Genomic DNA, 114587 nt, shown 5'->3' on the forward strand with positions numbered 1-114587 from the left:
CTGCTGTGGTGGCGGGGGGTGTTGAGGGTGTGGTTGCCGGCGCCGGTCCGGAGAGCCTGGTGCGCGGGTGCGGGTGCGGGTGCGGGTGCAGGTGGGGGTGAGGGGTGCCGCGGCTGGTGGCGGGGCAGTGGCGTAGGCGGTAGTGGCGTAGATGGGGGCGCGGTGCCTCTGCTGTTGGTCGTGTTGTTGTGGGGCGGGACGCGGGGATGGCTGCTCGGTCGGTTGTGGCGGGTTTTGGCACGGGATATGGCGGGAGAGGTTGGCGCGGAGGCGGGGGTTGCGGAGGCCGGCGTAGGACCGTGCCATGTACCACCGTGCCCGCGATGGCCGCGGGAGCGGCATCCCTGGGGCGTAACTATCACGGTCGGCCGGAGCAGCCCCCGCCGCAGCGCCTACGGACCCCAGCCCTGCGCAACGCCGAGAAGGCTCAGCCCTGCGCAACGCCGAGAAGGCTCAGCTCTGCGCAGCGCCTACGGCCCCAGGCGTGGCAGCAGCGTTTACAGGCTTTCGCCCTGCGTAGCGCCGAAGAGGCTCAGCGCTCAGCCACGGCAGTTCCTATGGCCCCAGGCGGCAGCAGCGTCTACAGGGTTCAGCCCTGCGGGGCGTCTACGGGCCTGAGCCCGGTGCACCGCCTTCGAATCCCAGCATCCCGCCTATGAAAGTGAGCCAGCGCAGCGCCTGGGAGGTCTCAGCCCCTGCGGACTCCGCGATCTTCAGCCACCGCAGGCGTTGCCAAGGCCGGAAGCAAACAGACGCATTCGGCTGGGGTGGCGGGACGGTGGCGATCCGGGGCCGGGAAGGCTGACAGTAAGGTTGATGCGTGGAGTATCGAGAGGTCGAAGAGGCCATCATGCGTAGGGGAGTCGAGTGGGAATTCGAGCCGACGCTCGACCGGATCACCGCTTTGGTGGAGCTGCTCGGTGACCCTCACAAGGCGTACCCGATCGTGCATGTCGCCGGGACCAACGGCAAGACGAGCACCGCGCGGATGATTGAGGCGCTGCTGCGGGAGCGCAACCTTCGGGTCGGCCGGTTCACCAGCCCTCACCTGACCTCCATGCGTGAGCGCATCAGTGTCGACGGCGTGCCCCTCTCGGAGGAGAGGTTCACGGAGGTTTACGAGGACATCGCGCCGTACCTTGAGATCATCGACGCGAAGGTCGGGAAGCTCAGCTTCTTCGAGGTCCTCACGGCCATGGGGTTCGCTGCCTTCGCGGACACGCCGGTCGACGTCGCGGTGATCGAGACCGGCATGGGCGGCACCTGGGACGCGACCAATGTGGCCGACGGCACGGTGTCGGTGATCACGCCGATCTCGCTCGACCACACCGACTATCTCGGTCCGGACATTCCGACGATCGCCGGTGAGAAGGCCGGGATCATCAAGGCCAAGGCGATGACCGTACTCTCACAGCAGCCGCTCCCGGCGGCGGAGGTGCTGATGCGCCGCGCTGTGGAGATGGGCGCGACGGTCGCACGGGAGGGGCTGGAGTTCGGCGTCCTGCATCGTGAGATCGCCATGGGCGGCCAGCTTCTGCAGTTGAAGGGCCTGAAGGGCGTGTACGAGGAGGTCTTCCTCCCCCTGTACGGCGCACACCAGGCGAGCAACGCGGCGAGCGCGCTGGCCGCGGTGGAGGCGCTGACCGCGGGTGACGATCCTCTCGGCGACGAGCTCGTACGGCAGGCGTTCGCCCAGGTGACCAGCCCGGGCCGGCTGGAGGTGGTGCGGCGCGGGCCGACGGTGGTCCTCGACGCCGCGCACAACCCGGGGGGCATGGAGGCGTCCGTCGATGCGATCTCGGAGTCGTTCGGCTTCACCCGGCTCATCGCCGTGGTGGCGGTGATGGCGGACAAGGATGTCGACACGCTCCTGGAGCTCCTTGAGCCCATCGTCGAGGAGGTCGTGGTGACGAGGAACACCTCACCCCGGTCGATGTCGTCGGAGGATCTCGCGGCGAGGGCGGAGAGCGTCTTCGGGGCGGATCGGGTCCATGAGGTGGCGCGGCTGGACGACGCCATCGATATGGCGGTCGGACTGGCCGACCAGGGCGACGAGTTCGGCTCGGGTGTGCTGATCACCGGGTCCGTCGTGACGGCCGGCGACGCCCGCGTTCTCCTCAAGGCGGATCGATGACCCAGAGCGAGGCGATGACCCAAGGCGGAGCGATGAGCGGCGGAAGCGGCGAGGGCAGGTTCGAGGTGACCCCGGGGATGCGCCGGCTGGGTGCAAGCGTGCTCGGGATGGAGGCGATCGTCGTCGCGCTGTTCATCCCGGTCGCGATCGCGGTGGCGCACGTCGACACCGCGGTGGCCGTGAGCGTGGGCATCGGCCTGGCGGTGTTGTGCGTGATGGCCGCGGGCATGTTGAAGCGGCCCGCCGGCTACATCGCGGGCAGTGTCGTGCAGCTTCTGGCGATCGCCACCGGGTTCCTGGTCACGACGATGTTCGTCCTGGGCGCGATCTTCGCGGCCCTGTGGATAACCGCGATATTCGTCGCTCGCCGTGTCGAAGGCGCGACGAAGCGCTAAAGTCGGCCACCATGGCCGTCCCCCCGATTCCACAGGCCCGGGCCGCGGTGCCGGTTCGTGCTGTACGCGTTCCCCTGATGCTCGACGTCGTGGTCGGGCTCCTCGTCGCGGTCGCGCTGCCGCTGGCGATCGTCGCCATCCCGAACACCATCTCCGTAGTGGCCGCGCTGCTGCCGCCGGGCGCCTCGCAGATCGCCATGACGCGGGCGCACGGCTTGGCGCTGCCGGTCATGTTGTTGACCGTGCCGCTCGCGTCGGTCGCGGTAAGGCGGTTCCGTTCCGCGCCCATCCTGGTCGTGGGGCTCACATTGCTCGCCGCGGCGGACGCCGCGGGCGGTTACGCGGGGTCTGCCGTCACGGTCGGCGTGCTGCGCGTCCTGCACGGCATCGGCGCGGGACTGCTGTTGCCCGCGACCCTCGTGGCCGTGTGGGAGCGCCCGCGGCGCAGGTTCCTGCTGCCTCTGTGGGCGGGGACGCTCGCCGCGAGCCTGGCAGGGGCGCAGGCGCTTGCGTTGTGGCCGTTGGCCAAGGCGACCGCCTGGCAGGTCACCCTCCAGCCCTATCCGTTGCTCACCGGTGTCGCTCTGGCGCTCGCCGCGGTGTACCTGGTGCTCTGGATCGTGGCCAGAGACGGCGCCGACCGGGCGGAGAGCGCCACCGAGGGGCCGTCGGCGTCGGAGCGGAGCCGGCTGGGACTGGCCGCCGTCCCCGCGGCGGGCATCGCCGTACTGGCCGTCGGGACGACGTTCGACTGGCCGCCGGTCCTCGTCATCGCCGCGGCGGCGGTCGCGGTGGTGGCGATGCTGGGGCTGGGCGCGGTCGCCGCGTTCGAGGGGCCCGGCGGAAGGACGCTCGCCTTCACCAGTGTCGCCGTCGGCCTGGTGGTCCTGCCGACCGCGGCGCAGACGACGTACGTGGAGATGGGCGGGGTCCGTGGAGGGCCGGGGCTCTCCGGGCTGTGGCTGCCCTTCATGCTGGCCGCCGTCGTCGCGCTGGCCACCGCATGTCTTGTGGGTGCCCTGAAGGAGGAGCGGGCCGGGAGGTTCGTCGGGGCCGGTCTGGTCGCGGTGGTGGCCGGTCTGTGCGCGATCAGGCTGATCGCGCCGACGCCGGACGGCCTGCTGCTCGTGGTGCCGTTCGCGCTGCTCGCCGGGGGCTCCGCCGTTGCGCTGGTCGCCGCGCTGCGGCCGGTGCGGCTCGGTACGGCGCTGCTCGGCCTGTCCCTGTGCTTCCCTGCTGTGCTCGCGGGTTTCCTACTCGGGACGGGTGTCCAGCTCGCCCGTCTGCAGGACGTGGCGCGGTCCGGTGATCCGACAAAGCCGGAGCTGATCGCGCAGGCGTTCGTCGACGCGCTGTGGACGTGGGCCCTGGTGGGCGGGTTCGCGGTCGTGGGCATCATCGTGATCGCGTCCTGGCTGGGGCGGCGGGAGCCCGCTCCCTCGCGCCGGGAGTCGGTCGTGCTGGTCCCGTCGCCCACCCCTTCTCCGGAGGAGAAGACCGGGGATAACGGGGAAACCTTCTCAGACCGGTAAGCTGCGGGATGCACGGAGCACCCGAGCGAGCGCGGCCATGAGCACGCTCTGCTACGGAGAGCCCCCTTTCCCGGCCGTCATCGAGAACGGCTGAAGATCACAACAGAGGAGATTCTCGTGTCGGAGCGCACGCTGGTCCTGATCAAGCCGGACGGTGTCCGTCGTGGCCTTATCGGCGACGTCGTCGGCCGCATCGAGCGCAAGGGCCTCAAGATCGTGGCGATGGACCTGCGCACGCTTGACGCCGAGACCGCCAAGACGCACTACGCCGAGCACGCCGAGCGCCCGTTCTTCGGGGAGCTTGTGGAGTTCATCACGTCCGCGCCGCTTGTCGCGCTCGTGGCGGAAGGTCCGCGGGCCGTCGAGGCGTTCCGCGGGCTGGCCGGTCTGACCGACCCGGTGAAGTCGGCCCCCGGAACGATCCGCGGCGACCACGCCCTGGAGATTGGCGAGAACATCGTCCACGGGTCCGACTCGCCCGAGTCCGCCGCCCGCGAGATCAAGATCTTCTTCCCTGACCGCTTCTGAGCGCTCAGACCACAGGAGAGGCCCCGGCTCAAACCGGGGCCTCTCGTGTTTTCCCTGGTAGTGAAGCTTTTGGTGGCCCTGGGACAGAAGATTTTCCAGGTAGCTGACGGTCTCGATATGCCGGACGTTGGGTACAACAAGTTACGATTCGAGTGCGATGCGTTATCCCGCAAACCACCTGAAAGGCCTTCTTCAGCATGGGGAGCAAGCTGGCATTCTTGGGCCGTGACATGGCGGTTGACCTCGGCACGGCGAACACTCTCATCTACGTCCGAGGGCGCGGCATCGTTCTGAACGAGCCGTCCGTCGTAGCACTCAACAACTCCACCGGAAAGATCGTCGCGGTGGGCATCGAGGCGAAACGGATGATCGGGCGAACACCCGGAAACATCATCGCCGTACGCCCCCTGCGTGACGGGGTGATCGCCGACTTCGACATCACCGAACGCATGCTGAGGTACTTCATCCAGCGCGTCCACAGGCGCCAGCGATTCGCGAAGCCGCGGATCATCGTCGCGGTACCCAGCGGTATCACCGGCGTCGAGCAGCGGGCCGTCAAGGAAGCGGGGTACCAGGCGGGAGCCCGCCGGGTCTACATCGTCGAGGAGCCCATGGCGGCGGCGATCGGGGCCGGGCTTCCGGTTCACGAGCCGACCGGCAACATGGTGGTGGACATCGGCGGCGGCACCACCGAGGTCGCGATCATCTCGATGGGCGGCATCGTCACCTGCCAGTCGATCAGGGTCGGCGGCGACGAGCTCGACCAGGCGGTCGTGAGCTTCGCCAAGAAGGAGTATTCCCTGATGCTCGGCGATCGGACCGCCGAGGAAGTGAAGATCGCCATCGGCTCGGCGTACGACGACCACGAGGACGTCCACGCGGAGATCCGCGGCCGGGATCTCGTCTCAGGGCTCCCCAAGACCGTCGTGATCTCAGCTCAGGAGATCCGCCGGGCGACCGCCGAGCAGGTCAACGCGATCGTCGACGCGGTGAAGACCACCCTCGACCAGTGCCCGCCGGAGCTGTCGGGCGATCTCATGGACCGCGGGATCGCGCTCACCGGTGGCGGTGCCCTGCTCAAGGGTATGGAGGAGCGGCTGCGGGACGAGACCGGCATGCCGGTGCACCTCGTGGACAACGCCCTCGACTCAGTGGCGCTCGGATCCGGCAGATGCGTGGAGGACTTCGAAGCCCTCCAGCAGGTGTTGGTGCCGGAGCCCCGCCACTAAGGGGGCGTGATGAGAAACTCCCGCCGCACCCGCCTGATCCTCGGAATCCTCCTCGCTGCGGCTCTGGTGTTGATCACCGTCGGGCATCGCGGCGGCGAATCGTCGGTCGCGGGGCCACTGGGGCAGATCGCGTCCTCGGTGTTCGGCACGGCGGAGCAGGCCAGCACGAAGGTGACGGCGCCGGTCTCGAGGTTCTTCTCGATGCTGACCGGCGCCCCCGGCGCCCAGGAGCGTATAGACGGGCTGAGAAAGGAGAACGCCCGGCTGAGGAGCAGGCTGGCCGCCACCGAGTTGGACAAGGACAGGTCCAAGGAGCTCGACCGGATGCTCGGCCTGTCCGGCCTCGGCCGCTACCGGGTCGTCCCGGCGCAGGTGATCGCGCGCCGTCACACCGCCGGCCTGGAGGACAACGTGGAGATCGACGTCGGCTCTCGGGACGGTGTGCGCCGGGACATGACCGTCCTGAACGGCGACGGTCTGGTGGGGCGGGTGGTCCGGACGGGGCCGAGCACCTCGACCGTCATCCTCCTCACCGACCCCGGCTCCGCGGCGGGAGCCCGCCTGGAAGGCGGCAACGAGCTCGGCGTCGTCAACGGCCTCGGCGGCAGCGGCAAGTACGGCGACCTGATCCGGCTGCGGTTGCTCGACTCCACCACGCCGTTGAAGAAGGGCCGGCGGATCGTCTCCTTCGGCTCCCAGAACGGCACGCCGTACGTGCCGGGTGTGCCGATCGGAGAGATCGAGCGGGTCGTGGTGACGCCGGGTGAACTCACCCGGACCGCCTACGCGCGGCCGTACGCGAATTTCACCGCGCTCGACGTCGTGGGCGTGGTGGTTCGGGCGCCCGATCGCGACCCGCGCGACTCGGTCCTGCCTGATCAGCCGGCCAAGAGCCAGCCAGGCAAGAAGGACAAGAAGGACCAGGCCAAGAATCACAAGGACAAGTCCAAGGACCGCGAGAAGCGGCAGCGGGACGCCAGGGACGCGTCCGGCGCCGTCCAGGAGCCGGACCAGGCCGCCCAGCGTGACCTCGGCGGCCCGGCTCCGCGCCGAGCTGACACGCCGGGGCAGGCCGAGGAGAGGGACTGATCGGCATGGCGCGTAACCTGCTCGCCGCGTTTCTCGTCTTCGTCGCCCTGGTCGTGCAGGTGACGATCCTGAACCGGTTGCCCGTCATGGTGGTCCCCGACCTGGTTCTGCTGGTCGTGATCGCCCTGGCCGCGATCAGGGGCCCGATCGACGGAGCCGTCATCGGGTTCCTCGCCGGTCTCGCCGCCGACATCCTGCCGCCCGCGGGGGACGTGCTCGGCCAGTACACCCTGGTCATGTGCGTCGTCGGCTTCGTGGCGGGGAAGCTGGGCGAGCACGTGCCGCTGGTCGCCACCATGCTGTGCGCGGTGCTCGCCCCGGCCTTCACGGTCGCGGTGGGGGGCCTGGTCACGGACGACGGTGCCGGCTGGACCTACATGCGAACCGTTTGGCCATGGGTGGCGCTGTGCAACCTGGTCGCCGCCCCGGCCGTGTTGTGGGCGGTGCGGCGGCTGCACCGCGAGCGGGGGCGGCAGCCCGTACTTGTGCCGAGCTGGAGGCGGATATGAGCGAGGGGACCGCATGACCAGGATGCACACGCGGTTGATCGTCCTTCAGATCGTGGTCGTTTCCCTGATCGTGATCCTCGTCGTACGGCTCTGGCAGGTCCAGGTGGTGCGCGGGAGGGAGTTCGTGGCGGTCGCGACCGAGACGCGTACCCGTGAGGTAGTGGTGCCGGCGTTGCGCGGGCAGATCCTCGACGCCACGGGCCGGCCGCTGGTGCGCAACAGCACCAGCCTGGTGGTCTCCGTGGATCGGACCACGTTGGAACGGCTGCCCGACGGCGGCAAAGCCGTGCTGGCCCGGCTGAGCAAGGTGCTCGGCATGTCGCCGGAGAAGCTCAAGCAGCAGATCCGCGCCTGTGGGCCGGGGGTGTCGCGGCCGTGCTGGCCGGGCTCGCCGTACCAGCCGATCCCGGTGGCGACCCGGGTTCCGCAGCGGCAGGCGCTGCAGATCGTGGAACGGCAGGAGGACTTCCCCGGGGTCACGGCGGAGATCCAGGCGGTCCGCGACTACCCCACGGGGAAGGACGCGGCCCAGGTTCTCGGGTACCTCCAGCCGGTCACGCAGAGCGAACTGGAGAAGCGCGAAGGGCTCAAGGCCAGTTTCTCCGGCGTCGACCTGGTGGGCCGCGACGGCCTGGAGGCCGTGTACGACCCCGACCTCCGGGGCCAGGCGGGCCTGCGGCGTGTCCAGGTGGACCGGATGGGCAAGCAGATCGCCGTCGAACAGCCGCGCTCGCCGGTCACCGGAGACACGCTGGTCACCAGTATCGACGCGCGGGTCCAGACCATTGTGGAGAAGGCGCTGTCCGAGGCCGTGAAGAGTGTGGGGTCCGACGGAGGCGCGGCCGTGGTGCTCGACGTCAAGACCGGCCGAGTCATCGCGATGGCCAGCATGCCGACGTACAACCCCGCGGTGTGGTCCGGGGGCATCTCCGAACACGACTATCAGCACCTGCTGTCGAAGAAGTCCGGCAAGCCGCTGGTGTCGCGGGCGACCAACGGCACCTTCGCTCCGGGATCGACCTTCAAGATCTCCTCGGTTTCGGCGATGGTCGCGGACGGCTCGCCGCTGCACGGAACGTATGAGTGCCCGAGCGCGTACAACGTCGCCGGCCGCGCGTTCGGCAACGCGGGGGGTATGAGCCTGGGCTCCATCTCGCTGCACACCGCGCTGGTGAAGTCGTGCGACACGGTCTTCTACCGGGCCGGGTACGAGCAGTGGCAGCGCGACGGCGGCAACAAGCCGAAGGGCAAGGTCAAGGAGCCGATGGCGAACATGGCCCGCGCCTACGGGTTCGGCCGGCGGACGGGCATCGACCTGCCGGGCGAGTCCCCGGGCCTCATCCCCGACCGCTCCTGGAAGCTGAACCTGTGGAAGGCCACCAAGGAAGAGAACTGCAGGCGGGCGAAGACCGGCTTCCCGGAGATCAAGGATGAGGGACGGGCGGCGTTCGCCAAGCGGCTCGCCAACGAGAACTGCCTCGAGGGCGACATCTTCCACGCGTACGAAGCGGCCAACTTCTCCATCGGCCAGGGCGACGTGCTCGTCACCCCGCTCCAGCTCGCCAGGGCGTACGCCGCGCTTGTGGGAGACGGCAAGGTCCGCAGCCCGCGGATCGGCTGGGCGCTGTTCCGCCCCGACGGCACGCTGGACAAGGAGATCAAGGTCCCGGTCGTCGGCAAGCTGCCGATCAACAAGGAGACCCGCGACTACATCCGCAAGGCGCTGAGTGAGGTCACGTCGGACGGCACCGCGGCCGGCGCGTTCACCGGCTTCCCGATGAACGAGGTGCGGATCGGCGGCAAGACCGGTACCGCCGAGGTGTGGGGCAAGCGGGACACCTCCTGGTTCGCCTCGTTCGCTCCCGCCGAGAACCCGCAGTTCGTGACCGTGGTCATGGTGTCTCAGGGCGGTTTCGGCGCGGAGACCGCCGCCCCGGCGGCGAGGAAGATCTGGGAGGGCATCTACGGCTTGGGCAAGGACGACCAGGGCAAGGCCCGGAAGGCTGCGCTGCCCTCCGGGCATCCCGCGGAGCGCCTGCCGGTCATCAGGCGGGACGGGACGGTCGCCCGATGATCCAGCAGGCGGCCCTCCGGAGGCGATCGTTCGCGAGCCGTGCGGTGGGGCAGGGGTCGCCGGTCCGGCGGATGGACGGCCTCATGATGCTCGCGATCGCGGCGCTGGCCGTCATCGGGACGCTCCTGGTCTGGTCGTCCACCCGGAATTGGATGTCCGTCCAGCCGACCGGGATGGCCAAGAAGCACGTGCTCAACATCCTCATCGGCCTGGCGTTGTTCCTCGTGGTCGCCATGACGGACTACCGCCGCCTGCAGACCGCCGCCCCCTGGATATTCATCGCGGCGCTCATCGGGTTGCTGCTGGTCATCTCGCCGATGGGAGCGACGATCAACGGGCACCACTCGTGGATCACGCTGGGTGGCGGCTTCGCCGTACAGCCGGCCGAGCTGGCCAAGCCGGCGCTCGTGTTGATCCTGGCGCGGTGCCTCGTCAAGCCGGCCGAGAAGACGGGGCGGCCGAGGCTGGCCAGTATGGCCCTCTGCCTCGGCGCCACGGGGATCACCGCGGCGCTGGTGATGCTGGAGCCGGACCTCGGCACCACCATGGTCCTCCTGGTCATCACCGGGGGAGTCCTGGTGCTGGCAGGGGTGCGCAAGCGCTGGATCATGGCGTTTCTCCTCCTCGGGGGCGCGATGGCGGCCGCGGTGTGGTCCCTGGGGTTGCTGAAGCCGTACCAGGTGGCGCGATTCACCGCTTTGATCAACCCGGCGAGCGATCCGCGAGGGGTCGGCTACAACAGCACGCAGGCGCTCGTCGCCATCGGCTCGGGCGAGATCTTCGGGAAGGGTCTGTTCCACGGAGGGCAGACCACCGGCCGGTTCGTGCCGGAGCAGCACACAGACTTCATCTTCACCGTCGCGGGAGAGGAGCTCGGCTTCCTCGGCTCGGTCACCGTGGTCCTCCTGCTCGGCGTCGTGCTGCTGCGCGCCGTACGCATCGCGCGTCAGTGCGATGACAGGTTCGGGGCGCTGGTGGCGGGGGGCATCGTCTGCTGGTTCGCCTTCCAGAGCTTCGTCAACGTCGGGATGACCATCGGGATCATGCCGATCACCGGCATCCCCCTCCCCTTCGTGTCCTACGGAGGCACGGCCATGTTCGCGAACATGATGGCCGTGGGCATGCTGCAGGCCATCCGGATCCGCGGCTACGGCAGGCGCGCGGCGTAGCCGCGGCCAGGGCTGTGGGCAACGGACCTGGAGCGCTTTTCGAAGCGGATACGCTTGGGCTTATGTCTGTCGAGTCACTGTTTCCTCGCCTGGAGCCGCTGCTGCCCAAGGTGCAGAAGCCGATCCAGTACGTCGGGGGTGAGCTCAACTCGACGGTCAAGGACTGGGACGAGGCGAGCGTCCGATGGGCTCTCATGTACCCGGACGCCTACGAGATCGGCCTGCCCAACCAGGGCGTGCAGATCCTTTACGAGATCCTCAACGAGCTGCCGGACACGATGGCCGAGCGGACGTACGCGGTCTGGCCCGACCTTGAGGCGCTCATGCGGTCCGAAGGCGTGCCCCAGTTCACCGTCGACGCACACCGCCCGGTTCGCGCTTTCGACGTCTTCGGGGTGTCCTTCTCCACGGAGCTCGGCTACACCAACCTGCTGACCGCGCTCGACCTGGCGGGCATCCCGCTCGACGCGGTCGACCGGACGGACGAGGATCCGATCGTGCTGGCCGGAGGCCACGCCGCGTTCAACCCCGAGCCCATCGCCGACTTCCTCGACGCCGCCGTCCTCGGCGACGGAGAGCAGATCGCGATCGCGATCTCCGAAGTCGTCCGCGAGTGGAAGGAGGAGGGGTCCCCGGGCGGCCGCGACGAGCTGCTCATGCGCCTCGCCTCCACCGGAGGCGTCTACGTCCCGAAGTTCTATGACGTCGAGTACCACCCGGACGGGCGCATCATGCGCGTCGTGCCGAACCGTCCCGGCGTGCCGTCGCGGATCTTCAAACACACCGTGATGGACCTCGACGAGTGGCCCTATCCGAAGAAGCCGCTCGTCCCGCTGGCCGAGACCGTCCACGAGCGGTTCAGCGTGGAGATCTTCCGCGGTTGCACCCGCGGTTGCCGCTTCTGCCAGGCGGGGATGATCACCCGCCCGGTGCGTGAGCGTTCGATCACCACGATCGGCGACATGGTGGAGAACGGCATCCGCGAGTCCGGCTTCAACGAGGTCGGGCTGCTGTCGCTGTCCAGCGCCGACCACTCCGAGATCGGCGACGTGGCCAAGGGCCTGGCCGACCGGTACGAGGGAACCAACACCTCGCTGTCGCTGCCGTCCACTCGTGTGGACGCGTTCAACATCGACCTGGCGAACGAGTTCTCCCGTAACGGCCGGCGCTCCGGGCTGACCTTCGCTCCGGAGGGCGGCTCCGAGCGGATGCGCAAGGTGATCAACAAGATGGTCACCGAGGAGGACCTGATCCGCACCGTCACCACGGCCTACAGCCAGGGGTGGCGGCAGGTGAAGCTGTACTTCATGTGCGGCCTTCCCACCGAGGAGGACGTGGACGTCCTGGGCATCGCCGACCTGGCCAAGAAGGTCATCCAGGCGGGCCGGGGGGCCACCGGCTCCAAGGACGTGCGCTGCACCGTGTCGATCGGCGGCTTCGTGCCGAAGCCGCACACGCCGTTCCAGTGGGCCGCCCAGTGCGACCACGAGACGGTCGACCGCCGCCTGCGTGAGCTGCGCGACTCGTTGCGCGGTGACAAGGAGTACGGCCGGGCCATCGGCTACCGCTATCACGACGGCAAGCCGTCCATCGTCGAGGGGCTGCTCTCGCGCGGCGATCGCCGCGTGGGCCGGGTCATCCGGGCGGTCTGGGAGGACGGCGGCCGGTTCGACGGCTGGACCGAGCACTTCTCCTATGAGCGCTGGATGCGCGCGGCCGAGAAGGCGCTGGCCGACGGGCCCGTGGACGTCGACTGGTACACCATCCGCGAGCGCGAGGAGCACGAGGTGCTCCCGTGGGACCACCTGGACGCGGGCCTGGACCGGGAGTGGCTCTGGCAGGACTGGCAGGACGCCAAGAGCGACGTCGAGGTCGAGGACTGCCGCTGGACGCCCTGCTATGACTGCGGCGTCTGCCCCACTATGGGAACCGAGATCCAGGTCGGCCCGACCGGCAAGAAGCTGCTGCCCCTCACCGTGATCTGACAGGGGACTTCCGAGCGAGGCTTATCCTGAAAGACGACGGACCGACACCGGAAGGACGACTTAACACTGAAACCCGTTCCTGATGGCCCCCCGCCCGCGCCCACGGTGCAGCGCCTTCGCGTGCGCTACGCCAAGCGTGGACGGCTGCGCTTCACCAGCCACCGTGACATCTCGCGTGCCGTCGAAAGGGCGGTGCGGCGAGCCGACATCCCGGTGGCCTACAGCGCGGGGTTCAGCCCCCATCCGAAGATCTCTTATGCCGGCGCGGCCCCGACCGGTACGGCGAGCGAGGCCGAGTACCTCGAGATCGGCGTGACCAGGCCGTGCGACCCGCACCGCCTGCGTGCCGACCTGGACGCCTCGTTGCCGCCCGGCCTGGACGTGCTCGATGTGGTCGAGGCACGCGACAGTGGCCTGGCCGACCGGCTGGAGGGCTCGACGTGGGAGCTGCGGCTGCCCGGGGTGGATCCCGAGGTAGCGGCCAAGGCGGTTGAGGAGTTCGTCGCCGCCGACCGCGTGGAGGTCGAACGCCTGACCAAGAAGGGTCTGCGGCGGTTCGACGCCCGCGAGGCGGTGCTGTCTCTGACCGTTCAGGACGGGCCGGGGAGAGCGGCAGGCCAGGAGCCTGATCGGCCGTGTGTCATACTTCGCATGGTCGTTCGGCACGCGACACCTGCGGTTCGACCCGACGACGTACTCACGGGACTGCGTCTTGTGGCGGGCCTCGCGCCGCTGTCACCCCCCGAGGTGACCAGGCTGGCGCAGGGGCCGCTCGACGCGACGACCGGTGAGCCCGCCGACCCGTTCGATTTCGATCGGGTGGGCGGAGACCGATAAGACTTGCCGCCGAGGCACCGAAAGGGAGCCCGGCGGACCGCGAGAGACGAGAGCTCCCGCGCGGCGCGGAGACGTGCCCGGGAGCTGACGGGAGAGCGCCCGCATGCTCGACAACGAGCCCAATGCCGGGGCTGTGAGCCTTGGCAGCGATACGACGACGAATGACATGACGACAGGGGGGACGCGGAGCGGAGCCGGTGGCACCGCTCCCGTGCGCCGTCGTTCGGCGAGCCGGCCCGCCGGCCCGCCGCCCGAGCCGGAGGACTCGCAACCTTCGGTGATCACCGTACCCGCCGCGGCGGCCGGGCCGGCACAGCCGGAGGCGGCTCCGACGGAGCCGGAGGCCGCGCCGGCCGCCGAGGAGACGAAGCCCAAGCGGACGACCCGCCGCAAGGCCGCCGCCGCCGCTGCGGAGGGGGCGGAGGAGGCCGCGCCGGCCAAGCCCGCGCGGCGCACCCGCACCCGAAAGGTCGCCGCCGAGCCGGTGGCCGACACGGGCGCGGAGCCCGCGGCCGAGGCGCCCACTGAGACGCCCGCCGAGGCCGACGCCGGAACGGCCGGCGCCGAGGAGGCCCAGGCCCCCACGCGGCGACGCCGTACGCGTAAGGCGGCGACAGAACAATCCAGCGCGATGACCGCGGCCGAGGCCGAGGTGGCCACCGCGATGTCGCTGGCGCAGCCGGCCGAGGAGCCGCTGGACAAGGCCCCCGCCGAGGACGTCGCCGGCGTCGAGGCGGCGGAGGAGCCCGAGACCGAGGAAACCGGGGAAGAGGACCAGGCCGCGGAGGACGCCGCGGCCGAGGCGCCCGGCCGCAACGTGGTGGCCGACCCGTTCGGGCTGCACGCCCAGCGCGTCGCCGAGCCCCAGTCGCTGACGTTCCAGGCCCCGGCCGCCGTGTTCCAGCCGCTGTTCCAGGCGCCGGATCCCTTCGCCGTTCCGGTGATCCCCGCCCCGCCGGCCGTACCCGCCGAAGAAGAGGAAGAGGAGCGGGCCGAGGGCGCGGAGACCGACGAGAGCGCCGACCACGGCGAGGACGACGGCGATGCCGGCGGCCGCCGCAGGAGGCGGCGCCGTGGAGGCCGCGGTCGCGGCGCCAAGCTCCGCGACGGCGAAGAGGCCGAGGAGGGCGAGGGCACGGCCGCCGAGACGGCGGAGGAGCCCGAGGCCGAGGAGCAGCAGGAGGCCGCCGAGGAAGATGACGCGACCGCGGGGTCGCGTCGCCGGCGCCGTCGTCGTCGGCGCGGCGCCGAGGAGGCCGAGATCACGGTCGACGACCCGCCGAACACCGTCGTCCGCATCAGGGCGCCCCGCGCGACCCGGGCCACGTCCGTGGACGAGGTCCAGGGCGTACGCGGTTCGACCCGGCTGGAGGCCAAGAAGCAGCGCCGCCGCGAGGGGCGTGAGCTGGGCCGTCGCCGTCCGCCGATCATCACCGAGTCGGAGTTCCTGGCCCGGCGCGAGTCGGTCGAGCGCGTCATGGTCGTGCGCCGCCAGTCCGGACGGACCCAGATCGCGGTCCTGGAGGACGGCATCCTCGTCGAGCACTACGTCGACCGGGAGGCGAGCCAGTCCTACGTCGGCAACGTCTACCTCGGCAAGGTGCAGAACGTCCTGCCCTCGATGGAGGCGGCGTTCGTCGACATCGGCAAGGGCCGCAACGCCGTGCTGTACGCCGGTGAGGTCAACTTCGACACCGCCGGGCTGGAAGGCCAGCCCAAGCGCATCGAAGCGGCGCTGAAGTCCGGGCAGTCGGTGCTGGTGCAGGTCACCAAGGACCCGATCGGGCACAAGGGTGCCCGGCTGACCTCGCAGATCAGCCTGCCCGGCCGCTACCTCGTGTACGTGCCGGACGGCTCGATGACGGGCATCTCGCGCAAGCTTCCCGACAAGGAGCGGACGCGGCTCAAGCAGATCCTGCGCAAGGTCATGCCCGAGAACGCGGGCGTGATCGTGCGTACCGCGGCGGAGGGGGCCTCGGAGGAGGAGCTCAGCCGCGACGTGGCCCGGCTGTCGGCGCAGTGGGAGAACATCCAGCGCAAGGCCAAGTCGGCCAGCCCGCCGGAGCTGCTCTCCGCCGAGCCCGACCTGACCGTCCGCGTGGTCCGGGACGTGTTCAACGAGGACTTCGCCTCGCTGGTCGTCGAGGGCGACGACGTGTGGGAGACCGTGGACGAGTACGTCCAGTACGTCGCCCCGCACCTGGCCGACCGCCTGAAGAAGTGGGAGGAGACGGGAGACGTCTTCGCCAGCTACCGGGTGGACGAGCAGATCGCCAAGGCGATGGAGCGCAAGGTGTGGCTCCCCTCCGGCGGCTCGTTGGTGATCGACCGGACCGAGGCGATGACCGTCGTCGACGTCAACACCGGGAAGTTCACCGGCCAGGGCGGCAACCTGGAGGAGACCGTCACCCGCAACAACCTGGAGGCGGCCGAGGAGATCGTCCGCCAGCTCAGGCTGCGGGACGTCGGTGGCATCATCGTCATCGACTTCATCGACATGGTGCTGGAGAGCAACCGCGACCTGGTGTTGCGGCGCCTGCTAGAGTGCCTGGCCCGGGACCGGACCAAGCACCAGGTGGCCGAAGTCACGTCGCTCGGTTTGGTCCAGATGACCCGCAAGCGGGTCGGACAGGGCCTGCTGGAGGCGTTCTCGACCCCCTGCGAGTGCTGCCACGGCCGCGGCCTCATCATCTCGTCCGAGCCGGTCGAGGCGAAGCCGGAGCCGCGGGGCACGCAGGGCAAGATGGCCATCGAGAAGGCCGTCGCAGGGAAGCTCTCGGGCAATGAGGGGACGACGGCGGTCGCCGCGTCCGTCAACGGGAGGGACAGCGTCACCGACGCGCTCCACACCGACGACGACGCGATGGCCGGTCAGGCTCGGGGGCCACGTCGTCGTTCCCGCAGGAAGACGGCAGAATAGGACTCCGTCTTTCCCGGTGTTCCGCCCGGTTCGACCTGGGTACCGGTAATCCGGTACCCTAGTCAACCGGTGCGCTCGGAGGCGCGCCTGGCTTCGCGCGCCTACCCCGGTTCGCCGGTCGTGTTATCGACAGCAGCCTGGATGCGGGGCGCAGCATCTAAGCATTTAGCCAGAAGAAGGGTTCCGCGGTGTACGCGATCGTTCGTTGCGGCGGCAGGCAGCAGAAGGTCTCCGTCGGGGACGTCCTCGAGGTGGACAAGGTCGCCGGTGAGGTCGGCTCCTCGGTGTCGCTGCCGGCGGTGCTCGTCGTCAACGACGGCGATGTCACCACCGACGCTGCCACGCTTGGCCGGTTCCAGGTGACCGCCGAAATCCTCGGCGAGACCAAGGGCCCGAAGATTCGGATCCTGAAGTACAAGAACAAGTCCGGCTACAAGAAGCGCCAGGGTCACCGTCAGCGGTACACCCAGGTCAAGGTCACCGGCATCAACCCCGGACAGTAAGGATTTCCCGGGGGATGTCCCCCGAAAGGGAGTGAATTATGGCACACAAGAAGGGCGCCTCGTCCACCCGGAACGGCCGCGACTCCAACGCTCAGCGTCTGGGAGTGAAGCGCTTCGGTGGGCAGCTCGTCAACGCCGGCGAGATCATCGTTCGCCAGCGCGGCACGCACTTCCACCCCGGTGACAACGTCGGCCGTGGTGGCGATGACACGCTGTTCGCCCTCGCGGCGGGCCACGTGCTGTTCGGCACCAAGCGTGGCCGGCGCGCGGTGAGCATCGTCCCGATCGCGGAGTGAATCCGCTCGGCAAACGGTTGTAGATGAGGCGGATCGAGTTCTCGGTCCGCCTCATCTCATTTCTGAGGGGCGCCGCCCGTGTACGCGTCGGCCCTCCCATAAGGGGAAGCAATGGCTGATTTCGTCGACAACGTCATCCTCTATATCAAGGCGGGTGATGGCGGTAACGGCTGCGCTTCCATCCACCGGGAGAAGTTCAAGCCGCTCGGCGGCCCGGACGGCGGGAACGGCGGCCGCGGCGGGGACGTGATCCTGGAGGTGGATCCCAACACGGCGACCCTGCTGGAGTACCACCACCGGCCGCACCGCCGGGCGGGCAACGGCAAGCAGGGCATGGGGTCCAACCGCGACGGCGCGACCGGCGAGTCGCTCGTGCTGCGGGTGCCGAACGGCACCGTGGTGAAGGACGCCGCGACCGGCGAGGTGCTGGTCGACCTCGTCGGCTCCGGCACCCGCTACGTCGCCGCGCAGGGCGGTTTCGGCGGGCTCGGCAACGCCGCGCTGGCCAACGCCCGACGCAAGGCCCCCGGGTTCGCACTGCTCGGCGAGCCCGGCGACGCGGCCGAGATCATGATGGAGCTCAAGACCGTCGCCGACGTGGCGCTGGTCGGCTTCCCGAACGCCGGCAAGTCCTCGCTCGTCGCGGCGCTTTCCGCGGCCCGGCCCAAGATCGCCGACTATCCGTTCACCACGCTGATCCCCAACCTGGGCGTGGTGACGGCAGGGGAGACCATCTTCACCGTCGCCGACGTGCCCGGCCTGATCCCCGGCGCCTCCGAGGGCAAGGGGCTCGGCCACGAGTTCCTGCGCCACGTCGAGCGGTGCTCGACCATCGTGCACGTCCTCGACTGCGCGACCCTCGACCCCGGCCGCGACCCGCTCAGTGACTTCGACGTGATCGAGTCCGAGCTGGAGGCGTACGGGACGCTCCAGGACCGGCCGCGGATGGTCGTGCTCAACAAGGTGGACGTCCCCGACGGGCGCGACCTCGCCGACATAGTCCGGCCCATGCTGGAGGAGCGCGGCCTGCGCGTCTTCGAGATCTCCGCCGCCTCCCACGAGGGCCTGACCCCCCTGGCGTACGCGATGGGGGAGATGGTGGCGCGGGCCCGGGCGGAGGCCCCGGTCGAGGAGCCCACGCGCCTGGTCATCCGGCCGCGCCAGCTCGGCGAGACCGGGTTCAGCGTGCGGCGGGTGGACGAGAACACCTTCCAGGTCACCGGCGAGAAGCCCGAGCGCTGGATCCGCCAGACCGACTTCACCAACGACGAGGCCGTCGGCTACCTCGCCGACCGCCTGGAGCGTCTCGGCGTCGAGGAGGCGCTCATCGAGGCGGGCGCCCAGGTCGGCGCCGAGGTGGTCATCGGCCCGATGGAGGGCGGATACGTCTTCGACTGGCAGCCGTCGCAGAGCGTGCAGACCAGGGTGTCCGGCCCGCGCGGCACGGACAGCCGGCTCGCCTGAGAGGGGGATCGGCGATGAGCAGGGACCAGGTCGGCGCCGCGGCGCGGCTGGTGGTCAAGGTCGGGTCGTCGTCGCTGACGACCCCGCAGGGCACGATCGACGTGGACCGGGTGGACGCGCTGGTCGACGTGCTGGCCGCGCGCCGCCTGTCCGGCACCCAGATCGTGCTGGTCTCCTCCGGCGCGATCGCGGCCGGGCTGGGCCCGCTCGGGCTCAGAAGCCGCCCCAAGGATCTGGCCACCCAGCAGGCGGCGGCCTCGGTCGGGCAGGGCGTCCTCGTGGCGCGATACACCTCGTCGTTCGCGCGGTACGGCCTGCGCGTCGGGCAGGTGCTGCTGACCGCGGACGACATGATGCGCCGGTCGCACTATCGCAACGCCCGGCGCACCCTGGCCCGGCTGCTCGAACTCGGCATCGTGCCCGTGGTCAACGAGAACGACACCGTCGCGACCGACGAGATCCGGTTCGGCGACAACGACCGGCTCGCGGCGCTGGTCGCTCATGTCACGTACGCCGACGCCATGATCCTGCTCTCGGACGTTGACGCCCTCTACGACGGCGATCCGCGCAAGGACGGCTCCCGGCGGATCACCGAGGTGCGCGGCCCCGAGGACCTGGAGGGGGTCGAGCTGGGCACGTCCGGCCGGGTCGGCACCGGCGGCATGGTGACCAAGGTGCAGGCCGCCCGCATCGCCACCGGGGCCGGGGTGCCGGTGGTCCTCACCGCGGCCGCGCACGCCGCGCACGCGCTCGCCGGAGACGACGTCGGCACGTACTTCCACCCGGTGGGCCGGCACCCCGGCACGCGGCTGCTGTGGCTGGCCCACGCCGCCACCGGCCAGGGGCGGCTCCACCTCGACGGCGGCGCGGTCGAGGCGGTCGTCGGGCGGCGCAAGTCCCTGCTGCCCGCCGGGGTCGTCAAGGTCGAGGGCGATTTCTCCGCGGGCGACCCCGTGGACCTGTGCGGCCCGGCCGGCACGGTCGTGGCGCGCGGGCTGGTCAACTACGACGCGAGCGAGATCCCCGAGCTGCTCGGCCGCTCCACCCGCGAGCTGGCCAAGGCGCTCGGTCCGGAATATGAACGCGAGCTGATCCATCGGGACCACATCGTCATACTGGGGCACCACCACTAGCGAGTTCTGGAGTGCGGAGCATGTCTGAGGTAGAAGACTTCCTGAAGGTCGCCCGGGCGGCGAAGGAGGCCGCCACCGTGCTGGCGCCGCTGCCGCGCGCCCCGAAGGACCTCGCACTCCGCGCGGTCGCGGATGCCCTGGTGGCCCGCGCCGCCGAGATCGTCGAGGCGAACGCCGCCGACGTGGACCGGGCCCGCGCGGCCGGTGTGTCCGAGGCGATGATCGACCGGCTCCGCCTCGACGTCGGACGCGTTGAGAAGATCGCGGCGGCGGTGCGGGAGGTGGCGGAGCTGCCCGATCCCGTGGGCGAGGTCGTCCGGGGCAGCACGCTGCCGAACGGGCTGGAGCTGCGGCAGCTGCGGGTGCCGCTCGGCGTCATCGGGATCATCTACGAGGGCCGCCCCAACGTGACCGTGGACGCCGCCGCGCTGTGCCTGAAGAGCGGCAACGCCGTGCTGCTTCGCGGCTCGTCCAGCGCGTACTCCTCGAACGCCGTGCTGGTGAAGATTATGCAGGAGGCGCTGGAGGGCACGCGGGTGCCGGCGGCGGCCGTGCAGCTCGTGCCGGGCCAGACGCGGGAGTCGGCCAAGCACCTGATGCGGGCTCGTGGCCTGGTGGACGTGCTGATCCCGCGCGGCGGCGCGTCGCTGATCAACAGCGTCGTCGAGGAGTCCACCGTCCCCGTCATCGAGACCGGCGTCGGCAACTGCCACGTGTACGTGGACGCCGACGCCGACATCGAGACCGCGCTCAGGATCCTCGTCAACGCGAAGGCGCAGCGGCCGTCGGTGTGCAACGCGGCCGAGACCCTGCTCGTCCACGCGGAGATCGCGGAGGCGTTCCTGCCGAGGGCGCTCACCGCGCTCAAGGACGCGGGCGTGACCGTGCACGGTGACGAGCGGGTCCGGGCGTATGGCGCGGACGTGGTCGCGGCGACGGAGGAGGACTTCTCCGCCGAGTACCTCTCGCTGGACATCGCCGCCGCCGTGGTCGACTCCCTCGACGACGCGGTCCGGCACATCAGGACGTACGGCTCGGGCCACACCGACGCGATCATCACCCGGTCGCAGGGGGCGGCGCGCCGGTTCGTCGCGAGCGTGGACTCGGCCGCGGTCGCGGTCAACGCCTCCACCCGCTTCACCGACGGCGGCGAGTTCGGGTTCGGCGCCGAGATCGGCATCTCGACCCAGAAGCTGCACGCCCGCGGCCCGATGGGCCTGCCCGAGCTGACCTCCACCAAGTGGGTCTACACCGGAGACGGTCACATCCGCGGCTGACGCGGCCGTCCACCGGCCGGGCGCCCGGCCCGGCCGTGTGGCCGGTGTTCATTTCTCGGGCGCCTTCGTGCGCTGAGGGCCGCACGCCCGTGGCGGCGGCCTCCCTCAAGGATCGTTCAGCCCGCTTGGGAACGGCTTGTGGTTGCCCGGTCGGGCGACCAACTTTGCGCAAAGCAACGCGCGTGTCACTAGGGGTGAGGAGGTCGTGCGGCTTTGCTGTGCCCATGGAAATCGTGGTCGCCCTTGGAATGGCGGTCGGCGTGGTCGTCGCCGCGGACCGGCTCATGCTGTGGCTGGAAAGCCGGGGGCACGTCAACTGGCGGCGCACCGGGCCCAGAAGGCTGAGCGCCGAGCCCGAGACGGAGCTGGAGCTCCTTCTGAAGGACTCATGATGAGGCGGGCGCTCTATGCCGTCGCCGCGCTGATCGGCAGGGGGGTGCTCGGGGCCGTCTTCATGACGCACGGCTGGGAGAAGTACGGCCACGGCGTCGACGCCGTGGCCACGCAGTTCGCCTCGGCGGGCGTCCCGCTGCCGCACGTCTCGGCGGTCTTCGTCATCATGGCCGAGCTGGGCGGGGGCTGCCTGCTCCTGCTCGGCCTGCTCACGCCCGTCGCGGGGATCGCGGTCGGCATGGTGGCGGCGGGGGCCTTCCTCTACGTCCACGCGCCGAACGGCATCGGGGAGAACGGCGGCCTGGAGCTCGTGCTCGCGCTCGGGGCGCTCGCGCTGCTCGTCGCGGTCGCGGGTCCGGGGCCGGTGAGCCTCGACCACCTGCTCGCCGGGCGGATGAGGGCGCGTCGTCGCGAGGAGATGGTCCAGGCGTCGGTCTGATATCCGCCCGGCGTGCCTTCCCGGATTTGTCCGTCACGGCCGCTATGGTTGGCCCTCCTATGGGTGGACGTCTGGGGCGGGTCGGCCCGTACGCGCTGCTGGAGCGGCTGGGCCGGGGCGGCATGGGCGAGGTCTATCTCGCGGCCAACCGCCGGGGCGAGCAGGTCGCGGTCAAGATGCTCCGCGACCCGCTCGGAGACGATCCGGACGCGCGATTACGTCTTGAGCGCGAGGTACGGGCCCTGCGCAGGGTGGAGAGCCCGTACGTCGCCCGGGTCCTGGACGCTGATCTGTCGTGCGACCGGCCCTATCTGGTGATGGAGCACATCGGGGGCGAGACGCTGCTCGACGCGGTGCGCCGCCGAGGGCCGCTGCCCGAGGCCGAGTCGATCTCGCTGGCCCACGGCCTCGCGACGGCGTTGGCGATCACGCACGCCGCCGGTGTCGTCCATCGCGACCTGAAGCCGGCGAACGTTGTGATGGGCGCGGAGGGGCCGGTACTGATCGACTTCGGCATCGCCCAGGTCCTCGACGCGACCCGGCTGACCATGACCGGGACGTTCCTCGGCACGCCCGGGTACGCCGCGCCCGAGCTGTTCGCCGACGAGACGGTGGGGGAGCCGGCCGACGTGCACGCGTGGGCGGCGACGGTGGCGTTCGCCGCCACCGGCCGGCCCACCTTCGGCAAGGGGACCGTCGAGGCCCAGATGTACGCGATCCTGCACGGCCAGGCGGACCTCGCCGGCGTGCCCCCCGCGCTGCTGCCGTTGATCAGGGCGGCCTTGCACCGCGACCCGGCCAAGCGTCCCACGGCCGCGGTCCTGGCCGACCGGCTGGCCCGGCTGGCCCGTGCCTCCGAACCCGCGCCCGCGGAGGGCGGTCGCGGCGCCGGACGCGTACGGAGGACCGTGCGGCCGGGACGGACCGCCCGCGCCCACCACACCGCCCGTCCCGGCCGTCCCGAGCGGACTCCTCGTCCAGGCCGTGCCGACCACGCTCCCCGTGTCGGCCGGGCGGACCGTACGGCGCGGCCCGAGACCTCGGCGTCGGCCGCCGAGGCGGCGGCGGACGCCAAGGTGGACGCGCCGCCGCGCCTCGGCCTCCCGCGTGGAAGCGGGACCCTTCTGGTGCTGGCGTTGCTCGCGGTGCCGTGTGTGGTGGTGTCGCTCGTCTACCCGCTCACCACGTTCGTGATCACGGGGACGCTCGCGGTGCTCGCCAGGGCGCTGTGGAGCGGCCACTGGCTGGTGCGCCGGCGCGAGTCGGCCAGGATGCGCGCTCTCCTGCGCGTGGTGACCTTTCCCCTGACGCTGGCGGGTTCCCTCGTCTCCGCGGTGGCCTGGCCGGGGTTGCCCGCCGGGGCCGCGGCCTTCGCCACGCTCTGGCTCACGGCCGGAGCACGCCTGGAACCGGAGTGGTGGACCCAGGCGGTGCCGGTGACGGTCGCGGGGGTCGCCTTCGGTGTCGTCACCGGCGCGATCATCGGCCGTGAGGTCGAGCGCGTCGGCGCCCGGGTGCCCGGACTGCGGAGAGAGGGCCTGCGGGCGCTCGCCGTGCTCGGAGGCTTCGTGGCGGTGTGCGCGACGGCCGTGCGAGCGGTGGCGTTCTTCGTCTAGCTTTCCCTGGCGTCGTCCGGCGTGCTCCGGCTCCTTTCGCCGCTGACTAGCTCTCCCTGCGGGCGAACTTGTTGAAGATGCGCTCGCCGGCGTTGACCGCGCCCTCGGCCACGTCCCGCAGGACGCCGATGAAGGGGTCCTGCGACTGGGCCCAGGACTCGCGGTAGGAGTTCGCGGCCGCCTTGACCTCTTCGGTGATCTTGGCGTGGGCGTCGTCGGCGCGACGCGGGTAGTTCCCCGCCAGGATGGCCTCGTATTCGCCGCTGCGGCGCCAGCGGTCGAGCTCGGCGACCCGGGTGACCGCGAACGGGTGGGTCGTGCCGAGAAGGTTGAGGACCTTGAGCAGGCCGTCGCGGACGTCGCCGCCGGTGTCGTACTCGCGGGCCTGGTCGAGGAACGCCTCGATGTTCATCTCGTGCAGGCGCGAGCCGCCGGCGAGCTTCATCAGCGCGCGCAGCGCGGCGTCGGGGTCCTGCCCGGACAGCAGCCCGCCGCGGTCGGCCGACATCTCCGCCTTGCGCTGCCACTCCTCCAGGGCGGCCACGATCACCCGGAGGCCGATGTAGCCGAGCGGGATCCACGCGACCCGGGTGGCGAGGCGGGTGAGGATGGTCAGCATCGTGCCGTAGACCGCGTGGCCGGACAGGATGTGGGAGGTCTCGTGCCCGATGACGAAGCGGAGCTCCTCCTCGTCCATCAGGTCGAGCAGGCCGGTGGAGACCACGATGAACGGCTCGTCGAAGCCGATGGCCATGGCGTACACCTGGGCGTCCTGCTGCACGTAGATCTCGGGGATCCGGTGCAGGTCGAGGATGTACGCGCTGTCGCGGCCCATGTCGTGGAGGCTGCGGAACTGCGTGTCCGTGGTGCGCACCGCGGACGCCAGGAACATCAGGCGCAGGCGGCGCTCGCTGAACAGCCCGGACATGCGCTTGAGCACCGAGTCGAACCCGCTGAGCGAGCGCATCGCGACGAGCGCGGACCGGTCTGCGGGGTGTTCGTACGCGCGGGAGCTGATGCCGGGCAGCTGCACGCGACTGCGATCGGGAGTGGTCATGTCCCGCATGCTATGTCGGTGGGCCTGACCGTGCGCGGGACGGGGTTTTAGAGGGGTACCTCCAGTCTTGCGTGACCTGCAGGCTAGGGTCCGTTTCATGAGAAATGGGGCGGCGACCAGACGGCTGGGCATCATGGGAGGGACGTTCGACCCGATCCATCATGGTCACCTGGTGGCCGCGAGCGAGGTCGCCCACCACTTCAGCCTGGACGAAGTGGTGTTCGTGCCGACCGGGCAGCCGTGGCAGAAGGCCCACAAGACGGTGACGGCCGCGGAGGACCGCTATCTGATGACGGTCATCGCCACGGCGTCGAATCCGCGTTTCTCCGTCAGCCGCGTGGACATCGACCGCCCGGGGCCGACATACACGATCGACACGCTGCGCGAGATCTCCTCCCTCTACGGGCCCGAGGTCGAGCTGTACTTCATCACCGGCGCCGACGCGCTGGCGCAGATCCTGAGCTGGCGTGACGTGGACGAGCTGTTCCGGATCGCCCACTTCGTCGGCTGTGACCGGCCGGGGCACGCGCTCCTGGACCCCGGACTGCCGGAGGGACGGGTCAGCCTGATCGAGATCCCGGCGCTGTCGATCTCCTCGACGGAGTGCCGCGAGCGCGTGGCCGCCGGCGAGCCGATCTGGTACCTCGTCCCGGACGGAATCGTGCAGTACATCAACAAGCGCGGGCTGTACCGCGACCAGGCCCGTTGATCCCGTAGGCCCCTGGCCGGAGGCGGAATCGGCGGGGTGGTGGCGTACGTTGAAACGGCACGAGGCCGCGTCCGGATAGGGTCGGGCGCGGAAACGGGATTGAATCGCCCGCCTCTCGGTGGGCACCCTTGGAAGAGCCGATCGAGTCCCGCGTCCCGGTAATGGAGGACAGAACCACATCGTGACCGCATCTGAGAGATCGCTCCAGCTCGTGCAGGTGGCCGCCGAGGCCGCCGCGGAGAAGCTGGCCGACAACATCATCGCCTTTGACGTGAGCGAGCAGCTCGTCATCACCGACGCGTTCCTGCTCTGCTCCGCCTCCAACGACCGTCAGGTCCGCGCCATCGTGGACGAGATCGAGGAGAAGCTCCGCGTCGAGGCCGACGCCAAGCCGGTACGCCGTGAGGGTGAGCGCGAGGGGCGCTGGGTGCTCCTCGACTACATCGATATCGTCGTCCACATCCAGAACGAGGAGGAGCGCACCTTCTACGCCCTTGAACGGCTCTGGAAGGACTGCCCCTCGATCGAGCTTCCGGAGAGTGTCACCCGGGTGGCCGCGCAGCGGGCCCGCGAGGCCGCTCAGTGAGCGAACTGCTCAGGCCGGCGGCGGGGAGGCCCGTGTGAGCCGGCGGGTGGTGTGCCTACGCCACGGACAGACGAGATGGAACGTCGAGCAGCGATTCCAGGGACACAGCGACATCCCCCTGGACGTCGCCGGGGTCGCTCAGGCGGCCCGGGCGGCGTCCCTGCTCGCCGCGCTGGGGCCGACCGCGATCGTCTCCTCCGACCTGCAGCGCGCGTACGACACGGGGTCGGCGCTCGCCCGGCTCACCGGCCTCGGCGTGCAGGTGGACAAGGACCTGCGCGAGCGCGGCGGCGGCGCGTGGGAGGGGCTGACCCGCGCGGAGATCGCCGCCGGCTGGCCGACCGAGTACGCGACCTGGGAGGCGCCGGGTGGCGAGGCAGTGGCCGACGTCGCCGAGCGCGTGTCGGAGGCCATCCGCCGGTGGGCCGCCCAGCTGCCCGACGACGGCCTGCTGGTCGTGGCCTCGCACGGTGCGGCGCTGCGGCTCGGCATCGCCCGCCTGCTCGGCCTCCCCGAGGAGCTGTGGTCCGCTCTGGGCGGTCTGGCCAACTGCAGCTGGTCCGTCCTGGAGGAAGGACGGCGGGGGTGGCGGCTGCTCGAACACAACGCCGGGACGCTCCCCGAGCCTGTGATCAGCGACGACAGGCCCGAGGCGGGCAACGGCGGCTGACCCCCGCCGCCGGCCTGCAGATGACGATTAGGTAAACGGCGAATGGTCGCTATATGCTCCTCGGGCGCCGCCTCGAGAGAACTCGGAGCGGTGACCAGGGGCTATAGCGCAGCTGGTAGCGCACCTCCATGGCATGGAGGGGGTCTGGGGTTCGAATCCCCATAGCTCCACCTCGATCATTTCCCGGCCGCCCGGCTCGGCCCATCCCAGGTGGATGGCGAAATCGGAGGCGGCCGCCGTCGGCGGTAACCTACTGGCCATGCTCCCGACCCTCGATCCGCGATGAGCGGCGCGTACTCCGGCTGGCTGATCGGCGCCGCCCTGCTGCTCGCCCTGATCAGTCTGATCACGGCGATCCGCAACCGTCCCATGGGCCTCGTCCTGCTCGCCGGGCTCGCCCTGATCGAGGTTGCCCTGCTCGTCCAGGCGGGCATCGCCGTGGCGCGGCTGTCCGAGGTGAAGCAGGAGACGGCGACGTTCATCGGCTACCTCGCCGGGACCGTCGTGATCCCCCCGGCCGCCGTGTGGTGGGGCAAGGCGGAGCGCACCCGGTGGGGGCCCGGGGTCATCGTGGTCGCCGGCTTCACCGTCGCCGTCATGACGGGCCGCCTCCTCCAGCTCTGGAACGGCACGGCGTGAGCGCTCCGGTGAGATCGGGACCGGGCCGGGTCCTCGTCGCCCTTTACGGCGTCTTCGCTCTCGCCGCGTCCGCCCGCGCCGGTGTCCAGATCGCGACCCGGTTTCACGAGGCGCCGCTGGCGTACCTGCTCTCGGCGCTGGCCGCGGTGGTCTACATCGTGCTCACGGTGGCGCTGGCCCGCGGCGATCGGCGGCTCGCGCTCGCGGCCTGTCTCGTCGAGCTGACCGGGGTGTTGGTCGTCGGCACGCTGAGCCTCGTCGACGCGGCGGCGTTCCCGCACGCCACGGTCTGGTCGGGCTACGGCGCCGGCTATCTGTTCGTGCCGCTCATCCTGCCGGTGCTCGGGCTGTTCTGGCTGCGCCGCGGCGCGTCCCAGGCGGCGCCCGCTTCGTGATCTGTACCGGCGAATCCGACTAGACCTGGTCTGCGAGGGCAGAGCAATCCTCCGAAGCCGCGAGGGCGGGAGGAGAGAGGCATGAGCTCGATCGAACACTCGGTCAACGTGAACGTGCCGGTGCGCACCGCCTACAACCAGTGGACCCAGTTCGAGAGCTTCCCCGAGTTCATGGAGGGTGTGGACTCCGTCAAGCAGGTCACCGACAGCCGGACGTACTGGGCGGTCGAGATCGGCGGGGTGCGGCGCGAGTTCGACGCGGAGATCACCGAACAGCACCCGGACGAGCGGGTGGCCTGGCGTTCGCTGGACCGGCCGCGCCACTCGGGGTTGGTGACGTTCCACCGCCTCGACGACGATCACTGCCGTGTCACGCTCCAACTGGCGTACGACCCCGAGGGAATGGCCGAGATGGCGGCCGACCGGCTGCAGATCGTCCGCAGGCGGGTCAAGGGCGATCTGGAGCGCTTCAAGACCTTCATTGAGCGGCGCGGCACCGAGAGCGGCGGCTGGCGCGGTGACATCCCCGGCACCAGCACGGCGGCTTCGGGGTCGGCTACGAGATAGGCGAGCCGATGCCGCTCCAGCCGGTGAGCCCGGAGTAGCCGCCGAAGTCTCCAGCTTCCCGCGCCCGGCTCGGGGCCGGTTCCGCCGGAAGGCGGCCCGGGGTGACGCTGCCGCGCGCCTGACCGTTACGGGCCGCCAAGCTGGTGTTACGGGATGGTTTGGGGTTCATGTCGTGATTGATCCCTCTGGTACTATTGTCGAGTCATCGGATGATTCGACAATGAAAAGAGGGTTTGCACCGGCATGACCGCCGTCGTCGCACGCAGAGGCCGCCGAACCGGATCGGTCGCCTGGCTCGTCGGGCTCGGTATCGTTCTCGCGGCGCTCAATCTCCGGACCGCCGTGACCAGCGTGGGTCCCGTGCTGGACCAGGTCAGCGCCGCCCTCGGCATGTCGGGTGTGGCGAGCGGGCTGCTCACCACCCTGCCGGTGCTCTGTTTCGCCCTCTTCGGAGCGATGACTCCCGCCCTGTCCCACCGCGTGGGTGAGCATCGGCTGCTGCTGGCCGGGCTCGTCCTGCTCGGTGCGGGGCTGTGGATCCGCTCCGTCGTCGGGAGTTCCGGTGTGTTCCTCGCCGCCAGCGTGTTGGCGCTGTCCGGCGGTGCGATCGGCAACGTGCTGATCCCGACGCTGATCAAGCGCCACTTCCCCTCGCGGTCCGGTCTGATGACGACGGTCTACTCGACGGCCATGGCCGCCGGGACGATGCTCGCCGCCGCCGCCACCGTGCCCATCCAGCGGGCGGCGGGCGGAAACTGGCACGTGGCACTCGGTGTGTGGGCGGCCCTGGCCGCCGTGTCCGCCATTCCGTGGCTTGCGCTTCTGCGCAGTGAGCCGGAGCGGCACCGAGCCCGCGGGACGGGGCCGGGCGAGCTGGTACGCAGCCGGCTGGCCTGGGCGATCGCCACGTACTTCGGCACCCAGTCCCTGATCGCGTACGTCATGTTCGGCTGGCTTCCCCAGCTTCTGCAGGACAACGGGTACACCTCGGCGCAGGCGGGGACGCTCCTCGCGGTGTTCACCGGCCTGGGCATCCCGATCTCGATGCTCGTGCCGTCGATCGCCGCGCGGATGGCCGACCAGCGGCTGCTGGTCGCCGCGTTCTGCGGCGCGTACGTGATCGGGTTCGCCGGGCTGCTGACCGGGCGCGCGTTGTGGGTGTGGGCGGTGCTCGTGGGTGTGGGCATGGGCTCCTTCCCGCTCGCGCTGGCGATGCTCGCGCTGCGCACCCGGACGGCCGAGGCCACGGCGGCGCTGTCCGCCTTCGGGCAGAGCGCCGGCTACCTGATCGCCGGCGCCGGCCCGCTCGCAGTGGGCGTGCTGTACGAGCTCAGCGGCGGCTGGACGGTCCCGTTCGTGCTGCTGTTCGTGGTGGTCGGCGCCCAGATGGTCGCCGGCTGGTACGCGGGAGCGTCGAGGTACATCGAGGACGAGCGGTGGCCGGGGGCGCCCGCCGAGGCCGCGCCGGACGAGGGGGAGCGGGGGATCCGTACGGCTTGCGTCTCCGCGGGGGCGTCGCAAGCCGCACGAGAGTAGCGAATTTCCCGCAAAAGGCACTCACGATCACTCCTCGGCACCCGAGGAGTGATCGTGTCTGACCCCAGCTGCCTCTGTCCGACGGCATCGGTAGTCTCCGAGACTGTGGCACAGGTCACCGGGCGTGAGCGGTCGCGTGAAGATCCGCACCTCACGTCCGTGGTCCGTCGCCTCACCAGTACCGGCCAGTCTCCGAGACAGATGGGCGAACGATGACCGCACGACTTATTCAGCCATCCGGGCGCGGCTTCCTGCTGTTCGACTCCCACCCTGCGGGGTGCGCGCGGATCGTCGCCGACATGGCGGCCCAGGTCCGGCGGCAGACGCGACCGGGTGAGGGGAAACGGCCGGTCGCCTTGATCATCGGCTCCAGCGCCGGTTACGGACTGGCCACCGCGGTCGCCGGGATCACCCGGTATGGCGTGCAGGGGGTGGGCCTGTGCTTCGAGCGTCCTCCGACCGCGCGCCGGACGGCGACGGCGGGGTGGTACCGAACGATCGCCACGGCCGCGCTCGCGCAGGAGGCCGGGAGCGATTTCGCGTTCGTCAACGGGGACGCCTTCGCCGACGCCACCAAGGATGACGTCCTCGACCTGGTGGCCAAGCGGTTCGGGGGCATCGATTACCTGATCTACAGCGTTGCCGCGCCCCGTCGCACCGACCCGGTCACGGGCGCGCTCCATCAGTCGGTGATCCAGCCCGTCGGGGCCGAACACGTCACCAAGACGCTCGAATTCGACGGCGACGGGACGCCCCACTTGAAGGAGATCCGCGTCCAGCCCGCCACGGACGAGGAGACGGCCGACACGGTCAAGGTCATGGGCGGTGAGGACTGGGCGCGCTGGGTCGACGCGCTGGAGGCGCGCGATCTGATCCGGCCGGGATTCACCACGGTGGCGCTGTCCTACATCGGTTCCCATCTCACCTCGGCCATCTACCGGGCAGGGACGATCGGGGCGGCCAAACTGCATCTCGAGGGGGCGGCATCCGTCCTCGGGGACCGGTTGAGCGCCTACGGCGGTCGTGCCCTGACCTCCGTCAACGGGGCGGCGGTCACGCAGGCGTCGACGGCCATCCCCGGCATCGCCCTGTACGTGAGTCTGCTGCGCGATGTCCTGGGTGAGGGCATGGCGTCGCCGCTGGCCCAGTCCATCGATCTGTGGGATCAGCTCACCGGGGCCGCCCCGCTCGACACCGACGAACAGGGCCGCGTCCGTCTCGACCGTTGGGAGCTGGCCGAGGAGGTTCAGGCGGCGGTGACCGAGCGATGGGAGGCGGCGACCCCTGACACCATCGGGGATCTCGCCGACACCGGCTGGTTCGGGGACGAGGTCCGGCGGCTGTACGGCTTCGCGGTGCCGGGCGTGGACTACTCCCTGCCCTCCGACCCGGATCTTCCCTGGCCCGCCGTCTGAATTCGCGGACGGAAACGCCGCTCACGCGGCCGGTGATTTGTTTTCCGCCGCCGCCGCGGCGCTCAGATGATCGCCGTCAGAGCTTTTGGCGACGGGGGTCGTTCTGAGGGGGTGAAGTGGCCGCCCGAGGCGACCTGACCTCGCCTCGGGCGACCACCAGGCCAGAGTACGGCCTGATGCCCCCGTTCGGAAATTCCCTTCGGCGGTCCATCGTCCAGAATATTAATTCGTTGGTGAAATGAGGAGTTCCAGGCGGATCGGCACGTGGGAAAGCCCTGTCCGGAAACCCGCTGTCGTGCCGCCGGAATGCCGCGATATCGTGCTCCTCATGCGATTGATCATCTCTCCGCCGCCCGCCCGATAGCGGGCGGACCCTCTCGTCAGCCGGACCCGCGCGGTCCGGCCGGTGGTGGCTGCCCGCTTTCCGGGCCTTTTCCATCACTCACCACGAGAGAGATCAATGACGCATGTTCCCGCCCTGCCTGTACGGCGGGGCCTGATCTTCGTGTCCGCCGCCGGGATCGCCTGGGGAACCGGGGGAGCGGTCGGCGACTTCCTGCGGAGGGCGGGTCACCTCGGCCCGGTGGCCGTGACCTTCTGGCGGTTCGTCATCGGGGCCGCCCTTCTGCTCGCCGTGGCGTTCTTCAGCCGTACGGCGGGCCCCCGGCGGCTCGCCGCGCCGCGATCGTGGGGGATGCCCCTGGCGCTCGGGGTGGCCATGGCCGTCTCGCAGGTCACGTACTTCGCGGCGATCGCCGAAACCGGCGTCGCCCTGGCCACGATGATCGCGATGGGTGCGAACCCCCTGTTCGTCACGGCCGGCTCCCGGCTCCTGTTCGGCGAGCGGCCGGGACGGGCCGTGAAGGCGGGCGTCGCCGCGGCCGTCGCCGGCCTGGCCATGCTCGCCGGAGGGCCGGGCGAGTTCTCCGCCGCCGGCGTCGGCTACGCCGTCCTGTCGGGGGCGACGTACGCCGCGGTGACGCTGCTGAGCGGCGTCGAACGCGGCCGGGCGGCCCCCGGGCAGACGATGGCCTGGTCCTTCGCGGCCGGTTCCGTCTGCCTGCTGCCCCTCGCGCTGGCGGACGGCGTCGTCCCCTCCGGAGGAGATTCGGGGGCGGCGGCGCTGTCGCTGGCCTATCTGGGCGCCGTCCCGACCGCGCTCGCGTACGGGCTGTTCTTCGCCGGGCTGGGCGTGGTCAGCGGCACGACGGCCGCGGTCGTCGTGCTGCTGGAACCCCTGGTCGCCGCGCTCATCGGCGTCCTCCTGCTGGGCGAGCACCTGACCGCGCTCCAACTCGCCGGTGGCACGCTGCTGATGGCCGCCGTCTACCGGTTGGGGCGGGCCGAACTCGCCACCGGCCCGGCGGAGGAGGGCGGCGGCCGCGGCTGATCCCGCCGGGGTCAGGAAGGCGTTCAGCAACGAGATCGCCGGCGGTGTCGCGGGCGTGGACGCCGGGGCCGCTCAGTGCGGCGGCCCCGGCCCGAGCCCCGGGGGCGGTGTCATCCGGCGAACCGGCGTTCCGGCAGGCCCGTGCCCGCCCCCGGCAGCACGAACAGCGACCCGGAGAGCGGCTGCCCCTCCTTGGCCTCGGAGGTGATGTAGAGATCGGTCAGGCCGGGACCGCCGAACGCACAGGCGGTCGGCTGGTCCACCGGCACGTCCACGACACGGTCGAGCCGCCCGTCGGGCGCGTACCGGCGCACCTGGCCGCTGCCCCAGACGGCGACCCACACGCAGCCGTCGGCGTCCACGGTGAGCCCGTCCGGCGAGCCGCCGTCGATCGCGGTGAACACGCGCCGCCCGGACAGCTCGCCGCCCGGCGAGAAATCGAAGACGTCCACGCGCCGGGTGGGCGTGTCGGCGTAGTACATGAGCGTGCCGTCGGGGCTCCATCCGATGCCGTTGCTGATGGTCACGCTGTCCAGCGCCGTGGTCACCGAACCGTCAGGGTCCACGCGGTAGAGGCGCCCGCCGCCGGGCGCCTGGTCGTACCGCATCGTGCCCGCCCACAGCCGTCCCTGGGGATCGACCGCCGCGTCGTTCCCGCGTACGCCCTCGCGCGCCAGGTCGGCCAGCCACCGGAAACCGCCGTCCGGTTCGAGCAGCCCCACCCCGTCGACCAGGTTGAGCACCAGCCCGCCGTTCGCGCGGGGTCTCGCCGCGCCCACGTGCTGCGGCGCGTGCCGTACGGTGTCGTAGCCGGTCGACGGGGAGAAGTAGTGGATCTCCGCTGCCGGGATGTCCACCCACAGCAGCTCGCCCGTCTCCGGGAGCCACGTGGGTCCTTCGGCGACCTGGGCGTTCGTTCTCAACGCGATTTCAACCACGGATTCGGAGCCTAGCCGAGCGATCCTTTCCCGACAGCGCGGCCGCCGCCGCGTCGAGGGCGCTGTGGACGGCCACCTCGCCGAGCAGGCCGGGAGCGGCCACGGAGTCGCCCGCGAGCCAGACGCCGTCGCCCCGGTCGATCGCGGGCCGGTCCCGCCAGGTCAGCCCGGGAAGGTCGAGCGCGCCGGTCCGGCCCGCCGCCACGGCGTCGCGCCGCCAGGTCAGGCGGTCCCGCCAGCCCGGCAGGCCGAGGTCGGCGATCCGCTCCAGCCTCGCGACGGCCGCGGCCTTCGACTCACCCGGCCGCATCGGCATCTGCAGCTGGACCAGACTCTCGTCGCGAGGCGCGAGCGTCGGATCGGGCAGCGAATACCGTTCGAGAAAGCCGCCCTCGTCCAGATCGGAGATCAGGAACATGTCGTCCGGCCGCCGGCGCACGGCCAGGTCGAGCAGGGCGGAACGGCCGCTCTCCCAGCTGAGGGTTTCGTCCCCGAGCAGGTTCCTGGCCGCGTGCAGCGATGTGGCCACGATCACCGGACCGGCGGGGAGTTCGTCGACCCGCGAGCCGGTCTCGACGCGCACCCCCAGGCCGCGCGCGTGCGCGGCCATCCGGTCGATGACCCGTCCCCAGCCGCCGATGACGTAGCGGACCGTGGGATAGCGCGGCGAGAAGGCGCGCTTGAGGCGTTCCCAGACGAAGGCCGCGGACAGCCTGCCCGGATCGGCGTCGTAGGTGACGACGCCGAGCAGGCCTGCGGCGGCGCGCGCGGGCGCCGGGCCGAACCGGTGGCCGGCCCACGAACGGAAGTCCTCGTCCACGGGCGCGCGCACCCCCCGGCCGGCGGTCATGGCGAGCAGGCTCAGCGGCGGCCGCGCGGTCAGCCGGTCGCGGTACCTGAACCTGCTCCGGGCCAGTGCCCTCAGCGGCAGGCTCACGTACGGCCGGACCAGCTTCCGCTCCGTCAGCCACCGGAACGGCGCGCCGTCGTAGAAGACGTGCGTGCCGTCGTTCGCGACGTACGGCGCGGCGGAGGACCGGGCGCGGCCGCCGAGGGTGCGGTGCGCCTCGTGCAGGGTGACGGCCGCCCCGCCCTCGGCGCACGCGATCGCCGCGGTCAGCCCGGCGAGTCCGCCGCCGATGATGGTGATGGTTTCGCTCATGTACTACGGGACGTGCCGCCGGGCGTGATTCGTGACATCTTCTCCGGATTGGCGATGAGATAGACGGTCTCGATCTTGCCGTCCGAGACGACGAGGGAGAACACGGCGACGGCGCGGCCCTCGGCGGTCGCCACGAGCGCCGGGCCGCCGTTGACGTCGGTGACCTCCAAGCCGATCGGGGTGAGGTCGCCCGCCCCGATCGAGCTCAGGAACCGGCCGACCCCTTCCTCGGACGCGATGGCCATGAGGAACCGTGCGACGTGATCGCGCCCGGTCATCACCCTCAGCGGCGCCTTCGCCCGGCCGCCCCCGTCGCCGACCAGCGTGACGTCCGCGGTCAGGAGCTCCATGAGGCCGCGCAGGTCGCCTTCGGCGCAGGCGCAGACGAAGCGCTCGGTCACCTGCCTGCGCTCCCGCCGGTCCACGTCGAACCGCGGCCTGCGCTCCTGCACGTGGTCGCGGGCCCGCCTGGCGAGCTGCCGGACGGCGGGCTCGCCTCGGCCCAGGATCCCGGCGATCTCCGCGTACGAGAAGCTGAACGCCTCACGCAACACGAACACCGCGCGCTCCAGCGGTGACAGCGTCTCCAGCACGACCAGCAGCGCGAGCTCCACGCCGTCGGCCAGGCCGGCGCGTTCCGTCGCGTCCGGCGCGGTGCTGACCGGTTCGGGGAGCCACGGGCCGACGTATTCCTCGCGCCGTGCCCTGGCCCGCCGCCATCGGTCGATCGCCAGGTTCGTGGTCATGCGCACGAGGTACGCCCGGGGATTCTCGATCTCCGCAGCGTCCACCTCGGACCAGCGCAGCCACGCATCCTGCACCACGTCCTCGGCGTCGGCCGCGCTGCCGAGGATGCGGTACGCCACCCCGGTGAGCAGGTCACGGTGACGGACGAACAGTTCGGTGCTCATACAACCTCAGACGTATCACGGGCCCGCCGGCGTGACATCGCGGCCTTCGGTTACCGTCCAACGCGCCGATTCCTATACACTGACTGGCGTCGCAAGGGGCTATAGCGCAGCTGGTAGCGCACCTCCATGGCATGGAGGGGGTCTGGGGTTCGAGTCCCCATAGCTCCACCGATCCGATCAGGGCCGGCAGCGTTCCGAAAGGGACGGGTGCCGGCCTTCGTCGTTCCCGGGCGTTTCCCGGCCGGTGCGGCCCCGCCCGGGCCGTACGATGTCGATCATGCTGTGGCGGCGGTCTCTCCTGTTGTCGGTGCTCCTGATCTCCGGGTGCGCCGCGCACGCGCCCACCGGTGTCACTCCGCGTACGGCCGCGGATGTGGGGGCGGAGCCACGTCCCGCGGCGGCGGCCCCGAGCGCGCCGGAACCGTCGCCGGAGGCGTCGGAGGCCCGGCGGCCGCGTGATCCGATCCACCACGGGCCGCGGGGGTCCGACATGGTCGCGCTGACCTTCGACGCGGACATGACGGCGTACATGGAGGGGCAGCTCGACCGGGGCGAGGTGGACTCCTACGCGAACCCTCGGCTGATCGCGGAGCTGCGCCGGCTCAAGGTCCCCGCGACGATCTTCATGACCGGGCTGTGGGCCAAGCGCTATCCCCGTGTGGCGGCCGGCCTGGCGGCCGATCCGCTGTTCGAGGTGGCCGACCACTCTTATGACCACGAGGCGTTCACGACCCCCTGCTACGGCCTGGGCCGGACGGGCGACATGCGGGGGAGTCTCCGCAGGACCGAGGCGCTGCTCGATCGGATCGCCCCCGGCCACCCGAAGTTCTTCCGGTTCCCGGGAGGCTGCTTCGACAAGGCGGCGCTCAAGGCGGTCGCGGCCGAGGGCCTGACGCCGATCCAGTGGGACGTGGTCGGCGGGGACGCCTTCGCCACGTCCAAGGACGCGATCGTGCGGCAGGCGCTCGGCGGCGTGCGCGGCGGCTCCATCGTGGTGCTTCATCTGGGCGGCGGAAAGCCGTCCGGGCTGACCGATGACGCGCTTCCGGCCATCGTGAAGGGGATCAGGGAGCGGGGGCTGCGCCCGGTCACGCTCTCCACGCTGCTCGGCCACCGTTAGGTTCCGCTTCGTCGGGATCGGTGACGCGATGTCACGCGATGAGCACGTTTTACCGTCGCTTCCGTGACGGCCCCGACCTCCCCCGGTGAAATGCCGTCGAAAGGGGTGAATGGGAGCCGACGGAGGTACCGGATGAAGCCACGTTTATCGGTCCTGGCGGGGATAGCCCTGCTGTCAGTCGTCCTCGCCGCCTGCGGCGCCGGTGGGGGAGAGGCACCATCGGCCGGGCAAGCCGCTCCGGGAAACCAGGTCGCGGAGACCGGGAGGCTGGAGCGCGACGCCACCGCCGAGCAGATCTCGACGTTCGCCCTCGACGTCGACACGGCGTCGTACGGCTACGCCCGCCGTGCCGTACAGGAGGGCAGGCTGCCCGAGCCGGCCCAGGTCAGGACCGAGGAGTTCGTCAACTCCTTCCGCCAGGACTACACCGAGCCGGACGACAACGGCTTCGCCGTACACATGGACGGGGCGCGGACGAACGGTGCGGTGCTGCTCCGGGTGGGGCTGCGCACCCGCGGCGTCGGCGCGGAGCAGCGCCGGCCGGCCAACCTGACGTTCGTGGTGGACGTCTCCGGATCCATGGCGGAGACCGGGCGGCTCGACCTCGTGCGCGACGCCCTGCACACGCTCGTCGACCAGCTCATGCCCGGGGACCAGGTGGCGATCGTGTCGTTCAGCGACTCGGCGCGGCTGATCACCCCCATGGTGCCGGTGGCGGAGCGGTCGCGGCTGCACGGCGCCATCGACGAGCTGCGCACCGAGGGATCGACCAACCTGGAGGACGGGCTCGTCACCGGATACCGGGAGGCGTCCCGGGCGTTCCGGTCGGTGGCCACCAACCGGGTGATCCTGCTCTCCGACGGGCTCGCGAACACCGGCGCGACCGAGTGGCGCGCCATCCTCGACCGGGTGAGCGACTACGCGGCCAAGCAGGTCACGCTGCTGTGCGTCGGCGTCGGCCGCGAGTACGGCGACGAGCTGATGGAGCAGCTCGCGGACAACGGCGACGGCGCCGCCGTCTACGTGAGCAGCCAGGCGGAGGCGCGCGAGGTCTTCGTCGAGCGGCTCCCGGCCAACCTCGACCTGCGCGCCCGCGACGCCAAAGCGCAGGTCGTCTTCAACCCCGCGACCGTCGAGTCGTACAGCCTGCTCGGATACGAGAACCGGGAGCTGGCGCCGGAGGACTTCCGCGACGACTCCCGCGACGGAGGGGAGGTCGGGCCGGGGCACTCCGTGACCGCCCTCTACTGGGTACGGCTCCGCGCCGGGGCGTCGGGGCAGCTCGCGACGGCCACGGTGCGCTGGCTCGACCCCGACAGCCGCCGGCCCGCCGAGGTCAGTCGCGCGGCGGACGTCCGCGACGTGCGCGGCGACCTGTGGGACGAGGCGCCGCTCCGGCTCCAGGTCGACGCGGCGGCCGCGGCCTTCGCCGAGTACCTGCGCGCTCCGTGGAGCGAGCGCGGCGAGCGCTTCGGACTGGGGCTCGCGGACCTGGCGGGGCACGCGTCCCGCCTCGCGGAGTCCACCGAGGACCCCGGCGTGGCGGAACTCGCCGATCTGGTTCGCCGCACGCGCTCCCTCGGTTGATCGGTTACAGCCTCGGCCCGGATGTCCTATACACTGGCGTGGCGCTGCGAGGGGGAAACCCGTCGAGAGCGTCACCGCGGGGCTATAGCGCAGCTGGTAGCGCACCTCCATGGCATGGAGGGGGTCTGGGGTTCGAATCCCCATAGCTCCACCGCGGAGAACGCCCCGTTCCGTCGAGGAACGGGGCGTTCGCTTTTTCCGGCGTACGTGCTCGCCCTGGCCGCGGTTCGCTTCCGGTGGGAGTTTCTGGTGGGCGCCCGATTATTCGATTGCCGCCCCGCCGTGCGTCCTCCTAGCGTGACGAGAGGAAGCGGATCACCTCGGTCGCGCCCTGTGGGAAAGGCCGGCTCTCGGCTTGGCCGTGCGATCCGGGGCCCGGCATCGCGGGCGTACGGCCCCGAAGAGCGAAGGGAGCGCATATGAGCGCGCCTCATAAGAAGAACGAGGAGCCGCCGTCCCGCGAGGAGGCCCTCAGATCGGCGCTGACGCCGGAGGCGCTCGTGGGTCTGCTGGCCCAACCGAGCCGGATGCGCGTCCTGGCGGCGATCGCGCTCGGAGCGGCCACCCCGTCCGCGGTGGCCGAGGCGTCCGGGCTGCCCCCGAAGGAGGCCACGCGTGCCGTACGGCGGCTGTGGGAGCACGGGGTGGTCGTGGCGGGCGCGCAGGGGCTCGGCGTGGATTACGACCTGCTCAGGGACCTCTCGCGCCGGACGGCCGCGTCGACCCGGCCGGCGGGCGTCGTGCCGGACGCCGAGGGCGGGGAGCCCGAACTGTGGCCTTTCGTCCGGGGTGGGCGCCTGATCACGCTCCCGGCGCGGCAGAACCGCCGCCGCGCCGTCCTCGAACACGTGGTGGCGCGCTCCTTCGACCCCGCGGCCGAGTACGACGAGCGGACCGTCAGCGAGAAGCTGCGTGAGTGGTGCGAAGGCGGCGAGGTGGACCACGTGGCCGTCCGCCGGTATCTCATCGACACGGGCCTTCTCGTCCGGGGCAACGGCGTCTACCGGGTGAAGGGGGAGACGCCCCCCGAGCCCGGCGCCGCGGAACGATACGTCAGCTCCATGGGCCTCGACTAAGAGCCGCGACGGCCGGGCCACGTCCGAGGGCGGGCCGGATCAGGTCCCGCGACCGCGGAGGAGGAAGCCGCCGACGGTCAGAGCGGTCGCGACCGCCTGGGCCGTCAGGAACCCGGCCGTCTGCGCGGGCTGGAGCAGCAGGGCGGCGAGCGCGGGGGCACAGCCGAGCACGGCCACGTCGATGCCGGTGAAACCCCAGAAGAGGGGGCCCAGCGGGACCGGGCCGCCGGGGGTGTCGAGCACCGGCAGCGAGTGGTCGATCGGCCCGCGCCCCGCCATGCGCAGCGCGGCGACGGCGATCGGCGGCGCGCACAGTGGAGCGAAGGCCCACCACGACGCGCCCGCCGCGACGCCCGGCCCGACGAGGCCGAGGACGGCGAGCGCCACGGCCAGCCACCCGGCGGCGAGCAGCGCGGGCGCGATCGCCCGCGCGGCCCGCGCCGCCTGCCGCGAGACACCGGTCATCCGGATGAGGGTGGGGTTCTCGCTGTCGCGGCGGGCCACCGCCGTCGCCGAGGCGGCGGCGGTGAGGGCGCCCGCGAGCAGCGCGGCCGCGACCGGCGGTGTGATCCCGCCGGTGGCGACGGCGGCCAGCGCGGGGAACGCCGCCGCCGCGAGCAGCGCCGCCAGGCGGGCCGGGCGGCGGCCGAGCCGGCGCGCCTCCGCCCAGGCCAGTGCGAGAGGAGCGGGCAGGAGGGGCCAGGGCCGCGAACGCAGCCGCCGGGCGCGCCAGTGATTGTCCTCGGCGATCCACGTGAGCAGCCCGGGATCCAGCGTGACGATCGCGCCCGTGGCCTGGCCGACCCGGGCCGACGAGGCGATCACCGCCCGGGAGGGGAAGCCGGACAACGCCCGCCACGCCCGTACGGCGAGGCCGGTCGCGGCGAGACAGGTCGCCACGGCGGCGCCGACGAGCGTGCTCGCGGGGATCCGGGGGAGCGTGGTGAGCAGCGAGCGCCAGGGGAGCGCCGCGCCGCTCGCCGCCGCGAGCCCGGCGACGATCGCGAGGGCCGCGAGCGCGGCGAGCGCGACCCCCAGCCAGTCCGACTCCGGATCCCCGCGCTGGGCCAGTACGGCCGCGGCGGCCCCGCCGACGCAGGCGGCGACGGCGATGAGGACGGCGCCGGCCACCCGGAGCGTGGCGAGGTCCGGGACCCCGAGCATGGCGAGGACGGTGACGCCCAGCACCGCTCCGGCGACGACCGACGCGACCAGCAGCCGCAGCGCGGCGGGCCGCAGCACGGCCCGCCGGGTGAGCGGCGACGGCACCAGCCAGGCGGCGTCCGCGGGGGAGACCGCGATCGGTCCGACGAGGCGGGCCAGCGCGATCAACCCCGTGTAGGCGAGGACGACGAGGCCGAGACCCGTGCCGATCGTGGCCGGGTCCGTCGTGGCGGCCGGCGCCACGATGCGGTTCCACACCCGGGACAGCGGCTCGGCGGCGACCGCACCGAGCACCACGATGGCGAGGGCCAGCGTGTACCGGTCCTGCCAGGTGCGCTCGCGCTTCGCCCGAGGGGCGCGGATGATCGCGCGGGCGGAGGCGAGGGCGTTCACCGCGCGGCTCCGGCGGCCAGCTGTCCGGAGGACAGGACGGTGTGCCGCGCCCCGGTCGCCTCGATGAGGCCGGGATCGTGGCTGGCCATGACGACGGTCCCTCCGCTCCGGGCGTACTCGGTCAGGATCCCGGCCAGCCGGGCGCGGAAGGCGGTGTCGAGGCCGTGCTCCGGCTCGTCCAGCAGGAGCAGGCGGCTGGGCCGGACGAGCGCGGAGGCCAGGCACAGCCGCTGCCGCTGGCCGGTGGAGAGGGTCAGCGGGACGGCGTCGGCCCGTTCGGTGAGCCCGCAGCGCTCCAGGACCTGGGTGACGTCCGGCCAGGCCTCGTCCACCGGCTCGTGCGTGACCCGGATCAGCTCGACGTGCTCGCGTACGGTCAGCCCGGGATACCACGCCGGTTCGGCGGCGACCAGGGCGACCGCGCGCCAGAACGCGGCGTCGTCGCTCGGCGGCGTGCCCAAGACGGAGACCTCGCCGGAGGTCGGCGGTCGCAGGCCGGCCAGGCAGCGCAGCAGGGTGGACTTCCCCGTCCCGTTCTCGCCCGCGACGGCGACGATCTCTCCCTGACGGACGGTGAGATCGACGCCGCGCAGGACGGGGTTCGCCCCCAGCACGACGTGGAGACCTTTAACGTTGATGATCGGCTCAGACACGACCTGAGCCTAGCCAAATCGGGACGCCGGTCAGCGGGGGCCGGGAACGCGGGAGCGGAACGTCTGGCGATAGGCGAGGGGGGCGACGCCGACCGCCGCGTGCAGGTGCTGCCGCAGTGAAACGGCGGTGCCGAACCCGGCCTTCCTGGCGATCTCGTCCACCGACAGGTCGGTGGTCTCCAGCAGGGTCCTGGCCTGCTCCACCCGGCGCCCGGTGAGCCAGCGGGCCGGGCTGAGCCCCGTCTCCTCGCGGAACCTGCGGGTGAACGTGCGCACGCTCATCCGGGCGTGCGCGGCCAGCTCGGTCAGATCGACCGGCTCGTGCAGCCGCTCCAGCATCCAGGCCCGGGTGGGTGCGGTGCCGGCGCCGCCGGGGGCGGGCAGGGGGCGCTCGATGTACTGCGCCTGCCCGCCCTCCCGGAACGGCGGCGTCACGCACCTGCGGGCCGCCCGGTTGGCCACCTCGCTGCCGTGGTCGCGGCGTACCACGTGCAGGCAGAGGTCGATCCCGGAGGCCACACCCGCGGAGGTGAGAATGTCGCCGTCGTCGATGAACAGCACGTCGGGGTCGAGCCGTACACGGGGGAAGAGCCGCTGGAACCGCCGGGCGTGGTACCAGTGCGTGGCGGCCGGTCGATCGTCGAGCAGGCCGGCCGCGGCGAGGACGAACGCCCCCGTGCAGATCGACATCATCCGGGACCGTCTCGCCGCCGCCTGGAGCGCCGAGCGGAGTTCGTCGTCGATCGTGCCGGCGGTGAGCGCGGATCCGCCGTGGACGCCGGGCACGATGACCGTGTCGGCGGTCTCCAGGACGCTGAGGTCGTGGTCGGGCAGCACGTGGTAGCCGGCCGAGCCGCGCACGGGAGCGCCGCCCGGCGAACAGGTGCTGATCTCGTAGAGCGGCCGCTCCGCCGGGCCCCTGGCCACCCGGAAGACCTGCCCGGGGACGCCGAGGTCGAGGGGCGCGAAGTCGTCGAGGGCGACGATCACGACGCGGTGCGGGGGCGCTTCGGGAGCCATGGCCGGATTCTTTCACATATTGGCTTTCAGGCCACTCGTGGCCCGATATCGCCCCATCTGATGATGTCCGGGTGACATCCAGAGGGTTGAGAATCAGCCGTCCGCACCGAGCGTGGATCGTGGCCGCCGTCGCGCTGGTCGCCATCATCGGCGCGGCCGGGTTCCGGGCCACGCCGGGAGTGTTCATCACGCCGCTTCAGGAGGAGTTCGGCTGGACGAGGGGCACCATCGGTTTCGCCGTGTCGGTGAACCTGATGCTCTTCGGGCTCACCGCGCCGTTCGCCGCCGCCCTGATGGACCGTTTCGGCATGCGCTCGGTCGTGTCCGCCGCGCTCGCCCTGGTCGCGGCCGGCAGCGGGGTCACCGTGTTCATGACCGCGAGCTGGCAGCTCGTGCTGTGCTGGGGCGTGCTCGTCGGGCTCGGCACCGGCTCGATGGCGCTGGTCTTCGTCGCCACGGTCACCGACCGCTGGTTCGTACGGCACCGCGGGCTGGTCACCGGCGTGCTCACGGCGGGCGGGGCCGCCGGCCAGCTCGTCTTCCTGCCCCTGCTGGCCCATCTCGTCGAGATGTCGGGATGGCGGACGGCGGCGCTGGTCGTGACCGCGTGCGCGCTCGCGGTCGTGCCGCTGGTGTGGTTCCTGCTTCGCGACTCTCCCGAAGAGCTCGGCCTGCGGCCGTACGGCGCGGCGCCGGACGCCGAGCCGCGCGTACGGCCGGCCGGGGGAGGGGCGGCGGCCCGCGCGCTCCGGACGTTGCGCGACGCGGCGCGCACCCGGGCGTTCTGGTACCTCGCCCTGGGCTTCGGGATCTGCGGGGCGAGCACGAACGGCCTGGTCGGCACGCACTTCATCCCGGCGGCGCACGACCACGGCATGCCCGAGACCACCGCGGCCGGGCTGCTCGCCGTCGTCGGGATCTTCGACATCGTGGGGACCGTGTTCTCCGGCTGGCTCAGCGACCGGATGGACGCCCGGGTGCTCCTGGCGGTCTACTACGTGCTGCGCGGGCTGTCCCTGGTGATCCTGCCGTCGCTGTTCGCCGACAGCGCCCAGCCGAGCATGCTGGTGTTCATCATCTTCTACGGCCTGGACTGGGTGGCCACCGTGCCGCCGACGGTGGCCCTCTGCCGGAAGATCTTCGGCGCGAACGGGGCGATCGTGTTCGGCTGGGTGTTCGCCTCCCACCAGATCGGCGCCGCGTTCGCCGCCACCCTCGCCGGGGTGACGCGCGACCACCTCGGGAACTACGACCTCGCCTGGTACGGCGCGGGCGTGCTCTGCCTGGCCGCCGCCGTGATGTCGGCGCGGATCACCACCCGGGTGAGCGAGACACGCCGGGCTGGGATCCTGGTCGGATGAACCAATGGGTCCTCCCCCTCGTCGTCCGGATCGAACGCGCCGCTCCCCCTGAGCGCACCGACGCGCTGGAAGCGGCCGCGCACGCCGTGCTGAGACTGCTCGACCAGGACGAATGGGCCGAACCGATCGCGCAGTGGGAGCGCATCGGGATCAGGAAGGTGGTCCGCCGGGCGCGCGGGGCGGAGTGGCGCCGGGCGCTCGCCCTGCCCGGCATCAGCGTCGAGGTGCGGACGGCCGAGGTGCGGACGCATCCGCCGGTGCCGCTCGACGATTGGCCGAGGGACCTCCAGCGCCTCCAGGTCTCCGGCACCGATCTGACCGATTCCGGTGTTCCAGGCCGTCCGGATTCGGAGAGCGCGGTCCTCTGGGTGAACCCGTACCTGGAGATGAGCGCGGGCAAGGTGATGGCGCAGGCGGGGCACGGCGCGCAGCTCGCGTGGTGGGGCAGTGACGAGCGGGCCAGGGACGCGTGGCGCGACGCGGGCCTGGGTGTGGCGGTCCGCGTCGCGTCTCCTGAGCTGTGGAACTCCCTGGTGGACAGCGGTCTCCCGGTGGTGCGGGACGCCGGCTTCACCGAGATCGCGCCCGGATCGGTCACCGTGATCGCCGACGCCCCCTGGCTGAGGCTGGGCGGCTTCCGTCCGGCGGGCTGGGGGCCGCTGCGCGCGACATGATCCTCGTTCCCGAAGTGTGATGGTGATCCCGCCCGAAATACCGCGATATGCCGTACGCTCCCGATCGTGTCACCTGGGGACAATGGGACAAAAGCGGTTCCGACTTATGTGGCGGCCGACGCGGAGACGACTCCGCTGCCGAAGATCGTGGTCCCCCCGCCCGCGCCGCCTGCCCGCTCGGGCAAGGGGCTGGGCGACCTGCCGATGCGGAAGGTCTATCGCCTGATCGCCGGAGCGGTCGCCGTCGTGGCGGTGGGCGTCGGCGGGGCGATCGTGCTGGGCCGCGGCGACGACGCGGCGCCCTCGGCCGCGCCGATCCCGTCGGCCGCGGCGACCGCGATCCCGAGCCTCCCCGTCGCGAACGGCGCCACGGGAGGCCCGGCGGCCACTTCCGGAATCACCCCCTTCGCGAGCCCTCTGGCCGGCTCGCCCGCCGCCTCGCCGCAGGCGTCCTCCGCGACCACCCCGGCGACGGTCACGGCCGTCATGCAGGCCGCGCTGTCCGATCCGCGGCTCCGGGAGCTGCCTGAGCGGGACCACGGGCTGCGCCGCCTCTACGGGCGGCCCACGGCGGCCAGGGGTCTGCTGAAGGACGACCGTTCAGGGGTCGCCTTGCCGCGCTTCGCGAAGGTGTGGAAGCTGACCCCGGCCAGCCCCTTCACCACCCGCCAGATGCTGCCCAAGATCAATGGAACGTCCTTCCGGGGCCTCCTGGTCACGTGCCCGGTGCCGATCCCGGCGCAGGAGAGCGTCAGGGACACCGCCTTCCTGGCCGCCCGGTGGACGCTGAACCACCACCCGTCCGACGCGACGATCTCCTGGACGGCCTCGCAACCCTTGAAGGTGGGGGAGCGGGACGGCTGGCTGCTCGGGTACACCGTGAACTACACGATCAGGGGCAAGAAGCGGCAGTCCATGGCGGCCCTCGCGCTGGTCGACGTGGCCAGGGACAAGCCCGCGCTGGTGTTCGTCACCATCCCCGACACGCAGAGGGCGCACTGGCGGGACATTAATACCGTTATGTCGCGAATTCGCGTGCTTTAAGAGGTAGTCCTCCTGGGGATGATTACGGCCATCCGAAACGGGGGGATCGATATGTCGGATCTGATTGCCGTCGCGTACAACGACGTCGCCACCGCGAACACCGTCCGGGACAAGCTCTTCGAGCTGCAGAAGCAGAACCTGATCAAGCTCGCCGACGCCGCGGTCGCGGAGCGGACCAAGGACGGCAAGATCAAGCTGCACCAGACCACCAGCACGACCGGCATCGGCGCCATGGGCGGGGCGCTGTGGGGCGGTCTCATCGGGCTCATCTTCTTCATGCCGCTCATCGGCATGGCCGTGGGCGCCGCGACGGGCGCCGCGGCCGGCGCGATGACCGACGTGGGCGTGGACGACAAGTTCATGAAGCAGGTCGGTGAGGAGCTCAAGCCGGGCTCCGCCGCGCTCTTCGTGCTCGTCACCCAGAGCACCCCGGACAAGGTCATCCCGCAGATCTCGTCCTACGGCGGCAAGATCATCCACACCTCGCTGTCCAAGCAGGCCGAGGAGAACCTGCGCCAGGCGCTCGCCGGCGTCCAGCAGTGAGCCCGTAAGGGCCGGGCCGTACGGGGGCTCCCGAGCCGCGGAGCCGAGGTCTCGGGTCCGCGGCTCAGCGCTCCGCGAGCACGATCACCGCGTCACCGGGCGCGAACGCGATCGGCCGATCCTTGCCGGGGTTCAACACCACGCCGTACCGCGGCGGTTCGTTGATCCCGGCGGCGACCCGGTAGCCGATCGCGGTCTCGCCGCGCCGCCGGGCCGACTCGATCACGGTCGCGAACCGGAGCGGCTCCCCGATGGTCACGTAGTCCTCCACGGGGCGCGGATACAGCTCCGAGCCCTTGGAGTCGAAGAGGTAGCCGAACACGTCGGCCAGGTACGGGTTCTCCGCGAGCTGCGCGAGAAGGAGCCCGATGACCGTGTCACTGATCACGATGTCGTCGGCCCGGGCGACCTCGGCGAGCACACGGTTGTTCTCGTCGTACATCTCGCTGACGATCGAGTACCGCTCGCCGAGCGTGGACTGGATGTCGCGCAACTGGAGCAACGTCATCAGGGTGCGTGTGTCCGCGTGATGCGGGTCGTACCTGCCGTCGGAGAGTACGATCACGTGCTCGTAGAGCCCGGTACCCAGAGACTCCAGCGCGTGCCTGTCGGTGATGTCGCACTTCTTGGCGTTCGCGGTGAGCCTGGCCAGGCCGGTGAGGTCGCGTCCCGCGGCCGGATGGTCGCTGGCGATGTCGATCGTCGATCCCTCGGGGACATAGCCGTCGAGATACCGCACGATCTGGGGGGCCCTGCCGTTCCAGCCGAGCAGCAGCGTCCGCTTGGGGCCGGGCCGTTCGTGCGCGGTGGCGGCGATGCGGTCCTCCTCCACCGGGACCGCGGCGCCCCCGAGACGGATGAGCGAGTCGTCGTCGGCGATCAGGATGATCTCGTCGTCCGCCGCGATCACCGTGTCCGACGGCGGGTTGAGCGCCACCTTCCCGGCCGAGCGCAACCCGATGACGGTCGCGGTCCGGTACGCGCCGAGCGCCTCGCCGTACGTCAGGCCGGCCAGGGACGGCTCGGACCGCAGGTAGATCTCCGCGCCGTCGAAGTTGAGCAGGTCCATGCAGACGACCGACATGCCCGACTGCCGGGACGACTGGACGATGAGCCGGGACGCCGTGTCGTTGGAGTCGACCAGGTGGACGCCCGGACCGCCCGCGAGGCGTGCCGCCGCCATGTTGCGCGACGACGCGAGGGCGGCCACGACCGGAGGCTGGTCGCCGTCGCGCTTCGCGAGCGCGAGCAGGGTCTTGATGACGTGGGCGTCCGGGTCGTCGCCCTGCGGCGAGAGCACCACGATGGACCTGGCCGTCTCCAGGCTCATCAGGTCGAGGTCCGCCGGTTCCGTCGGGCGTCCGGTACGGCAGACGAGCCGAGTCCGTCCGGTATCGCCCACCTTGGTGCGGATGGCCTGCTCCATGCCCGTCTTGTCGCGGTCGGCCAGGACGGCGATGACCGACCCCCGCTGGCTGGCGTCCGCCTTCACCAGCTCGCCCACGATGGTGAAGACCTGCTCCGACCAGCCGAGGATCACGGTGTGACCGCTCTCGATGATGCGTGAGCGTCCCTTGCGCAGCTCCTCGATCTTGCCCTTGAGCCCGGTGGACAGTACGCCGACCAGCGTGCTCACGATGAAGATGCCGCCGAGCGAGATGGTGAGCATCAAGGCGAGGAAGGGCGCGGTCCCCGAGTCGCTGGCGATCTTGCCTGGGCTGAGAGCGCGGACCAGCGTCATCCACAGCACGCCCGCCAGCCCCGCGTGCTCGAACACCTCGTCCGGTGTGAGCCACAGGGTCAGGGCCGAGACGGCGAGGATCAGCACGAGCGACGCGAGGCCCAGCCAGCCGATCAGCGCCACCGTGCCCTTCGCCATCGTGTTGTCGAACCAGTAGCGCAGCCGTTCCCGGATCGTCGCCCTCGCCACCGAAATCTCCCGGAAGTTCATCAAACAGGTGGATTTATGATCGAAAAACGTACCGGTCCTGGCGGCTCTGTCGTACACGAAAGCCGCCACTAGACTCGGGTCCCGTGACCGAACTCGTTCTCGCCTCCGCCTCCCCGGCCCGGCTCGGAGTCCTGCGTGCCGCCGGGCTCGATCCCAAAGTGATCGTCAGCGGTGTGGACGAGGACGCGATCACCGCCGAGACCCCCGCCGCGCTCTGCCTGGTCCTCGCGAAGGCCAAGGCCGCCGCCGTCGCGGCGTCCCTGGAGGACGGGGTCGTCATCGGCTGCGACTCCGTGCTCGAACTCGACGGCCTTGCGTACGGCAAGCCCTCCTCGCCTGAGGAGGCGGTGTCCCGGTGGAGGTCGATGCGGGGCAGGACCGGCCACCTGCTCACCGGCCACTGCGTCATCGACGTGGCCTCGGGCCGTCAGGCCGCCGCGGTCGGCACGACCGTCGTCAGGTTCGGTGCTCCCACGGACGAGGAGATCTCCGCCTACGTGGCGAGCGGAGAGCCGTTGAAGGTCGCGGGCGCGTTCACCCTTGACGGGCTCGGCGGGTGGTTCGTCGACGGCATCGACGGCGACCACGGCAACGTCCTCGGGATCTCCCTCCCGCTGCTCCGCCGCCTGCTCGGGGAGATCGGCGTCCCCGTCACGAGCCTCTGGACGTCGGCGGGCTGATCTCCGGACGCCGGCCTCCGGGCGGCGTGCCGATCACCGGGCACGGATCTCTGGGCGGCGCGCCGATTCCCGGACGCGGGCCCCTGGGCGGCGGGCGGAATGCTGACGCGTGAGGAGATCGCGGCACATGATCCGAGGCGCTAGCCTGCCGGACATGAGCGACATCGTACGACCTGCCCAGCGCGAGGCCGGTGGCTTCCTGAGGGGCGTCGGCTGTGCCTTCAAGGGGCTCGGGTGGGTCGCGCGACACCCCCGCTGGTGGCTGTTCGGCCTCATCCCCGCGCTGATCGCGTTCGTCCTGTACGCCTTCGCCCTGGTATGGCTTGGCACGCACGCCGGCGACGTCGCCAAGTGGGTGACCCCGTTCGCGGACGGCTGGGGCTGGCGGGACGTGTTCCGCACGCTCGTCGGCATCCTGATCTTCGTGGCCGGTCTCGCGCTCGCGGTGCTCACCTACGCGGCGGTCACCCTCGCCATCGGCGAGCCGTTCTACGAGAAGCTGTCGGAGAAGGTCGAGGAGGACCTCGGCGGTCTCCCCGCGGCCGTTGACGCGCCCTTCTGGCGATCGTTGATGCGGTCGATCCGCGACAGTCTGATCACCCTCGGCTACATGCTGCTGTTCACGATCCCGCTGTTCGTGCTCGGCTTCGTGCCGGTCATCGGCCAGACCGTCGTGCCCGTGCTCGGTGCGATCGTCTCCGGCTTCTTCCTGAGCGTGGAGTTGACCGCCCTGCCGCTGGAACGGCGCGGTATCGGGCGCAAGGAGCGCTTCGCCCTGCTGCGCGGGGAGAAGGGGGCCACGCTCGGCTTCGGCGTGCTCCTCTTCCTGGCCTTCATGATCCCCCTTGTCGCGGTCGTGCTCATGCCCGCCGCGGTGGCGGGCGCCGCGATCCTGGTACGCGAGCGGTTGGCTCCCCCGCAGGAGGTCTGATACCGCGCACGTCACGGCTGCCGGGGCGTCCCCGAACCTCGGCCGGGTCGGAGTTCTCCACAGGTCGCCTGATATCCCCAGAACGCCACTCGGCCGGTTGGCGGGAGAGCGCGTCGGCGACTCTCGGTCCATGACCTCCGTCTCGACCCTCGTGCTCTCCACCCCGGCCGACATCCTCGCGGCCGTGCCGTACCTGCTGGGTTTCCACCCCCGTGACAGCCTCGTCGTCGCGGTGTTCGCGGGCGGCGCCCTGCGGGTGACCACCCGGTGGGACCTGCCGATCGATTCGGGCGCGCTCGACCCGCTGGCCGGACTGCTGCGGCGCGAGCCGATCACCACCGCCGTCCTCGCCGGGTACGGCCCGGCCGCCCTGGTGACCCCCGCGATCGACGCCGCGTCCCGGCTGCTCTGCCACGCGGGCGTCGAGGTCGTGGATGCGCTGCGCGCCGACGCCGGGCGCTACTGGTCCTACGTCTGCGCCCAGGTCGGCTGCTGCCCGCCCGAGGGCACGCCGTACGATCCGGTGTCCGGCAGGGTCGCCGCCGAGGCCGTCCTGCACGGCCTGGTCGCGCTGCCCGACCGGCGCAGTCTGGCCCAATCCGTCGAGCCGTACGGCGGGCTCGCCCGGGTGGCGATGGGGCAGGCCACCCGCCGGGTTGTCGCCGAGACGCGGACGCTGCTGACGGCGGCCGAGCGGCCCGACGAGGCCGCGGCCGCCTTCGTGGCCGGAGGGCGCGCACGTGTCCGGTCGGCGGTCGCCCGCTACGACTCCGGCGAGCGCCTGGGCGATGAGGAGGCGGCGCGGCTCGGACTCGACCTGGCGGTCCTCCGGGTACGCGACGAGGCGTGGGCGCTGATCGACCACCGGGAGGCCCATGTCGCACTGTGGCGGGACCTCACCCGGCGCCTGGAGCCGCGATTCGTGGCCCCGGCGGCCTCCCTGCTGGCCGCCGCGGCATGGCACGGCGGGGACTGCGCGCTCGCCGGTCTCGCGTTGGAGCGCGCGCTGGCCGTCGATCCCGCGTACTCGATGGCGAACTTGCTCTGCCAGGCGCTGCGCCACCTGATCTCCCCCGACGCTATGCGCGACCGCATGCCGACGCCGGAGGAACTGGACGCCCAGCTGGGCCCGCCGCGGATGAGCTGGCTGGTGCCGCTGCTCGCGCTGTTCGTCGAGGAGCCCTCGGTGCCGGCCGGATGAGCCCACGGGGAGGGAGCCCCGGACACCGCAGCCGAGCAGGGGAGCCGTCCCGTGGCGAGCAGACCTTCCGGCCGTTTGGGAAGAGAAATCGCGGTGGGGTGACGTCTCAGGCGGATGACGCGTCCCTGCGCGCCACGAATCAGCGTGTTCGGTGCCCGTGCGGCACAAGGCGAATTCTTAGCCGCATATAGGGCCCCTGTGCGGGGCAGGGCGAGTTCTCGGGCGCACGAAGGGCCGCTGAGCGTGAACTGAGCGAGCCCTTGGGTGTCACGAAGTCGTCTGCGCGCCGGAGCCTTCGCGCGTAGCGAGGGCGAGCCTCGTGCTGAACGGTCGCCCTCCACACGTCACTGCTCGGACTGCCGTCGCTCCTGCTCGCGGCGGCGCTCGTTGTAGGCGCGCATCCGGGCGGGATAGCCCGTGAGCTGCACGTCGTACACCGGAATCGCCAGGTCTCGGGCGACCTTACCGATGACGGCCGGCGACCCGACCCGGCGGCGGGTCCACTCGCCGTCGTGTGCCACGGCGACGGCGGTGGTGTCGGTGGCGAACGTCTCCGGCTCCACATAGAACTCGACGCCGCGCCGTGACCGGGCGAACGCGATCAGGGCCTCGATATCCTCATCGGTGGCCTCCCGGTCGAATTTGGCGACCCGGGGGCCGCGTAGTCGCCTGATTCCGTAACGATCTCGCCATCTCATACCCCTTATATACAGTTCCTGACCGTCATTTCGCGGGGCTGCCGGTATGTCGTCAGTGCTTTGGTTTCATGTCGAGACTGCAACCCGAGACGGGTCCGCGCGGCCGTCGTAATCCGGGCGATTCTCCTGTCCCTCGCATTGGTCCGGGGCCGAAGGCGGAGTACCGCGCGCGTTTGCGGCGGAGCTGCGGTGCGCGCGACGGATAGGGGGTTCTCGGGGGAGACGTCGGGGAGATCCCTGATGACCGGGTCGGCGGAAGCACCCAGGATAGAGGGGGGAGATGCTCTGCCGCCGGCGCGGCGAGGCACACTCGAAGGAAAGGCAGGCAGGTCGTGCCCGTTCCGGCGCCGCCAGGCGTCAGATGCGCGCGACATCGACGAAGGTAGGCATCGATGGCGATGGCAGCGACACCGTCCTGGTCCGGGCGCACGCCCGTCCATCCCGACCTGAGGGTCACGAACAACGACCGTGACCAGGTGGTCGAGCACGTCAAGGCGGCCTACGCGGAGGGCCGGCTGGACAAGCTCGAGATGGACGAGCGGTTGCACCAGGCGATGACCGCGCGCACACACGCCGACCTCATCCCGATCATGGACGACCTGTACGGCCCGCGCGCCGCCGCGTACGTCCCTCCCGCCCCGCCGCCGGGCCACCACATGCGGGGCGCCGGATACCGGCAGCGGGTGGGATACCCGGCAGCCGGGGCCGTCGACGGCGGTGACCGAGTGGGCGGAGCGGCGGCGCACCTGCTGACGCTGGGCGGCCTGTTCGTGATCGGGCCGCTGATCATGCTGCTGACCGCCGGCCGGACGTCGTCCTTCATCAGGAGGCACGCCGTCGAGTCGCTGAACTTCCACCTCACGGTGCTGGGGGCGACGATGCTGCTGCCCTTCACCGTGATCGGGGTCGTGCTCATCCCGTTCCTGTGGATCCTGGGCTTCGTGCTCGCTGTCGTCGGCGGGGTCTCCGCCATCACCGGAGGCGACTTCCGCTACCCCCTCACCGTTCGCTTGGTGAAGTAGGCCGACGGCCCGCCGCCGATCACACGGCGGCTGTCATTCCCTCCCGGCGCAGCAGCGCCGTGGCGATCACGATCTGAGCGGGTTCGAGCGCGGTCTTGCCGTCTTCTATGTCCCACAGGGCGTTCTGCAGCACCCGGCCGAGGCTCCAGCCGGTCGCTCGCCTCCGGTCCAGGCCGAGGACCTCGGTCATGAGGTCGAAGCGGCGGAGCACGGCGCGAGGCGCGTCACCGGTGGCCTCCACCTCGTCCCACCGGTTGCGCAGTGCCGGGAGCAAATCGAACCCCGGGTCACCCGCGAGCGGTTCGGGGTCGATGGCCAGCCAGGGCTCCCGTTCTCCGGCCAGGATGTTGTCGTAGTGCAGGTCCCAGTGCAGCAGGCGGTCGCCGGGCTCGCCGAGCAGTTCGGCGACGGCGGACGCGCAGGAGCGCACGAGCCGCTGTTCGCCGGGAGCGCGCAGCGCCGGCACGGCCCGGGGGACCTGGTCGAGCATGGCGGAGGCGACGTCGGACAGTCGCCGCAGGCCCTCGGGGGCCGGTACCGAGGTCAGACGGGCCATCAGTTCGGCCAGGATCCGCACGGCCGCAAAGTCGTCGGGCACGGAGGACAGGGGCCGGGTCGCGTCCAGCCGTTCCAGCAACTGCGTGGCGCTTTCCTCGTCATGGTCGAGCAGACGCACGACGCCGTCGCCGCCCCACGCCCGCAGGCCGAGGGCGGTGCCGACGGTCTCCTCCCGGAGCTGCTGCAGCTTGAGCACGGCGGGTGCCCCGTCGGCCTGGAGCACGGGTAGGACCAGCGAGGCCATGCCGTACGCGGGCTGGCCGTCGGGCCGCAGTCCCCACCGGTCGAGGAACTCGCCGCCCACGCGGGGCAGCTCGGCGAGCCAGGCACGCGCCTCCTCGCCGTGCGCGCTATAAGACGCGGTGAAGGCGTCAGGAACGTCGATGTACGGTGCCGCGCTCACGGGCACCTCTCCTTCCTGGGCCCCAGGTCGGGATTCACCGGGGGAGCGGTGGGGACAGATCCCCGTCAGGGCATGAGGTCGCGGAGCGTGGCCACCGTGTCGGCCTCCTCCGGCCGCTTGTCGGGGCGGTACCGCAGAACCCGGGCGAAGCGCAGCGCCATCCCACCCGGATAGCGGGTCGAGCGCTGCACCCCGTCGAAGGCGATCTCCACTACGAGCTCGGGCTTCACCGCGACCACCCATCCGTCCGTCGGCCCCTCGGCCAGGCGGAGGAACTGCTCGGTCTGCCAGGTGAGCAGCTCGTCGGTGAGCCCCTTGAAGGTCTTGCCCAGCATGACGAAACCACCGGTCTCCGGGTCGAGCGCGCCCAGGTGCAGGTTGGAGAGCCAGCCCTCGCGCCGCCCGCTGCCCCACTCGGCCGCCAGCACGACCAGGTCCAGGGTGTGCCGGGGCTTCACCTTGACCCACCCGGCTCCGCGCCGGCCCGCCGCGTACGGCGCCTGGAGCGACTTGGCCACCACGCCCTCGTGGCCGTTCCGTACGGCGTCGGCGAAGAACGCCTCGCCCGCCTCGGCGTCGGCCGTCACCAGGCGGGGGGTGACAAGTCCGGCGGGAACGGCGGCGGAGAGCGCGGCGTGCCGCTCCTCGGCGGACCGGTCGAGCAAGTCGGCGCCGCCCACCCGGAGGGCGTCGAAGAAGAACACGCGGAGCGGCACCGCCGCGCGGGCGGTCTCGACGTCGGTGCGGCTCGCCACCCGCCCGGAGGTGACCTGGAACGGCTCGGGCCGTCCGTCCGGGCGCAGGGCGATGACCTCGCCGTCGAGCACGAGATCGCGCTCCGGCAGCCGGAGCAGCGCCTCGACCAGCTCGGGAACCTGCGCTGTGATCTCCTCCAGGGTGCGGGTGAAGACGCCGACCTGGTCGCCGGAGCGGTGGGCCTGCACGCGCACGCCGTCGAGCTTCCACTCGAGCGCCGCCGGGCCGCCGATCTTCTCCAGGGCCGCGCTCACGGACGGCGCGCTCTGCGCGAGCATGGGCGAGACCGGCCGCCCCACCTCAAGATGGAACGCGCGCAGCTCCTCGACCCCGCCGCGCAGCGCGGCGGCGCCCACGGCGGGCAGCCAGCCGCGCAGCGTCAGCGCCCGCCTGACCTCGGTGGCCGGGACGCCCGCCGCCTTGGCAAGGGCTTCGATCATCACGCCGTCGAGCGCGCCCTGGCGCAGCTCGCCGCGGATCAGGCGCCGCAGGAAGGACTGCTCCTGGTAGGTGGCCGCGCTGAAGAGCTCGTCGATGAGCGTCCTGCGCGCCGCCTGCGATCCGGGCCCGGACTGCGCCTTGACCCGTTCGAAGAAGGAGTCGACCTGGGTGAGGGTGGCGGTGGCGATCTGGCGCGGTTCGGGGGCCTCGCTGAGGGTGCGTGGGCCGACGCCGATCTGGCGCTGCGGGATCTCGCCGGACAGATAGGAGATCGCGATCTCGGCTTCGTCGGGCCCCACCCTGCCGAGCAGCTCGGCCAGATGCGCGATCTTGGCCAGCCGCGACGAATCCGCCGCCACGGCGGCCGACGTCCGGGCAAGGTCGATCAGCAACACACCGTCATCCTGCCTCACCGAGCCGGCTCTTGCCCATCCGGGGGACCGGCGGTCAGCTGTAGTGGCGCAGCCCAGGCCACAGTGCCGCCCATGACGTCGCCGGGTCACGGCACACGGTGATGGGCACGCCCTGCTCCTCTCCGGCCATGCCGCCGACGGACGCGACCTGATCGCAGCGGGCGAACCGCCCGGTCAGGAAGGACGATGGGGCGCCCACCACGACCGCGACGCGGGCCGTCTCGGGCGGCGGGCCCCACCAGTAGAGCTCGTTGTGCGGGCTGTGCACCGGGGGCAGGGCGTACTCTCCGGCCCACCGGTCGAGCGCTCCGGCCTCCCCGTAGTTGGCCGCGAGCAGGATGGCACGCGCGCGGTCATCCGCCGGAAGCGCGCGTACGACCGCGGCCACTTGAGCGGCGAAGCCCGGCCAGCCGACCGAGTCGCGGGCGACCTCGTTCGCCAGCGCGACCGGGGTGCCGCGCAGCGACTCCGCCGGGATGACGGGCAGGGCGAAGACGACGTTGGAGACCGCGCCCAGGGCGACCGCGGCCGTGACGAGGACCCGCCGCCGGGGCCGTCCGGCGGCCCATTCCAGCGTGGGCGCGCATCCGGCGGCGAAGAGCAGGAACAGCAGCCCCACCACGTAGTCCGGACGCCCTCCCGTGTAGAGCACGACCGCGCAGCACAGCGGGTACGCGATCGCGAGCGATCGGACGGCGCGGTCGCGCCAGAGCCGGATCCATCCGGCGACCATGACGGGGACGAGCGGCGGCCAGCTCACCAGGACGAGCTGCATCGGGACGAACGTGATCCGGTTGTCGCCTCCCTTGCCGATCTCCAGGGCGGCCGCCATCTGCGCCTGCGGCCAGTCGTGGGTGATCTGGTAGACCACGTTCGGTGCGGCGATCGCCAGCGCGAGCAGCGCGCCGAGCCACAGTCGCGGGTCGCGCAGCACCCTCCGGGGACCGGCGAGCAGGATCCCGGCGCCGACCCCGGCGAGCAGCAGCACGATGAGCTGCCGGTTGTAGGCGGCCACGCCCGCCGTCGCTCCGACGGCGAGCCACCAGCGGCCGTCGCCGCGCCGCAGCGCGCGCAGGATGAACAGGATCGCGGCCGTCCACAGCGGCAGGTCGAGTGTGAGGGTGAGCAGTGTGTGCCCGGCGACCAGCGGGAACAGGCCGGTCGCGATCCCGGCCGCGGCCATGATCTGCGCGGCGCGGCCGCCGCCCAGCTCGCGGGCCACGCAGGCCACGAGGACGACGAGGACACCCGCCAGCAGCGCGGGGACGACGCGAAGCGCGGTGACGGTGTCGCCGAAGAGCGCGGTGGAGATCCGGGCCACCAGCGGGGTGAGCGGCGGGGTGTCGAAGTAGCCCAGCCGGGGACGCTGCCCGAGCAGGCGGAAGTAGAGCTCGTCGCGGTGGTAGCCGTACCAGGGGCTGACCGCGAGCAGGACGGCGGTGGCGGCGAGTGCGATGGCGCCCACCGGCCGGAGCGCGAAGCGAGGAACGGGGGGTTCCCGGTCGGTCCGAGTGATCTGGGGGGTTGTGGCCACGCGGTCATCATCGACGGGAACGCCGCGCCGTGGAACCCCGATCGGCCGGCCGATCCCGATCCCGATCCTGATCCCGATCCGGAACGCCGGGCGCGGGCCTTCACGACGCGGCGCGCGTGAAGGCCCCCGCCCGATCGATCAGCTCACGCCGAGCAGGTCGACCACGAAGATCAGCGTCTCGCCCGGCCTGATGGCGTTGCCCGCGCCGCGGTTGCCGTACCCGAGGTGCGGCGGGATGGTGAGCCGGCGTCGCCCGCCGACCTTCATCCCGGCGACGCCCTGATCCCAGCCGGCGATGACCCGGCCGCCGCCCAGCGGGAACTGGAACGGCGTGCCGCGGTTCCACGACGCGTCGAACTCCTCGCCGGTCGAGAACGCGACGCCGACGTAGTGCACGCTCACAGTGTGTCCGGGCTTGGCCTCCGGGCCGTCACCCTCTACGAGATCGACGATCTCCAGGTCCGTGGGCGCGGCGCCCTCGGGGAAGTCGATCTCGGGCTTTTCCAGTGCCACCTGGCTCTCCTTGTCGCGGTCGCGTCACTCGGGGCCGGGGCCCGATGCCCTGGCCAACCGGATGACTCTACCGGGCGCCGCCCCGCGGTCCGGGCCGCATGGAAAGATCGGCCCGGACCGGGGCGGGCGGCGTCCGGTTGTCACCAGCTCTGGTGCAGGGGCATCCCCTCGGTGTAGCCGGACGCGCTCTGCACGCCGACGACGGCCCGCTCGTGGAACTCCTCCAGGCTGGTGGCCCCGGCGTAGGTGCACGCGGAGCGCAGGCCCGCCACGATCGCGTCGATCTGGTCCTCGACGCTGGGCCGCACCGGGTCGAGGAACATCCGCGAGGTCGAGATGCCCTCCTCGAACAGTGCCTTGCGCGCCCGCTCGAACGGTGTGTCGTCGGCCGTGCGCAGCCGTACGGCACGGGCCGAGGCCATGCCGAAGTTCTCCTTGTACTTCTGGCCGTCCGCGGTGGTCCGCGTGTCACCCGGCGATTCGTACGTCCCGGCGAACCAGGAGCCGATCATGACGTTGGCCGCGCCGGCGGCGAGGGCGAGGGCCACGTCGCGCGGGTGCCGCACGCCGCCGTCGGCCCACACGTGGCGGCCCAGCCGGCGCGCCTCGGCCGAGCACTCCAGCACGGCGGAGAACTGGGGACGGCCGACGCCCGTCATCATCCGGGTGGTGCACATGGCGCCGGGGCCGACGCCGACCTTGACGATGTCGGCGCCCGCTTCGATGAGGTCGCGCACGCCCTCGGTGGTCACGACGTTGCCCGCCACGACGGGGACGCCGGGGTCGAGCGCGCGCACGGCGCCCAGCGCGGAGATCATCTTGTCCTGGTGGCCGTGCGCGGTGTCGACCACGAGCACGTCCACGCCCGCGTCGAGCAGCTCCTTGGCCCGCGCGCCCACGTCGCCGTTGACGCCGACCGCGGCCGCGACGCGCAGCCGCCCGGAGGCGTCCACCGCGGGCTCGTACAGCGTGGCGCGCAGCGCGCCGGTCCGGGTCAGGATGCCGACCAGGCGGCCCTCCCCGTCCACGACGGGGGCGAGCCGGTGCCGGCGCTCGTGCAGGGAGTCGAAGGCGACCTTGGGGTCGGTGCCCCGGGGCAGCGTCTGCGGCGACGGAGTCATGACCTGGGAGAGCTGGGTGAACATGTCGACGCCGTGGCAGTCGGCCTCGGTGACCACGCCGACCGGGCGGTTGTCCCAGTCGACGATGATGACCGCGCCGTGCGCCCGCTTGGGCAGCAGGTTCAGCGCCTCGCCGACGGTGTCGTGCGGGGTCAGCGTGATCGGCGTGTCGTGGACGAGGTCGCGTTCCTTCACCCAGGAGATCACGTCGGCGACCACGTCGAGCGGTATGTCCTGCGGGATGACGGTGATGCCGCCGCGCCTGGCCACGGTCTCCGCCATGCGGCGGCCCGCCACGGCGGTCATGTTGGCCACGACGACCGGGATGGTGGTGCCCGTGCCGTCCTTGGCCGACAGGTCGACGGCCAGCCGGGACCCGACCGAGGAGCGGGACGGGACCATGAAGACGTCGCTGTACGTGAGATCGTAGGGCGGCGTCACATCATTGAGGAATCGCACGTTTGTCCAGCATATGCGGTGAGCGGAGGAAGTTGGCATTCCCGCCGGTCCGGTGCCGTGCATCAGCGATCCGCTTTCGTAGGATCCGTGGTGGCGAGGGAATTATTGGGAGGAAATGTGATCATCGTGGACCGGCCGGAGGTGCTCGTCGTCGGCCATGCTGTGCGGACGACCAACGCGGCGGAAGCCGATCCCGCTCGCGCCCAGCTGCCGGCGCTGTGGGCCCGCGCGGGCGCGCCCGGAGCATTCGCGCACGTGCCCGGGCGCGTGGACGAGAACGTGTACGCCGTGCTGACGGACTACGAGAGCGACCACAACGGGGCCTACACCCAGGTCGTCGGCGTCGCCGTGCACACCGCGGCGCGGCTGCCCGAGGGCATGGTCGCCGTACGGGTGCCGGGTGTGCCGGCGATGCGGCTGGAGGCGCGCGGCCCGATGCCGGACGCGCTCCTGGACGTCTGGGAGCAGGTGCGGACGCACACGGACTCCGGCGGCACGCCGCCCCGCGCGTTCACGACGGACCTGGAGATCCACCACCCGGCGGGCGTGGACCTCTTCATCGCCGTGCTGCCGTCCTTCGGGGAGTCCTGACTTCTCGGCGGTCCCGCTCAGGCCAGCGTGCCCGCCTCGCGCAGCGCGGTCGCGGTGGCGTCGTCCAGCCCCCACGAGCCGAGGTCGAGCAGACGGGTCGCGGGGGCGAGGTCGCTCCGCCCGGCCCCCAGCAGCCGGGGCGCGGGCGCGGGCTGGGTGACCCCGTCCACCTCCACGAAGGTGCCCCGCGCCTCGTTGTGCGGGTGGCGCACGGCCTCGGCCATGGAGAGCACCGGGGACACGCAGGCGTCCGACCCCTCGAAGACGGCCTCCCACTCGGCCCGGGTGCGGCCGCGGAACGCCGCGGCGAGCCGCTCGCGGATCACCGGCCAGTTGGCCCGGTCGTCGCGGTCGGGCAGGTCGGAAAGGCCCATCTTCGCCAGCATCTCGGCCCAGAACTGCGGTTCCAGCGCGCCCACGGCCAGGTAGCCGCCGTCCGCCGTCTCGTACGTGTCGTACATCGGGGCGCCGGTGTCCAGCAGGTTCGTGCCGCGCGGACCCCACAGGCCGGACTGCACGGCCTGGTAGAACATCGCGACCATCGTCGCCGCGCCGTCCACCATCGCGGCGTCGATCACCCGGCCGCGCCCGGTGCGCTCCCGCTCGAAGAGGGCGAGCAGGACGCCGTACGCGAGCATGAGCCCGCCGCCCGCGAAGTCGCCGACGATGTTGAGGGGCGGCGTGGGCCGCTCGCCCTCCCGGCCGAGCAACGACAGGACGCCCGAGACGGCGATGTAGTCGATGTCGTGCCCCGCCCTCGGCGCCAGCGGGCCGTCCTGGCCCCATCCGGTCATCCGGCCGTACACCAGACGCTCGTTCACGGCGTGCAGGTCGGCCGGGCCGATGCCGAGCCGCTCGGCCACGCCCGGCCGGAACACCTCGATCACCACGTCGGCGCCGGCGGCGAGCGTCTTGAACGCCTCCACGCCCGCGGGGGACTTCAGGTCGAGCCCGATCGTGCGCTTGCCCCGGTCCATCACGTCCCGGCGCGGCGCGTCGGTGACCGCGGCCACCCGGTCGACGCGCAACACCTCCGCGCCGTGGTCGGCCAGCATCATCCCGGCGAACGGCCCCGGCGCGAGACCGGCGAGCTCCAGCACGCGTACTCCGGCCAGCGGGCCCTTCCCGTCGCTCATGGGACCTCCTCGACGTCGCGTCCGTACGGCAGGCACGAGTAGAACAAGGTTCGGTGCGTAGGCGCAAGTGACAGCGGGTACGGGAGAATGGCCGCCCCCCTGAGGATCACTGATTTCAGAGCCCTGATAGTTTTCTCGGGCTTAACGTGTCCAGTCTGGTCTGGGATGGTTTCCAGGGATAACGTGCCCTAGAGACGATCTCTACATTCCTGGGGGTGGTTTCATGCCAGAGCGCACGGCCAGTATGACCGCCCACGACAAGGCGGTCGAGCAGATCAGGGAGTCGTACGCCGCGATTCCCGAAGGCTCCGCGCCCCGGCTGGCGAAGGCCACCACGAACCTCTTCCGCTTCCGGGAGCCGGTCAAGACGGCCAGGCTCTCCGCGCGTGACCTGGACCAGGTCATCGAGGTGGATCCGGAGCGCCGGACGGCCGAGGTCCAGGGCATGACGACGTACGAGAACCTCGTCGACGCCACCCTGCCGTATGGCCTGATGCCGTATGTCGTGCCGCAGTTGAAGACGATCACGCTGGGCGGCGCGGTGACCGGCCTCGGCATCGAGTCCAGCAGCTTCAGAGACGGCCTGCCGCACGAGTCGGTCGAGGAGCTGGAGATCCTCACCGGCGACGGCCGGGTCGTCGTCGCCCGGGAAGAGGGCGAGTACGCCGACCTGTTCCGGGCCTTCCCGAACTCCTACGGCACGCTCGGATACGCCCTGCGGATCCGGATCAAGCTGGCCCCGGTGAAGCCGTTCGTCCGGCTGACCCACCTGCGGTTCACCGACGCGGCCAAGTGCATGCTCGCCATGCAGGAGATCTGCCAGAGCGGCGAGCACGACGGCGAGCGGGCCGACTTCGTCGACGGCACCTACTTCAGCCCCGACGAGCTCTACCTCACGATCGGCACGTTCGCCGACACGGCGCCGTACGTGTCCGACTACACCGGGATGCGCATCTACTACCAGTCGCTGCGCACGCGCACCCGCGATTGGCTGACCGTCCGCGACTACCTGTGGCGCTGGGACACCGACTGGTTCTGGTGCTCGCGCGCGTTCGGCGTGCAGCAGCCGCTGGTCCGCTCGCTCCTGCCGCGCCGCTGGCTCCGCTCCGACGTCTACCGCCGCCTCGTCGGCCTCGACCAGAGGTACGGCGTGACCGCGCGGCTGGACCGCTGGCGCGACCGGCCGGTGCAGGAGTCGGTCATCCAGGACGTCGAGGTGCCGGTGGAGCGGGCCGCCGAGTTCCTGGAGTTCTTCCAGGAGCAGGTCGGCATGACGCCGGTCTGGATGTGCCCGCTGAAGGCGACGGGGCAGTGGTCGCTCTACCCGCTGGAGCCCGGCCGGCTCTATGTGAACTTCGGCTTCTGGGGAATGGTGCCGCTGCCCAGAGGCGCGCACGACGGCCATCACAACCGTTTGATCGAGAACGCCGTGCACGATCTGGAGGGACACAAGTCCCTCTACTCCTCCTCCTTCTATGAGCGGGAGGAATTCTGGCGGCTGTACAACGGGGACGCCTACTGGCCGGTCAAGGACGCCTACGACCCCGGCGGGCGCTTGCTCGACCTGTATGAGAAGTGTGTACGGGGAAGGTGATCAATGAAACTCGCCGAGATCTTCGAGAAGATCGTTGGCCCTAGCGCGGATGTCCAGTTCGTCGCATATGACGGGAGCAAGGCGGGTCCCCCCACCGCCGACGTCCGCCTCGAAGTGAAGTCCCCCATCGCGGTCGCGTATCTTGCGCAGGCTCCCGGTGAGCTCGGTCTGGCTCGGGCGTACGTCTCCGGCCACATCGACGTCCACGGCGACATGTACGAGCTGCTCGACCGGATGTGGTCGCTCACGCTCAACGACATCCCCCTCAGCGAGAAGATCGCGGCCGTGCGGGCGCTCGGCACCAAGCCGCTGCTGATGCGGGTGCCGCCGCCGCCCCAGGAGATGCGGCGCAGCACGCTGGCCCGGCTCGGCAGCCGGCACGCCAAGCAGCGTGACGCCGAGGCGATCCACCACCATTACGACGTCTCCAACCAGTTCTACGAGTGGGTGCTCGGCCCCTCCATGGCGTACACGTGCGCGGTCTTCCCGACGGCGGACGCCACGCTGGAGGAGGCGCAGTACGCCAAGTTCGACCTGGTGGCCAAGAAGCTGGACCTCCAGCCGGGCATGCGGCTGCTCGACATCGGCTGCGGCTGGGGCGGCATGGTCATGCACGCCGCCCGCGAGTACGGCGTGAAAGCCCTTGGCGTCACGCTGTCGCGGCAGCAGGCCGAGTGGGCGCAGAAGGCGATCGCCGAGGCGGGTCTGTCCGAGCTGGCCGAGGTCCGCTACATGGACTACCGCGACGTCAAGGAGTCGGGCTTCGACCGGGTCAGCTCGATCGGCCTCACCGAGCACATCGGCAAGGACAACCTGCCGTCGTACTTCTCCTTCCTGTACAGCAAGCTCAAGCCGGGCGGGCGGCTGCTCAACCACTGCATCACCCGCCCGACCGGCAAGGAGAAGACGATCAACAAGGGCGGTTTCATCAACCGCTACGTCTTCCCGGACGGCGAGCTGGAGTCGGTCGGCCACCTGGTCCGCCAGATGGAGGACACCGGGTTCGAGATCCGCCACCAGGAGAACCTCCGCGAGCACTACGCGCTCACGCTGCGCGAGTGGTGCGCCAACCTCGACGCCCACTGGGACGAGGCGGTCCGGGAGGTCGGCCGGGGCACCGCCCGGGTGTGGCGGCTCTACATGGCCGGCTGTGTCGTCGGGTTCGAGCGCAACAAGGTCCAGCTCCACCAGATCCTCGGTGTCAAGCTCGACCGCGAGGCGCAGTCCCAGATGGCGCTCCGCCCGTCGCTCGACTGGCCGTGAGCTCGGGCGGAGGCCGTCCGTAGTACTACGCCGCCCTGACCGCTACCGCAGCTCCCGCTTGAGGATCTTGCCGGTGGCAGTCATGGGCAGGGCGTCGCGGAACTCGACGATCCGCGGGTACTTGTAGGCCGCCATCGTCTCGCGGCTCCACGCGATCAGCTCGTCCTCCGCGACCGTCGCGTCCGCCTTGCGGATGATGTACGCCTTGATCTCCTCGCCGTGCGAGTCGTGCGGGACGCCGACGACCGCGGCGAGCGAGACGGCGGGGTGGGTCATCAGCACCTCCTCGATCTCGCGCGGGTAGACATTGAAGCCACCCCGGATGATCATGTCCTTGGCGCGGTCCACGATGAAGTAGAAGCCGTCCTCGTCGCGCCTGGCCACGTCGCCGGTGCGGAACCAGCCGTCCCGCATGACCTCGGCCGTCGCCTCGGGCCGGTTGTAGTAGCCCTTCATGACGTTGTGGCCGCGGACGGCGATCTCGCCCACCTCGTCCTGGGTGTTCCACTCGGCGTCGATGAGCTTCATCTCCACGCCCCAGATGGGGGTGCCGATCGAGCCGGGCTTCGTCGGACGACCCCGCTGGTTGAAGGCCGCCACCGGGGACGTCTCGGACAGGCCGTACCCTTCGAGAACGCCGACGCCGAAGGTCGCCGAGAAGTCCTTCAGCACCTCGACCGGGATCGCCGCGCCGCCGGAGACGGCGGTGGTCAGGGTGGGGGGCACCTCGGCGGCGCCGGTCCGGACCGCGGTCAGCATCGCCCAGAACATCGTGGGCACACCCGCGAAGAACGTGACCTTCTCCGCGTTCATCAGGGTGAGCGCCTCCACCGGCTCGAAACGGGGCAGCAGCGCCAGCGTCGCGCGCCGCCGGAACCCGGCGTTCATGACCGTGGTCTGGCCGAAGGAGTGGAACAGCGGCAGCGTGGCGAGGAAGACGTCGTCATCCTGGCGGAGGAACATCTCGTCGCTCACCATCGCGTTGACCAGCATGTTCTGGTGGCTGAGCTCGGCGCCCTTGGGCTGCCCGGTGGTCCCGCTGGTGTAGAGGATGACGGCCGTGTCGTCGGGCGCCGTCTGCACCGTCTCGAACTCGCCGGACATGCCGTCGAGCGCGGCCCACAGCGACTCGCCGTAGGGGGACTCCGTGGCGAACGCCTGCGCGGGCAGCGCGAAGAAGTGCTCCGCGCCGGACTCTTCGAAGCCCTTGCGGCCGCGCTCGCCGAGCGGGAGCTCCGGGGTTCCCTCGAAGCAGAAGAACGCCTTCGCGTCGGAGTCGTCGAGGTGGTAGGCGATCTCCCGCGACTGGAGGAGCACGTTCAGCGGGACGACGGTCGCGCCCGTCTTGAGGATGCCGAAGTAGACGAAGGGGAAGTAGGGGAGGTTCGGGCAGGCCAGCGCCACCTTGTCGCCCTTGCCGACGCCGCGCGACACGAGCAGGTTCGCCACCTGGTTGGCGACGGTGTTGACGAGGGAGTAGGGGAGGCGAAGGTCTCCGAAGATCACGGCGGTCCGGTCCGGGACTTCCCGGGCGCTGTCTTCGAGCACGACAGAGAGATTGAGCATCGCCGCTCCTCGGTTCTGGGGGGGGTTACATACCGACCGGTTGGTAACACACCGTACTAGGAGATCGCCTGGAATGTCATGATCGCAGGAGCAACTGGTGCGGGCACGATCGCTGTGGCAGCATCAAAAACCGAACGGCATTCTAGTCAGTCGTCAGCCCCGGGAGTCCTCTCATGACATCTCAGCCCGTGGAACGCACGCCGATCAGATCGGCGGCCGACATCAATCTGTCCGACTGGGACTTCTGGGAACGGCCCATGGAGGAGCGTGAGCACGCCTTCGCGGTGCTCCGCGGCCTGGAGACGCCCGCGTTCTTCGCCGAGCCCGAGTCGCCGTTCGCGACCCCGGGCCCCGGCTACTACGCCCTCGTCCGGCACGCCGACATCGTCGAGGCGAGCCGGAACCCCGAGATCTTCTGCTCGGGCGACGGCGGCTCGACGAACATCATCGACATGCCCGCCGAGTTCGCCGAGTACTTCGGCTCGATGATCAACATGGACGACCCCCGGCACGCCCGGTTGCGCCGGATCGTCTCGCGGGCGTTCACGCCGCGCATGATCAAGCGGTTCGAGGCCGACGTCGAGGCGGCGGCCGCGCGCATCGTCGACGACCTGCTGGAGGCCGGGCCGGGGTGCGACTTCGTCGCCGAGGTGGCGGCCCGCCTCCCCTTGAAGATCATCTGCGACATGGTGGGCATCCCCGAGCGGGACTACGGGCTCGTCTTCGACCGGTCCAACATCATCCTCGGGGCCGGCGACCCCGAGTACGTCGCCGACAAGGACGCCATCGCCACCGCGCTGCTCTCCGCCGGGATGGACCTGCAGCAGCTCGTGCAGGAGCTCGCCGCCCACCGCGCCGACAACCCCACCGACGACCTCACCTCGGCACTCGTCAACGCCAACATCGACGGCGAGCGACTGACCGCGCAGGAACTCGGTTCGTTCTTCATCCTGCTCGTCGTGGCCGGCAACGAGACCACTCGCAACGCCATCTCGTACGGCATGCGCCTGCTCACGCTCCACCCCGAGCAGCGCAGGCTGTGGACCGACGACCTCGCCGCGCGCACGCCGGGCGCGGTCGAGGAGATCGTGCGGCTCGCCTCACCGGTCAACTACATGCGCCGCAAGGTCACCCGGGACCACGAGATGAACGGCACGCTGTACCGCAAGGGCGAGAAGGTCGTCCTCTACTACCGGGCAGCGAACCGGGACGAGGCGGTGTTCACCGACCCGTTCCGCTTCGACATCCTCCGCGATCCCAACCCGCACCTGGGCTTCGGCGGGCCGGGCCCGCACTTCTGCCTCGGCGCTCACCTGGCCCGGCGGGAGATCAGCGTGATGTTCCGCGAGCTGCTCACCCGGGTGCCGGAGATCGAGGCGGGCGAGCCGGAGCTGCTCTTCTCCAGCTTCATCAACGGCACCAAGCGCATGACCTGCACGTTCTGACCCGCCGGTCCGGGGCCGCCGCCCGGTCGGCTAACCGACCGGGCGGATCCGCTTGAAGACCGTGTTGATGTCGGGCAGCAGCTCGTCCTTCTGCTTGGGCACCTGCATGTAGACGATCGTGGGCAGCTCGCCGCCCGCGTTCAGGGCCGCGACGACCGCGGTGGTCTGCTCGGCGCCCGACTTCACCGTGTACGCCACGAGCTGGCCGGTCATGCCGCCCCGCGACAGCCGCTGCTGGGCGGCCCTGGAGACCTTGATGTTCTTGTCGAAGAGCTTCCCCCGGGCCTGGAGCATCACCGAGCTGATCACCGGGCTGAGGTCGTCCCCGGCGGTGTACTTCGCGGCGAGCGACTTGTCCAGTGGTCCGGTCATGACCTGGGCGAACTGCGGCTTGCCCCCGGTCGTCATCCCGGCCGCCACGTACTGGCGGGTGGCGAAGCCGTACGTGTCGTGGATGTGCTGGGTGCGCTGGTCGTACTGCCAGGGGCCGCCGAGCTTGGGCAGCGTGATCTTGCCCTCGGAGTCGGTGACCGTTCCGGCCACCGGAGACGGCGTGCCCTTGAACGTCGGCAGAGCGGGGAGCGACGCCGGCTTGCCCGCGACCGGCGCCGACTGCTTGGCGGACGGCGCGCTGGACGGCTTCGTGTCGTCCGGGGACTCGCCACTCAGCGGGCCGGAGACGAACGCCCACACCAGCGCGGCGATCAGCGCGATGACCACCGTGCCGAGCAGCGCGAACAGCCAGATCGGCCGCCTGTTCTCGTCGTCGTAGTAATCGTCGTCCGAGCTGCGCTCACCCTCAGGGCCGAAGACGGTGTTCCACAGCTCCTCCTGGCGGTGTGCCGGAGGGGTCTTCGGGCCGCTGATCTGACCGGCCGTGACGAACGGCCGGTACGGATCGTCCGCGCGCTCCATGCCCTTCTGGGGCCGCTGGCCGTACGGGTCGGCGGCGCCGGGGAAACCGGGGCGCTGCTCCGGGCCGGGCTGCCCGGCGGGCGGCGGACCACCGGGGGCCGCCTGCGGGTGCACGGCGGGCGCGGGCATCGACATCGTCGAGTCCGGGCCGGGCGCGGACGACATGGGCGGCGACGGGGTGGGCAGCGACATCGTGGCGTCGGCCGCCGCGGCCCCGCCGAACGCCAGGCGGTCGTCGCGCAGCGGATCCGGCCGCGGCGCCTGACCCAGCGGGTCCGGACGCAGCGGGTCGACGGCCAGCGGATCGGGCCGGTGGTCCGGAGAGGGGCCGGTGCGCAGGGGGTCCTGGCGAACGCCGAGCGGGTCGTCGCGCAGCGGGTCCGGAGACGGTCCGGGACGGTCCTGCCGTATGCCCAGCGGGTCCGGGCGCAGCGGGTCGACGGCCAGCGGATCGGGGCGGGAGGGGTCCCCGAGAGCGGGGTCGGGCCACGCCGGCTCCGGCCGCCTGCTGTCAGCGCGGGCCGGCTCGCTCCACGCCGAGTCCTGTCGCGCCTGCTCCCGCCTGGGCGGAGGACCCCACACGTCCTGGCGCGACTGCTCGGACCACCCGTCCTGGCGCGCGGGCTCGGGGCGCACGCCCAGCGGGTCGCTCCCGTACGAGGCCGGGGACGAAGGGGGGAAGGGGTTGGGGCCGGTCACGTGCTGCGACGACTGCGGCATGCCGTACGGGTCGTCGGCGCGAGTTTCGCCGTAGGGGGCCGGGGGCAGGTAAGCGACGCGCTCCTCCCGACCATGAGACGGGTTCCCTGAGGGGCCCAGAGGTGGGTACTCTCCGGTGTGCCGCGATGGGTCCGCGGCCTGCTCGGCCGATTCGAACGATCGTGCGGACGGCGTGAACGACGAGCCCGGTGGGACCTCGGGCCACGCGGGCGGGACCTCCGGCCACGCCGGCGTCCGCTGCGACTCGCTGTGCTCCGAGGGCACGGTACCTCCCGAGATCATGCCCGAATTGGGTGCGCCTGGCATGATCTCATGCGAACCTGGCGGCGTCGTATGGAAACCCGAGAATGCACCGCGGAATTGCTCGCCCGTCGGGTCGGTCGGCGGGTCCTGCATCGGAAGATCCGTCTGCGGGAATTCCGGGCCCGAACCCGGCTGGACTGAGTTCACCACCCGAAGAGAGTAAACTAAAAGGACATAGACGGTCACAGCGGATCTATCACCTTTGCCGTATCGCCGTCCAGACCCGATGTGGTCCGGTAGATCCTGAAGCGACGCTCTTGCCGTCTGCGCTACCCTTGGTATATGCGCGCCGCGACCCTGCTTGCTTGGCCGCATCGACTGGGCTGATTCCCCCTCGATGCGGCTGCCCCTCGTGCGAAGCGGGGGGCTTTGTTGTGAGCAGGCGCCCTCACCGCGCCTTTAAGGAAAGCATCCCTTCGGGAGTTGACGTGGACGAGCTGGTGTACGACCCGCAGGCGCTGCAGGCCAAATGGCTGCAGCGGTGGGAGGAGCTGAACCCCTTCGCGGCGGTGGAGGACGAGGCGGACACCAGGCCGCGCCGCTACATGCTCGACATGTTCCCCTACCCGTCGGGCGACCTGCACATGGGCCATGGCGAGGTGTTCGCCATCGGCGACGTCGTCGCGCGCTACTGGTTCCAGAAGGGCTACAACGTCCTGCACCCCATCGGGTGGGACTCCTTCGGCCTGCCCGCGGAGAACGCGGCGATCAAGCGTGACGCCCACCCCGCCGAGTGGACCTACGCCAACATCGAGACCCAGGCGAACTCCTTCAAGCGTTACGCCGTCTCCTTCGACTGGTCGCGACGGCTGCACACGAGCGACGAGGACTACTACCGCTGGAACCAGTGGCTGTTCAACCGTTTCTATGAGCGCGGCCTGGCCTACCGCAAGGGCGGCCTGGTCAACTGGTGCCCGACGGACCAGACGGTGCTGGCCAACGAGCAGGTCGTGGCCGGCAAGTGCGAGCGCTGCGGCTCGGACGTGGTCCGCCGTGAGCTGACGCAGTGGTACTTCAAGATCACCGACTACGCCGACCGGCTGCTGGACGACATGGCCCTGCTGGAGGGCGGCTGGCCCGAGCGGGTCCTCACCATGCAGCGCAACTGGGTCGGCCGCTCCACCGGCGCCGACGTCCAGTTCCAGATCGAGGGCAGGGAAGAGCCGGTCACGGTCTACACCACGCGCCCCGACACGCTGTACGGCGCGACGTTCTTCGTGGTCGCCGCCGACGCCGCGCTGGCGGAGGAGATCGTGGCCCCCGACCGGCGCGAGGCGCTGAAGGCCTACCGCGCCGAGGTGGCCAAGCTGTCCGACATCGAGCGCCTGTCCACCGAGAAGGAGAAGACCGGCGTCTTCCTGGGTGTCCACGCGATCAACCCGGTGAACGGCGAGCGGATCCCGGTCTGGGCGGCCGACTACGTCCTGTCCGACTACGGCCACGGCGCCATCATGGCGGTCCCCGCCCACGACCAGCGCGACCTGGACTTCGCGCTGAAGTTCGGGCTGCCGGTCAAGGTCGTCGTCCACACCGGCATGGCCGACCCGGGCGAGACCGGTGTCGCCACCCCGGGCGAGGGCAAACTGGTCAACTCCGGGCCCCTGGACGGCCTGACCAAGGCCGAGGCGATCGCGCGGATCGTCGAGATCCTGGCGGAGCGGGGCACCGGGCGCGCGACGGTCAACTTCCGGCTGCGCGACTGGCTGCTGTCCCGGCAGCGCTTCTGGGGCACCCCGATCCCGATCATCCACTGCCCCGACTGCGGCGAGGTCCCGGTCCCCGACGACCAGCTCCCGGTCGCGCTGCCCGACCTGCGCGGCGCCGACCTGAAGCCGAAGGGCGTCTCGCCGCTGGCCGCGGCGACCGACTGGGTCAACGTGGAGTGCCCCAAGTGCGGCGGCGCCGCCAAGCGGGACACCGACACGATGGACACCTTCGTCGACTCCTCGTGGTACTTCCTGCGCTACTGCTCCCCGGGGTACGAGGACGGCCCGTTCGACCCGGGCAAGGTCCGCCGCTGGGGCCCGATCGACCAGTACGTCGGCGGTGTGGAGCACGCCGTGCTGCACCTGCTGTACGCGCGGTTCTTCACCAAGGTCCTGTTCGACATGGGCCTGGTGACCTTCACCGAGCCGTTCCTGCGGCTGCTGAACCAGGGCCAGGTCATCAACCAGGGCAAGGCCATGTCCAAGTCGCTGGGCAACGGCGTCGACCTCGGCCAGCAGATCGACGCGTTCGGCGTGGACGCGGTCCGGCTGACCATGGTCTTCGCCGGCCCGCCCGAGGACGACATCGACTGGGCCGACGTCTCGCCCGCCGCCTCGCAGAAGTTCCTGGCCCGCGCCTTCCGCGTGATGGCCGAGGCGGGCGCGGCCTCCGCGCCGGGCGCCGACGTCGCCGCGGGTGACCTGGAACTGCGCAAGGTCACCCACCGGACCATCGACGAGGTCACCAAGCTGGTGGACGCCCACCGCTTCAACGTGGCGGTGGCCCGCACGATGGAGCTGACGTCGGCGGTGCGCAAGGCCATCGACTCCGGCCCGGGCGCCGGCGACCCCGCCGTCCGCGAGGCCGCCGAGACGCTGGCCGTCATGCTGTCGCTGGTCGCGCCGTACACGGCGGAGGAGGGCTGGGCGCGGCTCGGCCACGCCCCGTCGGTGGCGCGGGCCGGCTGGCCGGTCGCCGACCCGGCGCTGCTGGTGCGCGAGTCGGTCACCTGCGTGGTCCAGGTCGCGGGCAAGGTCCGCGACCGCCTGGAGGTGTCGCCGGAGATCTCCGCCGCCGACCTGGAGACGCTGGCGCTGGCCAGCGAGAAGGTCCGGCCGTACCTGGACGGCGCCCCGCGCAAGGTGATCGTCCGCCAGCCGAAGCTGGTCAACATCGTCCCCTGATGCCCCGGCGGCGCCCTGAGTAGGTCTCGATCGTGAGATGGCCGGGGGCGCTGCTGCCGGGGGTCGGGCTCGCCGTGACGGCGGGTGGCGGCGGGGCCGGAGACGGCCTCGCCGCCACGCACGAGCTCAACCAGAGGGGGAGCCGGACGCCTTGATCCGGCATTGACGCTCGCTGATCTGCCCTACACAATGGCGGCCGAGCCGTAAATCACACATTGTTAGGCGTGCGGTCAGGGCATGCCACGACCACCCACCGCGTGAGCGGTGGTCCTGGAGCGTGCGCCTGACCATCCGGCTCAGTCAGCCGCGCCTCCGGGATGGGAGGCACGTCTTGTTTAGACGCATTCTCGGCGGGCTGGCCACCGTCGCCGCGATGGCGGCGGCCGTACTCGTCGCGTCCGGCTCGCCGGCGCAGGCGGCGGGCACCGGGACCGGATACCTGCACACCAGCGGCAACAAGATCGTGGACAGTACGGGCGCGACCGTCCGGCTGACCGGCATCAACTGGTTCGGCATGGAGACCGACAACAAGACCTTTCACGGCCTGTGGTCCGGCAACCCGTGGAAGAGCCAGCTCGACCTGATGGCGAGCCTCGGCTACAACACCATCCGGGTTCCGTGGTCCGACGACGCCGTCAAGCCGGGCGCCGTCGCCACGAGCATCAACACCTACACCAACCCCGACCTGGTCGGGCTGTCCCCGATGCAGATCCTCGACAAGGTCGTGGGCTACGCGGGCACCAAGGGGATGCGGATCATCCTGGACCGGCACCGGCCGACCAGCGCGGGCCAGTCGCCGCTCTGGTACACCTCCACGGTCTCGGAGGCGACCTGGATCGCCGACTGGAAGGCGCTCGCCCAGCACTACGCGGGCGACCCGACCGTCATCGGTGCGGACCTGCACAACGAGCCGCACGCCGAGGGCACCAACCCCGCGGCCACCGGCGCGTGCTGGGGATGCGGTGACGTGAACCGCGACTGGCGGCTGGCGGCCGAGCGGGCCGGCAACGCCGTCCTCGCCGTCCAGCCCAACTGGCTGATCTTCGTCGAGGGCGTGAGCTGCCCGAGCGGGGGCCTGTCCAACGTCTGGGACAACGACCCGAGCAACGACGAGGACTGCGGCTGGTGGGGCGGCAACCTCAGCAAGGCCAAGGACTACCCGGTGCGGCTCGACGTGCCGAACCGCCTGGTCTACTCGCCGCACGAGTACGCCACCTCGGTGTATCACCAGGAGTGGTTCGACGACCCGTCCTACCCCGCCAACATGCCCGCCATCTGGGACCGGTACTGGGGCTACCTGTATAAGCAGAACATCGCCCCGATCATGGTGGGCGAGTTCGGCACCACGCTGGCGAGCAACATCGACAAGGTCTGGCTCCAGGAGCTGATGAAGTATCTCGGGAGCGGCGTCAACGGCATGTCGTTCACGTACTGGTCGTGGAACCCCAACTCGGGTGACACGGGCGGCATCCTCAAGGACGACTGGACCACCGTCGACCAGGCCAAGCAGAGCATCCTTCAGCCGTACCTGATCCCGCCCACAGGCGGCGGCACGCCGTCCCCCTCGGCTTCGCCGTCCGTCACGCCGTCGGCCTCCCCGTCGGCGCCCCCGTCCGGAGGGAAGACGTGTACGGCGACCTACACGGTGACCAACTCGTGGAGCGACGGCTTCCAGGGCGAGGTCGCGGTCAAGAACACCGGGACGGCGGCGATGTCCGGATGGACGGTGAAGTGGACCTTCCCGAACGGCCAGACGATCAGCCAGCTCTGGAACGGCACGCTCGCCGCGAACGGGTCCTCGGTCACGGTGACCAACCTGAGCTGGAACGGCGCTCTGGCGGTGAACGCCTCGACGACGTTCGGCTTCAGCGCGTCCTTGTCCGGCGCCAACGGCAGCCCGGCGTCGGTCACCTGTACCGCCTCCTGAACGCCGCCCCCGAGGGGCGGCCGGTCAGGACAGCGCGGCGGAGATGCGGCTGAGCATCTCCTCCAGGATCGGCTCCGAGGTGCCGAAGTTGAGCCGCGCGTAGCCCTCGCCTCCCGGGCCGAACAGCGGCCCGGGGTTCAACCGCACCCGCGCCTCCCGTTCCAGGTACGCCGCCGGATCCTCGTCGAGGAAGCCGAGGTCGAGCCACCCCAGATAGGTGGCCTCGGGGATCCGGTAGCCGACCTGGGGCGGGAGCCGCTTGGCGATCAGGCGGCGGTTGCGGTCGAGGATGGTGAGCACCTCGGCCAGCCAGTCGTCGCCGTGCCGCCAGGCGGCCACGGTGGCCTCCACACCGAACAGGTTCGGCGCGCCGTAGATGTGGGCGGGCTGCGCGTCCACCGCCTCGCGCACGGCCGCGGAGCCGAGGTGGGCGACGCAGCAGCGGATGCCGCCCATGTTGAACGCCTTCGTCGCGGACGTGAGGGTGACCGTGCGCTCGGGGAGGATCGTGCCGAACGGGATGTGGGTCCGCGGCGCGTACGTCAGGTCGGCGTGGATCTCGTCGGAGATGACCAGGGCGTCGTGCCGCTCGGCGTAGGCGGCGAGGGCGGCGAGCTCCGCCGCGGTGAGCACGCGGCCGGTCGGGTTGTGCGGGTTGACCAGGAGCAGCACGTCGGCCCGCTCGTCCGGGACCTCGAACCGCCAGCCGTCGCCGTCCGGCACCATCGGGACGGGGAGCAGCCGCCGGCCCATCTGCGCGATCGTGTCCAGGAACGGGTGGTAGGCCGGGGTGTGCAGGGCGATGGTGTCACCGGGGCGGGTGGTCAGGTGCAGCAGGACCTGGAGTGCCTGGTTGACGTCGCTGTACGAGCGGACGTGGCCGGGGTCGAGGCGGAAGCCGTACCGGGTCTCCATCCGCTCGGCGAACGCCTCGCCGAGGGGGCCGACGGTGGGCTGATCGATCCAGGTGGGGTAGCCGAGGTCGGTCTCGACGCGGCGGATCAGCGCCTCGCGCACCGCTTCCGGAACGGGGAAGTCCATGTCGGCGACCCAGGAGGGGATCACACCGGGTGCGGTCTCCGACCACTTGAGGCCGTCGCGGCGGGATGCCGCCTCAAGGGTGAGCTGATCAAGGTTGCGCGTCACACCAGTAAGCCTATTTGCGGCATTCACCCGCATTGCCCATTGGCCAGCCTGTCACGCTGGTGCTCCGCGGTGACCTGGGTCACCGCGGAGCGACGCGTGGACGAACCGGGCTGCCGGTGTCGTCGACGGTGCTCCGGCCTTCAGTCAGGCCGGGGAGCGCGTCAAAGCTTGCGCAGGACGGCGGTGACCTTGCCCAGGACGGTCGCCTCGTCGCCCGGGATCGGCTCGTAGTTGGCGTTGTGCGGAACCAGCCAGACGTGGCCGTCCTTGCGCTTGAAGGTCTTGACCGTGGCCTCACCGTCGATCATGGCGGCCACCACGTCGCCGTTGTCCGCGACCGGCTGCTGGCGCACCACGACCCAGTCGCCGTCGGCGATCGCCAGGTCGATCATCGAGTCGCCGCTGACCTGCAGGAGGAACAGCGTGCCCTCGCCGACGAGCTGCTTGGGCAGCGCGAAGATGTCCTCGATGCTCTGCTCGGCCAGGATCGGGCCTCCGGCCGCGATGCGGCCGACGAGCGGCACGTACGCGGCGGTCGGGCGGCTGAAGCTCGGCTCCACCTCGGGGGCGTCCGGATCGACCCACAGCACCGGCTCGCCCGGCAGCCGGACCTCCAGCGCGCGGGGCCGGTGCGGGTCACGGCGCAGGTAGCCCTTGCGCTGCAAGGCGGTGAGCTGATGCGACACGCTTGAGGTGCTGGTCAGCTGGACCGCCTCGCCGATCTCGCGCATCGACGGCGGATATCCGCGCTGCTGCACCGAGTCGCGGATCACCTCGAGGATCTTGCGCTGCCTGGGGGTGAGACCAAGGGCATCCCGCCTGCGCACCGCCAGGTCGTTGACGCTCTCTTCCTGCCCGCTCACCAAACCACCTCCCAATCCGTGTTCTTCATGTCGCACAGAGCGACGGTACCTCGATCGAAGATCATCTTCAAACAATTGTTCGATTCGATGTGAATCGCCGTCACCTGCGCAGTTGTATCGACATCGTACGGGAGTTCGATCGACATCGTGTTCGATATTGCCGAGATTTCGCCGATCTTCTTGTAGGGTGCCGCGCGATGCAGTTGGGGTGGGCGACACGCCCGGGCTTCCAGACGGTTCCGCTGGTTGAACGGCCACTTCGCTCGACGGGGGTCCGCCGACTTGCGTTCAAGGTCGGGCACTTCTACGGTTGGACCACAACATCTAGTAGTTACAGAGATGTACTTCACCACAGCTTGTGTTTCCGTGACCGCTTCACGACGTTTTCGTGAAGTGGGCGCAAGCGTTTCCAGGGAGGCGATGACGTGCACTGCCCGTTCTGCCGTCACCCGGACACGCGGGTCGTCGACAGTCGCTCGACAGAGGACGGGGCGGCCATCCGCCGCCGGCGTACCTGCTCCGAATGCGGGCGCAGGTTCACCACGCAGGAGACCGTCCTCCTCATGGTCAGCAAGCGCAGCGGGGTGACCGAGCCGTTCTCGCGGGACAAGGTCGTCGCCGGAGTGCGGCGGGCCTGTCAGGGACGCCCGGTCGGCGAGGATTCTCTCGCCCAGCTCGGGCAGCTGGTGGAGGAGAACATCAGGGGCACCGGATGCGCCGAGATCGCCTCGCACGAGGTGGGGCTCGCCATCCTGGGGCCGCTGCGCGAGCTGGACGAGGTCGCCTACCTGCGTTTCGCCTCCGTCTACCGGGGGTTCGAGACGCTCGCCGACTTCGAGGCCGAGATCGAGCAGCTCAGAGGCGCGCGTACCGCCGTCCAGCAGTAGCGGCGGAAGGTGGCGGGGCCGCGCACGTCGGCCGTCGTCACTCAGGGTGATCAAACAGACACGTGATCGGATGCGAGGGGCTCCCACCGGGCCCCGGGAGGGGGAATTCATGACGGAGATCGTGAACGGCACCGAGACGGGCACCGGGGGACGCGGCGGCAAGCGGCCGCGTAAGGGTTTGAAGATGAAGCGCGTCTTCACCACCCCGGGGGTCCATCCGTACGACACGGTCACCTGGGAGCGCCGCGACGTCGTCATGACGAACTGGCGCGACGGCTCGATCAACTTCGAGCAGCGCGGCGTGGAGTTCCCCGACTTCTGGTCGGTCAACGCCACCAACATCGTCACCAGCAAGTACTTCCGCGGCGCCGTCGGCACGCCGCAGCGCGAGTCGAGCCTGCGGCAGCTCGTCGACCGCGTCGTCGACGTCTATACCAAGACCGGCGTCGAGAACGGCTACTTCGCCACGGACGAGGACGCCGAGATCTTCGACCACGAGCTGAAGCACGCGCTGGTCCACCAGGTCTTCAGCTTCAACTCGCCCGTGTGGTTCAACGTGGGAACCGCCTCGCCGCAGCAGGTGAGCGCGTGCTTCATCCTGGCCGTGGACGACCAGATGGAGTCCATCCTGGAGTGGTACAAGGAAGAGGGTGTCATCTTCAAGGGTGGCTCCGGCTCCGGGATCAACCTCTCCCGCATCCGTTCCAGCAAGGAGCTGCTCTCCAGCGGCGGCACGGCCAGCGGGCCGGTGTCGTTCATGCGCGGCGCCGACGCCTCGGCGGGCACCATCAAATCCGGCGGCGCCACCCGCCGGGCGGCCAAGATGGTCGTCCTCGACGTCGACCACCCCGACATCGAGGAGTTCATCGACACCAAGGCGCGCGAGGAGGACAAGATCCGCGCGCTGCGGGACGCCGGGTTCGACATGGACCTCGGCGGCAAGGACATCGTGTCCGTGCAGTACCAGAACGCCAACAACTCCGTCCGCGTCTCCGACGAGTTCATGCGCGCGGTCGAGAACGGCGGCGACTTCGGCCTGCGGGCGCGGCTGACCGGCGAGATCATCGAGAAGGTCGACGCCCAGTCGCTGTTCCGCAGAATGGCCCGGGCCGCCTGGGAATGCGCCGACCCCGGCCTGCAGTACGACGACACGATCAACGACTGGCACACCTGCCCGGAGACCGGGCGCATCACGGCCAGCAACCCCTGCTCGGAGTACCTCCACCTGGACAACTCCTCCTGCAACCTCGCGTCGATCAACCTGCTGAAGTTCCTGCGCGACGACGACACGTTCGACGTGGACAACTTCGTCAAGCTGACCGAGCTGATCATCACGGCGATGGACATCTCGATCACCTTCGCCGACTTCCCGACCGAGAAGATCGGCGAGACCACCCGGGCCTACCGGCAGCTCGGCATCGGCTACGCCAACCTGGGCGCGCTGCTGATGGCCACCGGCCACGCGTACGACTCCGAGGGCGGCCGGGCGATCGCCGCGGCGATCACCTCCCTGATGACCGGAGTCTCCTACCGCCGCTCGGCCGAGCTCGCCGCGATCGTCGGCCCGTACGACGGCTACGAGCGCAACGCGGAGCCGCACAAGCGCGTCATGCGCAAGCACGCGAGCGCCAACGACGACCTGCGCACGCTCGACGCGATGGACAAGACGATCCACGTCGAGGCGACCCGCCAGTGGCAGGAGTGCCTCCGGCTGGGCGAGAAGAACGGCTACCGCAACGCCCAGGCGTCGCTGCTCGCGCCCACCGGCACCATCGGCCTGATGATGGACTGCGACACCACCGGCATCGAGCCCGACCTCGCCCTGGTCAAGTTCAAGAAGCTGGTCGGCGGCGGCTCCATGCAGATCGTCAACCAGACGATCCCGCGGGCGCTGCGGCAGCTCGGCTACCAGGAGGAGCGGGTCGAGGCGATCGTCGAGTACATCTCCGAGCACAGCCACGTGGTGGACGCCCCCGGCCTGCGCACCGAACACTACGAGGTGTTCGACTGCGCCATGGGCGAGCGGGCCATCGCCCCGATGGGCCACGTCCGGATGATGGCCGCCGTCCAGCCGTTCCTGTCCGGCGCGATCTCCAAGACCGTCAACCTGCCCGAGACCGCCACGGTGGACGACATCGAGCAGGTCTACCTGGAGGGCTGGAAGCTCGGGCTGAAGGCCCTGGCCGTCTACCGGGACAACTGCAAGGTCGGCCAGCCGCTCTCGGTGGCGAAGAAGACCTCCGAGAGCGTCTCGGAGGAGACCGCCCCCGAGGTCCAGGTCATCGAGGTGCCCCGGCCCACCCGGCGGCGCCTGCCGAACCAGCGGCCGAGCATCACCACGCGGTTCACCGTGGGCGGGGCCAAGGGCTACATGACGGCGTCGTCCTACCCCGACGACGGCCTCGGCGAGGTCTTCCTCAAGATGTCCAAGCAGGGCTCGACCCTCGCGGGCGTCATGGACGCCTTCTCCGTCGCCATCTCGATCGGCCTGCAGTACGGCGTTCCGCTGGAGACCTACGTCCAGAAGTTCGTCAACATGCGGTTCGAGCCGGCCGGCATGACCGACGACCCGGACGTCCGGATGGCCCAGTCCGTCATGGACTACATCTTCCGGCGGCTGGCGCTCAACTACCTGCCGTACGAGGACCGGGCCGCCCTCGGCATCTTCTCGGCCGCCGAGCGGGCCGCGCAGGCGCGCGGTGAGGACCCGGCCGCGCTGCACGAGGTCGTGGACACGGCGGCGCTGGCCCAGTCCGCGCCGATCGAGCCCAAGCGCGCGGAGGTGGCGCGCCCCGAGCCCAAGCGCTCCTCCTCCGACTCTCTGGAGAGCCACCAGGGCCGTACGGCCGACGCACCGCTGTGCATGACCTGCGGTACGAAGATGCGCCCGGCCGGTAGCTGCTACGTCTGCGAGGGCTGCGGCAGCACCAGCGGCTGCAGCTGATTCCCGGCGCCGCCAGGGATGTGAAATAGCAAGTCAGAGCGGGGAACCGGTGAGATTCCGGTTCCCCGCTTCTGCTTGTGCACGACACACCTGAAGTCACCCCTCACCTGATCAGCGTGCGGCGCACCTGGGCTTCACGGGTTGGACGTGTCCGCTTGGGCTTCAGGGACGAACTGCCGACGATGCGGTGCCGAGCCGGTGGATTCGTCGCTCTGCTGATAGTCGGTGAAGTCGCGCAGGCGCCGGATCGGTGAGGCCAGCAGGACCAACGGTATGCAGATGGCCGCGGTGACAAAGATCATCAGGGTGACCCGGCCGCTGAGCACCCCGGCGATCGCTCCGGCGATCAACCCGCCGATCGGGATCGCGCCCCAGGAGACGAAGCGGACCGTGGCCATCACCCGAGGCAGCAGGTCGGGCGGGCTGGCGATCTGCCGATACGTGCGGGTCACCACGCTGAGCACCACGACGCCGGCGGAAAATACCACGTTGCCGACGGCGAAGGCCGCGAGGCCCTGCCAGCCGGTGCCGAGGGGAACGACGAGCGCCCCGGCGACCATGACGAAGCCGGAGACGATCAGGGCGCGGGCGGTGCCGAGCCTGGCCGTGACCTGGTTCGTCAAGGCCGCGCCGATCAGCGCGCCGACGCCGTCCGCCGCCAGAAGCAGGCCGACGAGGCCGGGCTCGGTGTGCAGCTCGCGTACGAGGTACAGCGCGTAGAGCGCTTGCTGTGCCCCGCAGACCGTGTTGGCCGCGGTGGCGGCCCACATGCACGGACCCATGACCGGGTGGTGCACGACGAAACGCCAGCCTTCACGGATCATCGCGCGCACCGGTGGCCAGCGGTCGGGGGCCTCCGCGCGGCGTTCGGGCAGGGTCCGCAGCAGCAGGGCTGAGACAAGGTAGCTGGCCGCGTCGACGAGGAGGGTGGGCACCGCCCCGAGCGCCTGGATGAGGAGACCGCCAACCGACGGCCCACCGAGCTGAGTAGTGGCGTGAGTGCCGGACGCCAGGCTGTTACGGGACTGCAACTGCTCCTTGCTCACGATCGACGGCAGGAAGGTCGAGTTGGCGACGTCGAAGACGACGTTCGCGAAGCTGATCACGAGGGCCACGATCACCAGCTGGGCGACCGTCAGCCGGTCCAGCCACCAGGCCAGCGGGATGGAGATGACCGCCGCCGCGCGGGCCAGGTCGGCGGCGACCTGAACCCTTCGCATGGGGAGTCGCTGCACCACCACCCCGGCGGGCAGGCCTATCACGATCCAGGCGACGTAACCAGCGGCGGCGATCATGCCCAACTCGAACGCGGAGGCGTCGAGCACCGTCAAGGCCGTCAGCGGCAGCGCCACCGCGCCTACCGCCGAGCCGACCGCGCTGGTCGTGCCGGCCGTCCACCACCGCCAGAAGACGCCCGCTCCACCTCCACTGTCGATTCCCATCCCAGCACCCCTCCTGAGTAAGTTCCATAATGGAACGCACTATACTGGGGTACGTGAAGCGCGCCGATCTGCCCGACTCCGACTGCGGTATCGCACAAGCGCTCGGAGTGATCGGCGACTGGTGGACGTTCCTGGTAGTGCGGGACATCGCGGGCGGCACCACCCGCTTCGACAGCCTTCAGCGTGAGCTCGGCGTCAGCCGTCGAGCGCTGGCCGAACGCCTGGCCGGGCTCGTCGAACACGGGGTGCTCGAGAGGCGGCCCTATTCCGATCGCCCGCCGCGCTACGACTATGTGCTGACCACGAAGGGTGAAGGCCTGCTGCCGGCGCTCATCGCCCTGCAGGATTGGGGCGCCAGACACGTGATGGGCGATGGGGCGCTGACCGCGACCAGCGAGGACGGGTCCGCCGAGAGCCGTCGCGTGCACAAGCTGGTCAACCGGAAAATGCCGGATGTCGTGCTGGAGCGACATGACGGCGAGCTGGTCGCGCCCAACGCACCGGGCGGCGTCTGGACTGTGCTCTACTTCTTCCCCGGCGCCTTTGCCCCGAGCACCCAGGGCTACCCGCCCGGTTGGGCCGACGTCCCAGGGACGAAGGGTTGCACGTTGGAGGCTCTTACCTACGCGTCACGGTGTGCCGACTTCGAGGCGGCAGGTGCCACGATCCGAGGCGTGAGCACCCAGCGACCCGACCAGTTGGCCGCCTTCGTCACGCACGCGAGGTTGCCCTATCCCCTCCTGTCCGACCAGGACAGCAGACTCGCCGCCGGGCTGCTGCTGCCGACCTTCCGGGCGGCCGGCGTCGACCGCTTCAAGCGCCTCACCCTGTTGGTCGACGCCGACGCGATCATCCGCGCGGTGCAGTTTCCGATCAGCGATCCGGCCGGTTCAGTGGATGAGATGCTTGCCCTCGTCCGCAGTCAATGACAACGATCCGTGCGCGTCGTCGCCCATCGCCCGCCTGCTCTTCACCGCCGCGATAACCTCCTCACCCCGGAGCGGCGCGTGTACCTCGACAAGCTCGGAGCAGGGCATCCTCCGCATCGGTGAGATTCCGGTTCCCCGCTTCTGCTTGTGCCCCCTGCGCGGATGCGCGGCTCTCGCGTCCCCACGCCGAGCCGGAGGCGCGAGCCGTGATCTTCGACGCTTGCCGCGCGGTGCGGACTCGCCTGACCGGCGTCAGGCACGCAGGCGGAGGGTGCCAACTGGACAGCCGCTGAGCCACGTGGAAAAGCTCACTGCATGATTTCGAGGTGCGGGTGGTCGAAGGACGTGGGGCAGGTATAGATCTGCATGTTGTAGCCGCGGCCGATCTGCACCATTGGAGGGTTGGACGGGTCCCGGATCCCGACAGGGCCCGTGAGGTCGCGATCTTCGAGGGGGATCCAGCTGCCGCTGCCCCCGTCCCACTCGCCCGAACTGATGGTCAGCAGCGGCCGGTACTCCGAGCCGCAGGTGTCACAGTTCATCGGCCACGGGTCGCAGAAGCTCCAGGGGCCCCAGCCGCCGACCTTCCAGCCAGGAGCGACGCTGTGCTCGAACTGGTAGTACGCGCTGCCGCCATCCTGCTCATCGTCCGGGTGCAGTTCGGCCCACTCGGCGCGCCCCCACGCGTGCAGGCGCTCCGCGAGTTCGTCGGGAAGCTCGTGGGATGCGGGGTACTCGGTGACGACCTCGGGATGCAGCACGCACGGCTCCGGTACGTAGTTGCCGAAGTGGTCGACGTCGAGAGGAGCGGGTGGGTTCGTGAGCACCTTCTGGACGTCGGTGGAATCTCGCCAGATCAGACGAGCCGTGGGCATGCCCTCTTTGTGGTCGAGCGGGCACCACAGTACTTGGAGGACGTCTGCTCCTTCGGGGCCGGCGAGTCCCGGGACATCGCGGAGGTACAACTGCGCGACGGGCAGGAGCGGGTTCGGCGCACTGTGCGGAGGATGCCCTGCTTCGAGCTCGTCCAGGTACGCGCGCTGCTCCGTGGTGAGGAGGTTCTCACAGGGCTGCCGGGGCCGGAGCCACGCAGCCTCCAGCAGGTCGCGGCGCCGGCGGATGTCGTCAAGTGAAGCGGGCGGCCCCCAGTGGTCATGGTCGTCGCCGCAAGCGGGCCAGTCCTCGTCGGCGGGCCAGAGCAGAGGCCCGCCGATCGAGCTCTCGTGGATCGTGGGCCGGCCCGGGCGGGGATGCAGGCGAACCGCCCGCCGCGCCAGCGGCACCAGCTCAGGGAACGCGGAGGCGATGTCGACCGGCCGAGGTGGAGTGGTCCTCGCCATCTGAACTCCTTCAGTTCACCTGCAAGTGTCGGCGGGACTCTATCCGCATGCCCTGACAGATCCATCTACAGCTATGGCGGGGGGCACTGGGGGGCGTGAGCTCGGAGCGGGGCCCGGACATTCCGAGGCCCCGCTCCCGCTTTATGCCGACACGTGCCCCGCGGCCGCCGTCACGCCGTCACGTTGTCAGCGAGGAGACGCTCCACGATCGTGGACACGAAGAGGCCGGGGTTCTCGAACGGGAGACCATGACCGCCGGGGAGCGACACGAGATCCGCCCCCGGGATCGACTCGGCCAGCTCGCGCTGGTGGTGCGGCGGCACGATCCGGTCGTGGGCGCTGGAGATGATCAACGTCGGCGCGGTGATCTTCGGGAGCAGAGCGGTGATGTCGACGTCGATGTCGGCCCGGGCCTGCCGTACGAACCCGGCTTCCGCGCCGTCCATGAGGGCGGCGAACCCGGCCGTGGCCTGCTCGAAGTCGGCGAGGTCGCGGGCGCGGAGCGTGTCGTCGCCCATGGCGGTCACCTGGAGCAACCGGGCCAGCAGCTCCCTGTCGACGCGCATCAGGCGGATCCAGAAGTCCATCTGGAAGGCCATCCAGGGATCCGTCCTGGCCCACCCGGCATGTGCGACGAGTGAGAGCACCCGCTCCGGTCGCGTTCCCGCCGCGGCCAGCGCGACGACGGCTCCCAGCGAGTGGCCGACCAGGTGGAACCGCTCCAGCCCGGCGTGCTCGGCCGCGCCGAGGATCTGAGAGACGAGGTCGTGGACGTGGATCGGGCCGCCGTCGTCGACGGTGGCGCCCGAGCCGGCCAGGTCGGGGGCGACCACGGTGAACCGGTCGGAGACCGCCTCGATGAGCGGCGCCCAGTTCGTTTCCCCAGTGGCGCCCGTGCCGTGCACGAGCACCAGGCCGGGACCGCTTCCGGTGACCAGGTAGTTGACGGTGCTGGAGTTCACTTCGACGGTGGGCATGACTGCTTCCTTTAGGCGGTGAGTGCCGCGGGTTCGCCGCGGCGTGCGGACATCAGACGGCCGACGGCGAGCGCGCCGGCCAGGGACAGGGCGGTCAGGATCCACAGCGCGGTGTGCAACGCCCCCGCGTATCCGGCGGTCGCGAGGCGCGCGAACTCCAGGTGATCGGCTCCGGGCGGGAGGGCTCCCGCCATGTCGCCCTGGAGCAGGCGCGAGGTGGCGCGGGCGGCGTCGGTCGTGCCGTACCGGACGGTCAGGCTCGCCTGGGTGAGCGTGGACAGCACGGCGCCGAGCACGGCGATGGCGACGACCTCGCCGGTGATCCGCGCGGTGTTGAACAGCCCGGCGGCCATGCCGGCCTGCGAGGAGTCGACGGAGGAGATCGCCGCGCCGTCCAGGACGGCCAGGGAGACGCCGAACCCGATCCCGATGATCAGCAGCGGCGCGGACAGTTGTGCCGGACCCGATCCGGCGGGCAGCAGTGCCAGCAGCCCGGTTCCTGCTCCGACCAGCAACAGCGTGGTCACGAGCAGGGCGCGCTGGGACAGGCGGCGGGCCATGACGCCGGTGAGCGGCGGCACGATCAGCGTCGGCCCGGTGAGCAGGATCAGCGCCAGCCCGGCCTGGCGGGCGGAGTAGCCCAGGGTGGCCATGAGGTAGGGCGGGAGCACGATGGTCGGCGCGACGAAGCCGAAGGCGAGCAGGAACGGCATCGAGGAGATCGCCACGAAACGCGGGCGGGCCAGCAGTGACAGGTCGACCAGTGGAGCGGGGTGGCGCCGCTCGATCACCGCGAAGGCGGCCAGCAGGACGGCGCAGGCGACGAATCCGCCGGTCACTCCCGGATGGGTCCACCCGAGCGCGGGCCCCTCGACCACGGCGAACGTGAACGCGGTGAGGCCGAGCGTGAAGGTGATCGCGCCGCCCCAGTCCACCGGGCCGCGGGCGGGGGCTCGGGACTCGGTCAGCAGCGCGGTCGCGGGCAGGATCGGCAGCAGCACGAGCGCGGCGGCGGTGAACAGACTCCGCCAGCCGATCGCGGTGACCAGCGCTCCGGCGATCAGCGGGCCGAACGCCAGGCCGAGGCCGATGGTGGTGCCGAACCAGGCGAAGGCCTTGGATCGGGAGACTCTCCCCGGGAAGGCGTGAGCGAGCAGCGCGCTGCCGCCGGTCGTCGTGGCGGCGGCGCCCGCACCCGCCAGCGCCCTGGCCAGGATCAGCACGCCGATGTCCTGTGCCGCCGCCGCCAGCAGCATGGCCGCCGCGAACAGCGCCAGACCTCCGATGAACATCCGGCGCCGCCCGATCCGGTCGGCGAGGGAACCGGTGCACGCCATGAGCGCGGCGAAGGTGAGGAAGAAGGCGTTGACCACCCACTGCGTGGAGGCCAGGTCGGCCCGGAGCTCGGCGCCGATGTCGCCGAGCGCCTCGGCCGTGCCGGTGGCGGTCACCGGGACGCCCGGCACCGCGGCGCAGACCACGGCCAGGGTGGAGGCGGGAGAGCGACCCACAGGCATCGATAGAACACTCCAGCTCTGATAACCATAAAAGCTCTGATGGAAAACAGAGCATGGATTGTCCGGTGGGCTACGTCAAATCGGTAGTAGGGTTCAGGCGTACATCAGGGCTTTGATAGTTCGGGGAGCGCGGGTGGGGACCGACGAGAAGAAGGTCGCGGAGTCGGTGGCGTGGCGCCCCGGCGGTGCCGTCAAGCATGCCGAGCAGGCACTGATGGCGGAGAAGAGCCGCGTGCTGCGCCCGTTCGGGCTGACCGTGCCGCAGTACGCCGCGATGTATGCGCTCTCGCTCGCCCCCGGCATCTCAGGGGCGAAGCTGGCCCGGCTGTGCTCGGTGACGCCGCAGAGCATGGCCACCGTGATCAAGACGCTGGAGTCGCGCGGCCTGGTCGAGCGCCGTCCCTCCAGCGACCATGCGCAGGTGCTCGTCACCCGGCTGAGCCGGGCCGGGCAGGCGCTGCTGCGCAAGGCCGACGCCGAGGCAGTGGCCGTGGAACGCCGCCTCGTGGACGCCTTCACGCCCGACGAGATCGCGTTGCTGCGGGAGCTGCTCGAACGCGCCGTCGTCGTACTCACCGACGGCGGGCACGACGACGACGCCTCTTTCTGATGGCCGGCCCGCGGACCGGCGGACCCGGGCCGAGGGGCGCCCGCAGGGGCGCGGTTAGGCTGCCGTCATGCCCGATCGCATCCTGGACTCGCTGGCCCACCCCGTCGTCCTGTCACCCATGGCGGGTGGCGCGGGCACGCCCGAGCTGTGCGCGGCCGTGTCCGAGGCCGGAGGGCTGGGATTCCTCGCCGCCGGATACAAGACGGCCGAGGCCGTGGCCGCCGAGATCGAGCGGGTCAGGGCCGCCACGGATCGCCCGTTCGGGGTGAACCTCTTCGTCCCCGGCGATCCGGCCGATCCCGACGTGGTGGAGGCCTACGCCGCCGAGCTCGCGCCGGAGGCGGAGCGGTACGGCGTCGAGCTGCCCGGCGTCCCGCTCGACGATGACGACGACTGGGACGCCAAGCTCGACCTGCTGCTCCGGAGTCCGGTGCCGGTGGTGAGCTTCACGTTCGGGTGTCCCGGCCTCGCTCTCGTCGATCGCTTCCACGAGGTGGGGACGACTGTCGTGGTGACCGTCACCGACCCCGGCGAGGCGGTGGCCGCCGTGGTCGCCGGCGCGGACGCGTTGTCTGTGCAGGGGCCGGAGGCGGGCGGGCACCGGGGTTCCTTCGTGCCGCGCAAGCCGTACGGGCGCGCTGAGCCGGGGCTGCTCGACCTGCTGGCGGCGGTCCGCGCGGCCGTCCGGACGCCTCTGATCGCGGCGGGCGGCATCGGCGACGCGGCGGCGGCCCTGGCCGCGCGGGAGGCGGGCGCCGCGGCCGTACAGCTCGGGACGGCGTTCCTGCTGACGCCGGAGAGCGGGGCCAATCCCGTCCACCGGGCCGCGCTGCGCGACCCCCGGTTCACCTCGACGACGGTCACCACCGCGTTCTCGGGACGGCCCGCGCGCGGCCTGACCAACCGGTTCATCCTCGATCACCCGGACGCCCCGGTCGGATACCCCGCCGTCCACCACCTGACCACGCCGATCCGCCGCGCCGCGGTGGCGCAGGGCGACCCCGGCGGGGTCAACCTCTGGGCGGGCACGGCCTGGCGGCAGGCCGAGGAGCGTCCCGCGGCGGACGTGGTACGCGAGATCGGCCGGGCCCTCGCCTGACCTCGTCCGGGCCCGGCCGTTCCACGTGGACGGTCAGGAGGCGGCGAACCGGACCAGCCCGGCGGTGAGAGCGGCGGCCGCCGCGCAGGCCACGATCATGAGATCGGTGCCGGCGGCGAGCCCCTGACCGGCGGTGACCGCCGCGGTCAGCGCCGCGCCCACCGAGGAGCCCACGTACCGCGCGGTGTTGTTGGCCCCGGACCCCATGCTGGCCCGATGCCGCGGCACGCTCTCGATCGCGAGGTGGGTGAGGGACGCGTTGACCAGCCCGCTGCCGATCCCCGCGACCAGCAGCCCGGCGAGCGCCCGCGGCGCCGACCAATGGGCCATCGTGCCGAGCAGGGCGAGGCTGCCGGCGGCGGAGAGCAGCAGACCGAGCGCGAGCCGGCCGCGGGCGGCGAGCCGCAGTCGGGGAGCCAGGAGCGCGGCGACGAAGGACGTCCCGGACCAGAACGCGAAGACGGCGGCGGTGGCGAGCTGCGTCATGCCGAGGGCCGACTGGAGCACGGTCGGCAGATAGCTCATCAGCCCGACGATCGCGATGCCGGTGACCAGCGCGCCGCCGGTGGCGACGAGGAACGACGGGCGCCGGAACAGACCCATGTCGATCAGCGGCGCGGGACGGCGGACCTCCACCAGGGCGAAAAGGGTCAGGAGAACGGCCGCCGCGGCCAGGGCCGTGAGCACGACCGGCCGGGACCAGCCGAGCCGTGCCTCGGTCACGCCGGTCACCAGGGCGGCGAGCCCGAGGGTGAGCGTGACGGCGCCGGGCACGTCGAGCCGCCGCCCCGCCTGCTGCTCCGGCCGCGGCTCCGTCCGCGCGGGCAGCGTACGCGCCGCCAGCACGGCCAGCACGACGGAGCAGGCGGCCGTCAGCCAGTACACGCCGCGCCAGCTCGACAGCGCGGCGAGCCCGCCCGACACCAGGGGGCCGATCGCGATGCCCAGGCCGAGCATCGCGCCGTACCGTCCCGTGGCCCGCACCCGCTCGGGGCCCGGGGGAACGACCTCGCCGACCACGCCCAGGCTGGCGGCGAGCAGCGCCGCGCTGGACACCCCCTGGGCGAAGCGGCCGAGCACGAACGTCGGCACACCTCCCGCGAGGGCCACGATCGCGCTCGATACCGCGAGTGACGCCATGCCGATGACGTAGACGCGCCGGCGGCCGTGATCGTCGGCGAGCCCTCCGGCGAGGAGGAGCGACACCGCGAGCCCCAGGGTGACGGCGTTCAGCATCCAGACCGGGCCGGTGGGGCCGGCGTCGAGCGCGCGGGCGGCCTCCGGCAGCGTGACCATCGGCGCGGTGTAGTTGATCAGTGCGAGCAGCGGCGCCGCGCACGCGACCGCGAGGGTCGCCGGCCGGGCCCGTAAGGGAGCCGGGGTCTCGACCAGCACAGGACCTCCAAGGTTCGGTCATTGAACTGACGGCGCGACGATAACACGGGTTGGTTCAGTGAATGAACTAGGATGGCGCGAAAGGAGGATGGCGCTGATGGGGCTCGGCAAGAACTACGAGGGGCAGGACTGCTCCCTCGCCCGGTCACTGGAACTGCTCGGCGAGCGGTGGACGCTGCTCATCGTGCGCGACGCGCTGTACGGCGTGCGCCGATACGGCGACTTCCTCGCCCACCTCGACATCCCGAGGGCGGTCCTCTCCCAGCGACTGTCCGCGCTGGTGGACGCGGGGGTCATGGAGCGGCGCCGCTATCAGGAGTCCCCGCCGCGCGAGGAGTACGTCCTGACCGGAAAGGGGAAGGAGCTCTGGCCGCCGGTGCTCGCCCTCGCCCAGTGGGGCGAGCGGCACATGAGCGCCGCGGGGCCGCGCCGCGTCTTCCGCCACGTCGCCTGCGACGCGCCGATCGGCGCGGGCGCCACGTGCTCGGTGTGCGGGGCGCACGTGCCCGCCGAGGAGGTCGAGATATGGCCCGGTCCCGGCGCCGACCTCACCCGCGAGGACCCGGTGAGCGTCGCGCTGCGCGGGCCGCACCGGATGCTGGAACCGCTGCCCTGACCTCCGGCCGGGCTTCCGCCGTCAGCGCCGCTGGCAGGCGGGACACCAGAACAGGTTGCGCGCCTCCAGGTCGGCGGTGCGGATCTCGCCCCCGCAGATGTGGCAGTGCTGCCCGGACCGGCGGTAGACGTACACCTCGCCGCCGTGGTCGTCCACGCGCGGCGGCCGTCCCATGGCCTCGGGCGTGTGCTCGAGGCGTACGGTGTCGATCCGGCCCGAGGCGGCGCCTTCGCGCATGAGCGCGACGAGGTCCGCCCAGATGGCGTCCCACTCGGCGCGGCTCAGCTCGCGGCCGGGGCGGTAGGGGTCGATCCCGTGGCGGAAGAGCACCTCGGCCCGGTAGACGTTGCCGACCCCGGCGATGATCTTCTGGTCCATGAGCAGCGCCGCGATCGGCCCGCGTGACCGGGTGATCCGCGACCAGGCGCGTTCGGGGTCGTCGTGCGGCCGCAGCGGGTCGGGGCCGAGGCGGTCGTGCACCGCCCGTTTCTCTCCGGCGGTGATGAGCTCGCAGGCCGTCGGCCCGCGCAGGTCGGCGTAATCCCGCTCGTTTTCCAGGCGGAGCCGTACGGCGCCGACGGGTGCGGGCGCGGGGGCCGGGCCGAAGGCGACCTTTCCGTACAGGCCGAGGTGGACGCGCACCCAGCCGTGGCCGTCGAACCCCTCGAAGCCGAGGAAGAGATGCTTGCCGTGGGCGTCGGTCACGGCCATGCGCTGTCCGTCGAGCAGGGCCGCGCTGTCGGAGAACTTGCCCTGCGGGCTGCTCGCCGCGACCACGCCGCCCGTGAACCGCCGGCCGTACTCGGCGGCGAGCAGGTGGATGATGTGACCTTCGGGCATCGGCGGGCAGCGCTCCGGGGAGTCGGGGGAGAGGGGATCCCCACCATATCGGGGGTTCCGGCCCGCCCCGGGCGGGCCGCGGGTCAGTCGGTCTCGAACGCGAGCCGGTCGGTGAGCCAGCGGTGGAACTTGATCGCGTACCTGACCCAGTGGGCGACCACGGTGGTGAGGTGTTCGCGGGTGACGCCGGCGCCGATGTAGAGCTGGGAGTCGCCCACGATGCGCAGCACGCCGCTGTCCTGGGTGAAGGTGTAGACCTTCGGCCACATGGTGTCGGCGTTCCACTCGTTCAGCGCGCTGATCAGCATCGGTTTGTCGTCGACGGCGTAGTGCCGGTCATAGAAGGTGCGGATCGTGAACAAGTCGCCCTCGGAGCCGAACAGGAAGTAGACCGTGAGCTCCGGCGTGGCGATGGCGATGTCGCCCTCGGCGTCGAGGGTGTGGTCGAGGTCCAACTCGTCCAGGATCTGGGTGATCAACTCCTGATCGGGCCGGACGACCGCTGGGGAAGGGGTCACGGCCCCATCCTGCCTCATCGAGTGCGCGAGACGCCCCCGTATGCCGGGGGTCCGCGATTCGCCCGGGGCCGCCGCCCGGAGACGGCGGCCGTCCCGCCCGTCTCGGCCGCCGCGTCGTCAGCCGAGGCGGGTGCCGGCGCGGAGCCGTACGTGCTCGGGGACCTCGTGGGCGGCCGCCGGGTCGGTGACGGGGGGCTGCCAAGTAGCGGCGAGCGGCAGCACGCCCGCCCACACGTCGTGCGGGTCGTCGGCGTCGTCCGGCGGCCCCTGGCGGACCTTGACCGAGGCCTCCTCCAGCGAGACGGCCAGGATCACGGTGGCGGCCAGTTCCTTGCGGTTCGGGCGGCGCGCGTAGTCCCACTGGCCCGGGGCGGTGTGCTCGGTGAGGATCCGGAGCGCCTCCAGCTTCTCCTCGCCCTCCAGCGCCCGCGGCACTCCGTAGATCATCGCGCTGCGGTAGTTGACGCCGTGCTCGAACACCGACCGGGACAGCACCAGGCCGTCGACGTGGGTGATGGTCACGCACATGGGCGCCGGTCCGCCGGCCGCGAGGCTGCGGCTGGCGACCGACCCGTGGATGTACAGATTGTCGGAGTCGAAGCCGTAGGCGGTGGGCACGACCATGGGCGCGCCGTCCACGATCACTCCGAGATGGCAGACGAACCCGGCCTTCAGCACGTCGAACAGCTCTGTCCTGTTCGTACGGCCCTGCTCGCGCAGCCTGCGGTGCCGGGTTCGCTCCGTTGACGACAAGTCGGGCATGTCACGCATGAAGTGACATCAAATCAGTAGCCGGGCGTCCCGGGAAGGTCAGGCGGCCGAGGTCGGGTCGGGCTTCGGGAAACGGATGACGTTGCGGCCCGCGTATGCCCGCATGTCCACGATCTTGTTGTCGTTCTTGGGCTTGCGGCGCAGTACGGACCTGATGTCCCGCACCTTGCCGAACGTGTCGAGCGACTCGTCGAGCGACGTGACCACCTTCAGCATCTTCCCGATCCCCCCGACCGTGACGATTCCGTTATTTACCAAGATGTCTACCGATCTACCCGTAAAACTGGTGTAAAGCGGTGATATCTAGCGGGACCTTTGTGACTAATGTGCCATGACCTGTTCGCGAGCCCTCGGCCGGGGTGGCCTGGAGCCGCCGCCGCTCGGGCCCCCGTACGCGCGGCGGCTTTCCGTCCGGACTGGTGCTTTATCGAATCGAGACGAAACGCGAGCGGGGTCGCGGACGTCAGATGAGCGTGGTGTCGGCAACGTTGATAGCGGAGGACCCCAGGCGGCTGGGCGATTACTGGCTCGCCGGACGGCTCGGCGCGGGCGGCCAGGGGGTGGTCTACGAGGCGTACGACCCCGCCGGACGCCGCGTCGCCATCAAGGTGCTGCACGGGGAGGCGGCGCAGGACCCGGAGCTGCTCCGCCGGTTCGCCCGCGAGGCGGACGCGGCCCGCCGGGTCGCGTCGTTCTGCACCGCCCAGGTGATCGACGCGGTCTTCGACGGGCCCCGGCCGTACATCGTGAGCGAGTACGTCGAGGGAGCCAGCCTGCGCCAGGCGGTCGCCGGAGGCCGCCTGTTCGCCGGTGACGACCTGCACCGCCTGGCCACCGCCGTGGCGACGGCGATCGCGGCCATCCACGACGCCGGGGTGGTCCACCGCGACCTCAAGCCCGACAACGTGCTGCTCGGCCCGGACGGCCCCCGCGTCATCGACTTCGGCGTCGCCCGCGCCCGCGACATGTCCCTCACCGCGACCGGACTGGTGGCCGGGACCCCCGTGTACATGGCCCCCGAGGTGTTCGTCGGCGAGCGGGCCGGGGCGCCCGCCGACCTGTTCGCCTGGGGCGGCATCGTGCTGTACGCCGCCACCGGCGCGGACCCGTTCAGCGCGGAGAGCCTGGGCGGCGTCATGCACCGCGTGCTCTCCGAGGACCCCGATCTCGGCCCGCTCCCGAGCTCGCTGCGCTCCCTTGTCGCGGCCACGCTGGCGAAGGACCCGGTCGCCCGCCCGGACGCGCGCGAGCTGCTGCACGGCCTGATCTCCGGCCCGCGCGGCGTCGCCGCGGAGGAGCTGCTGGTCCTCGGCAGCGCCGAGGCCGGGCTGCTGCCCGGACCGGAGGTCGCCGACCCGGGGCTCGGCCCGCTCGCGGAGGAGAGGTACGGCGCGCTCGTCCAGGCGGAGCGCGAGCTGGTGCCCGAGGTGCTCCTCCGGCTCACGACCGTGACCGACGACGGCGAGGTCGCCAGCAGACGGGCCGCGCGCGCCGAGCTGCTCGACGGCCGTACGGGGGAGGAGGCCGCGGCGGTCGCGCGGATCATCGAGTCCTTCGGGCAGCTGCTGGTCGAGCGCGACGGCGAGATCGAGCTCGCCCGCCCCGCGCTGATCCAGGCGTGGCCGCGCCTGCGCGCCTGGGTCCAGGCTGAGCGCGAGGGCCTCGCCGTGCTCCGCGAGATCACGGTCGCGGCGCGGCGGTGGAACCGCGGCGCGGACGGCGACCTCCTCCAGGGGGACCGGCTGGACACGGTGCTGCGCTGGGCGGCGACCGGCCGCCGTCATGTCGCGCTGAGCCGTCTCGAACGCGACTTCCTCGACGCGGGGTCCGCGCTGGCCCGCCGCCGGGCCCGCCGCCGCCGGGTCGTCACCGCCGCCCTCGCCGTGCTGCTGGTGCTCGCCGTCGGCTTCGGCGCCGCAACGGTCTGGCAGAGCGCCGCGGTGAACGAGCAGCGGTATCTGGCCGAGTCGCGCGGTCTCGCCTCCATGGCGGACCGGCTCGGCGACACCGACCCGGTCATAGGGATGCTGCTGAGCGTCGCCGCCTGGCGGCTCGGCCACACCGACGAGGCGCGCGGCAGCCTGATCACGGCGCTCGGCCGGCGGGAGACGGGCGTGCTGCGGCTCAACGGCGCCGTCCACGCGCTCAGCGGGGACGGACGGACCGTCGCGTCCCTGGACGGTGACGGCGTGACGCTCCGGGACGCGCGGTCGGGACGGCGGATCGGCGGGTGGTCCGGCCTCGGCGTTGACGGCAGGCACGTGCACTCGATCGCATTGAGCGGGGACGGCCGGCTCCTCGCCGTCGCCGCCGGGCGGCGGGTGCGTGTCTGGGACGCGCGCACCGGGCGGGCCACGGGGCGCGAACTTTCCCTCGGCGCCGGCACGTACGAAGCGCACTATCCGATCGAGATCGCGTTCGGGGCGAGCCCGCGCGTGCTGATCATCGGCTTCAGCGGCGCGGTCCGGCTCTGGGACCTCGACACCGGGACGGCGGGCCCCAAACGGTCCGGCTACCTCGCGGACGTGGACCCGGCCGGCCGGATCGCGGCGATCGACGGCATCGGCGAGCGCCCCCGGCTGTTCGACCTGCCCCGCGCCACCCCGCGCCGTACGCTCTCGGGCATCTGCGGCGGCCCGATCCCGGCCCGGGCGGACGACGGGGTCGGACCGCAGGCGCTCGCGTTCAGCCCGGACGGCCGCAGGCTCGCCTGCGCCGCGAACGAGGGCGTCACACTGACCGATCTCACGGCGGGGAGCACCGGACCGCCGTTCGGCCCACCGGTGGCGGGGCGGCCGGCGGCGACCTTCAGCGCGGACGGCAGGTTCCTCGCGGTCCGCGCCGAGGGATCCATCACGGTGTGGCGGGTGGCGGACCAGAAGTCGCTGCTCGTCCAGCCCACGCTGGGGGAGGCCGCGCAGATACGTTTCGACCGCGACGGAGGGGCGCTGCGGTACATCGTGGACGACACCCTCCACACGGTCGGCATCGCGGACCTGACCGGCCCGCTCAGGGCGGGACCGGCCGACGAGTCCGCCGTGCTCACGCCGGACGGGCGATACGCCGTCCACGGCACGGGCGCCGGCGCCCTCACGTTCCGGGACGCGGGGACCGGCCGGCCCGCGGGCGCGTCCGTCCCGATCACCGCGTCGTTGCAGGCGGTCGCCTTCAGCCGCGACACGCGCGTCATGGCGGTCGCCGACGACACGGGCCGCCGGGCCTGGGCGGTGGACCGGATGAGCGGCCGGAAGCTCGCGACGACCGAGGTCCGGGACGACCGTACGCAGACGATCGTCGGGGTCGCGGTCAGCCAGGACGGGACGAAAGCGGCGACGATCACGGGGACGTCGTCCACGGAACTGGAGGTCGGTGTCGGCGACCTGCGGACGGGCGTCTGGCGCACCGTTGTCAAGATCGCCGACGCGGCCGGCGGCACCGCCGTCTTCAGCCCCGACGGGCGGGACCTCGCCGTCCTCGGATCGGGCGCCGGCTACCTGGTCGACGTCGCCGACGGGAAGGTCCGGACCTTCGGAGCCACCGATCAGACGCTCATGGCGGTCGCCTTCCACCCCCGTGCGCCCATCATCGTGACGGGCGACTTCGCGGGGCGGGTGATCGCGTGGAACTCGCGGACGGGCGAGCGCCGGGGCGCGGTGCTGCCGCAACGGCGGCCGGTGTCCGCCATGGCGTTCAGTCCGGACGGCTCGCTCCTGGCCGTCGCGGCGGGGCAGGGCGTCCGGCTGTGGGACGTCGAGGCCGGGACGGCGGTCGGGGAGCCGGTCGGCACCTTCGGGGCCGACGTGGTGTCGGTGGCCTTCCGGAGCGGCGCCCCGGCGCCCGGAGCGGAAGGCTCCGGCGGCCTCGCGGTGGTCGGCCTGGACGGGAGCGGTGCGGTCGCGTCCCGGCCGGTGACGCCGGACGCCGTCGCCGCCGCGGTGTGCGCGCGGGCGGGCCGGACGCTGACCGAAGCCGAGTGGCGGGAATACCTTCCCGGCCTGCCGTACGAGGACGTCTGCCCGGGAGGCGTACGGTCGCCCTGACGGGCGGGGCCTCCGCCGAGGTCAGACCTCGGCGGAGGCCTCCCAGAGGGAGCAGGGGTGGACGGCGTGGTGGTGGTAGATCATGCCGACGGGCTCGCGAGTGGCGAGAGTCTCCACCGGCTGGCCACCAGGTCCGCAGACGCAGTCGGGGCTACCCTCATGGCCGATGACGTCGTCGAGTGGCATCACATGAACGAACCTGGTCATGGGGGCATCCCTTTCGCATCAATTAGCCCCCGATGTTACCCCAAATTCGGACAAAAGTGATTAAGGGCGACTTTCTGGTCAACCGCAGTTGTCGAACTTGAGCCGGCCGCCGTACGCGGACTTCTTGTTGTCCGGGGAGCTCACGTTGCCCCAGTAGCTCACGCACCTGCCGCGGCCGCTCTGGTAGACCGGGCCGGCGTACTTCGCGAAGTTGTCGCCCTCGGAGACCTCGGGTTTGCCCTTCACTGTGAGCCGGACGAAGGTGAAGCTCGGCTTGCCGATGTACTTCGTCTTGATCGTGACGGCGCAGTTCTTGCCGTTCCTCCTGTTGTAGAGGACATAGGTGACGCCGAGCTGCTCGCCCGACTTCGTCTTGATTGCGCGCGATCCGTCCCTGATGGGCGTGTACCCGGCACCGCAGAGGCTCTGCGGCGACGCCGCCTCGGCGGCGGCGGGCAGGAGCGCGACGGCCGTGATCGCGCCGAGCGTCAGGGCCCCCGCCTTGACGAACTTGATCATCCGGTTCCAATCCTCGAAGGGGAGGCCGCCCCGAGGGGTGGCCGATCTTGAGCACCGACGAGTATTTCGACCCGGACGGGCGTCTGTAAAGGATCTATACGGAAGATCCGAAAATGGTGGCTTATGTCCTTCCGTCAGGGGTTTTCAGGGACCTTGGGGGAGATTGACCAATATGTGTGGTGATCGACGCGGTCGTGAGGGTAGACGAATGCAAGCACCAGATTCGGGGGGAAACATGGCGGCTTGTGAAGTCTGCGGAAACGACTACGACCTGAGCTTCGAGGTGCACGCGCAGGGGGCGGTGCACACCTTCGACAGCTTCGAATGCGCGATCACCAGGATGGCCCCGGTGTGTGAGCACTGCGGCTGCCGCGTCGTGGGCCACGGCGTCGATGTCAACGGCCGCATCTGCTGCTGCGCCCACTGCGCGCGCGAACTGGGCGCCACCCAGATCGTGGACAAGGTCGGCGCGGCGATCTGATCGCCCGCGGCGGGCGCGATCACCGGCAGCGGGCGGTCGGCCCGTCAGGGGTCAGGATGCTCCGGGGCGCCGCCCGGCGACCAGGCTGTCGCCGGGTTCGGGACCGGAGCCCGGCTCAGGACCAGAGCTCGACTCGGGACTGGATCCCGGCTCGCTCCGGCTCTCGGCGGCCTCGTCCCGTGCGCGCTTCGTGCGGCGTGCCCGCGCCTTGGCCGGGGCGCCCGGTCCGGCCTTCCGCGCGGTCTCCGGCGCCGCGTCGGGCACCGTGTCCGCCACGGTGTCCGCCGCCGCGGTCGCCGCGGTGGCCGGGCCCGCTCCTCGCGGCGCGGCGTCCCCCGGGGGCGCGACGGTCTCGCCGGGCGCGGTCGCCGGAGGGATCGCCCTGGGCCCCTCCGCAGGGTCGCGCAGCGCGGCGATGACGGCGTCCGCCTCCTTGTCCGCGGCGAACTCGTCCGCCGCCTCGGCCTCACGGCGCTTGATGACGACCATGTGATCGAGTGAGACGCGCCCGGCCCCGCCGACCGAGAGCAGCACGGACGCCGCGCCCAGCGCGACGATGATCTTGACGTCTCCGCCGGTCAGCGGCATGCCGCTGTGCCCGGTGGTGATGACGAAGACGGCGACCGCCTCGGCGAACAGCAGCAGGCCGACGAACGGCACGGCGAGGCCCGCCACCAGCAGCGCGCCGCCGCCCAGTTCGATGAGCATGGTCGCCGCGGCCCATACCGACGGCAGGGGAGCGCCCAGCTCGGCGAACTGCGCGCCGGTCGCGTTGAGGCCCGCTTCCAGCTTCTCCCAGCCGTTCGCGAAGAAGATGCCGCCGACGCCCAACCGGGCCGCCAGCGAGGCCACGTCGTGGAGAGTTCGCTTCACGCTTCCCCATTCTGGGGAGACGGGCAACGATTGCCCAGACATCTGCCCATAAGGATCGACCTCAGACCCGTGGCGCCGCCCGTCACGATGACGGCCGGGGTGAGCTCTCCGACCTCTCCGGCGTCGCCGCTTCCTCCGGCTCGTCGGCGCAGTGACCGGCCGCGGCCTCCCTGGAGATGAACACGGCCGCGGCCAGGGCGGTGAGCCCGAGCAGGATCACGCTGACCACGACCGTGCGGTGCAGGGCGGTGATGAACGCGAGGCGGGCCGCGCCGAGCAGGGCCGCGCCCGGGGCGCCGCCGACCTGGACGGCGACGTGCGCCGCGGCCGCCAGCGACTCCCTGGCCTCGCCCATCAGGTCGCCGGGTACGCCGGGGACCACGCCGAGCGCCGGGGCGTAGACCATCGTGGTGATCGTGCCGAGGACGGCGATGCCGAGACCGGCGCCCAGCTCGTAGGCCGTCTCCTCGATCGACGCCGCGCCGCCCGCCCGCGACTCGGGGACGGCCGCCATGATCGTGTCGGAGGCGGCGAGCAGCGCGACCTCGACGCCGAACCCGATCCCGATGAAGCAGACGGCGAGCATCCCCGGACTCTGCTCGACCCCCCAGGTGAGCACGGGCGCCAGCGAGATCGTGGTGAGCGCGAGGCCGCCGCTCATCGTGGCTCGCAGCCCGATCCGCTGGAGCACGTGCGCCGCCGCCAGCCCGCCCGCGACGGCCGCGACCATCAGCGGCAGCATCCGGACGCCCGCCGACAGCGGGGAGAGCCCGAGGACGAGCTGGAGATACTGCGCGAGCAGCAGTTCCAGCCCCACCAGTGCGAAGATCGCCAGCAGCACGCAGGCGACGCCGGTGGCGAAGCCGCGCCGGGCGAAGAGCGCGATGTCGAGCAGCGGGTACTCCAGCCGCCGCTGCCGCCGTACGAACCAGGTGAGCAGGGCGATCCCGAGCAGGGCGACGGCCAGCGCGGGGCCGCGGCCGATCATGTGCCCGTACCCGGCCTCCTTGAGCCCGAACGCGACGGCGAGGATGCCGAGCGTGGACAGGACGGCGCTCAGCACGTCCCACGGGTGGCCGGACCTGTTTCGCGACGGAGGCAGCAGCCGTACGGCGAGGGGGAGCGCCACGATCAGCAGCGGCACGTTGATGAGGAAGACCGCGCCCCACCAGAAGTGCTCGACGAGGACGCCGCCCACTAGTGGGCCGACGGCGGCGCCCGCGGCGGCGACCGCGCTCCAGACGCCGAGGGCGATCGCGCGTTCCTTGCGGTCGGTGAAGACCTCGCGGATGATCGACAGCGTCGCCGGCATGATCATCGCGCCTCCGACGCCGAGGAAGGCGCGCGACATGATCAGCGCCAGCGGCGTCTCGGCGAACGCGGCGGAGAGCGAGGCCAGCCCGAAGACGACGTAGCCGGCCAGCACCAGGCGGCGTCTGCCGTACCGGTCGCCGAGCGTGCCGAAGGTGACGAGCAGCGGCGCGACCACGAGCGAGTAGATGTCGATGATCCACAGCAGCTCGACGGCGGACGGTTCGAGCGCCGCGGTCAGCGCGGGCACCGCGATGTGGAGCACGGTCGCGTCCACCGCGATGAGCAGCAGGCTGAAGCAGAGTAACGCGAGAACGGCCCACCGGCTCGCGTGACGCGCGGCGGCGGAAACGGCGCGGGACCGCGCCCCGACCCCCACGACGATCATGGGCGGAATCCGCCGGCCTGGTGGAACATGCGTCGCAGCTTAGGCCATTCCCGGTAGATCCCTCAGCAGCTTCAGGCATTGCGCTTTCTAGCGAGATATAGGTATATATCCGGCATCTAGGCAACCCCTGCTCGGCAACCGATCATGCGGGAGTGGGGAGCGACATCGAGGACCCGGACCACGCCCGCTACCAGGACCGCGACCGTGCCGGGAACCTCGCCCGAGATCACGTCCCGCGCCGCTCCCCGGGGACGGACCCCCGATCATGGTGCCTCCTCGCGGCGGAGCGGTTGGAGCGCGACCGCCCGGAGGCGGCGCTGGAGGCCGCGCGGCAGGCGATCGAACGCGACCCCGGCGGCGAGTGGGGGCACCGGCTGGCCGGCCTCGCCCTCGAACGCCTCGGCCGCGACGCCGAGGCCGTCGCCGCGGCCAGGGAGGCCGTACGGCTCGCGCCCGGCTCCTGGGCGGCGCGGCTCAGGCTGGGCGGCGCGCTGCGCCGGACGCCGGACGGCTGGCGCGAGGCGTGGGCGGAGGCGCGCAAGGCGGTGGCCTTCGCGCCCGAGGAACCCGATCCGCACGTCCTCGTGGGCGACCTGGCCCTGCTCCGGGGCGACCACGAGCGCGCCGTCGCGTCCTACCAGGCGGCGTTGCGGCTCTCGCGCGACCACCCGGTCGCGCGGGTCAACCTGGGGCTCGCCCTGCTGCGCTGGGAGCGCCCGCGCACCCACCACGACCCCGCCTGGGCCGCCGACCCCCGCGAGACCACGCGGGCCCGGCGCGCCCTCGACGTCTGGTCCCGGCAGGTCCGCGTCCTGCTCGCCGTCGCGACGGTCGTCGTCACGGCCGCCGCGCTCGGCCTCGGCCTGCACCGGGAGGCGCAGATCGGCGGCGCGCTCGTGCTCGGCGGCGTCGTGGCCGTGACGGTCAGGCAGGCCGGGCGCGTGCCCGTCTGGTCGCGCGTCCCCGCGATGCTCCGGCGCGACCTCTGGTTCACCATGAACGCCGCGATGGCCCTCGCGGTCGTCGGCGCGTACGTCGCCGGGCTCGCCACCCTCCCCACCGGCACGGACGGCATACGGGACGGCGTGTGGGCCGGCGCGTGCGGCATCGTGCTGCTCAACGGCGTCGCCGCCGGGGCGCTTCGGCTGTTCGCCGAGGCGTGGCGGGGCCGTCCGGTCAGGGCGCTCGCGCACTTCGCCGCCGCCGGCCCGGTGCCCGCGGCCCGGCGGAACGCCGACGTGGCCCTCTGGATCCTCGCCGGGCGGGCCTGGTGGGCGCTCGCGCTGCTGCTGTCGCTGTGCGTGGTCGCCGCCCAGCCGCGCCTCGCGGTCGCCGCCGTCGCGGTGCCGGGCACCGTCGCCCTCGCCGTCCGCCGTGGCGGGGTGACCTCCCTCCTGCGCGCGACGTCGCGCCGCGACCGGCCGCTCGCGCTGACGCTGGCCCTGCTCGCGGTCGCCGCCCTCCTCCTCGCCCTCGCGGGAGCGGCGCCGGGCCGCGCCCTCGCCGGGGTGCCCGCCGTACCGGCGCTCGGAACGGCGGGGTCGGCCGCCTGCGCCGCGCTCGCGGGCGCGGCCGGCGCCTTCGCCGTCCGGGCCGCCCGCGCCTGGTGGAGCGGCGCTCCCGGCCCCTGGCGCTCCGCGCTGATCCCGTGCGAGTCACGCGGGAGGCGGCTCCCCGGTGACGCCTCGCCCCCGCCGGGCGTCAGCGACGCCGTACGGCACGCCGCCACCTATTCGAGGAGCGTCGTGCTCGCCTACACCCAGCGGGGCTGCCCGCGGGCACTCGCGGTCAGCGCGGTGACCTCGGTGAGCGCGTCGGGCGAGCTGAGGCTGATCGCGGGGGACGAGGCGTGGGAGGCGGTGGAGCGCGATCCACGGGTCGTCCTCTTCGTGGGCGACCCGCGGTTCTGGGCCGAGGTGCGCGGGGTCGCCGTCCCCTCCGGCGATGTTCTGCGCATCACGCCCAAACGGGTCGTCGTGCGGGAGTACCCCGGCCGCCACCAGGCCCGAGCACGTTAGATCCACCCATCGCGCGTTCGCGTGCGGTATAACCGGGGGGCGAACCGGGGAGGCGTTGATGCGGGACTCCGACAGGGCCCAGCCGGCGGGCAGCGCCGGGGCGCGGGATCTGTTCGAACAAGCGCGGCTGCGCTATTTCCACCTTCCTCCCTTCGTGCGGCGCGTGCTCTTCACCGGGACCCTGATCGCCTCGATCGGCGTCGCCGCGGCCCTGGGGTGGCCGCTGCTCACCACGTTCTTCACCACGGTCGTGGTGCTGGCCTTCGTCGCGCTCGCGCTCAGCTATCCGCGCGCGGCGGCGACCGCGCTCGTCCTCGCCGCCTGGGGGACGCTGCTCCCGCTGTTCCTCGGCGCCTTCGGCGGTGCCCAGGCGGTTGAGCCGTACCTGCTGCTGTTCCTGGCGGCCCCGGTCGCGGGCGCGGCGCATCTCATCCGGTGGGTGCCTCCGTGGCTGACCACGCTGGCCGCCCTGGCCCCGGCGGCCGTCGTGGCCTTCGCGATCGCCCCGGTCTCCATCAGCGTCGCCCTCTGGGCCGCGTACGGCGCGGCCTGCGTGGTGCTCGTCTACCGCTTCACGCTGGCGCGGCGGGTGCGCGCGGCCATCGCCGTCCCGCCTCAGGGCGGCGACGCCCCGGTCAGGCAGCGGCTGCGGGTGGGCGGGCACCAGCACCCCACCGGCGAGACGGGTCCGCCGCCGCCGATCACGGTCGAGCAGGCGCTGGGCGAGCTGGAGTCGATGATCGGCCTTGAGCCGGTCAAAGAGCAGGTGCGGGCCATCGCCGCGTCCATCGAGGCGGCCCGGCTGCGCAAGGAGGCGGGGTTCACCAACGAGCCCCCGATGCGGCACTTCGTCTTCGTCGGGCCGCCCGGCACGGGCAAGACGAGCGTCGCGCGCACCCTCGCGAAGATCTTCTACGCGTTCGGCCTGCTGGAGACGCCCTTCGTGGTCGAAGCCCAGCGGGCCGACCTGGTCGGCGAGTACCTCGGCGCCACCGCGATCAAGACCAACGAGCTGATCGACCGGGCGCTCGGCGGCGTGCTGTTCATCGACGAGGCGTACGGGCTGATCAACTCCGGCGACGGCCAGCCCGACCGGTTCGGCGCCGAGGCGGTGCAGACGCTGCTCAAGCGGGCCGAGGACGACCGCGACCGGCTGATCATCGTGCTGGCCGGCTACGAGAAGGAGATGGGTGCCTTCCTCTCCTCCAACCCGGGCCTCTCCAGCCGGTTCGCCACCCGGGTGCGCTTCCCCGGCTACACCCCGGATGAGCTGCTGTCGATCACCGAGGCGCTGCAGGCCAGGCGGGGCGACCGGCTGCCCTCCGACGCCCGCCCCGTCCTGCGCGGCCTGTTCGAGGACGTCCACCGGCGCGGGCTGGTCGACGAGCTGGGCAACGCCCGCTTCGCCCGCACCCTCGCCGAGGCCGCCGCGCAGGCCAGAGACGTGCGCGTGGTGAGCGCCGGGGGAGCGCCCCGCGGCGAGGACCTGGTCACGACCACCGCCGACGACGTCACCAGGGCGTTCAACGAGATCACCGCCAGGTTCCGCGGATACCAGGCCACGCCCACCCTGGAGGAGGCGCTGGCCGACCTGGACTCCATGGCGGGCCTCGAACCCGTCAAGCGGCAGGTCCACGCGATCGCCGCCCAGCTCAAGGTGGCGCGCATGCGCCAGGAGCAGGGCCTGCCGGTCCAGTCCCAGATGCGGCACTTCGTCTTCGTCGGGCCGCCCGGCACCGGCAAGACCACCGTCGCCCGCGTCCTGGGCCGGATCTTCTCCGCTCTCGGGCTGCTCGCCCGGCCCGACGTCGTCGAGGCGTCCCGCGCCGACCTCGTGGGCCAGCACCTCGGCGCCACCGCGATCAAGACCAACGAGCTGATCGACCGGGCGCTCGGCGGCGTGCTGTTCATCGACGAGGCGTACGGCCTGGTCAACAACGGGTACGCGGGCGGGGACGCCTTCGGCGCCGAGGCGGTGCAGACGCTGCTCAAGCGGGCCGAGGACGACCGCGACCGCCTGGTCGTCGTCCTCGCCGGATACCAGAGGGAGATGGACGCCTTCCTGGCCACCAACCCCGGCCTCGCCTCGCGGTTCAACCAGTTCGTCGCGTTCCCCTCGTACGCGCCGGGCGAGCTGGCCGAGATCGCCGAGCTGCAGGCGGCTCGCGCGGGGGACAGGTTCGACGCCTCCGCCCGCCGCGACCTCGCCGACGTCTTCGACTGGGTCTGCCGCGAGGGGCTGATCGACGGGCTCGGCAACGGCCGGTTCGCCCGTTCCCTCTACGAGAGGGCCGCCATGCGGCGCGACGTGCGGCTGGCCGCGCAGGGCTCGGCCAACACCGCCGAGCTGACCACGATCATCAGCGACGACGTGCGCAGCGCCGTCGACGAGCTCTCCTGACCCGCGCCGCGACGGCCTGAACGTCACGGCGGGTTCCCGGTTGTTCCCGCCCACGGCGCGGAGGCTCGCCTCACTGATTACGGTCTGTTACATAAAGCATGCAAACTGCGACCGCATCGGGGAGGAGCGCCGTGCAGGCACGAAAGCTGGCCGCGTTGATCACGCTGCTTGTTGTGGGGACCGCGACAGCCTGCTCGGGCGGGTCCTCCGGCGACGACCAGGGGAGCCACACCACCGGCTCCCTCAAGGCGTACGACATCAACCCGGTCGCCCGGGACAAGGTGAAGGACGGCGGCACCCTCAAGTGGGGCCTGTCCGACTTCCCGGCCCAGTGGAACATCAACCAGACGGACGGCGACAGCGGCGAGGCGTGGGCCGTCATCGGCGCCCTCATGCCCATCACGTTCCGCTCCGACGAGAAGGGGCGCCTCTCGCTCGACCGCGACTACGTCCTCCAGGCGAAGGTCACCGAGAAGACCCCGCACGAGGTCGTCAGGTACACGCTCAACCCCAAGGCCAAATGGTCCGACGGCAAGCCGATCACCTGGCAGGACTACGCCGCCCAGTGGAAGGCCATGAACGGCCACGACAAGGCGTACGGCGTCTACACCGGGTCGGGATACGACTCGGTCAAGAGCGTCACGAAGGGTGCGAACGACCACGAGGTCGTGGTCACCTTCGCCGAGCCGTTCGGCGAATGGCGGGCACTGTTCTCCCCGCTCTACCCGCGCTCGGCCAACGAATCCGTGACCGCGTTCAACTCCGGCTGGGTCAACCGCATCCCCGTGACCGCCGGGCCGTTCAAGGTCGAAGGGCTCGACCCCGCGGGCAGGACCATCACCCTGGCGCGCGACACCTCCTGGTGGGGCGATCGCGCCAAGCTCGACCGCATCGTGTTCCGCGCCCTGCAGGGCAACGCCCTCGTCAACGCCTACAGCGGCCGCGACCTGGACATCTTCGACGCCGGCCTGTCACCCACCGCGTACGACTGGGGCAAGAGCGAACCGACCGTCTCGGTGCGGCAGGCGGGCAGCACCGACTTCCGGCAGGTCACGCTCAACGCCGAAAGCCCGGCGCTGTCCGACATGCGGGTCCGCCAGGCCATCGCCGTCGGGATCGACCGCAAGGCCGTCATCTCGGCCGATCTGAAGGGGATGAACTGGCCGACGGTGCCGCTGAACAGCCACTTCTACGTCCACGGACAGGGTGCCTACCAGGACGAGGCGGGCTGGCTCGGCACATACGACCCGGCCCGCGCCGGGCGGCTGCTCGACCAGGCGGGCTGGACGCTGACCGCCGGCACCCGTAAGAAGAACGGCCAGGAACTCGCGCTGCGCTTCCTCATCCCCTCCGACGCGCCGGTGGCCCGCACGGAGGCCGACGTCATAAGCGCGTCCCTGGAGAAAATCGGGGTGAAGGTCGCCGTCGTCGCCGTGCCGGGCGACGACTACTTCGACAAATACCTCGTCCCCGGGCAGTTCGACCTGACCTCCTTCGCCTACGCGGCCTCGCCGTTCCCCGTGTCGGCCAACTACGGCGTGTACCTCAACGCGACCAACCCGTCCTCCGGCGGCAAGCGCGAGGAGAAGCAGCAGGCCGCCAAGCAGTGGGACGCGAACCTCGGCCGCGCCGGCAGCCCCAAGATCGACTCCGCGCTGTTCGCGGCCGGATCCCAGCTCGACCAGGCGAAGGCCGCCGCCAAGCTCAACGCCGCCGACCGGCTCATCTGGGAGCAGGCCACGGTCCTGCCGCTGTTCCAGCGCCCCCAGACCGTGATCGCCAGGTCCACCCTGGCCAACATCGGCGCCACCGGCTTCTACGACCTGAGGTATGCCAACATCGGCTTCACGGGCTGACCTGCCGCGCCCTGTGTCTATTTGCGCTCGCTTCGCTCGCGCGGGCTCGGGGCGCCCTCAGTCGATGTCTTCCCTCGTCGCTCGGGGTCGCTCGTTCCTCAGTCCAGACACCGCCGCGCCCCTCTGCGCTTATTGGCCTCGCTTCGCTCGGCGGGCTCGGGGCGCCTTGAGTCGATGTCTTCCCTCGTCGCTCGGGGTCGCTCGTTCCTCGCTCCCCACTCGCTCCTCAGTCCAGACACCGCCGCGCCCCGAGCGTGATGGTTGGGCATCGCAATGATTGATGGGACTCGTGGTCGGGTGAGGTCAGGGGGAGGTCTCGTCGGGGATGTCGGCGATGTCGGCGAGGGCGGCGGCCAGCTCATCGGGGTGGTCGCCCATCCGCTCGGCGATCTCGATGAGCAGGTGCAGCACCTCGTGCCGCTCGTGGCCGAGATCCAGCAGTCGCTGGGCAGCCTCCCACATTTGCGGGGGGTCGCCCTCCCAGAGCCGGGCCGCGATCTCCTCATGCCAGGCGAGGTGTTCGTCGAAGTCGGGCCGGTCGCGCTCGTCGGCGTGATCGATCTCCAGCAGGATCCGGCGGTCGCCCTCGTCCGCCGGATTCAGCGTGTCCAGGATGATCGAGCCGTGGACACCCTGCAGCAGCGGGAAGGCGAAGGCGCGGCGGGCCAGCGCCGACAGGTCGCCGTCCGGCAGCAGCCGCTCGACCAGCGCCGGGTCCAGCCCGAAGGTGGCCGGGTCCCGGTACGCCTCGGTGAACCGGGCGGTCGCCTCCCACACCGCGTCCAGCGTCGCCCGGATGCCCTGCTCCGGCAGGCCGGTGCGCGGCGCGGCGAACCGGACCCACGCGGCCAGCGCGTGCGGCATGGCCTCCTGCTCGGCCGGCCGCAGCATCACCTTCCGCGGCAGCCAGTCCAGCAGGAACGTCTCGCACTTGACCGGGCTCACCCGCAGCGGCCGTCCGAGGTCCTGGTCGCACCCGTAGTCGATGATGTGGTCGGCGCACCGGGACGCCGCCGACGGGTCGGAGAGGTTCTCCGCCGCGTCGGAGGCGAGGAACTCGGCCGCGAGCATCGCCCGCCGGTCCCTGCTGTACGGCGCCTCGCTGTGCGGCGGCGCGGGACGCTTGCGACCGGGCGGAAGCGCCTTGATCCGCGAGCGGGCGAACGCGTGGTAGGCGCTGTAGCCGTCGCTGACGAGCCGCGGAGCGTTCCGGCGGTCGCGGCTGAGCGAGTCCCGTGTCGCCTTCATGGCGAACTCCATCAGTGCCCGCGCCTGCTGCGGCTCGATCTCCTCGAACCGGAGCATGGGGTTGACCGCCGCCTCCAGCCTGGCCTGTTCCAGCAGCTTGTCCACCTGCGAGGAGACCCAGGCGTCGCGGGCCATGCCGCGCATGTTGTAGTCGACGACCACGACCAGGGCGTGCGTGTCCTCGCCGTTGTAGGCGAAGGTGCACACCACCGTGTCCTGGTCGCCGTAGATGTCCCTGGACACGTAGCACCCGGCCGGCTTCACCGTGCCCACCCGGTCGGCCCACCGGGGGCGGGCGACGTCGGACTCCATCAGGGCGAGGGCGGCGCCCTCGGCCTTGGCGGCCTGGCGGGCGGTGCCGAGGTAGGCGACGGAGATCAGCAGGGTGAGGGCGGCGGGCGTGCCGGCCTTGGCGGCGTAGTCGACCAGGCCCTCGCCGAGGACCTGCTCGACGTCGCCGCCGCGCAGCCGCCGGCCCCACCAGGCGCCCAGCATGTCCGACACCATGAGCTCCGCGTCCAGCGGGCTCCGTACGGCGAGCAGTTCGCGCGCCGCGAGAAGCATCTCGGCGAAGACGTCGTCCGGGGTCTGCGTCTCCCGGGGATCGCGCCGCCTGCGCCCCCTCATCGGGCCGCCCCGCCGCGTGCGGGCGCGCGCGAGCCCGGCCTGCGGTGACTGTCGGGGAGCTCGCTCACGGAACCCACCTTCTCGCATTCCCGGCCCGATCGGCATCCGGAACACGGCCCGGTGACTTCCCTGTTATACGGGCGGCCCTATTCCGCCCGGGAAGGCGGCGCCGAGTTCACCAGGGCGAGCAGGTGCTCGCGCGCGATCCACTCGACCGTCGCCGGTGTGGCGGGCAGCCCGAGATGCTCGGTGCAGGCCCACACGTCCGCGACACAGCGGCTCACCCTTTCCGCGGGTACGGTGCAGAACTCCGCGGCCAGCCGGGCGCTGACCGGTTCGAGCAGGGGCGTCGGCGCGCGGCCGTCGACCCGTGTGGCGAGTGCTGGCATCGTCACATTCCTTGCTGAGTGACCACCCGGCGGTCTCCGCGCCGGAAATGACAGGGACCGGCCGCTTTCATTCCATAACTTTCCGCAGACGTGTCAACCCCTCACGAAGCTCCGTGCAAAGCTGTCCCCATGCGTATCCAGCTCGCCCAGCGCCAGGACGCCGACGAACTGCTGAGTCGGAGCTCCCTGGCGCTGCTCGTCGGCATGCTGCTTGATCAGCAGATCCCCATGGAGTGGGCGTTCGCCGGTCCGCGCACCATCGCCGATCGGCTTGGGCATGATCTGGACGCGCGGGAGATCGCCTCCTATGATCCTTCGGAGTTCGCGGCACTGCTGGCAGCCAGGCCGGCCGTCCATCGGTATCCGGGCTCCATGGCGGGCCGGATCCAGGCTCTGGCCGCCTATCTGGTCGAGCATTACGATGGCTCGGCCGACCGGGTGTGGGAGGATGTCGACGACGGTGCCGAGTTGCTACGCCGCCTGCTGGCGCTGCCCGGGTTCGGCAAGCAGAAGGCACAGATCTTCCTCGCGCTGCTCGGTAAGCAGCTCGGGGTTCGCCCGCCAGGCTGGCGCGAGGCCGCCGGGTCGTACGGCGCCGAGGGTGTGCACCTGTCCGTCGCCGACGTGGTCGACTCCGCGAGCCTCGGTATGGTGCGGGCGGCCAAGCAGGAAGCGAAGAGGTCCGCCAAGAAGTAAGCCCGATCCTGCTGCGCGAGATGGCGCCTTTTGACAGGATGCGTTGACCGCATGCCGGGCGGGGCTTCCGTCCGCGTATGCCCATCGCCGATGATGTAGGGCAGATCCTGCGCTACAGGGAGTGTCTTATGGATCTTGCGGTAGCGACTTGCGGCCCGACGGGTGCGTCCTGGAGCGGAGGAGGGGAGCATCACGGGGTTGTGCACGGCCGCGGGCATGACCAGGCCGTTTGGCGCGGAACCGGCGTCACACGGTAGGCAGAGATCAGGACACGACCGTAAATCACAGTTATGGAGATGTGCCTCGTGGGAGACCCTGGCACGCGACGGAGGTGCCGACCGTGAGCGCCGAAACCTCCGTGCCCCGTCCCCGGGAGTCGGGTTTGGACATCTCAGACTCCGGCCTCTTCCGTGGCCTCATGTCCGAGGCCCCCTTCGCTTTCGCATTCTTTGACGCGTCCGGGCGATTTGTCCGTGTCAACTCGACCTTTACAGAGCTGACCGGCCACCCTGTCGAGCGGCATCTTGAGATGACGCCCGCCGAGCTGCTGTCGGCCGATCTCGCGACCATGATCGATTCGGCTCTGCGCAGGATCGGGGGCGAGGGCCTCCCCGTCACCGACCAGCGCATCCGGACCCGCGCCGAGAACGGCGACACCCGGCACTGGGCGGTGTCGTTCTTCCCCATGCGCGAGGACGACCTGCTCCTCGGCACCGCGCTCTTCGGCGTCGACCTGACCGAGCGCCAGCAGACCGAGGAGGAACTGCGGCGCAGCGAGGAGCGTTACCGCTCGCTGGTCGAGTCCCAGCAGCAGCTCGTGTGGATCACCTCTCCCAGTGGTGTCGCGGTCGAGGACGCCCCGCAGTGGCGTGCGGTCACCGGCCAGGGCCTGGAGGAGTATCTGGCCCACGGCTGGCTGGACGCCGTCCATCCCGACGACCGCACCGGCGCCGAGGAGGCGTGGCGGGAGGCGCTGCGCGGCCGGACCATGTTCGAGTGGAGCTTCCGGGTGCGCACCCGGGCCAGCGGCTACCGGCACTTCGAGGTGCGCGCCGTCCCGATCATCCGGCACGGCCGCGTGATCGAGTGGGTGGGCGCGAACTCCGACGTCACGCCGCAGCGCGAGGCCGAGGAGATGCGCGGCAGGCTCACCGACCAGCTCGGCGCCGCCGCGTTGCGCACCGCCCGGCTCCAGGGCGCCACGGCCCAGCTGGCCGAGGCGCTCACCGTCGAGCAGGTGGTCCAGGTCATCATCGACGTCGGCCGTACGGCCCTCGCCGCCGACCATTCGGGCGTGGCACTGCTGGACCAGGACCGCGCCAGCCTGAAGGTGATCAACAGCGGGGGCGTCCCCGACGCGCCCGGGATCTCGGGCGACGAGATCGCGTTGTCCACCACCAGCATGATGACCATGGCGGTGAACAGCCGGCGTCCGGTGTTCGCCGAGTCGCAGCAGAGCCTGCGTAACCAGCTCGTCGAGGCGGGCGCCGACGACGAGCGGGTCACCGAGTTCCTCGACGGCACCGGCGAGCGGGCCTGGGTCGGCCTGCCGCTGCTCGCGGCCGGCCGGGCGCTCGGCGCGCTGCGGTTCTCGTTCAACCGCCCGCAGAAGATCTCGCAGGAGGACGGCGTCTTCCTGGAGGCCCTGGCCGGGCAGTGCGCGCTCGCCGTGGAGCGGGCGACGCTCTTCGAGCGCGAGCACAAGACCGCCGAGACGCTGCAGCGGAGTCTCCTTCCCGACAACCTGCCCGTGGTGGGCGGGCTGGTCCTGGCCCAGCGCTTCCGATCCGGTTCCCGGCACGTGCAGGTCGGCGGCGACTGGTACGACGCGTTCGTCCTGCAGGACGGCCGGGTCGCGGCCGTGCTCGGCGACGTCATGGGCAAGGGCGTCAAGGCCGCCGCGGGCATGGGCCGGATCCGCAACGCCATGCGGGCGCTGGCGCTGACCAACCCGCCGCCGGCCGCGGTGCTCACCGGCCTGGACCGGGTCTTCGAGGCTACCGAAGAAGAAGAGCAGGTCACGACGCTCGCCTACATGGTGGTCGAGCCGGGCACCGGTGAGGGCACGCTGGCGTTGGCCGGTCACCCGCCACCGCTGCTGGTGTCGCCGCAGGGCGTGGGGGTGCTGCACGAGACCGAGCCCGGCACGCCGCTGGGCTGGGCGACCAGCCGCAAGCAGTTCAGGTTCTGTGTCCCGCCGGGTTACACCGCGGTGCTGTACTCCGACGGTTTGGTCGAGAACCGGAAGCGCGGGCTGGACGCCGGACTGCGGGATCTGTCGAACGTCGTGGCCGAGGCACCGCCCGAAGTTGTGGCAAGTCCCCACATGTTGCTGGATTTCCTGGTAGATCGGATGCTGTCCGGGTATGAGCAGGATGATGACGTGACCGTGCTCGCGGTCCACGTACCTCCAGCCACGAAGAGTGACTGAATGAAACAGTCATAACGGTTGCTTTCGGGTATCGGTCCCCCTCATCCGTACGCACTACTGTCTCGGTCGGCCTAGGGTGGGAAGGCAACCGGCCGGAGGTGGCCGTATGGACCGCCGTGGCGTGTCACAATGGCATGTCGCGGTCCGCGCGGCCTCACCATCGGAAAAGAAGCAACCATCTGGGTCCATTCTCGCCATGCGTTCGTTCGAGAGGTGTTCGTGTCGCCTGCAAGTTCGACTCGCTCGAAGCCGTCGGAGCTGAACGAGCCAGTGATTCAGCAGCTCCTCGAGCGTGGGCGCTCGCAGGGTTTCCTCGAGTCCGAGGATGTCCGCAGGGCCTTCGAGGAAGCGGACATCCCGCTGTCGCACGCCGCTGGATTCCTGCGCAGCCTCAGCAAGGAGGGTGTGACCGTCGTGGTCACCGCGGCCGATGCCGCCGCGGCGCCCAAGCGGTCTCGTGGCCAAGCAAAGCGCCGCACCTCCTCCCCGGTCAAGAAGACCACCAAGTCCGCCGCAGCCAAGGAGGCGCAGCCGGAGACCGTCACCGCTGTGGTGGCCGGCTCGGCTGATCCCGCGCCCGCGCCGAAGCGGCCCGCCGCGAAGAAGGCCGCTCCGGCCAAGAAGACCGCGGCGCCCGCGACCAAGCCCAAGCCCGCGGCTCCCGCCGCCGGGCCCGACTCCAAGCCCGTCAAAGCGGAGCCGAAGCCCAAGTCGTCCGACGCAGCCGACGACGATGAGGACATCGAGCTCGAGGGCGACGTCGAGATCGAGGACTTCGAGATCGACGTGGACGACGTCGAGATCGAAGCCGACTCCGACACGGACACCGAAGCCGAAACCGAGGGTGACGGCGAGGAGAAGGCGGCGGCCCCCGTCCAGTCCGAGGACGAGGTCCTCATCCTCACCGACGATGACGACGACGCTCCGGTGGCCCAGGTCGCGGCCGCCGGCGCCACCGCCGACCCGGTCAAGGACTATCTCAAGCAGATCGGCAAGGTCCCCCTGCTCAACGCCGAGCAGGAGGTGGAGCTCGCCAAGCGCATCGAGGCGGGCCTGTTCGCCGAGGAGCAGCTCGCCAGCGACGGTGAGCAGCTTCCGGTCGACGTCCGCGCCGAGCTGGAGTGGATCGCCGAGGACGGCCGCCGGGCGAAGAACCACCTGCTGGAGGCCAACCTCCGCCTCGTGGTCTCGCTGGCCAAGCGCTACACCGGGCGCGGCATGCTCTTCCTGGACCTGATCCAGGAGGGCAACCTCGGCCTCATCCGCGCGGTCGAGAAGTTCGACTACACCAAGGGCTACAAGTTCTCCACGTACGCCACCTGGTGGATCCGGCAGGCGATCACGCGCGCCATGGCGGACCAGGCGCGGACCATCCGCATCCCGGTCCACATGGTCGAAGTGATCAACAAGCTGGCTCGGGTCCAGCGGCAGATGCTGCAGGACCTCGGCCGCGAGCCCACGCCCGAGGAGCTGGCCCGCGAGCTCGACATGACCCCTGAGAAGGTCATCGAGGTGCAGAAGTACGGGCGCGAGCCGATCTCCCTGCACACCCCCCTGGGTGAGGAGGGTGACAGCGAGTTCGGTGACCTCATCGAGGACTCCGAGGCCATCGTGCCGGCCGACGCCGTCAGCTTCACGCTGCTCCAGGAGCAGCTCCACTCCGTTCTGGACACGCTGTCCGAGCGGGAGGCGGGTGTCGTGTCGATGCGCTTCGGTCTCACGGACGGCCAGCCGAAGACCCTGGACGAGATCGGCAAGGTCTACGGCGTGACCCGCGAGCGGATCCGCCAGATCGAGTCGAAGACCATGTCCAAGCTGCGTCACCCGTCGCGGTCTCAGGTGCTCCGCGACTACCTGGACTAGGACGCCTCCCGCAGCGCGGGCACCGGCGGAACTGGACCCCGGTCGCGTTCCAGCGCGGCCACGTGAGCGGCCCCGCTCTCCTCATCGGAGGGCGGGGCCGTTCCGCGTTTCCGTCGCACTCCCGATGGCACGAGGTCTCCGGCTCGACACGCCGGGCACGCGGACGGCTGAATATGATCACGAATCGATCACGATATCCAGGGTCCATGGCTTGCCCGGACGGGGAGCCGGGTGCAGTTCCGCGCGGTGGCCGAGCCCGGTGAGGACCTCGGCCAGCTCTCTCGGATCGCCCGGCTCGCCGGGGTCCTCGACCAGCGAGCGGGCCACCACGCCCCTGGTGGCCTTGGCCATGTGGCTCACCACCGTGCGTCTGCCGGCGCTCTCTTTCAGCACCCGTACGGCCACCGCGCGCTCGCCGGCCGGCCAGGCCTGCGCGTACGGCGCGGAGCGCATGTCCACGATCAGGCCGGGCAGCGGGCCGAGGGCCGCGGTGAGGAAGGGGCGCCAGAACGCGGCCAGGCCGCCCATCGGCGGGAGCGCGCGGGCCATCGAGAGCCGGTACGGCGGGACGCGGTCGGTCAGCCGGAGCGCGCCCCACAGTCCGGAGAAGACGACGACGCGCAGGTCCGCCCGCCTCCGCGCGTCCGGGGCCAGCGTGGCGAGGCCGAGGTTGTCGTAGAGAACACCGGTGTACAGCTCGGCGGCGGTGAGGGTGGGGGCGTCGTGCAGGTCGCGGTTCCTGCCGATCTCGTCGAGCTGCCTCTCGGACAGTCCGAGCACGGCCCGGGCGTCGGGGGTGTGACAGAGCGTGACGAGGGCGTCGAGCACCTTCTCCCGGGGGGAGGTCAGCTCGGGGAAGCCGAGGGTGTCGAGGTCGAGCACGGGTCCGTCACCCCGGGACGCCTTTCCTTCGGAGGGCGGCAGCAGGATCAGCACGTCCTCAGCCTAGCGACGGCGCCGGCCAGTCCCACGGGTGCCTGTGGATAACGAGCGGCCACCGGGGACGCCTGGGTGGCGGGCGGATCGGCCCGGCGGCTGCTGGGGGCCGATGGGAGCGCTGCGTCACGGTGGGGGAGGGGGCCGGCCCGGTGCGGACGGGGCGGGTCGGGGCCTGGGATAAGGTCGCGCCCATGTCCGAATTCGACCTTCTCGTGGACCAGGCGTGGCCGGCCCCGCATCGGGTGGCCGCCGTCGACTGGGTCTACCGGCACGCGGGTGGGGTGACCAAGCGGGCCAACTCGGTCCTGGCGCTGGGCGATCGTACCGATCTGGGGAAGGCGATCGACGAGGCGGAGGCGTTCTACGCGGATCTCGGCCGGCCGTGCGTGTTCTCCATCGGCGCCGGAGCCACACCCGGCCTTGACGCGGAGCTGGATTCCCGTGGCTACCGGCTGGTCGATCCCACCCTGGTGATGGCCCGGCCGTCGGTATCGGTGGAAGGGGCGGCGGGCCCGGCGTTCGCGTCCGAGCCGTCTCCCGAGTGGCTGGACACCTGGTGGCGGGTGGACGGGGGCCGGCATCCGGAGGGCCAGGACATCTCCGCCAAGGCGTGGGCGGCGCGGATCCTGACCGGCGTGCCCGCGGTGTACGCGTCGCTGGGCGCGGCGGCGGTGGGCCGGGGCGTGCTTCAGGGGGAGTGGCTCGGGGTCTACTGCATGGCCGTGGTGCCCGAGGCCAGGCGGCGCGGGCTGGGCGCGTCGGTGCTGCGCGGCCTGCTCGGCTGGGGTGCGGAGGCGGGCGCGAGCCGGGCCTATCTGGTTGTCACGGAGGCGAACCAAGGGGCTCGCGCACTGTATGAGCGGGCAGGCTTCACGGTGGCCGCCCGTTACCACTACCGCGTCCGCTGATGGGGAAGATCGGGGACGGGGAAGCGGGGAAGAAACGGCGGTGACGCGCGGGGAGCGGTCCGCGAGGACCGCTCCCGGCATCGCCGTCTATCGGGTCAGCGCTCGCTCGTGGCGGACGCGGGGGATTCACTCAGTCGGGCCGACTCGTCCTGGATCTCGGCACCCTTGTCACGCAGCACGCTGGCGTGCTGACGTCCGTGGTGAGCGCAGAAGAGCAACTCCCCTCCCACGGGCAGGGTCGCGCGGATGTAGGCCTGGGCGCCGCAACGGTCGCAGCGGTCCAGGGCGGTCAGCGGCTTGGCGGGGGCGAGAGCTCCAGTCACGTATCGCCTTT

At 71.2% G+C, this 114587-nt stretch carries 99 protein-coding genes and 3 tRNA genes; 65 read left to right on the top strand and 37 right to left on the bottom strand.

Going from position 1 to position 114587, the window contains the following annotated elements; genetic code table 11:
- Positions 1-850: 850 nt before the first annotated feature.
- The 20 genes from AWQ71_RS10275 (at position 851) to AWQ71_RS10365 (ending at position 23522) form a co-directional block, all read left to right on the top strand.
- A complete protein-coding gene (locus tag AWQ71_RS10275; RefSeq protein ID WP_067131495.1) occupies positions 851-2134 on the top strand; it encodes a bifunctional folylpolyglutamate synthase/dihydrofolate synthase in 1284 nt (427 codons plus the stop codon).
- Positions 2131-2529, top strand: coding sequence for a DUF4233 domain-containing protein (locus AWQ71_RS10280; protein ID WP_245658207.1), 399 nt, complete (start codon positions 2131-2133; stop codon positions 2527-2529). Before AWQ71_RS10275 ends, AWQ71_RS10280 begins: the two co-directional genes overlap by 4 nt.
- An 11-nt stretch (positions 2530-2540) precedes the next feature.
- Positions 2541-4061, top strand: a complete 1521-nt coding sequence (locus AWQ71_RS10285; RefSeq protein ID WP_157570276.1) for a hypothetical protein — start codon at positions 2541-2543, stop codon at positions 4059-4061.
- 117 nt (positions 4062-4178) lie between these two features.
- A complete protein-coding gene (gene ndk / locus AWQ71_RS10290; protein WP_067130493.1) occupies positions 4179-4589 on the top strand; it encodes a nucleoside-diphosphate kinase in 411 nt (136 codons plus the stop codon).
- A gap of 197 nt (positions 4590-4786) precedes the next feature.
- Entirely contained in the window at positions 4787-5818 is a 1032-nt protein-coding gene (locus AWQ71_RS10295) for a rod shape-determining protein (RefSeq protein WP_067130496.1), read from the top strand.
- 9 nt (positions 5819-5827) lie between these two features.
- The gene (gene mreC, locus AWQ71_RS10300; RefSeq protein WP_067130499.1) at positions 5828-6907 is read left to right on the top strand and encodes a rod shape-determining protein MreC; all 1080 of its coding nucleotides are present in this window, start codon (positions 5828-5830) and stop codon (positions 6905-6907) included.
- Between the two features lie 5 nt (positions 6908-6912).
- The gene (mreD, locus tag AWQ71_RS10305) at positions 6913-7416 is read left to right on the top strand and encodes a rod shape-determining protein MreD (protein ID WP_084258757.1); all 504 of its coding nucleotides are present in this window, start codon (positions 6913-6915) and stop codon (positions 7414-7416) included.
- Between the two features lie 13 nt (positions 7417-7429).
- Positions 7430-9490: a penicillin-binding protein 2 gene (mrdA, locus tag AWQ71_RS10310; RefSeq protein ID WP_067130505.1), complete on the top strand. Its 2061-nt coding sequence runs from the start codon at positions 7430-7432 to the stop codon at positions 9488-9490.
- A complete protein-coding gene (gene rodA, locus AWQ71_RS10315) occupies positions 9487-10659 on the top strand; it encodes a rod shape-determining protein RodA (protein ID WP_067130508.1) in 1173 nt (390 codons plus the stop codon). Before mrdA ends, rodA begins: the two co-directional genes overlap by 4 nt.
- Positions 10660-10721: 62 nt before the next feature.
- Complete coding sequence (locus AWQ71_RS10320) at positions 10722-12644, top strand: TIGR03960 family B12-binding radical SAM protein (RefSeq protein WP_067130511.1); 1923 nt, start codon at positions 10722-10724, stop codon at positions 12642-12644.
- 120 nt (positions 12645-12764) lie between these two features.
- Entirely contained in the window at positions 12765-13481 is a 717-nt protein-coding gene (locus AWQ71_RS10325; protein ID WP_387412793.1) for a TIGR03936 family radical SAM-associated protein, read from the top strand.
- Positions 13482-13647: 166 nt separating this feature from the next.
- Positions 13648-16401 (top strand): Rne/Rng family ribonuclease, encoded by a 2754-nt coding sequence (locus tag AWQ71_RS10330; RefSeq protein WP_245658208.1) that lies wholly within the window; start codon positions 13648-13650, stop codon positions 16399-16401.
- A 188-nt stretch (positions 16402-16589) separates the two neighbouring features.
- A complete protein-coding gene (rplU, locus tag AWQ71_RS10335) occupies positions 16590-16904 on the top strand; it encodes a 50S ribosomal protein L21 (RefSeq protein ID WP_061257313.1) in 315 nt (104 codons plus the stop codon).
- A 38-nt stretch (positions 16905-16942) separates the two neighbouring features.
- Positions 16943-17200: a 50S ribosomal protein L27 gene (rpmA, locus tag AWQ71_RS10340; RefSeq protein WP_067130520.1), complete on the top strand. Its 258-nt coding sequence runs from the start codon at positions 16943-16945 to the stop codon at positions 17198-17200.
- Positions 17201-17311: 111 nt separating this feature from the next.
- Entirely contained in the window at positions 17312-18664 is a 1353-nt protein-coding gene (gene obgE / locus AWQ71_RS10345) for a GTPase ObgE (RefSeq protein ID WP_067130523.1), read from the top strand.
- 14 nt (positions 18665-18678) lie between these two features.
- Positions 18679-19797 (top strand): glutamate 5-kinase, encoded by a 1119-nt coding sequence (gene proB / locus AWQ71_RS10350; protein ID WP_067130526.1) that lies wholly within the window; start codon positions 18679-18681, stop codon positions 19795-19797.
- A gap of 20 nt (positions 19798-19817) precedes the next feature.
- Entirely contained in the window at positions 19818-21074 is a 1257-nt protein-coding gene (locus AWQ71_RS10355) for a glutamate-5-semialdehyde dehydrogenase (protein ID WP_067130529.1), read from the top strand.
- A 224-nt stretch (positions 21075-21298) separates the two neighbouring features.
- A complete protein-coding gene (locus AWQ71_RS42595) occupies positions 21299-21466 on the top strand; it encodes a hypothetical protein (RefSeq protein WP_169806540.1) in 168 nt (55 codons plus the stop codon).
- Positions 21466-21906 (top strand): DoxX family protein, encoded by a 441-nt coding sequence (locus AWQ71_RS10360; protein ID WP_067130532.1) that lies wholly within the window; start codon positions 21466-21468, stop codon positions 21904-21906. The genes AWQ71_RS42595 and AWQ71_RS10360 overlap by 1 nt, the downstream gene beginning before the upstream one ends.
- A 59-nt stretch (positions 21907-21965) precedes the next feature.
- Positions 21966-23522, top strand: a complete 1557-nt coding sequence (locus tag AWQ71_RS10365; RefSeq protein ID WP_067130536.1) for a serine/threonine-protein kinase — start codon at positions 21966-21968, stop codon at positions 23520-23522.
- A gap of 46 nt (positions 23523-23568) precedes the next feature.
- On the opposite strand, the gene AWQ71_RS10370 is transcribed toward AWQ71_RS10365, so the two are convergent.
- The gene (locus AWQ71_RS10370) at positions 23569-24588 is read right to left on the bottom strand and encodes a M48 family metallopeptidase (RefSeq protein WP_084258758.1); all 1020 of its coding nucleotides are present in this window, start codon (positions 24586-24588) and stop codon (positions 23569-23571) included.
- A gap of 88 nt (positions 24589-24676) precedes the next feature.
- On the opposite strand from AWQ71_RS10370, the gene nadD reads away from it, so the two are divergent.
- The 10 genes from nadD to AWQ71_RS10420 all read left to right on the top strand — a co-directional run bounded on the left by nadD (position 24677) and on the right by AWQ71_RS10420 (position 32486).
- Positions 24677-25288, top strand: coding sequence for a nicotinate-nucleotide adenylyltransferase (nadD, locus tag AWQ71_RS10375; RefSeq protein WP_084258759.1), 612 nt, complete (start codon positions 24677-24679; stop codon positions 25286-25288).
- 181 nt (positions 25289-25469) lie between these two features.
- On the top strand, positions 25470-25874 hold the full coding sequence (gene rsfS / locus AWQ71_RS10380; RefSeq protein ID WP_067130542.1) for a ribosome silencing factor: 405 nt from the start codon (positions 25470-25472) through the stop codon (positions 25872-25874).
- 34 nt (positions 25875-25908) lie between these two features.
- Positions 25909-26544, top strand: coding sequence for a histidine phosphatase family protein (locus AWQ71_RS10385; RefSeq protein ID WP_067130546.1), 636 nt, complete (start codon positions 25909-25911; stop codon positions 26542-26544).
- A gap of 97 nt (positions 26545-26641) precedes the next feature.
- Positions 26642-26714 (top strand) — tRNA-Ala (locus tag AWQ71_RS10390).
- 112 nt (positions 26715-26826) lie between these two features.
- Positions 26827-27183, top strand: coding sequence for a hypothetical protein (locus tag AWQ71_RS10395; protein ID WP_067130549.1), 357 nt, complete (start codon positions 26827-26829; stop codon positions 27181-27183).
- 8 nt (positions 27184-27191) lie between these two features.
- A complete protein-coding gene (locus tag AWQ71_RS10400; RefSeq protein WP_245658209.1) occupies positions 27192-27578 on the top strand; it encodes a hypothetical protein in 387 nt (128 codons plus the stop codon).
- Positions 27579-27659: 81 nt separating this feature from the next.
- Positions 27660-28145: an SRPBCC family protein gene (locus AWQ71_RS10405; protein WP_067130552.1), complete on the top strand. Its 486-nt coding sequence runs from the start codon at positions 27660-27662 to the stop codon at positions 28143-28145.
- A 243-nt stretch (positions 28146-28388) separates the two neighbouring features.
- On the top strand, positions 28389-29681 hold the full coding sequence (locus AWQ71_RS10410; RefSeq protein ID WP_084258760.1) for a CynX/NimT family MFS transporter: 1293 nt from the start codon (positions 28389-28391) through the stop codon (positions 29679-29681).
- 212 nt (positions 29682-29893) lie between these two features.
- Complete coding sequence (gene fabV, locus AWQ71_RS10415) at positions 29894-31096, top strand: enoyl-[acyl-carrier-protein] reductase FabV (protein ID WP_067130555.1); 1203 nt, start codon at positions 29894-29896, stop codon at positions 31094-31096.
- A gap of 460 nt (positions 31097-31556) precedes the next feature.
- On the top strand, positions 31557-32486 hold the full coding sequence (locus tag AWQ71_RS10420) for a DMT family transporter (RefSeq protein WP_067130558.1): 930 nt from the start codon (positions 31557-31559) through the stop codon (positions 32484-32486).
- Between the two features lie 110 nt (positions 32487-32596).
- On the opposite strand, the gene AWQ71_RS10425 is transcribed toward AWQ71_RS10420, so the two are convergent.
- From AWQ71_RS10425 to AWQ71_RS10435, 3 genes are read right to left on the bottom strand one after another with little or no spacing between them, the layout of a single operon-like run.
- On the bottom strand, positions 32597-33424 hold the full coding sequence (locus AWQ71_RS10425) for an SMP-30/gluconolactonase/LRE family protein (RefSeq protein ID WP_067130561.1): 828 nt from the start codon (positions 33422-33424) through the stop codon (positions 32597-32599).
- Positions 33417-34586 carry an NAD(P)-binding protein gene (locus tag AWQ71_RS10430; protein ID WP_067130564.1) on the bottom strand — a complete coding sequence of 390 codons (1170 nt, stop codon included), beginning with the start codon at positions 34584-34586 and terminating at the stop codon, positions 33417-33419. The genes AWQ71_RS10425 and AWQ71_RS10430 overlap by 8 nt, the downstream gene beginning before the upstream one ends.
- Positions 34583-35497: an RNA polymerase sigma-70 factor gene (locus AWQ71_RS10435; RefSeq protein WP_067130567.1), complete on the bottom strand. Its 915-nt coding sequence runs from the start codon at positions 35495-35497 to the stop codon at positions 34583-34585. Before AWQ71_RS10435 ends, AWQ71_RS10430 begins: the two co-directional genes overlap by 4 nt.
- Before the next feature lie 95 nt (positions 35498-35592).
- Here AWQ71_RS10435 and AWQ71_RS10440 point away from each other — a divergent pair.
- The 5 genes from AWQ71_RS10440 (at position 35593) to AWQ71_RS10460 (ending at position 39280) form a co-directional block, all read left to right on the top strand.
- Positions 35593-35665, top strand: a tRNA-Ala gene (locus tag AWQ71_RS10440).
- Between the two features lie 109 nt (positions 35666-35774).
- Complete coding sequence (locus tag AWQ71_RS10445; protein ID WP_218001732.1) at positions 35775-36617, top strand: polysaccharide deacetylase family protein; 843 nt, start codon at positions 35775-35777, stop codon at positions 36615-36617.
- A 132-nt stretch (positions 36618-36749) separates the two neighbouring features.
- Positions 36750-38204 carry a vWA domain-containing protein gene (locus tag AWQ71_RS10450; RefSeq protein ID WP_067130573.1) on the top strand — a complete coding sequence of 485 codons (1455 nt, stop codon included), beginning with the start codon at positions 36750-36752 and terminating at the stop codon, positions 38202-38204.
- Positions 38205-38282: 78 nt separating this feature from the next.
- Positions 38283-38355: transfer RNA gene (locus AWQ71_RS10455), tRNA-Ala, on the top strand.
- A gap of 268 nt (positions 38356-38623) precedes the next feature.
- Positions 38624-39280: a DUF2087 domain-containing protein gene (locus tag AWQ71_RS10460; RefSeq protein WP_067130576.1), complete on the top strand. Its 657-nt coding sequence runs from the start codon at positions 38624-38626 to the stop codon at positions 39278-39280.
- Positions 39281-39319: 39 nt separating this feature from the next.
- Here AWQ71_RS10460 and AWQ71_RS10465 read toward each other — a convergent pair whose 3' ends face one another.
- The 3 genes from AWQ71_RS10465 to AWQ71_RS10475 are packed head-to-tail and all read right to left on the bottom strand — an operon-like array spanning position 39320 to position 42510.
- Positions 39320-40837, bottom strand: a complete 1518-nt coding sequence (locus AWQ71_RS10465; protein WP_067130579.1) for a DUF6297 family protein — start codon at positions 40835-40837, stop codon at positions 39320-39322.
- Positions 40834-41490, bottom strand: a complete 657-nt coding sequence (locus AWQ71_RS10470; RefSeq protein WP_067130581.1) for an ABC transporter ATP-binding protein — start codon at positions 41488-41490, stop codon at positions 40834-40836. Before AWQ71_RS10470 ends, AWQ71_RS10465 begins: the two co-directional genes overlap by 4 nt.
- A 30-nt stretch (positions 41491-41520) precedes the next feature.
- Positions 41521-42510, bottom strand: coding sequence for a GlxA family transcriptional regulator (locus tag AWQ71_RS10475; RefSeq protein WP_067130584.1), 990 nt, complete (start codon positions 42508-42510; stop codon positions 41521-41523).
- A gap of 86 nt (positions 42511-42596) precedes the next feature.
- Between AWQ71_RS10475 and AWQ71_RS10480 the strand changes: the two genes are divergently transcribed.
- The 4 genes from AWQ71_RS10480 (at position 42597) to AWQ71_RS10495 (ending at position 46132) form a co-directional block, all read left to right on the top strand.
- Positions 42597-43871 carry an MFS transporter gene (locus AWQ71_RS10480; RefSeq protein ID WP_067130587.1) on the top strand — a complete coding sequence of 425 codons (1275 nt, stop codon included), beginning with the start codon at positions 42597-42599 and terminating at the stop codon, positions 43869-43871.
- Entirely contained in the window at positions 43868-44545 is a 678-nt protein-coding gene (locus AWQ71_RS10485) for a peptidyl-tRNA hydrolase (RefSeq protein ID WP_067130588.1), read from the top strand. Before AWQ71_RS10480 ends, AWQ71_RS10485 begins: the two co-directional genes overlap by 4 nt.
- A gap of 108 nt (positions 44546-44653) precedes the next feature.
- Positions 44654-45589, top strand: coding sequence for a hypothetical protein (locus AWQ71_RS10490; protein ID WP_067130591.1), 936 nt, complete (start codon positions 44654-44656; stop codon positions 45587-45589).
- Between the two features lie 51 nt (positions 45590-45640).
- Entirely contained in the window at positions 45641-46132 is a 492-nt protein-coding gene (locus AWQ71_RS10495; protein WP_067130595.1) for a DUF1269 domain-containing protein, read from the top strand.
- 64 nt (positions 46133-46196) lie between these two features.
- Here the strand turns inward: AWQ71_RS10495 and AWQ71_RS10500 are convergent, their stop codons facing one another.
- On the bottom strand, positions 46197-48062 hold the full coding sequence (locus AWQ71_RS10500) for a CASTOR/POLLUX-related putative ion channel (protein ID WP_067131505.1): 1866 nt from the start codon (positions 48060-48062) through the stop codon (positions 46197-46199).
- A 104-nt stretch (positions 48063-48166) separates the two neighbouring features.
- On the opposite strand from AWQ71_RS10500, the gene AWQ71_RS10505 reads away from it, so the two are divergent.
- The 3 genes from AWQ71_RS10505 (at position 48167) to AWQ71_RS10515 (ending at position 50895) form a co-directional block, all read left to right on the top strand.
- Positions 48167-48763: a Maf family protein gene (locus AWQ71_RS10505; protein ID WP_067130598.1), complete on the top strand. Its 597-nt coding sequence runs from the start codon at positions 48167-48169 to the stop codon at positions 48761-48763.
- A 154-nt stretch (positions 48764-48917) separates the two neighbouring features.
- Positions 48918-49694, top strand: coding sequence for an EI24 domain-containing protein (locus tag AWQ71_RS10510; RefSeq protein WP_067130601.1), 777 nt, complete (start codon positions 48918-48920; stop codon positions 49692-49694).
- A gap of 130 nt (positions 49695-49824) precedes the next feature.
- Entirely contained in the window at positions 49825-50895 is a 1071-nt protein-coding gene (locus AWQ71_RS10515; RefSeq protein ID WP_067130603.1) for a DUF4192 domain-containing protein, read from the top strand.
- Between the two features lie 344 nt (positions 50896-51239).
- On the opposite strand, the gene AWQ71_RS10520 is transcribed toward AWQ71_RS10515, so the two are convergent.
- Positions 51240-51593 carry a hypothetical protein gene (locus tag AWQ71_RS10520; protein WP_067130606.1) on the bottom strand — a complete coding sequence of 118 codons (354 nt, stop codon included), beginning with the start codon at positions 51591-51593 and terminating at the stop codon, positions 51240-51242.
- 392 nt (positions 51594-51985) lie between these two features.
- On the opposite strand from AWQ71_RS10520, the gene AWQ71_RS10525 reads away from it, so the two are divergent.
- Positions 51986-52615: a DUF1707 and DUF4870 domain-containing protein gene (locus tag AWQ71_RS10525; protein WP_245658210.1), complete on the top strand. Its 630-nt coding sequence runs from the start codon at positions 51986-51988 to the stop codon at positions 52613-52615.
- Between the two features lie 19 nt (positions 52616-52634).
- Here AWQ71_RS10525 and AWQ71_RS10530 read toward each other — a convergent pair whose 3' ends face one another.
- The 5 genes from AWQ71_RS10530 to AWQ71_RS10550 form a co-directional block, all read right to left on the bottom strand.
- A complete protein-coding gene (locus AWQ71_RS10530; protein WP_067130608.1) occupies positions 52635-53576 on the bottom strand; it encodes an aminoglycoside phosphotransferase family protein in 942 nt (313 codons plus the stop codon).
- A gap of 65 nt (positions 53577-53641) precedes the next feature.
- Positions 53642-55168 carry an ATP-dependent DNA ligase gene (locus tag AWQ71_RS10535; RefSeq protein ID WP_067130611.1) on the bottom strand — a complete coding sequence of 509 codons (1527 nt, stop codon included), beginning with the start codon at positions 55166-55168 and terminating at the stop codon, positions 53642-53644.
- 52 nt (positions 55169-55220) lie between these two features.
- Positions 55221-56720: a glycosyltransferase family 39 protein gene (locus AWQ71_RS10540; protein ID WP_084258762.1), complete on the bottom strand. Its 1500-nt coding sequence runs from the start codon at positions 56718-56720 to the stop codon at positions 55221-55223.
- 138 nt (positions 56721-56858) lie between these two features.
- On the bottom strand, positions 56859-57233 hold the full coding sequence (locus AWQ71_RS10545) for an FKBP-type peptidyl-prolyl cis-trans isomerase (protein WP_067130614.1): 375 nt from the start codon (positions 57231-57233) through the stop codon (positions 56859-56861).
- Between the two features lie 140 nt (positions 57234-57373).
- The gene (locus AWQ71_RS10550; RefSeq protein ID WP_067130617.1) at positions 57374-58813 is read right to left on the bottom strand and encodes a GuaB1 family IMP dehydrogenase-related protein; all 1440 of its coding nucleotides are present in this window, start codon (positions 58811-58813) and stop codon (positions 57374-57376) included.
- 117 nt (positions 58814-58930) lie between these two features.
- Here AWQ71_RS10550 and AWQ71_RS10555 point away from each other — a divergent pair, with 117 nt between their 5' ends.
- Positions 58931-59404 carry a GyrI-like domain-containing protein gene (locus tag AWQ71_RS10555; RefSeq protein ID WP_067130619.1) on the top strand — a complete coding sequence of 158 codons (474 nt, stop codon included), beginning with the start codon at positions 58931-58933 and terminating at the stop codon, positions 59402-59404.
- A gap of 17 nt (positions 59405-59421) precedes the next feature.
- Here AWQ71_RS10555 and AWQ71_RS10560 read toward each other — a convergent pair whose 3' ends face one another.
- Positions 59422-60540, bottom strand: a complete 1119-nt coding sequence (locus AWQ71_RS10560; RefSeq protein ID WP_067130622.1) for a CaiB/BaiF CoA transferase family protein — start codon at positions 60538-60540, stop codon at positions 59422-59424.
- 223 nt (positions 60541-60763) lie between these two features.
- On the opposite strand from AWQ71_RS10560, the gene AWQ71_RS10565 reads away from it, so the two are divergent.
- Positions 60764-62134, top strand: coding sequence for an FAD-binding oxidoreductase (locus tag AWQ71_RS10565; RefSeq protein WP_067130625.1), 1371 nt, complete (start codon positions 60764-60766; stop codon positions 62132-62134).
- A 3-nt stretch (positions 62135-62137) separates the two neighbouring features.
- Positions 62138-63397: an SAM-dependent methyltransferase gene (locus tag AWQ71_RS10570; protein WP_067130627.1), complete on the top strand. Its 1260-nt coding sequence runs from the start codon at positions 62138-62140 to the stop codon at positions 63395-63397.
- Positions 63398-63439: 42 nt separating this feature from the next.
- Here AWQ71_RS10570 and AWQ71_RS10575 read toward each other — a convergent pair whose 3' ends face one another.
- Positions 63440-64963 (bottom strand): long-chain-fatty-acid--CoA ligase, encoded by a 1524-nt coding sequence (locus AWQ71_RS10575; RefSeq protein ID WP_067130630.1) that lies wholly within the window; start codon positions 64961-64963, stop codon positions 63440-63442.
- A gap of 173 nt (positions 64964-65136) precedes the next feature.
- Here AWQ71_RS10575 and AWQ71_RS10580 point away from each other — a divergent pair, with 173 nt between their 5' ends.
- Positions 65137-66408, top strand: coding sequence for a cytochrome P450 (locus AWQ71_RS10580; protein WP_067130633.1), 1272 nt, complete (start codon positions 65137-65139; stop codon positions 66406-66408).
- A gap of 30 nt (positions 66409-66438) precedes the next feature.
- Here AWQ71_RS10580 and AWQ71_RS10585 read toward each other — a convergent pair whose 3' ends face one another.
- A complete protein-coding gene (locus AWQ71_RS10585; RefSeq protein ID WP_067130675.1) occupies positions 66439-68325 on the bottom strand; it encodes a chromosomal replication initiator protein DnaA in 1887 nt (628 codons plus the stop codon).
- A 449-nt stretch (positions 68326-68774) separates the two neighbouring features.
- Here AWQ71_RS10585 and leuS point away from each other — a divergent pair, with 449 nt between their 5' ends.
- From leuS to AWQ71_RS43705, 3 genes are all read left to right on the top strand, one after another.
- Entirely contained in the window at positions 68775-71237 is a 2463-nt protein-coding gene (leuS, locus tag AWQ71_RS10590) for a leucine--tRNA ligase (protein ID WP_157570278.1), read from the top strand.
- A gap of 32 nt (positions 71238-71269) precedes the next feature.
- Positions 71270-71392 carry a hypothetical protein gene (locus AWQ71_RS44340; protein ID WP_281195949.1) on the top strand — a complete coding sequence of 41 codons (123 nt, stop codon included), beginning with the start codon at positions 71270-71272 and terminating at the stop codon, positions 71390-71392.
- Between the two features lie 176 nt (positions 71393-71568).
- Positions 71569-73164, top strand: coding sequence for a cellulase family glycosylhydrolase (locus AWQ71_RS43705; protein WP_084258764.1), 1596 nt, complete (start codon positions 71569-71571; stop codon positions 73162-73164).
- Positions 73165-73188: 24 nt separating this feature from the next.
- On the opposite strand, the gene AWQ71_RS10600 is transcribed toward AWQ71_RS43705, so the two are convergent.
- The 3 genes from AWQ71_RS10600 to AWQ71_RS41495 form a co-directional block, all read right to left on the bottom strand.
- On the bottom strand, positions 73189-74310 hold the full coding sequence (locus AWQ71_RS10600) for a MalY/PatB family protein (RefSeq protein ID WP_218001733.1): 1122 nt from the start codon (positions 74308-74310) through the stop codon (positions 73189-73191).
- Between the two features lie 161 nt (positions 74311-74471).
- On the bottom strand, positions 74472-75173 hold the full coding sequence (gene lexA, locus AWQ71_RS10605; RefSeq protein WP_067130681.1) for a transcriptional repressor LexA: 702 nt from the start codon (positions 75171-75173) through the stop codon (positions 74472-74474).
- On the bottom strand, positions 75170-75604 hold the full coding sequence (locus tag AWQ71_RS41495; protein WP_157570279.1) for a hypothetical protein: 435 nt from the start codon (positions 75602-75604) through the stop codon (positions 75170-75172). The genes lexA and AWQ71_RS41495 overlap by 4 nt, the downstream gene beginning before the upstream one ends.
- Between AWQ71_RS41495 and nrdR the strand changes: the two genes are divergently transcribed.
- Positions 75599-76060 (top strand): transcriptional regulator NrdR, encoded by a 462-nt coding sequence (nrdR, locus tag AWQ71_RS10610; RefSeq protein WP_067130684.1) that lies wholly within the window; start codon positions 75599-75601, stop codon positions 76058-76060. The two genes, AWQ71_RS41495 and nrdR, sit on opposite strands and share 6 nt — an antisense overlap.
- A 109-nt stretch (positions 76061-76169) precedes the next feature.
- Positions 76170-79004, top strand: coding sequence for a vitamin B12-dependent ribonucleotide reductase (locus AWQ71_RS10615; protein ID WP_067130687.1), 2835 nt, complete (start codon positions 76170-76172; stop codon positions 79002-79004).
- Positions 79005-79138: 134 nt separating this feature from the next.
- On the opposite strand, the gene AWQ71_RS10620 is transcribed toward AWQ71_RS10615, so the two are convergent.
- Positions 79139-80446: an MFS transporter gene (locus AWQ71_RS10620; protein ID WP_067130690.1), complete on the bottom strand. Its 1308-nt coding sequence runs from the start codon at positions 80444-80446 to the stop codon at positions 79139-79141.
- A 53-nt stretch (positions 80447-80499) separates the two neighbouring features.
- Between AWQ71_RS10620 and AWQ71_RS10625 the strand changes: the two genes are divergently transcribed.
- Complete coding sequence (locus AWQ71_RS10625) at positions 80500-81375, top strand: winged helix-turn-helix transcriptional regulator (protein WP_067131520.1); 876 nt, start codon at positions 80500-80502, stop codon at positions 81373-81375.
- Between the two features lie 308 nt (positions 81376-81683).
- On the opposite strand, the gene AWQ71_RS10630 is transcribed toward AWQ71_RS10625, so the two are convergent.
- The 3 genes from AWQ71_RS10630 to AWQ71_RS10640 form a co-directional block, all read right to left on the bottom strand.
- Positions 81684-82715, bottom strand: coding sequence for a hypothetical protein (locus AWQ71_RS10630; RefSeq protein ID WP_067130693.1), 1032 nt, complete (start codon positions 82713-82715; stop codon positions 81684-81686).
- 170 nt (positions 82716-82885) lie between these two features.
- Entirely contained in the window at positions 82886-83692 is an 807-nt protein-coding gene (locus AWQ71_RS10635; RefSeq protein ID WP_067130696.1) for an alpha/beta fold hydrolase, read from the bottom strand.
- 11 nt (positions 83693-83703) lie between these two features.
- Positions 83704-85209, bottom strand: coding sequence for an MFS transporter (locus tag AWQ71_RS10640; protein WP_084258765.1), 1506 nt, complete (start codon positions 85207-85209; stop codon positions 83704-83706).
- A 133-nt stretch (positions 85210-85342) separates the two neighbouring features.
- Between AWQ71_RS10640 and AWQ71_RS10645 the strand changes: the two genes are divergently transcribed.
- Together AWQ71_RS10645 and AWQ71_RS10650 are read left to right on the top strand one after the other, a co-directional pair.
- Complete coding sequence (locus AWQ71_RS10645) at positions 85343-85819, top strand: MarR family winged helix-turn-helix transcriptional regulator (RefSeq protein ID WP_067130702.1); 477 nt, start codon at positions 85343-85345, stop codon at positions 85817-85819.
- A gap of 67 nt (positions 85820-85886) precedes the next feature.
- Positions 85887-86918, top strand: a complete 1032-nt coding sequence (locus AWQ71_RS10650) for a nitronate monooxygenase (RefSeq protein ID WP_067130705.1) — start codon at positions 85887-85889, stop codon at positions 86916-86918.
- A 33-nt stretch (positions 86919-86951) separates the two neighbouring features.
- Here AWQ71_RS10650 and AWQ71_RS10655 read toward each other — a convergent pair whose 3' ends face one another.
- Complete coding sequence (locus tag AWQ71_RS10655) at positions 86952-88313, bottom strand: MFS transporter (RefSeq protein WP_067130707.1); 1362 nt, start codon at positions 88311-88313, stop codon at positions 86952-86954.
- An 88-nt stretch (positions 88314-88401) separates the two neighbouring features.
- On the opposite strand from AWQ71_RS10655, the gene AWQ71_RS10660 reads away from it, so the two are divergent.
- Positions 88402-88929: a winged helix-turn-helix transcriptional regulator gene (locus AWQ71_RS10660; RefSeq protein ID WP_218001735.1), complete on the top strand. Its 528-nt coding sequence runs from the start codon at positions 88402-88404 to the stop codon at positions 88927-88929.
- A 21-nt stretch (positions 88930-88950) separates the two neighbouring features.
- On the opposite strand, the gene AWQ71_RS10665 is transcribed toward AWQ71_RS10660, so the two are convergent.
- From AWQ71_RS10665 to AWQ71_RS42600, 4 genes are all read right to left on the bottom strand, one after another.
- Complete coding sequence (locus tag AWQ71_RS10665; RefSeq protein ID WP_067130710.1) at positions 88951-89769, bottom strand: Fpg/Nei family DNA glycosylase; 819 nt, start codon at positions 89767-89769, stop codon at positions 88951-88953.
- Between the two features lie 83 nt (positions 89770-89852).
- Positions 89853-90287, bottom strand: a complete 435-nt coding sequence (locus AWQ71_RS10670; protein WP_169806541.1) for a type III secretion system chaperone family protein — start codon at positions 90285-90287, stop codon at positions 89853-89855.
- A 117-nt stretch (positions 90288-90404) separates the two neighbouring features.
- On the bottom strand, positions 90405-91049 hold the full coding sequence (locus tag AWQ71_RS10675) for a pyridoxamine 5'-phosphate oxidase family protein (RefSeq protein ID WP_157570280.1): 645 nt from the start codon (positions 91047-91049) through the stop codon (positions 90405-90407).
- A 48-nt stretch (positions 91050-91097) separates the two neighbouring features.
- Positions 91098-91274 carry a hypothetical protein gene (locus tag AWQ71_RS42600; RefSeq protein WP_169806542.1) on the bottom strand — a complete coding sequence of 59 codons (177 nt, stop codon included), beginning with the start codon at positions 91272-91274 and terminating at the stop codon, positions 91098-91100.
- Between the two features lie 260 nt (positions 91275-91534).
- On the opposite strand from AWQ71_RS42600, the gene AWQ71_RS10680 reads away from it, so the two are divergent.
- Complete coding sequence (locus tag AWQ71_RS10680) at positions 91535-95098, top strand: WD40 repeat domain-containing serine/threonine protein kinase (protein ID WP_218001736.1); 3564 nt, start codon at positions 91535-91537, stop codon at positions 95096-95098.
- Between the two features lie 21 nt (positions 95099-95119).
- Here AWQ71_RS10680 and AWQ71_RS10685 read toward each other — a convergent pair whose 3' ends face one another.
- A complete protein-coding gene (locus tag AWQ71_RS10685; protein WP_067130722.1) occupies positions 95120-95305 on the bottom strand; it encodes a hypothetical protein in 186 nt (61 codons plus the stop codon).
- Between the two features lie 78 nt (positions 95306-95383).
- Complete coding sequence (locus AWQ71_RS10690; RefSeq protein WP_067130725.1) at positions 95384-95824, bottom strand: hypothetical protein; 441 nt, start codon at positions 95822-95824, stop codon at positions 95384-95386.
- Positions 95825-96059: 235 nt separating this feature from the next.
- On the opposite strand from AWQ71_RS10690, the gene AWQ71_RS10695 reads away from it, so the two are divergent.
- On the top strand, positions 96060-96305 hold the full coding sequence (locus AWQ71_RS10695; RefSeq protein ID WP_067130728.1) for a metallothionein: 246 nt from the start codon (positions 96060-96062) through the stop codon (positions 96303-96305).
- Positions 96306-96356: 51 nt separating this feature from the next.
- On the opposite strand, the gene AWQ71_RS10700 is transcribed toward AWQ71_RS10695, so the two are convergent.
- Both AWQ71_RS10700 and AWQ71_RS10705 read right to left on the bottom strand, forming a co-directional pair.
- Entirely contained in the window at positions 96357-97178 is an 822-nt protein-coding gene (locus tag AWQ71_RS10700; protein WP_169806543.1) for a DoxX family protein, read from the bottom strand.
- Positions 97179-97260: 82 nt separating this feature from the next.
- A complete protein-coding gene (locus tag AWQ71_RS10705) occupies positions 97261-98877 on the bottom strand; it encodes an MFS transporter (protein WP_067130734.1) in 1617 nt (538 codons plus the stop codon).
- A gap of 152 nt (positions 98878-99029) precedes the next feature.
- Between AWQ71_RS10705 and AWQ71_RS10710 the strand changes: the two genes are divergently transcribed.
- The 3 genes from AWQ71_RS10710 (at position 99030) to AWQ71_RS10720 (ending at position 105152) form a co-directional block, all read left to right on the top strand.
- A complete protein-coding gene (locus AWQ71_RS10710; protein WP_174550698.1) occupies positions 99030-100895 on the top strand; it encodes a tetratricopeptide repeat protein in 1866 nt (621 codons plus the stop codon).
- Between the two features lie 58 nt (positions 100896-100953).
- Positions 100954-103296, top strand: coding sequence for an AAA family ATPase (locus AWQ71_RS10715; protein ID WP_067130737.1), 2343 nt, complete (start codon positions 100954-100956; stop codon positions 103294-103296).
- A 131-nt stretch (positions 103297-103427) separates the two neighbouring features.
- Positions 103428-105152 (top strand): ABC transporter family substrate-binding protein, encoded by a 1725-nt coding sequence (locus AWQ71_RS10720; RefSeq protein ID WP_169806544.1) that lies wholly within the window; start codon positions 103428-103430, stop codon positions 105150-105152.
- A gap of 303 nt (positions 105153-105455) precedes the next feature.
- Here the strand turns inward: AWQ71_RS10720 and AWQ71_RS10725 are convergent, their stop codons facing one another.
- Positions 105456-107027: a hypothetical protein gene (locus AWQ71_RS10725; protein WP_169806545.1), complete on the bottom strand. Its 1572-nt coding sequence runs from the start codon at positions 107025-107027 to the stop codon at positions 105456-105458.
- Between the two features lie 146 nt (positions 107028-107173).
- The gene (locus AWQ71_RS10730) at positions 107174-107416 is read right to left on the bottom strand and encodes a hypothetical protein (protein ID WP_067130746.1); all 243 of its coding nucleotides are present in this window, start codon (positions 107414-107416) and stop codon (positions 107174-107176) included.
- A gap of 129 nt (positions 107417-107545) precedes the next feature.
- Here AWQ71_RS10730 and AWQ71_RS10735 point away from each other — a divergent pair, with 129 nt between their 5' ends.
- From AWQ71_RS10735 to AWQ71_RS10745, 3 genes are all read left to right on the top strand, one after another.
- Positions 107546-108112: an HhH-GPD-type base excision DNA repair protein gene (locus AWQ71_RS10735; protein WP_067130749.1), complete on the top strand. Its 567-nt coding sequence runs from the start codon at positions 107546-107548 to the stop codon at positions 108110-108112.
- A gap of 340 nt (positions 108113-108452) precedes the next feature.
- Entirely contained in the window at positions 108453-110543 is a 2091-nt protein-coding gene (locus AWQ71_RS10740; protein ID WP_067131526.1) for a SpoIIE family protein phosphatase, read from the top strand.
- Between the two features lie 219 nt (positions 110544-110762).
- On the top strand, positions 110763-112406 hold the full coding sequence (locus tag AWQ71_RS10745) for an RNA polymerase sigma factor (RefSeq protein WP_067131529.1): 1644 nt from the start codon (positions 110763-110765) through the stop codon (positions 112404-112406).
- Between the two features lie 177 nt (positions 112407-112583).
- Here the strand turns inward: AWQ71_RS10745 and AWQ71_RS10750 are convergent, their stop codons facing one another.
- Positions 112584-113342 carry a YaaA family protein gene (locus AWQ71_RS10750; RefSeq protein ID WP_067130752.1) on the bottom strand — a complete coding sequence of 253 codons (759 nt, stop codon included), beginning with the start codon at positions 113340-113342 and terminating at the stop codon, positions 112584-112586.
- A 194-nt stretch (positions 113343-113536) separates the two neighbouring features.
- Between AWQ71_RS10750 and AWQ71_RS10755 the strand changes: the two genes are divergently transcribed.
- On the top strand, positions 113537-114253 hold the full coding sequence (locus AWQ71_RS10755; RefSeq protein WP_067130755.1) for a GNAT family N-acetyltransferase: 717 nt from the start codon (positions 113537-113539) through the stop codon (positions 114251-114253).
- Positions 114254-114348: 95 nt separating this feature from the next.
- Here AWQ71_RS10755 and AWQ71_RS10760 read toward each other — a convergent pair whose 3' ends face one another.
- Positions 114349-114576 (bottom strand): DUF7455 domain-containing protein, encoded by a 228-nt coding sequence (locus AWQ71_RS10760; RefSeq protein ID WP_066943177.1) that lies wholly within the window; start codon positions 114574-114576, stop codon positions 114349-114351.
- Positions 114577-114587 lie beyond the last annotated feature (11 nt).

The organism is Microtetraspora malaysiensis, assembly GCF_001528665.1.
GTDB lineage: Bacteria > Actinomycetota > Actinomycetes > Streptosporangiales > Streptosporangiaceae > Microtetraspora_A > Microtetraspora_A malaysiensis.

Coding starts and splice junctions, on each gene's coding strand:
- AWQ71_RS10275 (WP_067131495.1), top strand. CDS start 851: ATGCGTAGGGGAGTCGAGTGGGAATTCGAGCCGACGCTCGACCGGATC.
- AWQ71_RS10280 (WP_245658207.1), top strand. CDS start 2,131: ATGACCCAGAGCGAGGCGATGACCCAAGGCGGAGCGATGAGCGGCGGA.
- AWQ71_RS10285 (WP_157570276.1), top strand. CDS start 2,541: ATGGCCGTCCCCCCGATTCCACAGGCCCGGGCCGCGGTGCCGGTTCGT.
- AWQ71_RS10295 (WP_067130496.1), top strand. CDS start 4,787: ATGGGGAGCAAGCTGGCATTCTTGGGCCGTGACATGGCGGTTGACCTC.
- mreC (WP_067130499.1), top strand. CDS start 5,828: ATGAGAAACTCCCGCCGCACCCGCCTGATCCTCGGAATCCTCCTCGCT.
- mreD (WP_084258757.1), top strand. CDS start 6,913: ATGGCGCGTAACCTGCTCGCCGCGTTTCTCGTCTTCGTCGCCCTGGTC.
- mrdA (WP_067130505.1), top strand. CDS start 7,430: ATGACCAGGATGCACACGCGGTTGATCGTCCTTCAGATCGTGGTCGTT.
- rodA (WP_067130508.1), top strand. CDS start 9,487: ATGATCCAGCAGGCGGCCCTCCGGAGGCGATCGTTCGCGAGCCGTGCG.
- AWQ71_RS10320 (WP_067130511.1), top strand. CDS start 10,722: ATGTCTGTCGAGTCACTGTTTCCTCGCCTGGAGCCGCTGCTGCCCAAG.
- AWQ71_RS10330 (WP_245658208.1), top strand. CDS start 13,648: ATGACGACAGGGGGGACGCGGAGCGGAGCCGGTGGCACCGCTCCCGTG.
- rpmA (WP_067130520.1), top strand. CDS start 16,943: ATGGCACACAAGAAGGGCGCCTCGTCCACCCGGAACGGCCGCGACTCC.
- obgE (WP_067130523.1), top strand. CDS start 17,312: ATGGCTGATTTCGTCGACAACGTCATCCTCTATATCAAGGCGGGTGAT.
- proB (WP_067130526.1), top strand. CDS start 18,679: ATGAGCAGGGACCAGGTCGGCGCCGCGGCGCGGCTGGTGGTCAAGGTC.
- AWQ71_RS10355 (WP_067130529.1), top strand. CDS start 19,818: ATGTCTGAGGTAGAAGACTTCCTGAAGGTCGCCCGGGCGGCGAAGGAG.
- AWQ71_RS42595 (WP_169806540.1), top strand. CDS start 21,299: ATGGAAATCGTGGTCGCCCTTGGAATGGCGGTCGGCGTGGTCGTCGCC.
- AWQ71_RS10360 (WP_067130532.1), top strand. CDS start 21,466: ATGAGGCGGGCGCTCTATGCCGTCGCCGCGCTGATCGGCAGGGGGGTG.
- AWQ71_RS10365 (WP_067130536.1), top strand. CDS start 21,966: ATGGGTGGACGTCTGGGGCGGGTCGGCCCGTACGCGCTGCTGGAGCGG.
- AWQ71_RS10370 (WP_084258758.1), bottom strand. CDS start 24,588: ATGCGGGACATGACCACTCCCGATCGCAGTCGCGTGCAGCTGCCCGGC.
- nadD (WP_084258759.1), top strand. CDS start 24,677: ATGAGAAATGGGGCGGCGACCAGACGGCTGGGCATCATGGGAGGGACG.
- AWQ71_RS10395 (WP_067130549.1), top strand. CDS start 26,827: ATGAGCGGCGCGTACTCCGGCTGGCTGATCGGCGCCGCCCTGCTGCTC.
- AWQ71_RS10405 (WP_067130552.1), top strand. CDS start 27,660: ATGAGCTCGATCGAACACTCGGTCAACGTGAACGTGCCGGTGCGCACC.
- AWQ71_RS10410 (WP_084258760.1), top strand. CDS start 28,389: ATGACCGCCGTCGTCGCACGCAGAGGCCGCCGAACCGGATCGGTCGCC.
- fabV (WP_067130555.1), top strand. CDS start 29,894: ATGACCGCACGACTTATTCAGCCATCCGGGCGCGGCTTCCTGCTGTTC.
- AWQ71_RS10420 (WP_067130558.1), top strand. CDS start 31,557: ATGACGCATGTTCCCGCCCTGCCTGTACGGCGGGGCCTGATCTTCGTG.
- AWQ71_RS10430 (WP_067130564.1), bottom strand. CDS start 34,586: ATGAGCGAAACCATCACCATCATCGGCGGCGGACTCGCCGGGCTGACC.
- AWQ71_RS10435 (WP_067130567.1), bottom strand. CDS start 35,497: ATGAGCACCGAACTGTTCGTCCGTCACCGTGACCTGCTCACCGGGGTG.
- AWQ71_RS10445 (WP_218001732.1), top strand. CDS start 35,775: ATGCTGTGGCGGCGGTCTCTCCTGTTGTCGGTGCTCCTGATCTCCGGG.
- AWQ71_RS10450 (WP_067130573.1), top strand. CDS start 36,750: ATGAAGCCACGTTTATCGGTCCTGGCGGGGATAGCCCTGCTGTCAGTC.
- AWQ71_RS10460 (WP_067130576.1), top strand. CDS start 38,624: ATGAGCGCGCCTCATAAGAAGAACGAGGAGCCGCCGTCCCGCGAGGAG.
- AWQ71_RS10475 (WP_067130584.1), bottom strand. CDS start 42,510: ATGGCTCCCGAAGCGCCCCCGCACCGCGTCGTGATCGTCGCCCTCGAC.
- AWQ71_RS10485 (WP_067130588.1), top strand. CDS start 43,868: ATGAACCAATGGGTCCTCCCCCTCGTCGTCCGGATCGAACGCGCCGCT.
- AWQ71_RS10495 (WP_067130595.1), top strand. CDS start 45,641: ATGTCGGATCTGATTGCCGTCGCGTACAACGACGTCGCCACCGCGAAC.
- AWQ71_RS10510 (WP_067130601.1), top strand. CDS start 48,918: ATGAGCGACATCGTACGACCTGCCCAGCGCGAGGCCGGTGGCTTCCTG.
- AWQ71_RS10515 (WP_067130603.1), top strand. CDS start 49,825: ATGACCTCCGTCTCGACCCTCGTGCTCTCCACCCCGGCCGACATCCTC.
- AWQ71_RS10520 (WP_067130606.1), bottom strand. CDS start 51,593: ATGAGATGGCGAGATCGTTACGGAATCAGGCGACTACGCGGCCCCCGG.
- AWQ71_RS10525 (WP_245658210.1), top strand. CDS start 51,986: ATGGCGATGGCAGCGACACCGTCCTGGTCCGGGCGCACGCCCGTCCAT.
- AWQ71_RS10560 (WP_067130622.1), bottom strand. CDS start 60,540: ATGAGCGACGGGAAGGGCCCGCTGGCCGGAGTACGCGTGCTGGAGCTC.
- AWQ71_RS10565 (WP_067130625.1), top strand. CDS start 60,764: ATGCCAGAGCGCACGGCCAGTATGACCGCCCACGACAAGGCGGTCGAG.
- AWQ71_RS10570 (WP_067130627.1), top strand. CDS start 62,138: ATGAAACTCGCCGAGATCTTCGAGAAGATCGTTGGCCCTAGCGCGGAT.
- AWQ71_RS10575 (WP_067130630.1), bottom strand. CDS start 64,963: ATGCTCAATCTCTCTGTCGTGCTCGAAGACAGCGCCCGGGAAGTCCCG.
- AWQ71_RS10580 (WP_067130633.1), top strand. CDS start 65,137: ATGACATCTCAGCCCGTGGAACGCACGCCGATCAGATCGGCGGCCGAC.
- AWQ71_RS10585 (WP_067130675.1), bottom strand. CDS start 68,325: ATGATCTCGGGAGGTACCGTGCCCTCGGAGCACAGCGAGTCGCAGCGG.
- AWQ71_RS10615 (WP_067130687.1), top strand. CDS start 76,170: ATGACGGAGATCGTGAACGGCACCGAGACGGGCACCGGGGGACGCGGC.
- AWQ71_RS10620 (WP_067130690.1), bottom strand. CDS start 80,446: ATGGGAATCGACAGTGGAGGTGGAGCGGGCGTCTTCTGGCGGTGGTGG.
- AWQ71_RS10630 (WP_067130693.1), bottom strand. CDS start 82,715: ATGGCGAGGACCACTCCACCTCGGCCGGTCGACATCGCCTCCGCGTTC.
- AWQ71_RS10635 (WP_067130696.1), bottom strand. CDS start 83,692: ATGCCCACCGTCGAAGTGAACTCCAGCACCGTCAACTACCTGGTCACC.
- AWQ71_RS10640 (WP_084258765.1), bottom strand. CDS start 85,209: ATGCCTGTGGGTCGCTCTCCCGCCTCCACCCTGGCCGTGGTCTGCGCC.
- AWQ71_RS10650 (WP_067130705.1), top strand. CDS start 85,887: ATGCCCGATCGCATCCTGGACTCGCTGGCCCACCCCGTCGTCCTGTCA.
- AWQ71_RS10660 (WP_218001735.1), top strand. CDS start 88,402: ATGGCGCTGATGGGGCTCGGCAAGAACTACGAGGGGCAGGACTGCTCC.
- AWQ71_RS10665 (WP_067130710.1), bottom strand. CDS start 89,769: ATGCCCGAAGGTCACATCATCCACCTGCTCGCCGCCGAGTACGGCCGG.
- AWQ71_RS10675 (WP_157570280.1), bottom strand. CDS start 91,049: ATGCCCGACTTGTCGTCAACGGAGCGAACCCGGCACCGCAGGCTGCGC.
- AWQ71_RS42600 (WP_169806542.1), bottom strand. CDS start 91,274: ATGCTGAAGGTGGTCACGTCGCTCGACGAGTCGCTCGACACGTTCGGC.
- AWQ71_RS10685 (WP_067130722.1), bottom strand. CDS start 95,305: ATGACCAGGTTCGTTCATGTGATGCCACTCGACGACGTCATCGGCCAT.
- AWQ71_RS10690 (WP_067130725.1), bottom strand. CDS start 95,824: ATGATCAAGTTCGTCAAGGCGGGGGCCCTGACGCTCGGCGCGATCACG.
- AWQ71_RS10695 (WP_067130728.1), top strand. CDS start 96,060: ATGGCGGCTTGTGAAGTCTGCGGAAACGACTACGACCTGAGCTTCGAG.
- AWQ71_RS10705 (WP_067130734.1), bottom strand. CDS start 98,877: ATGATCGTCGTGGGGGTCGGGGCGCGGTCCCGCGCCGTTTCCGCCGCC.
- AWQ71_RS10715 (WP_067130737.1), top strand. CDS start 100,954: ATGCGGGACTCCGACAGGGCCCAGCCGGCGGGCAGCGCCGGGGCGCGG.
- AWQ71_RS10725 (WP_169806545.1), bottom strand. CDS start 107,027: ATGAGGGGGCGCAGGCGGCGCGATCCCCGGGAGACGCAGACCCCGGAC.
- AWQ71_RS10730 (WP_067130746.1), bottom strand. CDS start 107,416: ATGCCAGCACTCGCCACACGGGTCGACGGCCGCGCGCCGACGCCCCTG.
- AWQ71_RS10735 (WP_067130749.1), top strand. CDS start 107,546: ATGCGTATCCAGCTCGCCCAGCGCCAGGACGCCGACGAACTGCTGAGT.
- AWQ71_RS10755 (WP_067130755.1), top strand. CDS start 113,537: ATGTCCGAATTCGACCTTCTCGTGGACCAGGCGTGGCCGGCCCCGCAT.